This window comes from Vibrio sp. 1-2 (7-a) (assembly GCF_013048515.1).
Lineage (GTDB): Bacteria > Pseudomonadota > Gammaproteobacteria > Enterobacterales > Vibrionaceae > Vibrio > Vibrio diabolicus.
In genome coordinates this window covers 576714-692056 of record NZ_VHSQ01000001.1, presented here as the reverse complement: position 1 = coordinate 692056, position 115343 = coordinate 576714, and the positions used below count along the sequence as shown (strand labels likewise).

The window sequence follows — 115343 nt, the reverse complement described above, 5'->3', positions numbered from 1 at the left end:
AATGGGGAAAGTGTCTCATGATTATACTCTGTGGTGTTTATTCCACCAACGATTAAAAGGACAGATAATGAAAAAGGTGTTGGTGCTAGGCGCCTCGGGTTACATTGGTTCTCAACTTCTTCCGTTACTTTTAGACAAAGGTTACGCCGTCACGGCTGCGGCGCGACATATCGATTATTTGGAGTCAAGGACTCGGCCCCATCCTAATTTAACGTTGCGGTATCTGGACCTAGCCGACGCAGAAGCCACGCTCGCTGTGGTGAACGATTTTGACTTGGTATTTTTCCTAGTGCACGGAATGGCACAAGGCGATGACTTTGTTGAGTACGAGCTAAACCTTGCTTTGAACTTTAAATACGCATTGGAGCAAAGCCGTGTCAAACATGTCATTTATTTAAGTGCCATCCAACCGCAAACCGGAAACTCGCGCCATTTAGCCGCACGCAAAGCAACGGGCAAAATTATCCGACAGTCTGGCGTTCCAGTAACTGAATTGCGTGCAGGCGTCATCATTGGCCCCGGCTCCGCGGCTTTCGAGATCATGCGAGATTTTGTCTACAACTTACCTATTTTGATCGCGCCTAAATGGGTCGACTCAAAAGCCAACCCTATTGCCCTACCCAACCTCAATCACTATTTATTGCAGCTGGCCGAAGCATCACCCCCAGAAGAAAACCAAATTTATGAAGTTGGTGGGCCAGATACACTCAGCTACCGCGAGCAGTTTAAAGTCATATGCCGAATCACCAACAAGCCTTATCGGCTGTGGTCGACACCGTTGCTTACCCCAAAAATGGCATCGTACTGGCTCGGCTTGGTCACCTCTGTACCAGCAAACATCGGCAAAGCATTACTCGCGGGGTTAGAGCATGACTACATTGCCGATTCCAAAGCGATTGAAGCACGATTTCCGCAAACGCTGATCAGCTACGAGCAAGCGGTATCCGATACCATTCAAGATGAAGGCACGTTTGTGCGCAGCAATGTTTGGGGCTTTGAGCCAGCGGCACTTCGTCGATGGCAACCGGGGTATGGCTACTACCCTAAACAAGCCGGTGCGAGCATAAAAACTCAAGCCTCCGCTGCGGCATTATGGAAAGTGGCTCAAAAAATCGGGAGTCGTGAAAAAGGCTATTACTTTGCCAACATTTTGTGGCGCACACGTGAATGGCTCGACATCTTTTTTGGTGGCGGGAAACCGATTCGCGTTTCTCCTCCGGGGCCGGAGCTCAAAGTCGGCGATTATATTGACTCTTGGAAAGTGATTCGCTGCGAGGAAGATCAGTTCCTCTCACTTTTTTTTGGTATGAAAGGCCCAGGGCTTGGACGTTTAGAAATTACCATCAAAGACCATTGTGATGAACGAGAACTGGATATCACCGCTTGGTGGCACCCGCAGGGATTTCTCGGGCTGCTTTACTGGTTTGCCATGATGCCAGCCCATCTATTCATATTCAAAGGCATGGTCAAAGCCATCGCAAAAGAAGCCGAAAGTATCAGTATTACTCCTCAGGAGGAACAGTCTCTGGAGAATCTAGAGAAATAGGCAGGTGATGAGCAATCCCCGCATGGCAATCAATGCACGATTGCTCTCGACTTTCCATCATCTGATGTCGACGCGCAACGGTTCGTCCTTGCGCTTCGAAATCCATCTTGTCAACGGAATGGCAATATCGACACTGTTTTGATTTATTCTCGATAAACTGCTGTGTGACTTCAGCAGCCAACCTCGGGCGATGCTCCGCCTCGAAATTCTCAAGTGTAATGTCACCAGTCAGTTTGTGATAGATGTCGGCTGTAGCGCCTATTTTCAATGCGATTTTAGCAAAAAACTCCCTAGGGACATGGCAATCACTGCACGTAGCGGCAACCACACCCTGAGCATTTTTGAAGTGTGGGGATGCTTGGTACTCCTCAACTATCGTATCCATCCCAATATGGCAACTGTAACAAAACTCGTTGCGATTGGTGTAATCCATACCAAAGTGAAAAACACTGAATACCGCCCCACCAAGGATAAACGCCAATAAGCCACCAATTGGTATACCGAGCATCCATTTTCTGTTTGGTTTACGCCATAAACTCATTGGTGTTCATCCCAAAGCAGCGCTAGCGATAACTCGCATAGTATTCTACGAGCGCGTTTAAATCATCGGCACTAAGCCCTTTGAACGCCTCATCCATTTTTTTATCAACGGAGCGTTTGCCTTGCTTAAACTGTTGCAACGTAGTGGCGAGATAGCCCTTCTGCTGACCAGCTAAAATCAAAGCTTCATCCAGAGCGTTACTGCCACCATCCGAATGACAGTTCTCGCAACTTTTCGCGTGGATAGCCTTACCTTTCATCGCTAACGCTTGATCAAAAGACTGCTTAGCTGGCACAAACTCGAGCCCAGCATAATGTTTTGCTAACTCTTCAATCTGCTCCTCAGATAAAGATTTAACTATCGACACCATGTCGCCTTTTTTGCTCGTGTCTCCGTATACGTGATTAACCGAAGCTGAGGGTCTGCCTTCAAGGTAACGCAACATCTGGTCAAAAAAGTTGAACTCGGGAATCCCTGCGATGGTAGGAATATTCGTGTCGGAACTAACACCGTCTGGCCCATGACAGACTTCACATTCGTATTGTGAAATTAGCTCACTTGGTGATGCTAAACTGTGGGAAACCAAAGCAGAACTGATGGCTAACACTGAGAAAATTTTTAGTGAGAATTTAATTATCTGGTGCATATTAGACTGACTCCGTAGTAATTATCTTTATTAATCAAAACCAGACAGCGAATAAACGATAAGAAAATCAATTTATAAACGCGACTTAAAACCAACGATATCCAAGATAAAAATATTAAGCCGTCAACTATTTAAAGTAGCGTAGTTCAACACCCTTAACTTTTCTGCGCCGACCTCTTCAATCACAGAAAAAATCAACCCAACCAATTGATTTAAAATGACAATAACTTCAAACTCAAAATTCACACACAAAAATAGCGGTTTATTTTAATAATATTTCATATTGCGTCTATACTCTTACAAACCATGTATTTCGATTTATTCAAGCAATGTAAATATGGATATTTTTCTTTTGGCTTGAATATAAAATTAATATTTCAATCAATCGTTTATTGAAATATTCAACCATTCCCATGCATTCCCACTTACTTTAGGACGAATCGAGAGGGACTATGAACGGTTTAAAGTCGATCGCTACATTAATATTTTTTATTTTACTGCTCACCGGATGTGGTCCAGACAGCAAAAACGATCAGAATACACCACCACCTGCACTTGGTGATTTCGAGATCAGTGTTTCCAAGCCATCATTGGTCACTCAAGAAACCGGAGAAACCAAACTGGTGGTCGATTTTACCGTTAAAGACGGCAGTGACAGACCTCATGAGCTAGACGAAACGAAAGATTTTCGCATCGCACTTCTCAAAGCAATGTCCTCTCGTGTCGATACACAAAACTCGAACGATCCAGCCTTTGCCTTCAATGGGCGCCATGGCAACACTTATTGGAAGAGTTTCCATCACTCAAGTAATACCGCAAATAACCGTGCCAGCATGGAGAGTGTTTGGGATGGAACACTAGTAAAAACAGACGAGGGATATCGCTACACGTTTGCCATTCCTGACGTTTTGAAAGTGTCCGATCCTTATACTGCCGACTCTTCTAGCAACAATGGTTTTATCGCTTGGGATGCGGATAAACTCCACCGAATCGTCATGGCGTATGGCGAGCAAGGCAACGGTTTTACCTACGTGTTTGAATGGGTGCCGCAAGAAAGTTCAGATGCGGTTGTCTCTCGCAATGTAATAGAAAAAGGCACCTGCGAAAACTGCCATATGGGCGAACCGCTTCATCATGGGCCGGGTTATCGCTCAATTGATAACAACATTGCCGTTTGTACCGCTTGCCACAATGACAGTAACCCTGGCGCTGCGCCAGCCAGACGCCCTCTCGCAGCCGTTGTTCATCAATACCACGGTAATGTTTTCAAATTAGGTAGCGACAGAAATAACACCGACACCTACAAACAGCCTGTCGACGGGAATGACGCGCTCGTTACCGACATCAATGGTTTAGTCATTGAAGGCAACCCTTTCCCGCAAGATGCCCGCAACTGTACAACCTGCCATTCAACCGATGTTGCGAAAGCATCAGACGCCAACAATTGGTTTGAACACCCAAGTCAAGTTGCCTGTGAGACCTGTCACTTGTACCGAGACAGAGGCGCGCATGATAACCAAATCGGTACGGCTTGGGTAAGAAACGGCGAACCACAAAACTCCTGCTCGGGCTGTCACCGACCTTATGACCGAGATGACAATGGCGATCCAATCATCGGCCAAGACGCGAGCCGAAGTGCTAAAACTGTTCACGTAATGCGTTTAGAGAATCTTGCAAAGGCACGTGATTCGCTTGAAATCAACGTTGAAAGCGCGCGATTTATTGATGACCAGTTTGAGGTTGAACTAAGAGTTTCGAAAGCGGGCTCAGGTATTGGATCCATCAACGAACTGACCCCTTTCATTAATGAACATGGGCACCTCAATTTGTTGCTGAACTGGGATAACGGCCAAGGCCCGATGGTCGCAAACAACAGTCTCAACGTCGCCGATGATGGCGCACTTGGTGACGGCTGTGAGGCTCAAGGAGAAGGCCTATTCTTGTGTCATAAAGACTTCACTGACGCTGCGATTAAGCCAATCTCCAACTCTACGTTGACGGTTAACATCGCCGATATGCCACTTTGCGCTAACCGTAGAGATGGCGAGCTCGCCGAATGCGTCACGTTTGAAGGCATCGATCTTATCAAATCACCTTTCGTCATTGCCGCCAATAACGCATCCGGCTCGTTTGATGTGTCTGGTATCAACAAGCAACACAAACTGCCAGTGGGCGCGGACATTTCATCGTGTAACGATTGTCACAAAGAGCTGACTATCCATAAGCTGGGTGAGCATCCAAATGCCGCCACCGACTTCCAACAATGTAAAAATTGCCATAACTCTGAACGTTCTGCGTTTTATCCTGGGATGGCAGCTGATCTAAAGTACCACGTACACTCATTCCACGCCTTTGGCTCCGCTCATAGCGGTGAAGCGCCTTTCCCTGGCGCAGTCAACAACTGTGAGGCCTGCCATACCAATGCTCAATACAACTTACCTAGCCAACAAAATACGCGCCCTTCTCTGGCAAGTGGTAAGTACTTTAGTCCTGCATTAGTCGCCTGTGGCGCGTGTCACTTAGAGTCATCTTTAGCTAATGCTGACCCGGATAGTGTGGCAGGAGATGCTCCTCTGAACCATATGCTGAATCACGGCGCGGTATTTGGAGCAGACACAGCAGCACAAGCAACGGGCTCCGAACAATGTGCGACTTGCCATACTATTGGTCAGTCACAAGGGGTGGATAAGGTTCACAAGGTATACGACTACCGTTGAATTCGTCATTGAACACAATGCTTTGACAACTAAGGATAAGAAAAGGAAGAGCTATGAAAGCAATGTTTCTGCGGTGGTTGGTAGCTGGGATACTTGGGTTAGGCGTCATCTTCACCGTCAGTTCCGAAGATGTCGCCAATCCAGAACCCGAAGCGGCGACGTTAACTCAAGAAGAAATTGAAACCATATTAGACACCAAGTTTTCCGAGGGGAAATATTCACGCCGCGGACCAGATGGCTGCCTTCGTTGCCATGACGATACATCAGACAAACCTGCTACGGGTATTTTCGACAACATTCATGGCAAGTCCGCAAACCTGCATGGGCCAATGAATGATAAACAGTGTGAAGCATGCCATGGCCCAGCGAACAATCACGAACGCAATCCACGAAAAGGACAAGTTCGTGAACCAATGATCACTTTTGGGCCAAACTCCCCTGTTCCGGCCGAAAAGCAAAACAGCGTGTGTTTATCTTGTCACCAAGATGAGAAACGCTCGACTTGGCATAGTAGCGAGCACGCTTTTGAAGGGCTGTCTTGTGCAAGCTGTCACCAACTGCATCAAAAAGACGATCCGATGATGGTTGACGAAATGCAAGCAGACAAATGCACCGATTGTCACTCCCGCACCAAATCAGATATCCACAAACGCAGTCGTCACCCTATTATCGACGGCGTCATGACTTGTTCTAGCTGCCACAATCCACATCAGACATTAAATGAAGCGAGCCTGAACTGGTCAACCGTCAATAACGCTTGTTACGAGTGTCATGCGGAAAAACGCGGCCCATTTTTATGGGAGCATGAGCCAGTAACTGAAGATTGCACATCCTGCCACACACCTCATGGTTCAGTGAACAAAGCCTTGCTCAATAAACGGCTGCCAATGCTATGTCAGGAATGTCACCGTGTGCCACATGCAAACGTAGCCATTCCTGAAAACGACTTGAGAGTGCGCGGCGGAAGTTGTTTAAACTGCCACAATCAAGTGCATGGCTCTAACCACCCACGTGGTCAAACATTAAGTTATTAGGAGGGAGGCATGAAACTATCTCAACTGTGCATGGCTATTTCCCTTGCTTTTGCTGTGCAAGCGCACGCCAACGATTATTCGTTACAACGTTCTCAACCAGCCGACACTAGCCGCTGGCAGTGCAGTGAATGCAGCAGCGATGGCACGTGGAGTGGAGAAGTCAGCGCTGGCGTCGGTTACCTTAACAACGATGGTTCCTCTCGATTCTATAATTGGAATCCACCCGTTTACGGTACAAACTCTGACAATAAACACTTTAACGCGAGTCTAAACGCCGATATCGAACAATATGAAGACGATGGGTTCTACAATCGAATCGTCGTCGAAGATCTTGGTTTGCAACGCTTCTTACTGCAGTGGGAAATGGGCCAGTACGACGGATTACGTGTCCTCGGCAGTTATAGTGAAACGCCGTATTTCTGGAATCAGTCCTCACTCAGTGCGTATCATCCAAGAGAGGATGCACTCGTCAGTGGTGACCTATCGAAATATGAAAACTCAGTGACGCGAGAGACGTTTAAGTTAGAACTCAAGTACACACCACATACGCCATGGAAGCCATATGCATCCATGAAGCACGAACGTAAAGAAGGCACAACTTCGCTTTATTCATCGACCATTCCGGGTTACGCCAACGCGCCGGGACTCATACCAAAAGCCGTCGACCATGAAACCTTAAATACTCAAGTAGGAGTAAGCTACATAGAAGATTTGTGGCTGGTGGATATTGCGTATCGCGGCTCGTTTTTTAGAAATGACAAGTCCGCACTTTATTACGGCAGCACTGCCAATCCTTACGCTAACCACCTCGCGTATGAGCCTGACAACGACTTTCACCAGTTCGCTGTCACGGGGAATTATCGGTTGAATCAACAAACGTTCAGTGGCCGCTTACTTTGGTCACAGACGTCTTCTGAAGGCGGGTTAAATCCGTTTCCACAGTCCCCTGTTAACTCCAATACATTCCATGGCGAAACCAACACTTGGCAAATGAGCGCGGATTACCACAACAAACTTTCGCGAGACACTGCTTTCGCCATTTCTGCGGACTATTCAGATAAAGACGATAACTCTGATAGAAACACCATCATCGGCTCTACAAGAGAAAAATACGACCACACCAAAACCAAACTGGAAGCAACACTCAAGCATCGTGTTACTTCTGATGTAAAAGTGAATACGGGTTACCATTTTAGACAAGATGAGCGAAGTTATGCTGATAGGAAACGTACCGATGAACAACGCGTTTTTGTTGGTGCCCAGTACAGACCAAATAGACCGTGGCAATTAGGCGGTAAAGTCTCCTACTCTTTTCGCGATGGCTCTGATTGGCAGGACGACAGCAGAGACTCGCCTAATTTGCGCCAATACTATTTAGCCGATAAAGAGAGGATTGAGCTCCGTGGCGACGGCGGCTATGACGTAACAAACGATGTCCAGTTACTTGCTGAGCTTTGGTACGGAAACGACGACTATGTTAAACCCGATATAGGTTTAAGCGAAGGAGAAGATTACGGCTACGATATCAGCGTCAACTTCAATTTACTCGACGGATTAAGCGGGCATGTTTTTTACAATCAACAGATCATCCGCTCCGAGCAACAACAAGCAAACTCTGACGTTGTCGGCTGGAATCGCTACACCACCAAGCTCAAAGATGACATCACAACCATTGGTTTTGGTGTGAGTAAAGAGCGACTGCTGGACGACAAACTTTCTATCTCATTTGATTACAGCTACAGCCAAGCGGACAGTAAATCTTCAACTACATCTGGTGGTTACCAATATCCTGATAACGAGGCGAACTCGTATCGATTTGAAGTCATCGCTGACTATGAAGTATCTGAAAATCAAAACGTACAGCTTAACCTCCGTTATGAAGACTACTCAGAAGAGGATTACTTGTTTAGCAACGAAACCGGAACGATGGGCGACGTTTTGCAAAGCTATGAAGGTCTGTATGGCGGCGTCTATTGGAAATATCGCTTTTAGACACAGAGTGACGTAACAAAAAAGCATCAGACGTTTCAAGCGCCTGATGCTTTCGTATTTCAATTCTACTACTGTGAGAAGTTGATTAAGCTTGGAAGCTCAAAGGAATCTCAGCCAATTGGTTACCTTCGTTTGCAGGGAAGATAAGGTACTCGCCGTGGTATTTCACCATCGATTTGTAGTCCATCACTTTATGCACCATAAAGCCCGCTTGCGCTGCTTTCTCAACAAACTCAGCATGGTTGCCACGCACAAACCAGCTCATCGGTTTAACGAGCAACTCGCCGTCGAAGCAGCTTTCGCATTGGTCGGCACACAGTGCCAAAGAATTTTGACCTTCCGTGAAGATTTGGATTTTGCCACAACCAACAAGTTGTTCAGACGTTGATACTTCCCAACCAGCTTGCTCCATCAAATCAAGAAATGATTCAATATCGGAGTCTTTTATCACTTTGGACTCTTCACCTTCAGGAAAAAACTGAGCGTAAAAAGCGGAAATACGCTTAAAGATAAACAACAAACCAGCGTCATTACCCTTTGAACGACCCGCTTTTTGCCAACGTGTTAAGTCATCGCCTACGGCTCGACCGAAACGCTGAGATTTAAGTGCTTTGGTAACCCAGCGCACTAAATAATGGTTATTCGCAACAGGGGCATTGGCTAACTTACCTGAGCGATGCTCTTGATCTAACTCTTCAAGTGCTGAGTTAACTAAGTTTTGAATTTCTTTGGTGTAATTCGACATTACGCCTTTCTTCCTAAAGTCCAATAAAACAGTGCTGAAAGCACAGAACAAGCAAACATCACAATGATCATCGGCCACGCCACATTACCTGGTAGTGATGCCACCAGCGCGCCAACCAATGAGCCGATACCGAATCTTAACGTCCCCGCCAGAGACGATGCTGTACCCGCCATTGATGGGTAGCCACTTAAAAGCAGCGCCATCGCGTTACTACCTATCGTCGACAATGTACCGATAAACAGCACAACAAAAGGTACGATGCCCCATAATCCGAAGTCCATTAACCAACTTACGAATAAACCAATCCCCGCCAAAAGTTGCACGAACAACCCAAAACGAAGCATGGCATGAGAGCCAACTTTTTTCACCAAGCGACCATTAATACTGGTCATGATGATCATCGCAACAATGTTCAAACCAAATAAATAACCAAAGTGGTCTGGTCGAACACCATATAAATCAATATAAACAAACGAGCCCGCAGTCAGGAATGCAAACATTCCGGAAAATGAAAACGCTCCAGAAAGCATCAAACCTATCGCTTCAGGGTTGGAGCATAATCTGGCGTAGTTTCTCATCGTAGTGCGAAAACGAAGCGGCTGACGATTTTCTGGTTTCAACGTCTCTGGGATTTTCCAAAGTACCAGTAGAATTACCACCACAGCGAAAATGGCTAACACCCAAAAGATCGAACGCCAACCAAACCAAATCGCTAGATGACCGCCTATCATAGGCGCGACCAAGGGTGCCATGGTGATCACTAAGGTGACGAAAGACATTGCACGGGCAAAGTCTTCACGGTCAAACATATCACGCACGACGGCTTGGATAATGACCGCCGCTGCCGCGCCAGCAAAACCTTGCGCTGTTCGCACATAAGTCAATGCATCAATGCCGTTTGTGGTCGCACTCACTACCGCCGCTAATCCAAAGAAAAGCACACCCAAAATCAGTACAGGTCTGCGGCCAAAACTATCGGCAAGCGGCCCATGAATTAACTGGCCAATCGCAAAACCTGCCGTATAAGCCGTCAACGTAATCTGAACCGCGCCAGGCGCAACACCCAAATCTTTCGCGATGGTTGGCATAGCAGGCAAATACATGTCGATCGCCAAAGGCGTCAAAGCACCAATCGCTCCTAATACAAGAAACAATAGAAAACTGATTTGGGATTGCGGAGCGCTTTGCGCTTTTTCTGTCATTCTTTTACCTCTTGTTGGAGCCCTTTCGTCAATACTTTCAGAGCAAAGTGAACGTAACGGACGGTTCTCATATCGCTGATATCTAGAGGCCAAAGGCCTGTTCTATCAACGTTCGAGAATCATAAGGGCAAATATGTACCAAGGTGTGACCTTGACGAACTCGACATAGAAAAGCGTGTGAAAGCGAAGTGTGTTTATGGGAAATAAACACAATGCAGTAAAAATGATGGAATTGATTCCACCATTTACTCACCACTGCCGAAGGCTTTGCAATAAGAGTATGCATGGCTCAGCTAAATGCAAAGGCATATCACTCAGATGAGTAAGCACACCGGAATTGTCTAGGCACTAATTTTGGTAGGAAAATTAATTTTGAGCCAATTCCTACCAAAAAACTAGTTCCAATTGGGAACTAAAGAATTTCCCATGCCGATAATTAATTCCAAATAGAATCAATTTCTTCCTGCGTGAGGTAGCGATAATCACCAGGTTCTAGTGCCTCATCGAGTTCAATCGAACCAATACGCTCACGATGTAAGTACTCAACTTTATTTCCTAACGCCGCAAACATGCGTTTCACTTGGTGATACTTACCTTCCACAATAGTTAACAATACTTCATTCTCTGCCTCGTTCACGATCTCCAAACGAGCAGGCAATGTTGCTTCTGATTCATTGCGCAAAATGATGCCTTGTTCGAGCTTTTCCGCGTAATCAGGCTGAATCGCATCGACAAGCCAAACACGGTACGTTTTCTCACACTTATGCTTAGGTGAGGTAATGCGGTGAGACCACTTACCATCATCCGTAATCAACACCAAACCGGTTGTGTCGACGTCTAATCGGCCCGCAAAGTGAAGGTTTTCAATTTTAGGCTCATCGAGCAATGCGAATGCAGTTTGGTTGTAGCCATCTTCATGTGAACAAACAAAGTCAGCAGGCTTGTACAACATAATGTAACGAGGGCCAGGAGCACCAATAACGCGGTCTTCCCACATTACTTCCGCACCTTCAGGTACTTTAAATGCACCACTTTTTTGAACCTCACCGTCAACGGTGATGTCACCACTTTTGATGATCTTTGTTGCCTGTTTGCGTGTTGCACCCAGAGCGTCACACAAATATTTATCTAAACGCATGAATACCTCATTGAATTATACCCAAGTAACCTCCAAATCTCGGTTTAAAGGTCACTTGGGTATAAAAGTCAGGTATTATAGCGTTCCTCGTTCGAATAGTTGAGCAATTTCACATATTTTCATGTACACACTTCGCCCTTATCAAGCCGACTCGGTTAAAGCAGTCATTCATTACTTTCGTAAACACTCGACACCAGCAGTGATCGTACTGCCTACTGGTGCCGGAAAAAGCTTGGTGATCGCAGAGCTTGCTCGCCTTGCGAAAGGGAGAGTGTTAGTCCTCGCTCACGTTAAAGAGCTAGTCGAGCAAAACCACGCGAAGTATGAAGGTTATGGTTTAAAAGGTTCCATCTTCTCAGCAGGATTGGGGCGAAAAGAAACTGACCAGCAAGTCGTGTTTGCTTCGGTTCAATCGGTGGTGCGTAACTTAGATTCGTTCAAAAACCAGTTTTCTCTGCTCGTTATTGATGAGTGCCATCGTGTGCCGGATGACAAAAACAGCAGCTACCAAAAAGTTATTACTCACTTACGAGAACTGAACCCAGGCATTAAGGTGCTGGGACTAACTGCAACGCCCTATCGTTTAGGAATGGGCTGGATTTATCAGTACCATACCCGAGGTCAAGTACGCACCGAAGAGCCTCGATTCTTCCGCGATTGTATTTTCGAACTGCCGATCCGTTACTTGCTCGACGAAAACTTCCTCACTCCGGCACGAATGATGGACGCGCCTGTTTTGTCTTATGACTTCTCGCAACTGAAACCCGCAAACACCGGACGCTACAAAGAAGCAGAAATGGACATGGTGATCGATAAAGCCAAACGCGCCACTCCGCAAATTGTTGAGCAAATCATGCAATATGCGAGAGAACGTCAAGGTGTCATGATCTTCGCCGCGACTGTCCGACACGCACAAGAGATCCACAGTTTACTGCCAGAGGGCGAAACTGAAATCGTTATTGGTGATACACCTACGCCGGAGCGCGATGCGATCATCCAAGCGTTCAAGAATCGTCAAATAAAATATTTGGTCAATGTTTCGGTACTGACTACCGGGTTTGATGCGCCGCATGTCGATTTAATCGCGATTTTGCGACCAACAGAGTCAGTCAGTCTATACCAGCAGATTGTAGGGCGAGGATTACGCTTATCAGACGGAAAATCAGAATGTTTAGTGCTTGATTACGCAGGCAACAGCTACGATTTATACCAACCTGAAGTCGGTGATCCCAAACCAGACTCTGACAGTGAAATTATCACGATTCCCTGCCCGGCTTGCGGATTCAATAACAACTTCTGGGGTAAATTGGATAGTAACGGTTTCTTGGTTGAACACTTTGGCAGACGTTGCCAAGGTTACTTTGAAGATGAAGACACAGGCGAACGTGAACACTGTGGGTACCGTTTTCGTGCCAAATACTGTGGTGAATGTGGTGCCGACAACGATATCGCTGCGCGCATTTGTCATGAGTGTGACGCAACGCTTGTTGATCCAGATAAAAAATTAAAAGAAGCCCTTAATCTAAAAGATGCATTGATATTTGAATGCACAGAAATGGACCTGTCAGTATTTAAGTCCAGTGACGGTAAATCTCAACTCAAGGTGACGTATTCTGGTGAACCATACCAAGGCGAAGGCAATGCGTTAGTTCATGAGTTTTGGTCATTGAGTACCAAAAAACAAAAACAAACGTTTAAAGACCAATTTGTGCGCCCTCACTTGGCAGACAAGCATCGCCCTTTTGAAGAGGCTTCACCGACACGTGTTGTTGCCAATCAACATCGTTTCCGTTTACCTCAGTTTGTTATTGCAAGGAAATCCGGTCGCTTTTGGAAATTGCGAGACAAAATTTTTGAAGACGAGTTGAAATAACGTCCGCAACATTTAGTAAAACTGAACTCGATGATTCACTCTCTGTTCATCTATATCCGATATACTGCGGCTAACGTTCTAGAAAAGGTTTGACTATGTATAAAGCAACGACTTCTCAACATTCTGCGTTACTTTTCGGCCTTATCGCGACATTGATGTATGCACCAAGTTTCGCCAAGCATGACGACTACTATGCATCACAAAATGGTCACGCCATCGTGCAAGATGTCGAAAAGCCTGGAACACGTATTGAATTCGATGAAGATCAAGATGAGGTCTATCGCGCGGTTCAACAAGGATATATACGACCATTTTCGGACCTTTACGCCGCAGTAGAAAACGACCTATACGGCCGTATCATCAAGGTCGAGCTTGAAGAAGATGATGATGCTTGGGTGTATGAATTGAAAATCCTGTACAACAATAGCGTCCTGAAAGTTGAGTATGACGCCGCCACGCTGGAAATGCTTGAGATCAAAGGTCGCAGCTTTAACAAAGCGTTAAAGCCACAAAACAACTAAACTGGTCTAATGCGTAATCCCGACGCAATGCGTAACTTACTTCGATAACACTCCAAACATAATAAGAATCACCAATATGAAAATACTTGTCGTTGAAGATGACCCTCGTTTAGGCGAGCAAATCATCGAAACATTAGAAAGTACCGGCTGGGTACCAGAATTATCTCAAGATGGCATAGACGCTCTGTATCGCGCGACATCGGAAGAATGGGACGCTATTGTTCTTGATCTAGGACTGCCGAAATTGGATGGCCTTACCGTGCTAAAAGGCATTCGAGATGAAAACATCAATACCCCTGTCGTTATCCTGAGTGCTCGCGATACCCTAACGCAGCGAGTTGAAGGTCTAAACGCAGGGGCAGACGATTACCTAACTAAGCCGTTTGAAATGGTTGAGCTTATCGCTCGTATTCGCGCGCAACTGCGAAGAGCATCAGGTAACGCCTCTCCTGTGATGCAAATTGGCGACTTGAGCTTGGATACGCGCACTTCTAAAGTAATGTGGCAAGGGCAAGCAGTAAGCTTAACGGCACTGGAGTATAAAGTGGTCGCTTACTTTATGCATAACCCAGAAAAAGTAATTTCTCGCACCGAACTCGTCGAGCACATTTACAAACAAGACTTTGATCGTGACTCCAACACAATCGAAGTTTTTATCGGCCGAATTCGCAAAAAAATCGCGCCAAAGATCATCAAAACTGTCCGAGGGTTGGGATACCAATTAAATGCCGAATAAGAACAGGCTACCGTTGAACGCAATAAAACGACTGAGTATCAAAAGTCGCCTCGTTTTAGCGGCGATCGTTTGGTTGACGGCAATGATCCTCGCAGCTGGTGTGACGATACCGACCCAAGTGTACAACTATATGGTTGACGACACTCGCTCACAGCTGAGCATTTTTATGGATGAAATCGCCGCTCAGTTAGAAGTCGATGAGACTGGGCACCTCTCACTCGCTGCTCTGCTCTCAGACCCTCGATTTAACCGACCTTACAGTGGTTTATATTGGAGTGCCTCTACTGAGACGAGTCTCGAGCGTTCTCGTTCTTTGTGGGACAAAAAAATCGAATACAAAGGTCTGGATAACGATGCTTACGGCGCGAGAGACGAAAGGCTGATTACCATAGAAAAAGCTCTGTACTTACCAGATTACGATGGGCCTATCCATATCATTATTGGTATTGACGAAGAGCCTATCAAAAGCACCCTGCAAACGCTAATCGGGCAACTCTGGCTTATTTTAGGCTTATTATTCGCAGGGGTTCTTGCCGTCATTTTGCTGCAAATTGCATGGTCATTGAGTCCACTTACAAAGTTACAAAAAGAGTTGGCCGAGCTGAAGTCTGGTAACAAAAAGAGTCTAGAAGAAACCTATCCGAAAGAGATTTCTCCTCTTATCTTCGACCTCAACGCTCTGCTTTTCCATTATCAGGAATTGTTAGAACGAGCTAGGAATCATGCAGGCAATCTTTCACACGCGCTAAAAACCCCACTTTCTGTCCTAAAAAATGAAGTGCAGACGTTAGAACCTGATACGCAATCCCGCCTGCGTACTCCGATCAATCAAATACAAGATCATATCGATTACCATCTGGGCCGTGCCCGCATGGCGGGGTCTATGAATATTTTATCAGTGAAATCGAACCCAGCAGAGCGTGTGGATGCTATCTCAATGGCGTTTGATAAAGTGTATGCGAGCCGAGATATCTCCTTAATTAATGAACTTGATTCAGAGCTGAATGTAGCGGTAGAGCAGACCGATCTCGACGAAATGCTGGGTAACTTGCTTGAAAATGCCTATAAGTGGGCCAACAACATGATTCGTGTGCACTCCTCTCAGGATAAAGACAATATACACATCATCATTGAAGATGATGGGCCAGGCATCCCTAAAGAGAAACTGAGTCAAGTAATCAAGAGAGGCGTTAGATTGGATGAAGCAACCCCTGGGTCAGGTCTTGGTCTAAATATAGTCAGTGAAATGGCACACAGTTACCGAGGTCAATTAACACTGGAAGCGAGCGCTTTAGGTGGCTTAAAAGCATCTTTAGTCTTACACCTCAGCCGAACATAAAGCATATAACGCATAAACTTTGTTCTTCGGACCATGATTAGTAAACCGATGAAAATGAAGCCGATGTGAACAAAATCCAAGCAAGGCGTTAAAAGGGATAGCCTTCCACCCAGCTAAATCATACCTTTTTGTTGATTTGGATACGATTTGGGTTGCCCATTTATAAGTGGAATGATAGTATCCGCGCTCGCTTGAACAGTTCCTGTTTCAAGCTTTACCACGAACAACAAGGTCGCATTGTTGATTGTGAACATTTGATTTTTACTAATTTGAGAGTAAATACTATGAAATTCGAAGCAGTAGTACGTACTGAACTAGGTAAAGGTGCGAGCCGCCGCCTACGTCACGCTGGCAAATTCCCTGCAGTTGTATACGGCGGTGAAGAAGCAGCAGTAGCTATCGTTCTTAACCACGACGACATCGTAAACCAAATGGACAAGCCTGAATTCTACGAAGGCCTAGTTCTAGTTATCGATGGCAAAGAAGTTAAAGTTAAGCCACAAGACGTTCAACGTCACGCGTTCAAGCCAAAAGTTGAACACATGGACTTCATCCGTATCTAATTCCCTACCAAGGAATTAATCGGATTAAATCCAAACCTTTTGCATTAAAGATAATCGGACTTACCAACCGAGACATCTAAAAAATTTCAAAACCCCGGAGTCTTACCACCTCCGGGGTTTTACTATATGTGGCATATAACAATTGATTTACGAACGGGCAATGTACTTCACTAAAGTGAGATCCGTCAGCGTCATACGGTCAATGATTTCCGCCTCTTCCTCTCCAGTACGCACAAAACCACACTTCTTGTAAAAGTTAAGCCCCTGTTTATTGGTATCCAGTGCTTTCAAACTTATCTGCATAACGGGCGTAGAGAGTAGACGCGTTTCTAGTTCATCTAACAATGCACTCCCTGCCCCTTGCCCATAATGCAAAGGAGATACATAGCAACATGTTACCCACGCCGTTTTATCTTCACAGGTGTGGTTAGGTAGTTCGTAACTTAAAAAGCCGACGATTTCCCCTTGTCTCTCAACGACGATCAATTGGGCCAGTTGCTCAGTCATGACTCGCGTCCACATCCTTTCTCGGCGCTCAATCGTAAACTGATCGATGTAGCTCTGTGGCATTAACCCTTTGTATGCTACCTGCCACGAATCAACATGTATCTTGGCGATTTGAGTTGCTTCCTCTCTGACTGCGTTCCTTACTGTGTATCTCATTACTATCCTTTCTTAAAATTCACCACTTACAAATTCTTTCAACCCTACTCTTTAAATCGAAGCTCAAAGCGAGCAGCCACAGATGCAACGCTTTACATTACTCCATTTCATTTTCATTAATTCAATGATAGTGCACATCGTAATATCCGAAGAAAACGCCTCGTTATTTACGTTTCACTTTCGCTCATTAGATTGAATCTATTCGTTTTAACATCCGGGTATCGAAAGCGGGATAAACACGGTAAGGTATCGAATAAGAATAAATAAACGATATCTAAGGCATAAGATTTCTAAACGGTCGCAATTATAGTACAGAGAGAAATACCCTTTCTGGTTGTATTAAACAGAGTAAGCCAAGATCAAACGAGTTTGGGTTTTACAGTGATCATTTTATATATAAAACATTTCCCTCATCATCAGAGCGAAAATTTATAACGATTTGTGTCATAGCTGCTAAGAAAAACATGAACTTGGCAAAATAATCACCAAAATCAGCGCTATACTTCGCAAAAATGCGCATTGATTCACACAAACCACATTCATTCAATTGGCCACTTCACAAAATAACCTCCTCCCTCTAATTTCAATATACTAAAAACTATTTCTGTTTAATTGGAGACGTAGTTTGCAGGCTTATTAATTCATGTCTCCGATAGAAGTATAAATAAGAGATAGATCACTAAAGTTTCACATTAATTCCGTATATTTCACGCCGTAACAATAACAAAATCACAAAGAAAGGATCCCTTATGAAGTTTTCCAAATCTCTTTTGGTAATGGCAGTGGGCGCTGCGCTAGCAGGATGCGGCTCAGACAGCGATAATTCTCCAGTAACCTGCGAGACTGCAGATTCTTGTACTAAGTTCACCGTTCTCCACACTAACGATAACCACGGTCGCTTTTGGCATAACAGCGACGGCGAATATGGCATGGCTGCGCGTCACACTTTAATCGAATCTATTCGCGCAGAAGTCGAAGCAAAAGGCGGTGAAACCATTCTGCTATCTGGCGGTGATATTAATACCGGCGTACCAGAATCAGACATGCAAGATGCGGTTCCAGACTTCGTAGGGATGAACCTACTTGGTTACGATGCAATGGCTGTCGGTAACCACGAGTTTGATAACTCACTAGATATTCTCGATATGCAAGCTGAGCTAGCTGACTTCCCTATGCTGGCTGCGAATATCTATAAGAAAGATACCAATGAGCGTTACTTCGACCCTTACAAAGTATTTACTATCAACGGCCTTAAGATCGCTGTTATTGGTCTAACCACCCAGGACACGGCGAAGCTAGTTAATCCAGACAACGTATCAAACATCCACTTCGAAGACCCTCAAGTTGAAATCAAAAAAGTACTTAAGGAAATCGAAGAAAACGAAAAAGTAGACCTAGTATTTGCAACGACGCACATGGGTCACTACCAAGATGGTAATAATGGTAGTGAAGCACCAGGGGACGTGAAGCTCGCTCGCTCTCTTGAAGAGGGACAACTAGACGCTATCATCGGTGGTCACTCACAAAACCCAGTGTGTATGGAGCCAGGTACCAATGAGTATGCTGATTTCAAACCTGGTGATGATTGCGCGCCAGACCAACAAAAAGGCACTTGGATTATGCAAGCGCATGAGTGGGGTAAATATGTGGGTCGTGCGGACTTCGAATATTACGACGGCAAGCTTCACTTAGCGAACTACGCACTGATTCCTGTAAACCTTTTGGACGACAACGATGAAGTGATCGGTGAACGCATTCAACAAGATGCGACGGTAAAAGCGTTACTACTGCCATACCAACAGCAAGGTCAAGAGTTATTAGATGAGAAGATTTCTAATACGACGGGTAAGTTAGAAGGTGATCGTAACGTAGTTCGCTCTCAACAAACTAACCTAGGTCATCTACTGGGCGAGGCATACCGTACTTACAAAACGGTAGGTGCTGACTTTGGTGTGATGAACTCTGGCGGTGTGCGTGATTCAATCCAAGATGGTGACATCACTTACCGTGATGTACTTACAGTCCAGCCGTTCGGTAACTTCGTGACTAAAGCAACTATGACAGGTAAAGAAGTTAAAGAATACCTAGATGTGGTTGCGACGAAATCTGCAGGCTCTGGTGCTTACGCTCAACTAGATAACATCACTTTAGATGTAAATTGTGATGCTGGTTCAGTAACCATTACCGACATTAACAATAAAGGCTTCGATCTAGACGCAACGTACACATTCTCTGTAATCAGCTTCAGTGCTGCTGGTGGCGATAACTATCCAATCATCGATGTTCAATCTACCCAGCTAACCGATGCATACGTTTTACGTGAGTTCTTCGTAAATAACCCACAGATCTCTGCGGATAGCTACAACAAGAACTTAGAAAACATCAAGTATTTCAGTAACGGTCAAGCTGTGAAAGGTTGCCCAGCAACTAATAGCTAAAAACACCTTACACTCTGACGTGAAGAGCTTTTAGAAGTTGTTCCGTCAGAGCCACCCTAAAAACCGAAGCGTGACGCTTCGGTTTTTTTATTTTCGTTAAAGTGCTGAAAATTATCGCCCTTCATAAAGTGTTCAAAAATTATTCATTTGTGTTGTTGACGCCCATGTGCTGGGCTTCTATGTTTGATAAGGTCTTTCGAAAATACAGATTCATCAACTAACTTTTCGCTATGAAGTTTCGTAGCTTAGTGGATGATTCTAGGAAAGATGTGAATGGCGTTACAAACACTGCTCTCAAACAATTTGTCTTTTTGACCTAAAACGAAGGTGATTCGCCGCCAAGCGTTCACCAATGAGCAGCGATCTGGACGTCAATATGTTCAAACTGCTGCCATCGAGTTCAGGAGGTCAAAAATGAAACGAGCCAGCAATAGCTACAGACTTCAAATGATCAAAGAAGTGGTTACCCGTAGAGAGCGCGAAGCTTGCACGGACCCTATGGCGAGATACATTCATCAGCTGATGGATGAACGCCCGACAAGTAAATTAGATGTTGAATTCAATCATCGATTTTCAGGAAGCCACTTTGACGAACATGCTGGGGGATGGGTCAGTGACCGTTGGTCAATGAAGTAGCGCGAATTTAGCGAACTTGCCTTACACGCACCGCATAGTAAGAGCTAATACAGTCCCGGCTCATCATTGATTATTGCCGAGCCGGGATAATTCGAAATTTAAAAGAGATCTTGCTGTGGTGATAATTCTTCTTGAGACTCTTCTGCCTTGCCCTTCCCTGCCAATACCTTTCTTCTATAGCGCTGACGGCATAGCTTAATTACATGCAACTGTTGAGCAGGGGTATAAGTGAGCCAGTTAAATCGCTCTTCTCTTTTACGCATACATCCTTTGCAATACCCTTTTTCGTCCACACTACAAATACCAACGCAAGGGTTTGGGACGGTAAAAAACTCTAGTTGCTCCATGCTCTAACCGTTTTTTGCTCGCTGTGCTGTAATGATATTATAACGACTTCAATATAAGCTCCCAACAGTGCTATACATCTTGCACTTTGAAGCCGTTTGAGTATATAAACTGGACTCTGTCACAGTAATACGAAACTATTACCTTATGCTGACAAAAACAGTGTTTTATTACCTATACTTACCACGTTTTCTAAAAACGGAGTCTATAAAATGAAGCTTAGCCTAAAAACGTTAGTTACAGCAATCTCTCTTCCTGTTCTTATGACTGCATGTGCTAGCAACGGTGACAATGTGAAAGAAATTACGGCTCAAGATTTACAGCACCATAATTGGGAGCTGGTTCAGATTGATGGTAAAAACATCGAATTAAAAGAACGTCAGCAAGCGCCTCGCTTAGAAATCGGAGAAAATCTGACTGCAAATGGTAACGCGGGGTGTAACAACTTCTTTGGTCAAGCTGAACTAAAAAACAATCAACTACGCATCGAAAAAATGGGAATGACCATGAAGATGTGTATGGATGACCAAATGAAAATTGAGCAAGCGATGTCTGAAACTCTTACTGAATGGAGTGATATAACGCTAACCAAAGAAGGGCTAATGCTTAAAAATGACGATCACGAACTAACGTTTCAGTTGCGTGATTGGGTAAACTAAGTCCCATTTCATATTCTAAGAGCAGCCATAAAATGGCTGCTTTTTTTATGCCTCCTAATCCATATCAAAGCAGGCAGGATGTCTGTTTCGCACGTTTTGGTTAGCAAAATCGTTTAAAACGACAAACTCTTTCCCTCTTTACGCCCTCAACGCCACGTCTACGACGCGGGTTCAGTCTTCCAAATCAACATATCGAAGTTGCTTGAGGACAATAATATTCAATTACTTGAAAGAATATCGTCAAACAAGCGGTCCGCTCTTGTATACCTAAAACGACACCAGAATTGTCCTTTCTTCGTTTTGCTTCACATTGAGAATAATTCTTTGAATCAATGAGTGATTCCGTTTGGGATTGGCATTGATAATAGAGAGAGATGGATTACTATCCTTGTAACAAAGCGGAGCGACTTGTTTAGACGTCAATAACGCCGGAAACGAGAATAAAAAGACATAACATGGAATAGATATGAAAAAGCTACTCAGTACCGTTGGCATTTTAGCCACCACTTTCGCGACATCTTCTTTTGCCAACTCATCGGTTGCTAGTGAATGGCAAAAAATCGAACAACAAGCCGACGGACAATCCGTCTACTTTCATGCTTGGGGCGGAAGCCAAGAAATTAATCGCTACATCCAGTGGGCGAGTAGAGAGCTAAAATCGCGTTATAACGTGACGCTAAACCACGTTAAAGTCACCGATATTTCTGAGACCACCACTCGACTTATCGCAGAAAAAGCCGCAGGTAAAAACAGCGGTGGCAGTGTTGATATGGTTTGGATCAATGGCGAAAACTTCAAATCAATGAAGGATAACCAATTGCTGTTTGGTCCTTTTGTTGAAGGTTTGCCAAGCTGGCAATACGTCGATAAATCATTGCCAATTGATGTGGATTTTTCAGAGCCGACTGAAGGTCTGGAAGCACCTTGGGGTGTGGGGCAATTAGTGTTTATCCATGATGAGCAAACCCTGCATAACCCTCCTCGATCATTTGCTGAAATGCTGAGTTACGCAAAGGCGTTTCCAAATCGCCTAACTTACCCTCGCCCACCAGAGTTTCATGGCACAAGCTTTATTAAAGCATTACTCATTGAACTGTCTAACAACGCCCCTGCTCTGCAACAACCAGTTACCGATGACACGTTTGAACAAGTTACTCAACCGCTATGGGCTTACCTAGATGAGTTCCATAAAGTCGCTTGGCGCGGTGGTAAACAGTTTCCAGGCGGTACAGCAGAAACCCTTCAACTACTGGATGATGGTCAGACTGACCTGGCAATTACCTTTAACCCGAACGCGGTTTTCTCTGCGCAGTCGAGCGGTAATCTTGCAGAAAGTACCAAAGCGTATGCGATGGACGCAGGTGCACTCTCAAACATTCACTTCTTAGCGATTCCTTGGAACGCAAATGCCAGTGCTGGTGCGCAAGTTGCGATAAACTTTTTATTGAGCCCTGAAGCACAATCTCGCAAAGGTAACCTTAACATCTGGGGCGATCCTTCAGTGCTAAGCAGCCAATACCTAACAGGTTCGGCTAAACATACTCAACAATTCAAATCTATCGCTGAGCCGCATCCAAGTTGGCAATCTGCCTTAGAAAAAGAATGGTTGAAACGCTACGGGAATTAATAAGAGCCCATGTTAAGAGCGCTATATTTAGTCATTATCGCAGTTTGTATTTTGCCTACCATTCCGGGACTACTCGGAGTGGTGGTCTCTGCGCTCGGTTATGTGCCTCCTATCGGCTTGCACCACTTTTCTTTAGATGGCTTTAACGCTGTTTTTGATTGGGAGGGTGTTTGGACATCCATCGGGCTTACTTTCTACTCTGCCATTTTCAGTAGCTACTTGGCTTGCTTGATCACATTTGCGATTTTGCAAGCATCGTGGGGCAGCAAGTTTTGGCGAAAAATTGAAGTAAGCCTCTCGCCACTTCTTGCCATGCCGCACGTAGCGTTTGCGATTGGCTTTGCGTTCTTGTTTGCCCCAACTGGTATGGGCGTTAGGGTTCTCAACCAACTGTTTGGTTACGATCCCAATGCGCAAACGGTGAATGACTTAGCATTGCTGATTAAAGATCCGCATGCACTCGGTTTGATCATCATGCTTGCGATTAAAGAAGTGCCGTTTTTATTGTTGATGAGTATTCCAATTCTTCAGCAATTGAAAGTCGATAAGATTGAAAAAGTCAGTCATTCAATGGGCTACAGTTCGGCGCAAGCGTGGTGGAAATGCGTGTTCCCACAGTGGATAGCAAAACTGCGCTTTCCAATGCTGGCGGTATTGGCTTACAGCTTGTCGGTTGTCGATGTTGCATTGATTATTGGCCCTACCAACCCACCAACGTTTGCGGTTTTGGTATGGCAGTGGTTTAACGATCCAGATTTATCACTTCTACCAAGAGCTGCCGCAGGCGCGGTAGTGTTGTTTGCGATCGCTAGCCTTTTGATTGGATTTGCACGCTTGATGGAACGGTGTATTACCAAAGGCTTCAAACGCTGGCAGTACTCTGGTCGAAACGGGTTTCGTTTACCCGGTAAGACCCTGTTTTCACTGATTGCGCTACTCGCACTTCTAATGATTCCACTCATGGTGGTGTGGAGCTTTGCTCAACGCTGGCGCTTTCCAGATTTACTACCGAGCCGCTACAGCCTGCGATTTTGGGAATATGAGTGGCACAGCATTCTTGGCACACTGGAGCAGAGCATGCTGATTGCCGTTATCAGCGCGACCGTCGCTCTAGCCCTTGCCTTGATCGCACATGAGTATCGACTTCGTTATCGCTGGCAGGTGCCCGGTTACATTATCGCCATCTCAATGCTGATTCCTCAGCTATCCGTGCTATTCGGTATGCAAGTAGTGACGCTTTACTTAAACAGTAACGCGTATTTCTTTTGGGTATGCTGGGCGCATGTGTTCTTCGCATTCCCATTTATTTACCTCTCGCTAGACGGTCCGTGGCGCAGCTTCGACAATGGGTTAACTCGAGTCGCACTCAGCTTGGGTAAATCACCGATGCAAGCTTGGTTAAAAGTGAAACTGCCAATTTTACTACCTGCGATTGCATTCGCATGGGCGGTCGGTATTAGCGTAAGTCTGGCGCAATACCTACCGACACTGGTGCTAGGGGCTGGGCGCATTAGCACCATCACAACCGAAGCCGTTGCGCTATCCAGTGGTTTTGACCGACGTGTCACCGCGATTTACGCCATTTGGCAAGCTCTGCTGCCATTCTTGTTCTTCTCTTTTGCGATACTACTAAGCCGATTACATGTGAAGTATCGCCGCTTGTCTATAAAAGGTTTACTACTGAATGAGTCTTTGTCTCGAAAACCTCGCCATCCGTAAAACCAATGGCGACACGCTTTTCTCAGCGTTCAACATGACCGTAGAGAAAGGTGAAATTGTTACTCTGATGGGACCAAGCGGTTGTGGTAAATCCACTTTGTTGGATGCCATTGCTGGACATCTCTCCGCCGAGTTCAACTACTCTGGCTCCATTACGCTTGATAACGAAAAGTTGGATGCCCTCCCTGCCCATAAGCGTCAGGTCGGCATTCTGTTCCAAGACGATTTGCTCTTCCCTCACTTAACGGTGTGGGAGAATCTTGCATTCGCGCTACCAAACTCAATCAAAGGTGAGGAGCGTAAAGCACACGCCATGCAAGCACTGAAGAACATTGCATTGACCAAACTTGCCGAATCCTTCCCAGATCAAATCTCAGGAGGACAACGTGCCCGTATCTCATTGACTCGTATGCTGCTGGCAAAGCCGAGAGTTGCGCTACTTGATGAACCCTATAGCAAGTTGGATAAAGACCTGCGTGTACAATTTCGCAATTGGGTGGTCGAACAATTACATCAAGCGAACATCCCTACTTTGATGGTAACGCACGATAAGGATGATATTCCTGATGGCAGCCGCTGCCTAAATTGGCCGTGGGAGACAAACCATGCTTGATAGCCTGAGTATAAAGCTCATCCGCAAACCGCTGGCACTCAGTGCGACGTACCTCGATAAATGTGGCATCACCGCAAATCAGACGACAGTATTTGGTTTTGTGCTTGGCTGTTTTGCCCTACCGGCTTTGATTGCCGAACAGTACTTGTTGGCGTTGCTGTTTATTTTGCTGAACAGAATCTGTGATGGATTAGACGGTGCACTGGCGAGGATTCAAGGCATTACCGATGCCGGAGGCTTTCTCGATATCAGCTTAGATTTTCTGTTCTATTCCTTGATTCCTTTTGGTTTTGTGTTGACCAATCCAGAACAAAATGCCATTGCAGGGGCATTTTTGATTTTTTCCTTCGTCGGCACTGGGAGTAGCTTTTTGGCTTTTGCCATCATGGCAGGCAAACAAGGCATCGATAATCCAGTGTATAAACACAAATCTCTCTACTACATGAGCGGTTTAACCGAAGGTACTGAAACCATTGGTTGTTTGGTTCTATTTTGTTTGTTACCGCAACACTTTGCCGTCATTGCTTATATCTTTGGTGCAGCATGTTGGTTTACCACATTCACACGTATTTACTCTGGGTTTCATACGCTTAAAGGCCATTAAACCACTTAGAAGTTCACGTTGCCTTGATAGAACAGCCGCTAAGCACCTGTTTTATATAACACTAAAGCATATATTAAATTGGGGTATATACTCTTTGGATGGAGAGAAATCATTCGGAGGCTATATGAAAAAATACGTCAAGCTAGGTATGCTGCTCATCATGTCTTGTATTGTTATGCTTAGCGGCTGTACCTCACCTAACCCGTACGGAGATGCATACGGCTCTTCAGACACGCGCAAAGTTCAGCAGGTTTACTACGGAACGATTGAAAAAGTTGAACCAGTAACCATTGATGCCTCTACCCAATCCAACGCCATTGGCACAATCGCTGGTGCCGCCGTGGGTGGTATATTAGGCTCAAAAGTCGGGGGCGGCTCTGGCTCGGATATCGCAGCTATTGGTGGTGGTCTGCTGGGTGGTTATGCCGGCAGTAAAGCCGCTGAAGCAACCGCGAAACGAAATGGTGTGAATCTGACCATTCGCTTAGAGGATGGAAAAATAATCTCTGTCGTTCAAGAAGCAAACCCAAACATGATTTTTCAGCCAGGCCAAGCGGTTCAAATCAACATGTCTGGTAATGACGCAAGGGTTGTACCTCGCTAATTTGAACACGATGACTCCGTTCCATTGGTCTGCTGTTTTGTTTCAAAGAGCTTAATCCGCGCAAGCGTACATTGCTTACTTATCGGCTTGCGCGATTCTATTTGTATCAAGTTTGATCGTCGTCAATGGAACATCAATCTCCCACACCTTTCGATGTTCAAATGACATCAAGTTGCTAGCATGAGCCCATTCCAGATAACTTTGGGCTTGTTATGACTCCGACTGTTGACCACGTACTCCTTAATATCGCGCTAAACCTCAGCTCTAATCGCTCTCACGAGCAGCAATATCAAAACCTCATTGATGGGGTCGCGCAAGTATTCCCATGTGATGCGAGCTGCCTGTTTATCTTCGATGAGGATGGGTTTCTGACGCCTGTCGCGGTAAAAGGCTTATCCAGCTCGGTCTTAGGTCGTCGCTATTTCCCCAAAGCACATCCACGCTTAGATGCCATTATTCATAGCCGCGAACCTGTGCGTTTCGATGCCGATTGTGCGCTTCCGGATCCTTTTGACGGCACACTATTAACCGAAGACCAGTGCATTGATGTTCATGATTGCATGGGCTTTAGCTTGTATGTCGAAGGCCAACTTGTTGGTGCATTAACGATGGATGCCCTAACGGTGGGCGCGTTTGATGACATCGATCTTGTTGCTATAGAAACCTTTGCGGCTTTGACCGCTGCGACATTGCGTAACATAGCTCAATTAAAAGCTCTCAAAGCGCAAAACCAGAAGCAAAAAAGCGTCACTCAAACCCTTATCCAGCAAGCCCGTTCTCAACATGGCGAAATGGTGGGCTTGAGTCCGCAGATCAACCAGTTACGAAACAATATTGCAACCGTTGCTCAATCGGATTACGCGGTACTTATCACAGGAGAGACCGGTACTGGTAAAGAACTGGTCGCGCACTCGGTGCACGCGCAATCTCATCGTAGCGATAAGCCGATGATCTACGTAAACTGTGCGGCCCTGCCTGAAGGTCTGGCTGAGAGTGAACTGTTTGGTCATGTCAAAGGCGCATTCACTGGAGCCAATAGCCACCGCGCCGGTAAGTTTGAACTGGCAGACGGCGGAACTATCTTCCTCGATGAAGTGGGCGAACTGCCTTTGATTTTACAGGCAAAATTGCTGCGCGTAATTCAGCAAGGCGAGCTACAACGAGTAGGTAGCGATCAGCATTTGATGGTCAATGTGCGCATCATCGCCGCGACCAATCGACAATTAGAAAAAGAGGTCGAAGCTGGCACGTTTCGAGCAGACCTTTTCCACCGTTTGAACGTGTTCCCAATCCAAGTCCCCCCACTGCGTGCCCGTGACGGTGATATTCCTGTTTTAGCAGGATATTTGTTGGAAAAAGTACGCCAACAATTCAATGCACCCAATCTGCACGTTCATCCTAAAGTGTTGACTCAATTGGAATCTTTACCTTGGTACGGAAACGTGCGCGAGCTAGAACATACGTTAACTCGCGCGGCTTTACACGCCATTCAACAAGGCGCAAGCACGATCATGCTTAACCATTTCGACACCTCATTGGCTATCGATGATGTAAAAAACACATCGCATTATCTGCCTAAAGAAAGCCAACCAATGCGAGAGCTAATAGAAAGCTATCAGCGTGATTTAATTGAACATGCTTTGAGCCAAACTGGTGGCGTTTGGGCAAAAGCAGCGGAGTTTTTACAAATGGATCGCGGGAACTTATATCGGATGGGTAAAAAGCTCGGGATCAATAAATAACCAACCACAAGAAGTCGATGTAATTAAGACATCAACTACGTTGTCTTAATTACATCAACCACTCATCTAAAAACGATAAAATTAAATATAAATCAATAAGATAACAATTGGCACGCATTCTGCTCTCTAGTGGTCAACATCACGACTATTAAAACAATCACTGGAGAACCCAATATGTTCTGTATTCAATGTGAACAGACAATTCAAACCCCTGCTGTTAAAGGTTGTTCTTTTGCACAAGGCATGTGTGGCAAAACTTCTGAAGTATCAGACCTACAAGACGTGTTGGTTTACACACTGCAAGGGGTTTCTTTTTGGGCATCAAAAGCACTTGAATTCAATATCATTAACGATGAAATCAACCAATGGGCACCAAAAGCATTTTTCTCTACATTGACGAACGTAAACTTCGACCCTGAACGTGTCCTAGAGCTGACTTCTCAAGCTGCAACGTATAAAGCATTGCTAAAAGAGCAAGTGATGTCTGCAGCCACGCTTGCCGATACCGAAGTCGCTGACATTCCTGCGGTTGCTCACTTTGAGCTACCAAACAGCGCAGAAGCAATCTTAGCTTTTGCTCCGCAAGTCGCGGTTAACCGTGGTAAAGACCAAGTACATGAAGATGTTATTGGCCTACGCCTACTTTGCCTATACGGCCTTAAAGGTGCAGCCGCGTACATGGAGCACGCACGTGTTCTTGAGCAAACCAACAACGATATCTATGCCGAATACCATGAAATCATGGCGTGGTTGGGCACAGATCCTGAAGATCTCGGCGAACTACTTGATTGCTCAATGCGCATTGGCCTGATGAACTACAAAGTGATGGAAATGCTCGACCAAGGTGAAACAACGACCTTCGGCCATCCAGAACCAACCACGGTGAACGTCAAGCCAGTAAAAGGTAAATGTATTCTTGTTTCTGGCCATGATTTGCATGACCTAGAAAAAATCCTGCAGCACACAGAAGGTAAAGGCATCAACGTTTACACCAACGGTGAAATGCTCCCTGCACACGGCTACCCTGAGCTGAAGAAATACCCTCATCTCGTCGGTAACTACGGCAGCGCGTGGCAAAACCAACAGAAAGAGTTTGCCAACTTCCCTGGTGCTATCGTGATGACATCAAACTGCCTGTTGAATCCAAATGTGGGTCAATACGCAGACCGTCTATTCACCCGTAGTATTGTTGGCTGGCCTGGTGTGGCTCACATCGAAGGCGATGATTTTAGCCAAGTGGTTGAATGTGCTCTAGCGCAAGACGGTTTCCAACACGACGAAATCGAACACCATATCACGGTTGGTTTTGGGCGCAATGCACTGATGAACGCCGCCCCTGCGGTTATCGACCAAGTGAAGCAAGGCAACATCAAGCACTTCTTCCTAGTCGGCGGTTGTGACGGCGATAAAGCGGAACGTAGCTACTACACCGATTTTACGGCTGAAGCGCCAGACGATACGCTAATCCTGACGTTGGCGTGTGGTAAGTTCCGCTTTAACAAGAATACGTTTGGCGATATCAACGGCATCCCTCGCCTATTGGATGTGGGCCAATGTAACGATGCTTACTCTGCAATCCAGCTTGCACTTGCACTGGCGAAAGAGTTTGACTGTGACATCAATGAACTGCCACTCACGCTTGTACTTTCTTGGTTCGAGCAAAAAGCGATCGTTATCTTGCTAACGCTATTTGCATTGGGCGTGAAAGGCATTTACACAGGCCCTACTGCACCAGCATTCCTAACGCCAAACCTAATCGCCATCATCCAAGAGAAGTTCGATATGCGCAGTATTGGCAATGTTCAGGATGATCTAAAAGCCATCCTAGCAGCTTAATAAACTTGCTTGTTACGCGCCTCCTTACGCGGAGGCGCTATCTATTTCGAACCAAAAATAGCCACAACCAAAGAGATTGTTATGTTTTTTGAATGGCAAGGTAACCAACCCGTCACGCTCCGTTGCATCGACAAATACTTCGAAACACACGATACCGTCAGCATCAAATTGGCTGAACTAACCGAGTCACTTCTGTTTAAGTTTAAACCTGGCCAGTTTATTAACTTGGGCGTGGAAATTGATGGAAAAATGGAGTTTCGCGCCTATTCAATCAGCTCTATCAATGAAGACGATCACCTTCAACTCACCATCAAACGAGTATCTGGCGGTAAAGTATCGAACTACATCGTTGACTCGCTGCTGCTCGGTGATACTGTTCAAGCATTACCACCAGCAGGCGAATTTAACTGCATCGACCATCCACCCGTGTTACGTGATGGCGAAACAAAAGCCTTGCTTATCAGTGCAGGTTGCGGCGTCACGCCCGTATTTTCGATGGCAAAGCACTGGCTGAGTAATCACGATGAAAACGACAACGATGTGGACATCGCATTTCTTCATATCGCACGCAGCCCAGAAGAGACGATTTACTACGATCAACTAGAAACGTTCGACGCTGTGTATCCCAACTTCCATTTAAAGCTGTTGCTAAAAAACCGCGAAGGAACGTCACACCCACAAGGTCGTTTGAATGCCGACTGGCTTAAAGAGCTTGTTCCTGATTTCAAGCAACGCACCGTTTACCTGTGTGGCCCAAGCCAGTTTATGCAAGATGTTCACGGCTATTTGAATGACCTTGGTTTTGACATGACGAACTTCTACCAAGAGAGTTTTACGCCAGCGACTGGCGCAGAAACATCGGTCTCCGATGAAGTTGTTCGTGTTTCTGTTCCTGACTTTGCTCAAACCATCGATGCGCAAAAAGGTCAGGTACTGGCCGATGTGCTTGAAGGCGCAGGTTTACCATTAATCGTCGCTTGTCGTAGCGGCATTTGTGGCTCGTGCAAATGCAAGGTTCGTCAAGGCAACGTCTCTTCCACCAGCATAGAAACATTAACGCCAGAAGAAATTGAACAAGGCTATGTACTCGCCTGCTCATCAACCATCGAAGCGGATCTTGAAGTGCAGATCGGTTAATGCTGCTGGTATCGATCTTTTATTGTTTCCCGTCATTCCGACGAGCCTAGGCGAGATCAGAAACCTAATATCAGCGTGTTAGGAATAACTCATTCTGATAATAGACTCTGAATCACACTCGCGTCTCGCTATTCAGATTGACGGGGTATCGCGGAGATGCCAGCCGTACTCAAACGGCTGGTATTATAGATAGGTACAACTTTCGTTTCGTCGTCATTGCTTCTGGCTAAACAGCAACACTTTCAATGCTGCTTCGCTGTCTACGTCCATAAACTCTGGTGGGTTATCCAGACGCTCACGGAATGTCAACTCTGGCGCTTCTTCTTTCATGCTTTCAATCAAGAAGTCGCTTGTCACAGATGGCGAGTTCACACATGCCATCACTTGGCCGCCTTCTGCCAACAAATCCGGCAATCGACGTAGAATCTTTTTGTAATCTTTAGTCAGCGCAAAGCTGCCTTTCTGGAATGAAGGCGGATCGATGATAATCAAGTCATACTGACCAGATTTCTTAATCTTACCCCACGATTTAAAGATATCGTGCCCCATAAAGCTTACCTGGTTGATGTTATGACTATTTAGCTTGTGGTTCTCACGACCTTTAGACAGCGACGCTTTTGCCATGTCGACGTTAACCACTTTATCTGCGCCACCCGCAATGGCAGCGACAGAAAAGCCACAGGTGTAAGCAAACAAGTTGAGCACGTTTTTATGCTTCGCATTTTCGCGTACCCAATCACGACCGTAGCGCATGTCCAAAAACAGACCGAAGTTTTGGTTGCGGCCAATATCCAATTGGTATTTCAAACCGCTTTCTTCAACGACAGGGCGAGCGTCTAATTCACCGACAAGCACTTCTGAAGGCGCACCATCGGCATAACGGTGCTGAAGAACCATAGTGCGACCTTGCTTGTCTGCCCACAGTTGTGATTGTGCCACCGCATTGAGGCCGCTTTTCAGCTCAGCGAGAAACGCGTCGTCGACTTCTTTAAACAAATTGATGATCAACTGACCTTGTAACCAATCACAGGTGATTTGCTCTAGGCCCTCAAAACGGCGGCCACGACCATGAAACAGTCGACGAATTTCATTCGGAGCTTGCGCGAGCTCGGTTTCTAGATGCTGAAAGAACAGCGAAAGTTGTGATGCTTGCATCGAGTTCTCTTATTAGTTTTCTTTGTGACGGTTATTTGATCGTAGGCCAGTTCAGTTCCCAAGGGGAAAGCCAAGTATCCAAACCCTGAGAGACGGTCTCACTGTGCCATTTTTTACCAAGCATTTTGTGTTCTCGTGGGTCGCAAACAAAGCGATATTGCTCATCTCGGTATTGGAAGCAAAGTGAAAATGCATGCAGATAACCGCGATCAGCCTCATTGCCTGCATTGTAAATCGGGTCACCAACAATACCTGAGCCAACCGATTTTAATGCCACGCGGATTTGATGCGTTTTACCAGTGTGTGGCTTACATAAAAATAGGCGCTCTCCGGGCTCTGCCGCAAGAGAGAAAAACTGGGTGACGGCTGGGTTATTTTTGCTGTTGACCAGCTTCCATGATGAACGGCGCGAACGCTCCATATCACCAATGACCAAACCTTGTTTCTTTTTCGGCTTTTTAGAGCCAATCGCCAGATAGAACTTTTCCACTTGGCGGTCAGCAAAAGCTTGCGATAACGCACTGGCCGCTTTGGCGTTGCGTCCGAGGAGCAGAATACCCGATGTCATTTTATCCAAGCGATGGATAAGATAAAGCTGCTCATCACCACTCTGCTTAGCCACTTCTTGCAGCAGCATTGTGTCGCCATCGTCTTTATGAACAGAGACGTTGGGATGCTTATTGATGATCAGAAAATCGGGATGGGTATGTAGAATATCGAACATAAAAAACTGGCTCCACGTTTGGAGCCAGCAGTATACATAAGTTACCGGACAAAGCTATCGAGGCTTGCCCCAAGGCCTGAGCTAGAGCTTTCTAGAGAAGATACCAGCAAGACCAATGATTGCGATACCCAGCAGCATGATTTCACCTTTGCCACTGTCAAAGCCTGACTTAATCCCCATGAAGGCAACAATAGCAATCGCAACAGGAATCAGGTATTTAACTAGGTTGTACCACAATCCAAATAGCGGGAAGGATACTTCGCCGTCATTAGTGATCTCTTTTTCTAGCTCAGCACGGCTTAGGCGCCATCCAGCAAAGATACAAACCAACATACCACCAACCGCTAAGAAGATTTTGTCCGTTAGCAAGTCGAAGATATCAAAGGCACCTGTACCAAACAGCGTTGGTCCCATTCCACCTAACGATAGTGACGCAAAAATACATAATGCCGCCATAACTGCACTTGCAGACAGAACAGCGTTAGAGCGCTTCATGCCTTTCTCATCGATTAGGTAAGACACGACAACTTCCAATAGTGATACTGAAGAAGTTAATGCCGCCACCGTCAAGCCGATGAAAAATAGCAACGCGAATAGCAACCCAATCACACCGCCCATTTCAGCAAATAGTTGAGGAACGACAACGAATACAAGGCCAGGGCCTGCCGCAGGCTCCATGCCAAAGGCAAACATAGCTGGGAACATAGCAACACCAGCAAGAATCGCGACACCTGTATCCATCGCAGTAACCATACCGGTTGTTTGAACTAGGTTCTCTTTCTTCTTCAGGTAAGAACCGTACGTCATCATACAGCCCATACCTAAGCTAAGTGAGAAGAACGCCTGCCCTAGTGCAGCAAGAACCACATTGCTATCGACTTTAGAAAAGTCCGGCATGAATAAGAACTCAAGGCCAGCCATTGCACCTGGCAGCATCAAGCCTTTAACAGAAACAACGATTAGGATTAAGAACAGAAGCGGCATCAGAACCTTACCGGCTTTCTCAATACCACCCGAAATCCCTTTCATCACAATCATGACGTTAAGGAACAGGTAAACACCCATCCACATTAAAGGTTGAATCGGATCTGAGATGAAACCGCCAAAGCTGTCGCCAATTGCTTCTGGCGCGCTGAGTAGACCACCGCCCACTTTAAAGATGTAGGCCAATGCCCAACCACCAACCACTGGGTAGAAGCCCATGATCAAAAGACCACTGAAGACTCCCATAACGCCAGTGAACGTCCAGCGTCGGTCAGTTGTTTTGAATGCACCTACGGCAGAAAGACCTGTCTTACGACCAATAGCGAACTCTGTCAGCATCACGCTAAAGCCGATAAAAATAACAAAGATAAGGTAGATAGCAACGAATGCACCGCCGCCACTCTCACCCGCTGTGTAAGGGAATTTCCATATATTGCCTAAACCGACAGCGGAACCCGCTGCTGCCATTACGAAGCCTAGTTTAGACCCCCACGTATCACGTGGTGCTGCTGTATTAGTTGTAGCCACGCTTTTTCTCCAAAATTAGTTTGTTGTGTATGCATAGAGATAGGCGTCTAAAAAGTTTATGTAAAAATTATTGTACACTTATAAAATAAGCGTTCGACGCACTATGTCTAGAAAGTAAAGCAGCTCCCCTTTAAAATTGGAACCCCAAAAAAGTACATTTATCGCACAAGTGTCGAGTTACGCAGGTTAAATGCTGCTTTTTTGTTCAAAAGTTAAAGAATGGCCTTATTTTTCACATTAAAATAACAGAATCAGCTGTTATGAAATTCGTTCCTCATATAAGGTCAATCCCACGTCTAAATGGGAAATCTATTCCCCCAACCAACTTTTATGCTTAATATCCTAGAAGGGCATATTACTCTGAGCGTATATGGACAAGTTTTATCACTTTCTTACTTTAGCTGGCATCGGGCTATATTGGTTACTGGTCGCAGGTGTGACCATTCGTGTCGTTTTAAAGCGCCGTGCAGTGAGCGTGTCTTTAGCTTGGCTAATGATCATTTATATCCTTCCCGTTCTGGGTGTCGCATGTTATTTCCTCTTCGGTGAACTGAACTTAGGTAGAAAACGGGCCGAGCGCGCAAAAGAGATGTTTACACCATTCGAGAAGTGGTTCAGTCAGCTTAACGACTGTAACGCACACAATCCAGAAACGATGGGAAGGCACATCTACCGAATTGATGAGCTTTGCAACAATCGCCTTGGTCTTCCCGCATTGAGCGGTAATACATTGTCGCTGCAACAGTCACCTAATGAGATTTTGCATTCCATTATTGAAGACATCGAAAACGCGCAGAGCAGTATTCGAATGGTATTCTACATTTGGCATCCAGGTGGTTTGGCTGACTCTGTCGCTTCTGCGCTTATTCAAGCGGCTAAACGCGGCGTAGATGTCAAACTATTGCTCGATTCAGCAGGTAGTCCACGTTTTTTCAGAAGTCCTTGGTATCGAATGATGCAGGATGCTGGAATTGAAGTTATTCAAGCGCTAGAAGTGAAGATGTGGCGTATTTTCTTACGTCGTCTTGATCTTCGCCAACATCGCAAGATCATCGTAATTGATGATGAAATTGCTTATACAGGTTCAATGAACTTAGTTGACCCGGCTTACTTCAAACAAAACAGTGGCGTCGGGCATTGGGTGGACATCATGGTTCGCATTACGGGACCAACAGTAAACGTATTGAGTGCTATCCACTGTTGGGATTGGGAAGTCGAAACTGGCGAACGTCATTTACCGAGACTACCTGAATGTAAGATCGATGAGAGTGAATTCCAACACCCTATTCAGGTTGTGCCTTCTGGCCCTAGTATGCCGGAATATCTGATCTATCAAGTATTAACATTGGCAATCAACCAAGCCAATCGCTCAGTACGAATCACAACGCCATATTTCGTGCCCAATGCAGACTTACTTGAAACGTTAAAGATGACAGCACAACGAGGCATAGATGTTGAACTCATTATTCCACATAAAAATGACTCGATGATGGTGCAATGGGCATCACGCGCTTTTTATAGTGAGCTTTTGTGTGCAGGAGTCAAAATCTATGAGTTTTATGGTGGTTTGCTGCATACGAAATCCGTCGTAATTGACGACCAATTCTGTTTAGTTGGCACCGTAAACATGGATATGCGCAGCTTGTGGCTAAACTTCGAAGTTACCCTCGCCGTTGACGACGAAGAGTTCACGAAGCAAATGTCTTGGTTACAAGATAGCTATATTAAGCAATCTCACACTGTTGTATTGGAAGAATGGGAGAAAAGAAGCCTATTTTCTCGATTCTTAGAGCGAGTGTTCTATCTCTTCAATCCACTCCTCTAATACCTCAAATACACCGACTAAAAAAACCTCCAGCGCTTCAAATATCTTGCTGGAGGTTTGTTCTACTTACGTTTTCCACCTTAGCGATACACTCTAAGCCTACAACTCAACCTTTCAGCTTTGACGCCTTCACTCGATAATCTCGGCTATTATTGGGTGATAATTGACTTTTCCCTTGCAAACGTTACGTCGTCCATGTTTTAAATAATCAAAATCGTAATATTTAAGACAGGGAACTTTTATGTCAGAGGGCAAAAAAACCAAGCTCATTACCGCTGGCCGCGATAAAAAGTGGACAAACGGTGTTGTAAACCCACCCGTTCAACGCGCTTCAACCGTGGTATTCAATACGGTTGCAGAGAAGAACCAAGCCACCATGAACCGCACCAATAAAACATTATTTTATGGTCGCCGTGGCACCAACACGCACTTCGCTTTTCAAGATGCAATGGTTGAGATTGAAGGTGGATCAGGTTGTGCTCTCTACCCTTGTGGCACGGCAGCAATTTCAAATGCGATTCTCTCTTTCGTCGAAACTGGCGATCACATTCTGATGGTGGACACTTGTTACGAACCAACTCGTGATTTTTGTAATATCATCATGAAGAAAATGGGCATCGAAACTACCTATTATGATCCGATGATTGGAGAAGGTATTCGTGATTTGATTCAACCAAATACCAAAGTCCTTTTCCTAGAATCTCCGGGGTCAGTCACAATGGAGGTGCAGGACGTACCAACATTGGCGCGCATTGCTCATGAGCACGATATTATTGTGATGCTTGATAACACATGGGGAGCTGGCGTGAACTTCTCACCATTTGAACATGGTGTCGATATTTCCATTCAAGCCGCCACCAAATACATAGTTGGTCACTCTGATGTAATGTTAGGTACAGCCGTAGCTTCCGAAAAATACTGGCCTCAACTACGTGAACAAAGCTACTTGATGGGCCAGTGCGTTTCTCCTGACGACGCATACCTAGGCCTTCGTGGTATTCGCACACTGGATGTTCGCCTAAGACAACACGCAGAAAGTAGCTTGAAAGTCGCCAAGTGGCTGACTTCTCGTCCGGAAGTTGATCATGTCCGCCACCCAGCATTGGAATCGTGCCCTGGCCATGAGTTTTTCAAACGCGATTTCACTGGCGGAAACGGCTTGTTTTCATTTGTTCTCAAAACGTCTTATCCAAAAGCGACGACGGCTCTGCTTGACGGTATGAAACACTTCAGTATGGGTTATTCTTGGGGCGGGTATGAAAGCCTCATTCTAGCTAACGAACCAAAGAGCTTTAACAGCTTGAGAACCGTAGCGCACCCACACTTTGAGGGCACTTTAGTTCGAATTCATATTGGCTTAGAAGACGTGGATGACTTGATCGCCGATCTAGAGGCTGGTTTTGCACGCTATAACGCGTTAATTTTAGAAAAAGAAGTCTCTCTAAAATAGTAATTGAATCGCCCTGCTTCGCGGGGCGTTTTTATAACTCGCTGACTTAATTAGAATTATCTAACATTCTCACCAGCTATTCGTTAATGTTAATCATTTGTGTTGTTTTTCAATTGAGCAGTCACAGAATGAAATAATGTGCCACAAATAGGCTTTCCAAATTTAGAGTTTCTCTCCTACTTTTTATCATTCATAAGAGGTCATACCACAAGGAGATAGTTTTGAAACTCAAATTCATAGCGCTAATGCTTTTTACCTTAATTACCGTCCCAATAACCACCGTACACGCCGCAACGGGTTATACCCAAACCAAGTATCCGATTGTTCTGGTTCATGGATTATTTGGTTTTGATACCCTCGCAGGCGTAGATTACTTTTTCGGAATACCACATTCCTTAACGAAAGACGGTGCTAAAGTTTATGTTGCACAGGTATCCGCGACCAACAGCAGCGAAGTTAGAGGGGAGCAACTGCTTGCTCAAGTAGAAACCTTACTTGCTGCAACAGGCGCAGAGAAAGTCAATCTCATCGGTCACAGTCATGGTGGTCCAACAACGCGCTACGTCGCCTCTGTCCGTCCTGACCTAGTCGCATCAGTTACGAGTATCGGTGGCGTTAATAAAGGGTCTAAAGTGGCAGATTTAGTTCGTGGCACCGTATCTGAGGGTTCTGGTAATGAGCAGCTCGCGGTAAAACTGGCGCAAGGCTTAACCACTCTTATTAATCTTCTATCAGGCGGTTCTGATCTCGACCAAGACCCTTTAGCCTCACTAGCAGCATTAACCACGGAAGGATCATTGGCGTTTAACCAGCACTACCCAGAGGGAGTGCCTACTAGCGAATGTGGTAATGGCGACTTGCTAGCTTCAAATGGCGTTTATTACTACTCATGGACCGGATCATCCACTTTTACAAACGTTTTCGATCCGACTGACGCTGCCATGATGGTACTTGGCTTAGCCTTTGATGGGCCGAATGATGGCTTAGTTGGTGCGTGCAGCACACATTTAGGCAAAGTCATACGTGATGATTATCAAATGAACCATTTGGATGAAATTAACGGTCTACTCGGTATTCATCATCTTTTTGAAACCGATCCAGTCACGCTTTATCGCCAACATGCAAATCGTCTCAAACTTCAAGGTTTATAAGAGGTCATCACAATGAAGAAAATCGCTCTCACCACTTTTATCCTGCTCTCGATATTTGGCGTGGGAGCGCTTTCTCTGTTGCAAAGCGACAAACAACAAGAGATAACCTCTAACCATTCGCAATCTCAGCAAGATATAGCCGCCGATGTCTCTTCCCCAAAAGACTTCTTCGAATATTCTCTTAGCCGGCTGGGCGAAGAAGATCTCGATACGATCAAAGCGGAAGTCAATGATGACACTTTAGCAAAGCAAACTCTGAATATTGATACCAAACTTTTTCAGACCTACCTTTCCTACAAGCAAGCGCTCTCAGCATTAGAGCCTTTTGAGCACAACCACCTAACGCTTGAACAGTTAACCATGCTGAATGAAGCAATACTGAACTTACAGCTTCAATACTTTAGCGAAGTGCAGATAACCCAATTGTTTGACGAAGAAAACCGACTTCGCCAACTTGCATTGGAAAAACTGACGATTAAAACACAGGCATCGGATATCGAGAGTCAAACACACCTTCTCAATCAAGCGTTATCAGAACAACCAGATTACATCCGAGAAAGTGAACGCAATAACGCATTAGCGGAGCAACTCGAGCAAGCTTCTCAGCTTGATTCACAAGACAAGTACATCGCCCGTGTTGCACTGGTGGGAGATGCCGGAGCGCAGAGACTGCAAAAGCTTGATGAGCAAAGAGCATCATTTGAGACTCAACTCACCACTTACTTAAAACAGCGTCAAGATATTCTGAATAGGGATTCTCTAGGGCAAGATGAAAAACAGGCAGAAATCATTGCTTTAAGAAAACAAAGCTTCGATGCAGCTCAATGGCGTCGAATCGAAGCTTTGGAACGTATTCATGATAGCCAGAACTAACAACATTAGCTTAATCGCCAAACGTTACTTATTCTGCTTTTTAGGACATCCAACGATATGGTCATCCACCATGCCGACGGCTTGCATGAAAGCATAACAGATGGTTTCACCGACAAACTTGAAGCCTTTCTTTTTTAGGAACTTACTCATGGCTTTGGATTGCTCTGTCGAAGCTGGCACGTCACTCATATGTTGCCATTGATTAATGATTGGTTCGCCGTCCACAAACTGCCACAACGCGTCTGATAAACTTCCGTATTCAGCAATTAACACTTTGGCCGCTTTGGCATTACTGAAAACCGAGTTAATCTTTCCGCGATGCCTTACAACATCGAAGTTTTCCACGATGTATTCAGCACGTTCTTCATTTCTTTGTTCCAACGCATCTAGGTCGTAATTCTCGAACGCTTCTCTATATCCTTCGCGCTTTTTAAGAATGGTAATCCAACTAAGCCCAGCTTGCGCACCTTCCAACGTAATAAATTCAAACAGGGTTTGGTCGTCATATACTGGCACGCCCCATTCGGAATCATGATATTCGCGCTCCAATGGGTGATTCATCGCCCACGCACACGTTTTTTGTTCTGTCATTATTCTTCCTTAAAAAGCGCCTCTAACTGATGAGCTAGAGGCGCGATACTTTTCATCGTTATATCAGTAGCACTAAGCCTGTTTCGGTACTGCCACTTTATGGAATAAACGATACAACACTGGCACGACAATCAGTGTCAGGACTGTCGCAAAGCCCAAACCAAACATAATCGTAACCGCCATTGGTTTGAAGAAAATATCTGGTAATAGTGGGATCATACCAAGGATCGTCGTGATTGCAGCCATACACACAGGACGGACGCGACTTACCGCAGCATCAACGACCGCATCATAAGCCTCTTTACCCGATTTCATTTCTATTTCAATTTGGTCCAGTAATACGATGCCATTTTTGAGCACCATTCCCGATAAGCTTAAGAAGCCGAGCAATGCCATAAAACCAAACGGCGTGTTGAGTGCCAACAAACCGGTGGTGACACCAATTAACGCCAGCGGCACGGTAAGCCAAACAATGAGTGGCTCTTTGATAGAGTTAAATAGGAATACAGTGATCAAGAACATGAACAAGTACCCCATTGGCATGGTAGTAAACAGCGACTCTTGAGCATCACCAGAAGATTCGTATTCACCACCCCATTCTAGTGAATAGCCAGGAGGCATTTGAATCGCTTCGATTTGGGGCTGTAAACGTTTTTGCAACGTCGATGCGGTTTCTTCACCAAGAATATCAGGGTCAGCCATCACAGTGAGCATACGCTTACGGTTCTTACGTACGATGATAGGATCCTCCCAACGCATGTCGTAACCCATTGTGACTTGTTGAAGTGGGATAAACTCACTCTGTGCTGGACTCCATATTTTCATGCCTTCAATGTTACGAATATCGATGCGTTCATCTTCAGGTAAGCGAGCCACGATAGGCATGAGCGTCGTGCCGTCTCGGTAAAGGCCTATCGTCATTCCAGAGAATGACATGGACAAGAAGTCATCGACATCTGATTTTGTAATGCCATAGCGACGTGCCTGACTCTCATTAAACTGAGGCTCAAGAACTTGGGTTCGTTCACGCCAATCATGCCTGATATTTGTTGCCTGAGGATCGGCGTACATGATGTCCTTGACCTGAGCGGCTATCGTACGAAGGACGGTTGGATCAGAGCCAATAATGCGCGCTTCAATTTTTGCACCACCACCTGGACCTAACTCAATCTGTTTGAGCTTGTAATTGATTTCTGGGTAGTTGGCTTTTAAATACTCTCGAAACTTCGCCATTAATGGTTTTAACGCTTCGTAATTTTCCATACGAGTGGTTATCTCACCATAAGCCGCATAACTTTTCTCTGGCGCGTACGTTAGCATAAAGCGCTGTAAGCCTTTACCTGCAGTCGTCGTGATATGGTCGACATGCTCTTGCTTAGCTAACCAACTTTCTAGCTCTTTAAGCGTTGTGTTGGTGGCGCGAATATCAGTTCCTTCCGGCATCCATACATCTAACTGAAAAATAGGCGTTGTCGACGATGGGAAAAACGCTTGCTTCACAAAGGTGAACCCGTAAACACTTGCCGCTAATCCCGCGATCAGCACCACAACGGTAAACCAAGCACGGCGCATACAGAACTGGAGAAACTTTTTATAAATAACGAAAATAACCCCGTTATATGGATCATTTTCTTCCCCTTCACCTTGTTTAATCTTCTGGCCTTTAAAGAAGATGTCAGCAAAGAATGGTGTCAACGAGATAGCGGTAAACCAGCTCAACATTAAAGAGATCAGCAGAACCGTAAACAAAGTGCCACAGTATTCGCCCGTCGAATCTTCAGACAGTCCAATTGGAGCAAATGCAGTTACCGCAATAACAGTTGCCCCAAGTAATGGCCACTTTGTTTGGGTAACAATGTCGGTCGCTGCTTGGAGTCGAGTTCGCCCTTTTTGAGTACCAATCAAAATCCCCTCAACCACAACGATGGCATTGTCCACCAGCATACCTAACGCGATAACCAAGGCACCTAATGAAATCCGCTGTAAATCTATCGCGAGATACTTCATGAAAATGAACGTACCCAACACCGTCAGCAGTAAAATTAAACCGATAAGCAGACCTGAACGTAGCCCCATAAAGAACAGAAGTACGATAATGACGATACCGACAGCTTGAGCCAAGCTGACAACAAAACCGCTAACCGATTTATCCACTTCTTTAGGCTGACTGTAAATTTCCGAGATTTCGATACCAACAGGTTGTTGGTACTTTAGCTCTGCAAGGCGATGATCAAACGCTTTTCCGACTTCAACGACATTGACGCCTTCAGCAAAAGAAACACCCACGTTTAGTGCGAGGCTGCCGTTAAAATTAATAATATTATTCGGGACTTCTACATAACCACGTTTTATTTCCGCTACATCTTTCAAGAAGATGAGCCCCTGAGCACCCGACTCAGTAATCAACAAATCGCCTAGCTCATCCACACTCTGGAATTCGCCAGTCGGCTGAATTCTGATGTACTCGTCACCAATTCTGATCGCCCCTGCGTCAGAAACCACGTTTTGCGTCGAGAGAAGATTAAAGACCGTATCGGGGGAAAGTCCTATACTGCTCAGCTTTTTCATCGATACTTCGATGAAAACTTGCTCTTGCTGTTGCCCGGATACCGAAACTTTACTCACGCCATCAACCAGTTCGAGCTCTCGGCGTAAGTAATCAACGTAATCCAGTAGCTCTTTGTAGCTATAACCGTCGCCAGTCACCGCTAACAAAATCCCGTAAACATCACCAAAATCATCGATCACTTGAGGTTCATTCACACCCGGAGGCAACGTCCCTTTAAGGTCATTCACTTTACGGCGTAACTCATCCCAGATTTGTGGCAGATCATCAGGGCCATAATTGTTCTTCATCGTGACTGTGATTTGCGATAATCCTCGGCTAGAAATCGAATTCACTTCATCAACATAAGTAAGCTGCTGAATCGCTTTTTCGATCGGATAAGTCACTTCTTCTTCGACTTGTTGCGGCGTCGCACCAGGGTAAGAGGTCACCACCATGGCATCTTTGATGGTAAAAGCAGGGTCTTCAAGACGCCCTAACCCAAAGAATGCAGCGATACCACCAATCAAAAAGATCAGTGCGACCATCCAACTGATGACGCGATTTCGGATGAAGTACGCAGCAATACCGGTCACATCATCATCACTTTGAGGCGCTGATTTATTAAGATCGCTCATAGACCGGCCTCCTGCGTAGCCATTTCCTGTATCACTTCCACTTTCATGCCATCCCTTAACCGAGAAACACCGGCAACCACAACTTTGTCTTTGAGCATGAGACCATCAAGGATTTGAATGGACGTTTTAGATGCTTTACCTGCTCGAACCTGTTTGCGCGATACCGTATTGTCATCACTCAGTACCCAAACAAATTTGTTTTCGCGCCCCAGCTCGTCACCGTCCGCATTAAAAATGGCTTCAATGGGAACATTAATTCCTAAATTGAGATCCAAGCCAACGTTCTTATCTTTGGAGGTCACTTCAACGGCCATCCCATCTAGGATGTATTCTTCTTCCGGCATAGGAAGCGATAATGTGACGGTAAACGTGCCTGTTGTTGGGTCTGGCTCAGTCGTAAATTCTTTCACGGTCGCGTTGTACTCATTACCACTAGGCACGCGCACCAATGCTTTTATCGCGGTAAGTCTTTCTTCCGTTGGCGGTTGGTTCACATAGAGCCGGTCTGGAAGTTGAATCAGCACCTCTACTCGCTCCAAACTATGAATATTGACGATATGCTGTCCGACTTGGACATTTTCGAATTGCTCGATATTAACTCGAGAAATGATCCCATCCACAGGCGCCTTTAAGGCAGTAAATGATAAACGGAGTTTCGCTAACTTAAGCTCAGCCAGAGCGATTTGTCGTTGTGCTGCAATTTCATCAAACTGAGACTTAGCTAATAGACCTTTATCAACCAAAGGACGTGAACGGCGATACTGACTGTCAACAACAGAAAAACGCGCACTCGCATTATCTACATCCAACTCATAGTCAGTAGGGTCCAACGTTGCAATAACATCACCCTTCGTGACTTTATCGCCCTCTTTTACCATGATGCGGCTGACTTCTCCTGTCACTCGGAAACTCAAATGAGAGCGATCCGCTGCATTCGCAACCGCAGGGAAATATAAGTTGTCATCCACCTTATTTCCCGCTAATGAGGTAACTCTTACACGCGGTGTCTCAAGAGCTTTTTCTGGTGCCTTATCGCCACAACCAACAAGAAGAAACGTTAAAAATAATGCCGCTAGAGAGATGATTCCTTTCATATTACAACCCTCTTTCCTTAATCCAGGCTCTTACCTTAATTCCGGGTTCAATTACACTAACACCAGAGATAATGATTTGATCGCCATCGTTAAGCCCAGCTAACACTTGATTTTTGTCATTCATCTCAATAGCGGCTTTGGACACAATGCCTTGCTCATCAACACGCCAAACGTATGTTTTGCCGTTCTCTTCTAGCAGCGCGGAATTAGGAATTTTTGTTGCACCAGCATTTTTTGATAGGAGGTAAGCATTACCAGACATGCCCGGTAAAAGGCCTATTTCTGATGGTCGCTCCATAACCATAGTGACTTTGTAACTACCCGTTTTTGGATCGGCTTCTGTATCGATTTCTTGAAAGGTCAAGTCAAATGACTGCTCGGGGAAAGCGTCAAAGACCATTCTGGCAGAGACATCGCTCCCCTGCGTGTAACGGTTTAGCAGATAGTCAGGGACTTGGAATATCACCTTAAGCAGTTGGTTGGATTGGATATTCATCACGCCTTCTTTTGCGGCAACATACTCATGGTTTTCTGCTGGAATATACGAAATCGTACCATCATATGGCGCGACAAGTTTGGTATACCTTAAATTTGCCTTTGCTTGATTCCACTGAGCTTTGGCTGAGTTGTGATTCGCTTTTGCCTCATCAAAGTCTTGTTCGGACACCACTTGGTCTTTACGTAACTTTTGGTATCGCTTGTACTGCACGTCTGCGAGCGCGAAATTTGCCCGAGCTTGCTGTTCAAGCAGAGAATATTCATCAGGGTTTAATGAAGCCAATACATCGCCTTTGCTGACGACTTGACCTTCATTCACCTCAATCGTTTGAAGAAGTCCAGGAACTCGAAACGTCAGTACCGCTTTATCACCAGCTTCCGTCGTGGCAGGAAAGTGTCGTTCAAATTGGGCATTGCCAACAGATACTGTAAATAGCTTCGCGGGGCGGGATTCAGGTTCTGGAACAGGGGGAAGTTCTTTACCACACCCCGACAACACAGCCGAGATGGCGACAGGAATGAGCAATCTTCTCATTACATTCATCCATAAAAAATTAAGGGATTATTTTTAAAGTAGATGAATTCTGGGCGAACTTCCAGAGTTGAAAAGATTAATAGTGCTTTAAAATTAGTAATTTGTGACAAAAAAGCAGGCTTTGCGCCTGCTTCGTTTAAATCTTCTTTGGATGCGGAGTGTTTAGAGCTTGCTGAACTCCCGATTCACCCTATATGTATCAGACGTAACATACGCTTCCATGTTACGGATTTTGCCATCAAGGCGGTCAAAATCGCGTTCCAACACACTGAGCAATTGGTCCGGACTTTGTCCTTTCTGCCAAGGCTTACTTTTAAGTGTGTGCTCTTGTTGCGCTCGGATATTTTCAGAATACGTCACTGGTTGCTTTTCTAACATAAACGCCATCGCGACGTATGCTAACAACACCAAAAACGTACCGCCCAACAGCGCTGCAGAAATCACTACAATACGAATCAACCAAACCTCTGCACCAAAGTAGTTGGCGATTCCGGCGCAAACACCGGAGATTTTGCCATTTACTGGGTCACGATACAGCTCTCGATTAGTCATACTTGCGTCTCCATGTTGGTGACTCAGCATCCAAGATGCGCTCCAATGTATCAACTCGGGACTGCATCGCTTCCGCTTTTTCAGATAGTACCTGAAGGCGCTCTAAATCTTGGCTCGACAGTGCACTATCTGTTTTTCGTTTGCTGCGATAGTGTAAGAAGAGCCATAGTGGAGCGACAAAGATTAAAAAGACAATCACTGGTCCTGCTATAAAAAATGCCGACATAAATGGCTCCTTTGTTATTTATCTTTCGATGACATCTGTTCTTTCAGTTTTGCCAACTCTTTTTCGATTTCGTCTTGAGCTTGAAGCTCTGCAAACTCTTGCTCTAGCGATTTTGCATTACCAGTTTGTGCGTACAAATCTGCTTCTGCTTCCATTTCATCCACTTTACGTGAGTACTGCTCAAACTTTGCCATCGCTTCATTAGTACGGCTAGTGTGCAGGTGTTTTTGCACATCACGACGGTTAGAGGCGGTTTGGTTACGAATTGCTAGTGCTTGCTGTTTTGCACGCGTTTCTGCAATTTTGCTTTCTAACTTACCGATCTCGCCTGTAAGCTTGTCGATCGTTTCTTCTACTAACGTCTGCTCAGTGTGAAGGCCTTTAATCACTTGCTCAAGCTTTTGCTTTTCAATTAATGCTGCACGAGCCAAATCTTCACGCTGTTTTACCAACGCTAGGCTCGCTTTTTGGCTCCATTCGCCAATTTGCTCTTCTAACGTTTCAACTTTACGAGCCAACTCTTTTTTGTCTGCAATCGCTTTAGCCGAGTTAGTACGCACTTCAACAAGTGTGTCTTCCATTTCTTGAATGATAAGACGGATCATTTTTTCAGGATCTTCCGCCTTGTCCAGCAATGCACTGATGTTTGAGTTAACGATATCTGCAAATCGAGAAAAAATACCCATAACGGAACTCCTCTTTTTTCCTATTAAAACTCGACAAGGTGGTGATTGACCTTGTGTCTCCCTGAATACGTTACAAGTAGCATGCCAACTTAAAATCACATTTAAAATCAGCAATTTATGCATTTTATTGTCGTTATGCACTATTATGCTATGATGTTTTTCACCAACTGTTGGTGAAATTCACCAACTCCATATGTAAATCATGGCTCGGCTGTTAAATAAGAAGGACTTTATGAAGCAAAACCTGATTGGTGAATCACCTGCTTTTCTCGCAGTACTAGATAAAGTATCACAACTTGCGCCTATTGAGCGTCCAGTCCTCATTATTGGTGAACGAGGAACGGGTAAAGAACTCATCGCCCAGCGTTTGCATTATTTATCAAGACGTTGGGATAAGCCACTACTATCACTCAACTGTGCGACCTTAAGCGAAGGACTAATAGATTCAGAGCTATTTGGTCATGAATCCGGCTCTTTTACAGGTTCTAAGGGCAAGCATAAAGGACGTTTCGAACGCGCCGAAGGCGGCACTTTGTTTCTTGACGAATTGGCCACCGCACCACTTTTAGTTCAAGAAAAGCTGTTGCGTGTCATCGAATATGGTGAATATGAACGAGTTGGCGGTCATACCGCTCTCAATGCGGATGTTCGACTTGTTTGTGCAACCAATGCGGACTTACCAAAATTGGCGGAACAAGGCGATTTCCGTGCCGACTTACTCGATCGTTTAGCGTTTGACGTCATCATGCTGCCTCCTCTTCGTGAACGAAAGGAAGACATCCTGTCTTTAGCAGAGCACTACGCGATGAAGATGTGCCGTGAACTTCAGCTCGAATATTTTGTCGGTTTTACCTCAAAAGCACAGCATTCGCTTCTTGAATATGAATGGCCAGGTAATGTCCGTGAACTAAAAAACGTGATTGAACGTGCTATTTACCAACATGGTCTCAATGCCGATCCAATTGATGAACTGATTTTCAATCCTTTTGAAACAGTTTGGAATAACACGCTTGGTCATAATGCCGAGCAAGCCGAACAGCAGCAAGAGGAGGAAGCACCAAGCAGCGCAGTTCAATTCCCTCTAGACTATAAACAGTGGCAAGAAGAGCAAGACATCCACTTACTCAATCGCGCATTGGAAGAGGCCAAGTTTAATCAACGACAAGCAGCCGAGCTACTTGGTTTGAGCTACCACCAATTACGAGGGATGGTTAGAAAATATGGTTTAGTCGGGCAAAGCTAGCTTGGTCGAAGGTGCTTGATCGGTTAGCGAGCGAGTGACAGCGCTCTAATTTGTATGTCTTTCAAGCATAACACCTTACAGTGTATGGATTTTATGTTTGGAGCGAGTTCACAAAGGTGATAAATTAGCGAGATCATTTTCGCTTGTTAGCTCTGAAAGAGTAAGATCAAATGAAACAAGCAAGATCCAATGAACATTTCATATTATGAATGCTTTTATAAGATTATCGCTGAGCCTTATTGGGATTAGCCTACTGACCGCTTGTGGTGATGAAATTGACCACAATGACATTCGCAAAGCTGGCTTTGTGTTTTGCGGACAAGGTAAGCCAACCACGTTTAACCCTCAGCTTATTGATAGCGGTATTACCGCAGAGGCACTGAGCCCGCAGTTGTACGATACGCTGCTCACGCTCGATCCTAAATCACATCAGCCAGTAGCAAATATCGCTGAGAGTTGGTCTGTGAATGAGTCAGGAACGGAATACACATTTAAGCTTAAACGTAATGTTCAATTCCAAACCACGTCCTGGTTCACTCCCACTCGCCCATTGAATGCAAAGGATGTGGTATTTAGCTTCAAGCGAATCATTGATGTAGACCATCCTTTTCACCAAGTAGGTGGTGGTTTTTATCCATGGTTTGCAGGGTTAGATTTTCAAAACCTGCTGCAAGACGTGACTGCGATTGACGAGCATACGGTAAGGTTTACCTTATCTCAGCCAAATTTTTCCTTCTTGGCCAATATTGCCACCAGCCATGCTGTCATATTGTCTGCGGAGTACGGACAGCAACTGGCAGCAAAAGATCATAAAGAAGAAATCGACCAACTTCCTATCGGTACCGGCCCATATCAACTAAAAGAGTACCAAGTGAACGACTTGATTCGTTTGGAACGTCACTCTAACTACTGGAAGTCAGCCGCGAAAATGGAACAAGTGGTGTTCGATATCTCTCATCGAGGCACTGGTACCTTGGCGAAACTTTTAAGAAACGAGTGCGATGTGCTCTCTTCGCCTATTTCGAGCCAAATACCCGTTATTCAAGAAAATGACAATCTTGAGCTAACTGCTACGCCAGCCAACAACGTATCCTTTATTGCGATCAACACTGAAACGACGGCACTGAGTGATGCTCGCGTCCGCCAAGCACTTAACTTAGCGATTAACCGTCAGAATATTTTAGATTCGGTTTACTACGGAACTGGCTCGCAAGCTTATACATTGCTACCGCCTAATTCATGGGCCTATCAAAAGGACAGCGTAAAAATTCGTTATGACCGTAACTATGCATTAGCACTACTCCGTGATGCTGGCTATGAAGACGGTCTAGAGCTGACCATGTGGGTACCACTTGAACCACGCGCCTTTAACCCAAGTCCTCGCAAGACCGCGGAGCTAATCCAAGCGAATTTTGCCGATATTGGGGTTGAGTTAACGTTGCTAACCGATGATAGATTCGAACGTGTGGATTTAGAGAACATCAACGACATCGATTTACTTTTAACTGGCTGGATTGGCGATACCGGGGACCCTGACAACTTTTTCCGCCCGTTATTATCTTGTGAGTCTGATCGCGTTGGCCTCAACGTATCGATGTGGTGTAACGATGATTTCGATTTCTTGCTCGATTTGGCATTGGAAACCCAAGAACCGCGTTACCGTCTGAACCTATATCGCCAAGCGCAGAACATTTTAAATCAAGAATTCCCGGTAATTCCTCTGGCACATGGTGTGCAATTCCGTGTTCACGACAAATCACTGACAGGCTTCAAATCAAGCCCTTTCAATGCCCAACCGTTTGATAGAGTTGAGAGAATTCACTGATGTTTTGGTATACCGTTCGACGCTTTAACCTATTTTTCATCACTTTGATGATCCTCACGTTAGTGGGCTTTTCTCTGCTGCGCCTTGACCCTCTCTCGCACTGGGCAAACGTTGATTTTTGGTCTGGTTGGCAAACTTACTTAATCAACCTTTCTCAGCTTGATTTTGGCATAAGTAAAAACGGCAACGCGATTTATGACGAGCTCGCCGTCGTATTCCCTGCCACTTTGGAACTGTGCTTTTTTGCCTTTTTGGTGTCCCTTTTGATCGGCATTCCGCTTGGAACCGTGGCTGGGATGAAGCAAGGTAAATGGCTCGACACCAGCATTTCATTCATGTCGATGTCTGGTTATTCCGCCCCAATTTTTTGGGTGGCTTTGTTACTTATCATGGTTTTTTCATTGGAATACCAACTCTTTCCCGTGGCAGGACGATATGACCTGCTTTACGAAATTGATCATGTAACCGGATTTGCCATTATCGACGCATTCATGGCGAAAGGTGAATACCGCGCTCACGCACTGCAAAGCGTCATTGAGCATATGGTGCTGCCATGTTTGGTGCTTGCTTTGGCTCCAACCACGCAGGTTGTCGGACTAATGCGTTCTTCGGTGGCGGAAGTGATGAGCCAAAACTACATTCGTGCAGCGAGAATCAAAGGTCTCTCTAACCGCGAGATCGTAACTCAACATGTCTTGCGTAACGCGATACCGCCTATCATCCCCAAAGTCGGTGTTCAGCTTTCCAGTATGATTACCTTGGCTATCATCACTGAATCTATTTTTAACTGGCCAGGTATTGGTCGTTGGTTGTTAGATGCATTGGCAAACCAAGATTATGCATCAATCCAAGCTGGCGTGATGGTACTTGCGACTTTGGTTCTCACCGCTAATATTCTCTCTGATTTGATTGGCGCGATGATTAACCCTCTAGTTCGAAAGGAATGGTATGCTAACAAATAACGTTTATCAGGAAGAACGCATTCCAACTCAGTTTGAGCGATTTTGGCGAAGTTACCGCGCCAACGGGCTAGCCATGTTTGGCCTATGGTGCTTGGTATTTATCGTCCTAATTACCATTTTTGCACCACTGCTTGCGCCGTTTGATGCCCAAGCACAGTCAGGCGAATTGCTTGTGCCGCCATCATGGGCCCCAGCTGGAACGGTTGATTACTTTTTGGGAACCGATGACTTAGGCCGAGACATTCTGTCACGCTTGATCATGGGCTCTCAACTTACATTTGGTGCAGCCGTTGCCATCACTGCGATTGCCGCGGTCGTAGGTTGTTTGATTGGCGTATTAGCAGGTATGACAAAAGGCTTACTGTCGAGTACCCTCAATCACTTGCTCGATACCGTCATGTCGATCCCGTCGCTCTTATTAGCAATCATTTTTGTGGCATTTCTAGGCTTTGGTGGGTTCAATATTTTACTCGCGATCTGCTTGGCTTTGATTCCGCGTTTTATTCGCTCTGTTTATATCGCAGTCCACACCGAAGTTGAAAAAGACTACATCATGGCAGCACGTCTTGATGGCGCGAACGATTTCTACTTGTTGTGGAGCTCAATTCTTCCCAACATATTGACGGTTATTGCTGCTGAAATCACGCTCGCGCTCTCTGCTGCGATTTTAGATATTACTGCGCTGGGTTTTCTTGGCTTAGGCGCACAAGCACCAAGTACTGAGTGGGGAGCGATATTAGGTGACTCTGTCGAGTTGATTTATATTGCACCTTGGACCGTAACCCTACCCGGCCTAACCATCATGTTTACCGTTATTACCCTAAACTTAGTAGGTGAAGGTGTACGTCAAGCGCTTAATGCGGGGATCGAATAATGCCGTTGTTAGATATTCGACATTTGACTATTGAGATTGAAACCCCTCAAGGGTTGGTCAAAGCCGTGGACCGAATGAGCCTAACTTTGAATGAAGGTGAGATTCGTGGTCTTGTAGGTGAGTCTGGTTCAGGGAAAAGCTTAGTTGCAAAAGCGATTGTCGGGGTAAGTAAAGATAACTGGCGCATTACCGCGGACCGTATGCGCCTTGGCAATATTGACTTGCTTCAGCTTACGCCAAAAGAACGTCGACGTGTCATTGCCCGTGATATTGCGATGATCTTCCAAGAGCCATCAACCTGTCTTGATCCTTCAGAAGAAGTGGGACGTCAGTTGATCGAGTCCATTCCATCTCGTGCGTTTGAAGGGAAATGGTGGGAGCGATTTAAATGGCGTAAAAAACAGGCCATCGCGCTTCTGCATAAAGTAGGCATTAAAGATCACAAGCGTTTAATGGGTAGCTACCCTTATGAACTGACTGATGGTGAGTGCCAAAAAGTCATGATTGCCATGGCGATAGCGACCAAACCAAAGTTGCTAATCGCAGATGAACCAACGAACGACTTGGACCCGATTACCCAGTCGCAAATATTGCGTTTATTGAGCCGTATGAACCAGCTCAATAACACGACCATTCTGCTTATCGGTCACGACTTAGCAACCATCACACAATGGGCGGGCCGCATTACGGTAATGTATTGTGGTCAGTCGGTAGAGTCTGCCGATACCAGTAAAATCATTGCAGCACCCAAGCACCCGTATACAGATGCCTTGCTTAAAGCGATGCCAGACTTTAATGATTGGGTACCACACAAGCAAAAACTCCAATCCCTACCGGGCTCGATTCCGCCATTGCAGCATCTGCCAATCGGTTGTCGACTCGGTCCACGTTGTCCGTATGCGCAGAAACAATGTGTTGAAATTCCACACACCAGACGAATTAAGAATCATAAATTTAACTGCCACTTTCCATTGAACACGGAGAAAAAGTCATGAGTGCGTTACTTGAAGTCGATAATTTATCGAAGCAGTTTGTTACGCGCTCCCGACTATTCAAACGTCAGGTTAATGAGGCTGTCAAACCGGTGAGCTTTACGTTAGAGCCGGGGCAAACTATCGGTTTTATTGGCCAAAACGGTTCAGGAAAATCCACTCTTGCCCGTATGCTTGCAGGCGTTGTAGAGCCAAGCTCCGGAGAGATCCGTGTGAATGGCGAACGGTTGGAGCACAAAGATTACGCGACACGCTGTAAGCTCATTCGCATGATTTTCCAAGATCCAAACACATCGCTCAACCCGCGTATCCAGATTGGCCGTATTTTGGAAGGTCCATTAAAGCGAAACACCAACATGCCGCCAGATGCACGCATGCAGCGTGTGAAGAACACCCTACTCCGCGTCGGATTGTTGCCTGAACACGCCTATTTTTACCCACAAATGCTAGCGGCAGGCCAAAAACAGCGTGTGTGTTTAGCTCGTGCGCTTATTCTTCAACCTTCCATCATTGTCGCTGACGAGGCGTTAAACGGTTTGGATATGGCAATGCGCTCACAGATCATTAACTTATTCCTCGAGTTGCAAGAAGAGATGGGATTGTCATTTGTGTATGTATCTCAACACATTGGCATTGTTAAGCACATTACTGACAAAGTGATGGTGATGCATGAAGGTGAAGTGGTCGAGTTTGGCGAAACCAACCAGGTATTGACTCATCCCGAGCATCCTATTACTCAACGCCTAGTCGAAAGCCACTTCTATAAGGCGCCAAGCCACCAAACAAAATAGCCTATCAAAGATGTCATCGTGCAAATGTAAAGAAGCCTGCGTTAAAGCAGGCTTCTTTATTAAATGGACACGAATCGAAAAATTAGCGGCGGCTCGCTTGTTTGCGAAGTTCGAAATCAAACTCATCAGGAAACAAAACCACCCCTTCTTCATTTTGATTTGGGAATACAACAACAGATAATTCGTCATCTTCTAGACCAGAGGTCCAACGACTGTGCCACTTGTTTAGAGAGATCGCTTCTGGCTCGCAATCTTCCCAATCACCATTCGCCCATTGCAAAGCAAACTCTTCGTTTGGCCATACTGGTACACAATCATCATCTTCTGTATTTAACATGACACAGCCATGTTCATCTTTCAGAATCCAAACTTTACGATTCGCCACAATCTCTTTTACGCAGTACTTTAAACGTTGCTCTTCGTTGTAACGATTGATGGTATCCATCTGCTCTTGGGTCAGTTGCTCAGACATATTCGTCTCCTATTTCCCATAGAAAAATGCCCGCAGCTAGGCGGGCATTTAAAGTATATGCTAGAAAATTAAGCTAGCTCAGTTTGAAGCCAAGGCCAACCTTGCTTCTTACGGCTTAGCGTGTTGTCCATCATTAGCATTCCGTCTTTTTCATGCTTAACAAGCTTCTCAGCCCACTCACCTTTGTATAGAAGACGAGTTTGAGCAGTCGTGATGTCTGTTAGCATTACAGCAGCAAATGCAAGGTTATCTTTTTCGCAACGCGCTTCTAGATCCGCTTCTAGTGCTTCGATCATACCGTCAACTTGCTCTAGTGTTGCAAGCTCAACCTGACCTACTACTACGTCACGACCGTTGAATGGGTAACCTTTAAGATCTTTCTCAACAAGCTCAGCCGCAGATAGACCTTCGATGTTTGTCTTAGCAATTAGAAGATCTTTAGTGAATGCGTCAACATCTTGTACGTCTGCGATTACCGCTAGCTCAGCAACGGCATCTTTGTCTTTTTGTGTACAAGTTGGAGAAGCGAAGCCTACTGTGTCAGATAGAATTGCTGACATCATTAGCTTAGCGATTTGTGGAGTAATCGCGTGACCTTCAATCTTGAACATGTTGAATAGAACAGTGTTGGTACAACCAACAGGCCAGATCCATGCTTCCATTGGGTTTACTGTCATCACGTCACCTAGGCGGTGGTGGTCAACAATACCCGCAATTTCAGCTTCTGCGATATCGTCTGGTGCTTGTGCTAGATCTGAGTAATCTACTAGCCAAACGGTCTCACCCGCCACTGATGTGCGAAGCTCAGGAACTTCAGCGCCAGCAACTTCTAGGATGTGCTGAGTTTCACGGTTGATTTCGCCTTGGCGAATTGGCATAGCTTCAACGCCACGCGCTTTTAGAAGTTCAGTTGCAACGAGTGCACTACAAATACTGTCACTGTCTGGGTTCTTATGACCTACAACTAGAATCATGTTTCTTCCTATTCAAGTCAATTTTATACGCCGCCTAATACAGTTAATTAGGGCGTGTTTGCTCACAAAGGCCGATACTTTACCTGATTTCAGAGAGTTTGACACGAAGAAAAGTTCACAATGCTATTGCGAATAAATCTCATTTACATATAATGATAACTATTCCTATTTGCATTTGAGTAAACGATGAACGCGACCCAATTATTACACTCTGCACAACAGTTGTTTCAGCCTACTCAGTTTCGTTTAGCTTATAAGCGATTGCTGATCCCTATCGTCATGCTCATTTTGCTAGGCAATGAAAATACACGTGACGTAGCCGTACAGACGCTATCCGACTCCTTCTGGGCAGTGTCATGCTATGTTGCTGCCACATTGGCTATTTATCATTATCTTTCAAACTTTATGTCGAAAACCAATCGAATTACCGAGCTATATCATCGCTCACGTAATCATCAGGTTTTCTTTGCTTCTTTATTGGGTGCTTTGCCTGGCTGTGGTGGCGCTATTGTTGTGACAACGCAATTTATTAGTGGCCGAGTGGGATTTGGTGCGATTGTCGCGGTACTTACTTCAACAATGGGTGACGCTGCCTTTTTACTTCTTGCCGCCAAGCCAAGTGTTGGATTAGGCGTGGTTGGATTAGGCATTATCGTGGGTACTCTTTCAGGGCTGGTCGTTAATGCTTTTCATGCTGATAACTTTCTGCGCCCAGAACCAAAAGAATCACCTCAGACACATGCTTGTTGCCAACACCAGACAGACCGACACACGCCTCTTGAACAACGTGCAATCAATCTACAAGGCGCATTTTGGAAATGGCTTATTGTGCCTGCCAGCGTCGTTGCTGTGTTAATGTCTTTCCAAATCGATATTAATCAGCTGTTGTCTTTGCAGGCCAATACTATTGAATGGCTGGGCGCTATCTTCGCGGTGATCACAATGTCGTTGTGGGCGATGACAAAAGAGCTCGGCGATTATCAGTCAACGGTCTCTGAAGATGAAAAAATTGTGGACTCGCACCCAATTCAAAAAGCGGCTCAAGACACAAACTTCGTCAGTGCTTGGGTGATCGTGGCGTTTCTAGCGTTTGAACTGACGACCTATTTTTCTGGGCTCGACCTCGTAGAAACCTTTTCTCATTGGGGGATATGGATGCCATTAGCTGGCTTAGCCATTGGTATGCTACCTGGTTGCGGACCGCAAATTTTAGTCACTAGCCTATACATTTCTGGTGCAGCTCCACTTTCTGCGCAACTGGCCAATGCGATTTCTAACGATGGTGACGCCCTATTCCCCGCCATTGCAATGGCACCGAAAGCTGCTTTGGTCGCGACTATTTATTCGTCCATTCCTGCGTTTATTGTTGGATACGGGTATTACTTTTTATTCGAGTTCTAACGCCCAGAGCATCAAAACAAGAAAGGAGCCATAGTAGGCTCCTTTCTTGTTTTTATAATCGAACGATTTGCTTCACGTTATGCCGTGACGATCGCTTTCGCATTTAACCCTTTATCAACGCTCACCATTAATAACTGACAAGGTTCTTGGTTTAGCTTTTCTCCTGTCCAGTAATCATACCAATCCATCGGTTGATCAGACGTCAGCGTAAATTCCATCGCACCGTAGCTGGCATAGTTAAACAAGCAGTGAAGGTCATTCTTCGTCGTTAGTTTTAAAAACGCATGATTTAAACTCAAAGCCGTGAACTTTGCTGACTCTTGGTTACGTTGTTGACGTAGCATGAGCTTAGCCAATGTCTTCTTTGCAAATGGCGTAATCTCAGGGAGCGGATCGCCAGACAGCAGCAAACCACCACACGCCAATAACACCGTGCGATGAAATTCATACTCTTCTCTGGATGCGGCTTGATTAGCTAATGACGTGAATGTCGCGCAATCCGGATCAATTTGCCACAGTTTTCGATGCTGCCAACTACGATAAAAGGTTTCTTTGGCTATCTGCTCGAAACGACGACTATGGCGTTCTACGTCATCAGAAACACGCATTGCATCCACAAGCCCTAGAGATGGCCACATTGGCGCGTTGCAACCTAAAAGCCACGCATCACCAGCGCCTTTAGCAATCGCATCCATTCCTAAGCGATACGCCTCAACGCCTGTAATACCAGATTGTTTACGCACACCTTTCAAGGTGCCCCAATAGTTCGCGTCTAGCTTGAACAATTCAACGCCCCACTCTTGTCTCATGACAGAGACTACATTCGTCAGATGGTCTTGCACTTCTGGGTTTGAGGTATCGAGTATGTACCAAGGCGTGCAGCGCCAACCACCGTATGTGACATCTTCTGCTTTAAGTAAGCTTCCATCTTTGTGACGAACAAACCACTCTGGGTGTTGTTTGAAGAGCTCCGACTCAGGTTGAGCAATAAAGGGTGCCATCCAAATCGCCGGCTTTTTGCCTTTTGCACGGATACTATGAATGAGCTCTTTCACACCACCAGAAAACTTATCCGATGGGATTAACCAATCGCCCATAAAGGCTTGATAGCCATCATCCAGAAGTACCCACTCTAGGTCTTCAAGCTTATCTTGCATGCAATCAACGTTCTGCATGATGTTTTGCTCTGTCACGTCTGCGTAGTAGGCATACCACGAACACCAACCGACAGGCGCATCTTGTGTCACACCTTGGCGAACAGGATGATGCTCTGCAATCATCTCGCCATAGATTTGATATAGCTCAGACAGAGATTGGCCACAGAGTACCGCCACGGACTCAAGTTGATTACTTTCCCAATCCGCCACTTGAGTAAACTCACCATCAATCGCGGCCGATAAAACCCAATGTCCATCACGCAGTACAACATCAAAATAGCCCGCAAAACGGTGACATGAAGTAAAGCCAAACAAGGTATAGCCAGCCGAGCCTTCCACCACTAAATAGTTGTAGTAACGCTTAGGGGCATCTTTGGGATAGATTCGATAAGAAGGGTTGTTGTCTGGACAGCGACCAATATCAAAGGGATGGCTAACCGTTCCCGCTGTTTGCGCTAGCATTTGGAAGCCATCACCAATCACGTTGGCCTCGTGCTCGTATAAAAACGGCATCTCGAACAACACTTCACGGTCGGTAAACGTTTTATTGTGAAGCCCAGCAAAAGAAAAATGTAATTGATTACCCTCAACTTCAACTTGGAGGTCGTTGTTATTCACAGTGATCTCAATGTGATTTGCCAATTGAATGCTCTGAGCCATAAAGAGTCTACTCACTTAATTATTATTGTTTAGCTTGGTTCATTATCCCCTGCTTGTCCCACCCAATTCGTTATCGACGTCACGAATCCAACTGTCGTTTAGCATCACAAATTTATTATTGAGATAACGCTCACTGAAATTTTGGTTAAAAAAATACCAGCCCGAAGGCTGGTATTTCGATTGATGTGAATTGCATTAATTAAGCAACTTCGATTGGACCACCGAATGAAGTCACTGGCGGTACTTTGCCGGTGAACTTCTCGAAGTCTACGATACATGTGTTCGCAGAAGTCGCCTGCGCAAGTTCAGAAGAGCCAATGTCTTGCGTTAGCGTGTTAGGGTCACCGTAAGTACAGATTGCGCCCTCTTTCTCGTTTAGAGGACCGTACCATGCACCTTCTTCGATACGAATAACGCCACGTGGGTAGCTGTCAGTAAGAACAGCACCAGCTAATAGCTGACCACGACCGTTGAATACGCGCACTAAGTCACCGTCTTTGATGCCTTTCGCTTTCGCATCCGCTGGGTTGATGTAAACAGGCTCACGACCTTGCACCGCGTAAGTTGCACGGAACTCTTCAGATTCACACATTTGAGAGTGCAGACGCTTGTCTGGGTGACAAGACTGCAACCAGAATGGGTATTTATCTGAACCAGGGCCACCGTGTGAACGCTCTGATTTTTCGAACCACATTGGGTGTTCTTGACAGTGTTCGTAGCCGTAACGGCCGATCTTACGAGACGTGATCTCGATGAAACCAGACGGCGTACCTAGTGGGTTAAGCTCAGGGTCTTTACGGAAGTCCGCATGACGAACCCAAGGTTTACCTTCACCGAAGTCTAGTACGCTCTTCTCCCAGAACTCGTTGAATTCTGGCATTTCAAACTTACCTTCGTTCGCTTTTTTACAATCGTTGTAAAGGCTTTCGATCCATTCCATCTCGCTCATACCACGAGTGTATTCTTCGCGGCGACCAAAACGCTGAGTTAGTTCACTCATGATTTGGAAGTCAGGCTTAGATTGGAACAATGGATCGACGAGACGATGCATTGCAATCAGACCTTTGTTCGAGTATGAACCGTATACGTCAATGTCGTTACGTTCCCATTGCGTACACGCAGGTAGAACGATATCCGAGAAACGACATGTTGCAGTCCAAGCAAACTCGATCGTTACAACCGTTTGAAGTTTGCGGAACGCTTTCTTCATGCGGTTACGATCTTGATGGTGGTGCCATGGGTTACAACCCGAGATCACCATCATCTTGAAGTCTGGCAGTTTCACTTTACCGCCGTTGTAGTTGATCTCTTTGCCTGGCTCAAGCAGACAGTCGATCCAACGTGCAACTGGGATAGTACGGCTGTAACCGTTAAAGTCGTTGTTGTCCCACTTCGGCTTCATACCTTGGTCAAGGTTACGAGGAAAACCACCAGGGCCCGCGAAACCAGTTGAAGGTACACCGATACTTGAGTAATGGTGACCGTAAGAGATACCACCGCCAGGTAGACCGATTTGACCAACCATTGCAGCAACCACAGCCGCCGCCCAGTATGGTTGCTCACCGTGCTCTTGACGCTGGATACACCAACCCATCAGGATCTGTGTACGGCCACTTACTAGCATACGCGCGAATTCGCGAATCTTGTCCGCTTTCACGCCGCAGATAGCCGCAGCCCACTCTGGTGTTTTCTCTACTTTATCTTTTGTCTTACCTTGAACGTATTGAATAAACTCTTCAAAGCCTAGACAGTAAGTATCAATGAACTTCTTATCGTACAAGTCTTCGTTGTACAGCACGTGCGCCACAGCAAGCATGAACGCTACGTCTGTCAGCGGGTTAATGTACAAGTGATCGTTCTCTAAGTAGCGCTGAGTCTTGTTCTTCACTGGATCTACAGATAGAACGTTGATCTCACCTTTCGCTACTTTTTCTTTTAGTTGTGCTAGGTACTTGAACGACTCATGCGTTTCACAGTTCCAACCTACTTGAAGGTTTTTCACTGGATCGTTAGCCCAAAGAACGATGTTGTCAGAGTTCTCTAGGATTTCAGACCAAGACGTACCTTGTGCGTAAACTTCCGTTGAACCAAGTACGTAAGGCATGATGGTTTGACCTGCACCCGTCGAGTAGTCACCTACTTTCGTGATGAAGTTGCCGTGCATGCCTACTGCACGTTGCATGTGCGCGGTACAGTTGTTGAATGAACCGGTTTGGTTCCAACCCGTTTGACCTGCGTGTAGCGCCCATGGACCGTAGTCTTTTTGAATACGTTCTAGTTCGCGGTAGAACAAATCTAGCGCTTCATCCCAAGTCACGCGGATGAAACGGTTGTTACCGCGAGTATCGGCGCTGTATTTGTGTTTCTTCAACCAATCTAGACGAACCATTGGGTAACGCACACGTGAAGGGCTGTAAATAATACCCTTGATGCCGTTTAGCATTTCAGTTGGGTTTTTGTCTAGCTCTAGCGGTTTGATCTCTTGAACTTTACCCGCGTAGATGTGGGCGCGGAACGCGCCCCAGTGAGAACCTGTTACTTTCCAAGTACCTGTCGTCTCAACAGCATTGGCAGAGGCGGACGCCAATAAGCTAGGACCAATAACTGACGCTGCACTTGTGGTTGCTACACCTTTAAGAAAACTTCTTCGTGTAATAGCCATTTAAATTACTCCAATCCGACGCTTATTAGTGGTGACCTTCAGCATAATCTGAAGAGTGTTTCTGTAGATACTTCAAGATCAGGGCTTCACTGTCTGTATCTAGGTTAACGAACGCCAACATACCGTCGAACATACCTGGCCAGGTGTTCGCGTCGAAGTGCGCTTCCGCAGGTTGCGTGTGACATACAGAACAATTGGTCTTGTAGGCTTCACGAGATTTTTCCCAAACAGGATTGATGTCGTTCAGCATAGACTCTTTCTTAATCCATACTTTCGCCGCCACTTTTTCCCAAGGAAGGCCTGTTAGCTCATCCACTTTTTTCTCACCAGTCGTCACAATGTTGCTGTCTGTTGCTGCTTCTTTCATCAGAGACGCAGTCGCAATGTTCTTACCGAAGTCTTCTTGAATTACGCGACCAAAACCTTTCGCTTTACGCCAGCCATCGATTTCGATTTCAACAAACTCACCTTTGTCTTCAAGAACTTTAACGGTCGATGCTGGGTTAAGAAGACCGGCTTCTTTAGTGCCTTGTGCATCAAAGTAAATAGGTAGGTGACGAACACTCACTAGTTGCTGACCTACAGAGTAATCTGTATTTGAAGTCATACCTTCTAGGTCACCCACGATACCGCCGATGCTGTCCATACCTGCTGGCAGGTTATGCGCGATACCTTTATGACAGTCAACACAGCTTTGATCTTTCTCTGCTGCTTGCTTCATTTGGATACGAGCGGTTGGAGACATTTGCTCGAAATCCATCGATTCGTAGTTGTGACAGTTCTTACACTCTAAAGATTTGTTTGCCGAGAAACGATCCCATTCGTGTTTCGCAAGTTCGATACGACGCTCTTCGAACACACCAGGTTCATCGTAGTTGCCAAATACCTGTGCAAATACCTCTTTAGATGCCTGCATTTTACGAGCAATTTTGTCTGTCCAGTTATGAGGAACGTGACAATCAGGGCAGGTAGCACGAACACCTGAATGGTTTTTCCAGTGAACCGTTTCTTGCAGCTCAACGTACACGTTGTCACGCATTGTGTGACAACTAATACAGAATTCTTCTGTGTTGGTTGCTTCTAGAGCGGTGTTAAAGCCACCCCAAAAGATAACACCAGCAATGAAGCCGCCCATAGTCAGCACACCTAGGCTGATATGTACAGCTGGGCGCGTCATGGTACGCCACAGTTTAATGATTAATGATTTCATTATTTGCTCTCTTAAAATCTTTTCAAAAGTGTGGTTATGAGCTCACAGGCTTACATGCCGTGCGCGCCTGGAGGTCCAAAGAAGAACACTTGCAACATCCAAACGATGAACCCGTAACCGCCGACAAAAGCCACACTCAGAATTGGGAAGAGAACAACTGCAATGAAGAGGAACGACTTCCACTCCAGGGAGCGTTTTTCACCACTCTCAATTTTATTAACATCACTCATACATTTGCCTATTTTGTATCTAGTGTTATTGAAAAGCCCGCGTAACCAAGCTTAAGTTTTTTACAATCTCTAATGGAAAATGTTAGACCATACTAATAGTAAGGTTCAATCAAATAAGAGCTCTCAGACCTTGTAATTCAACACTTTTTTGAGCTCATCCAGAGATGTGATTGATTGATGTTATTTATTAAAAAACATGAACAGATGTGACAAAATAAGTCTTTTAACCAATTGTTAAAACGACAACATTTACCAAACATAAGTTACATTTGGATAGTAATTAACGGGTCATAAATTGGCTTAAAAACCCGTCAAAAGATAATCAATTGTGAATAAAATGATGCTAAATAATGACAAGAATAGCGCTAAAGGTTTACGTTGAGAACATCAAAAAATGCACATTGATGTTCATATAAAGGAGGAGCTTAGTTACAATTATTCGCGGATTTTCGAGGAGCGATTATGGATAGCGTGGTGGATATAAGTTGGACCAAACTGGCATTGTTTTGTCTGATTTTGTTGGTTCCCTTCTTTATTAATGCCCGCTACAAATTAGGGATTGCGAAAGACACGATAATCAGTGTTATTCGTATGACACTTCAGCTCATATTGATTGGCGTGTATTTAGAATATCTTTTTCAATTAAACAGCTTACTTATCAATATACTTTGGCTTGCCATCATGCTACTGATTGGTGCAAGCTCAATTGCAGGAAAAGCTCGTCTACCTAAAAAGCCACTCATGCTTCCTCTGCTTACAGGCTTAACCTGTGGTCTAATTCCACTTCTTATAGCGATTACCGCAGGCCTAGTGCAGCCATCCCCTATTTACAACGCCCAGTATATGATCCCACTTGCGGGCATGCTATTGGGTAACAGCTTAAGTAGTAACATCATCGCACTGCAGAATTTATTTACGGCTTTTGAACAGAGACAATCAGAATATGAGGCTGCTATCTCACTTGGTGCCTCTCCTCGTTATGCATCATTCCCCTTCATTCAAGAGGCCCTTAGAAAGTCACTTGCTCCAACTTTAGCCTCTATGGCCACTACAGGGCTGGTTACCTTGCCAGGCATGATGACTGGTCAAATTCTAGGTGGCGCAAGCCCGATGGTTGCGATTAAATATCAGTTGGTGATTATGCTGGCTATTTTCGTCATGTTGAGTACCTCCGTCGCTATTACGCTGGAGATGACACTGAGCTGGGTACAAACGAAAGAAGGCCGGATCAAAATAAAAATCCAACAACCAGAACCTACCAAAACTCATAGATAGTTTAAGCGTGTGAACAAAGCCAGTGAAAGGGCTTGTATTATCAAGTCAAACGCACTTTTAACTGAATAACTCATCCATTTTTTAAACATTCATCAAGACGCTTTCTGGAGAAAAGTCAGACAGAATTCTCTCGAGTATAAGCCTCTAATTTTATGAAATTTTCTTTGCAAGTTTAGATACGCACGGCCTTTGAGACAGGTTATCCACAGAAAATGTGGATAAACACCCCAAACCCATACGCAACCAGAAACATAGCAGCATAAGTGATCAATCTAATCGTCATGCTTTGATCACTTGCCTGACATATTCTAATTTTAGAGTAAAGATAGTGACCACAAACTTGGAGAGACGTACATGGATGTCTTAATGATCAAAGAAAATTACGATGAACTCCTATCCGATGCACCTCTGGACTGGCTCGTTCAAGAACCAAAGGAAGTGACTTCTCATTGGCTCCCAACCGATTTTGGCATCAATGAAGAACTGATTTAACTCACTCGATTTGTGTGAAACTTATCGACATGAATAAAAGAAAGACGAACCATTTGGCTCGCCTTTCTTTTATTCTTTTAGATTTATCGTAAATGCTTGTCTTCATCACGTAGATAAATCATCCAATACCACATACCAACGAATACACCGCCACCAATGATGTTCCCTATCGTTACAGGGATAAGGTTATTTACGATGAACCCCATCATGTTTAAGTCCGCATAGTTTGCAATTTCCGCCCCTGTCATTTGCCAAAATGCTTCCGGTGCAAAATATTTGATTCCAATCGCCATGGGTACTTGGAACATGTTCGCAATACAGTGCTCGAAACCTGCCGACACGAACATAGCTACTGGCAGAATCATGACCGCTATTTTGTCAGTTAATGTACGTCCACTAAACGTCATCCAAACAGCAATACACACCAGCACGTTACACATGATGCCAAGCGCAACAGCAGCAAAGAAACCATGGTGCAATTTGTGTTGAGAGATCGCCATCGCGTTGAGGCCAACTTGGCCGTGATCAAACATATACTGCTTGGTGACCAACATGCATGCTACCAACAAAAGAGCACCAACCATGTTGCCGAAATAAACCACAAACCAGTTTTTGATGAGCGCTTGCCACGAGATCTTTCCACTCGCTCGCGCTACCAATGTTAATACTGAGCTAGTGAAAAGCTCACCACCTGTAACGACAACAAGAATCAAACCAAGGCTGAAGGCTAGGCCACCGATTAGCCTGGTAATACCCCATGGAAGGTCGCCTGCACCGGTTGTCACCGTGGTGTAAAAGATGAACGCAATACCAATATGAAGTCCGGCAGAAATTGCCAATAAAAAAGATTTGATCGGTGCTTTAGTTGCTTTACCTACCCCCACTTCAGCCGCGCGTTCCGCAGCCTGAGGCGGTAATAGTGAGTCAAACTGATTGAAGTTCATTGTGGTGTAACATTTAGAAACAATTAAAGAGGCGCGGATAATCGCTCCATTTCCCTACTTTTTCAAGCGCTATTTGACATGTTTACTAAAAATGTTGTTATCGAGAGATCAACCGATAAAGGTCAACTATCATTCGCAATCGTAACTATCATTGATACTTAACAAGTATTCTGCCTTTCGAACAAAGATCCTGCGTTATATCAGCCTGATAGCGCCATACTTAACACTTCTTATCGTTTAATGTTGCTCAACTCTTCTTTTCAGACTAGCTTGGTAAAAAAAGCGTAAAGGAATCATTTATGAAATATTCAGCTGAACATATCGCCGAATTGAACCTACTTCTTCAGTTCGACCTAAGTAGTGCTGCAACTGGTATTAAAGTTCATACAGACGCGTCAGAAGAAATGCAGGCAGCCGTTGCTCGTCTATACGAGAAGCAACTTTGTACACAGCCTGATGGTGGTTATTTAACAGATGAAGGTATTGAAGTTGCAGAGCATGCAGATAAGATTTTAAGAGTCCTTTCTGTGTAATTTGAACAAAAACGCCACCGAATTCGGTGGCGTTTTTTATTGGTCCCTGCATTTTGTTCCTGCCGAAACCTGCGGTGCTAATCGTTTTTTCATTTTGCTAAATGGCTGAACCTTGTCGTACAACCAATTAAAGCATGTGGCATAAAATAGGAAGAACACTAGGAAGCCAGCTTCCAACACCAGAGCTTGGAGAAGCGTAATTTCTAAGAACCAAGCAATGACGGGTATAGAGATAAAGATCAATCCTCCCTCGAATCCAATTGTATGCCCAAAACGCATCGCTAAACTTCGTTCAGTTCGATTGCTGCCAAACCACTTATCAAAGTACAAGTTGTAGATGTAATTCCACACAACGGTATACATGCTCAACCCAATCCCAACCAACGCGAGATCACTCGATCCCTTTCCGGTGATCAATGAAGCCGCTGGCACAATGATCGCGAGTGCGATTAACTCAAAAAGTACTGCATGAAAAATTCGTTCGTTACGAGTCATATTTCTCTGTCCAAATAGTTCTACTCAATGCTTAGAATTTTATCTATTATTCAGATAACAAAAAGTTAGATACCATCGGTAAAAACGATATGTTTACCATCGAACAACTGCAAGCTTTCATTGCTACATCAGAAACCGGATCGTTTTCAAGCGCGGCAAGAAAACTGGGGCGAGCTCAATCCGTTGTCAGCCAACACATCATAAATATGGAGGTCGACTGTGGTGTTGATCTATTTGATCGCTCTGGTCGATATCCGAAATTAACCGAGAGTGGCCTCGCGCTCATACCTTATGCACAAGCGGCAATCAGCCAACTCGACCGATTAAACAACAGAGCATCACAGCTTTTTTCAACACCAACGAACAAATTGGTTTTAGCCATTGATGAAGGGATTCCTCTGACTCGCTTGCCCGACGTGCTAAAAAATTTAGAGCAACACTTTCCACATTTGCAAGTTGAATGCTTGACTGCTTCAAGTCCGGATATCATTGAATTGGTCAAATCGGAGCGCGCCACTACTGGGATTATTTTGAGTGACTTACAAATGCCAAGACATATCGATTTCACTAATCTTGGTAACATTGCGTTCGATGTCTATGTCTCTTCAACGCACGCTCTGGCACAGCAACGCGTCACTCACATTGATCAACTCAAACAACATCGTCAACTGGTCATACGCTCCAAAAACGCAGAGCCATGTGGTCTCAATCAAGCATTCAGCCCGGATATCTGGTACGCTGATAACTACTATATTTTGTTGGAATTAGCGAATAAAGGGTTTGGTTGGTGCTTTCTTCCAGAGCATTTAGTCGCGTATTCACCGAACACACTGAAAAGAGTTGGGGATGATTTCACAAAGCTGGCTTGGCAAGTCAATGTTGACCTTATTCAACATCAGAAATGGCATTCAGATCCCCTCCATCAACAAGCCAAAGCAGAGCTGCTCAATCTATTCGAGCAGACATAAATAAGTAAGTAAGTAAGTAAGTAGGAAGACCCAAATGGCAAATACATTGATCGTAGGTGCAGGCTGGCTCGGAACTCCGCTAGCAGAAACTTTGATGAAAGACGGACACCACGTTGTCGTTACTCGTCGTAACCAAGCTCGGTTAAACGAGTTACCCGCTTCATTAACTCACTCCGCATTATTCGATTTTAATCAACTTAACGCGGCGAAACGGCTAGATGAGTTGCTTAAGCAACATCAAATTACTCACGTTGTCGGTGCTTTTCCCCCTGGTTTTCGTAAAGGACGCGGACAAGAATACGCCCAACAATGGCAAATGCTCGCAAACGCAGCAAAGCAAAACAACGTTGAAAAGCTCGTTATGATTAGCTCTACAACGGTGTATCCCAACCTAGCTTCTGATATGGAGGAAGCAGATGCGTCACTCTCTTTAGCAGCCGACAGCCCTTATTTCTCTGACAATGCACGTATTATGCTGCAAGCCGAGCAGCATGTTATCGACTCTAATATTAGCTTCGTCATTATGCGTTGTAGCGGGCTAATTGGGCCAGACAGGCACCCTTCTCGCTTTGCACTGAGACTAAAACAAGTCAGTCGTAAAGCGCCTGCTAATATGCTTCATCAAGACGATGCAGTATCGGCGGTCAAATTTGCTTTAGATAATTTAAGCAACCAAGTTATTAACGTGACCACACCGCATACCGTCAGCAAGGCGGAGTTCTACCAAGCCGCTATAAATAAGAGCGAGAGTGAGATACCTCTTCCACCAGTCACAGAACAAACAGATAAGCGCATTCTCGCAGACAAACTACTCTCACTTGGCTATCAATTTCATTTCAACTCAACTTTGGACGCGCTATGAAACTCTATCGACACATAGAAACACTTTGGGATTACATGCAACTCAAACATGAGCTGAAACCCGCAGACTGTTTGTTTGTGATGTGCAGTAACGATGTGCGTGTAGCGGAGCATGCAGCAAATCTGTACCACCAAAAGTTAGCGCCTTTGATTGTATTTTCAGGGGGAGAAGGCCGTTTTACCGATGGACTGTTTGAAAAAAGCGAAGCGGAAACTTTTGCCGAGATTGCCAAGATGTCAGGTGTGCCCAGTGAAGCAATTTTGCTCGAAACTGAATCCACCAATAGTGGAGAAAACGTTCGCTTTACTGAGCAACGATTGAAAAAAGAAGGAAAACATTGCTCATCGTTTATTCTGGTGCAAAAACCATTTATGGAACGCAGAGCTATAGCGACATTTGAAAAACAGTGGCAGTCACCCTACTCCCAGATCCAAGTAAGCTCTACGGCTCATCCGTTTTTTGAATATATTAATGAAGACATGCCACTAATGATGGTGCTAGAAGCACTAATGGAAGATTTCTCTCGTGTAAAAAGCTATCCAGAGAAAGGATTTCAAACCGAGCAAAACATCCCTCCGCAGGTAGAATCATCTTATCAGGTTTTGCTAGAGAGATTTGGTTTTGACTTAGTCTAAGCTCTTTCTAGCAGACAACAAAAAGCCACCGATTACGGTGGCTTTTCAGTATTAATACGGATTATTTACCGAGTGCTTCTTTGTAATGCTGACGGCACACGGAGACATATTTGTCGTTACCGCCGATCGCAACTTGATCGCCCTCTTTAATCGCCACGCCATGTTCATCGGTACGAATAACCATATTCGCTTTGCGACCGCAGTGGCAGATCGTTTTGAGCTCAACCAACTTGTCTGCCCAAGATAACAGGTACTTACTGCCTTCAAAAAGTTCGCCTAGAAAATCGGTGCGAAGGCCGTAACACAATACTGGAATATGTAGTTTATCAACAACTTCAGTAAGTTGGTAAACCTGCTCTTTCGACAAGAACTGACACTCATCAACAAGAATACAGTGACGTTTCTCAACCTCATTCAGAGCTGCGATCTCTTGATATAAATTGGTATCCTGACGAAACAAATGTGCGTCAGATTGAAGACCAATACGAGAGCTCACTTTACCGACACCAAAGCGATCATCTAGCGCAGCCGTAAAAATAACTGGCGTCATGCCGCGTTCTTGATAGTTGAAAGAGGATTGAAGAAGCGTTGTTGATTTACCCGCATTCATTGCTGAGTAATAGAAATACATCTGAGCCACAGAGCATTACCTAAAGTTAAAGTTTTAATTTATGGAAATGGAAAATAAAAGGGCTGAATTATCAGCCCTTTAAAATTGAAAATTCAATTACTTACGACGCCACGTTGTGCCTTCTGGACCATCTTCCAGAACAATGCCCATTTCGGTTAGCTTGTCACGAGCCATATCTGCATTCGCCCAATCTTTCGCAGCGCGAGAGTCGTTACGCAGCTTGATAAGAGCTTCGATTTCAGCCACTTCATCATCGTTACCTGCATCACCTTTTAGGAAGGCTTCTGGATCTTGGTGAAGAATACCGATCACATCTGCTAGTTCACGCATAAGCGCACCTAGCTCGCTCGCTTTCTCTAGGTTTTCTGTTTTCAGACGGTTAACTTCGCGCGCCATGTCGAACAGAACTGAGTACGCTTCTGGCGTATTGAAGTCATCGTTCATCGCTGCTGTAAAGCGAGATACGTACTCTTCACCACCAGCAGGAGCAGCATTTAGATCCAAACCACGTAGAGAAGTGTATAGACGCTCAAGCGAAGCGCGTGCTTGGTTTAGGTTCTCTTCGCTGTAGTTTAACTGGCTACGGTAGTGACCAGACATAAGGAAGTAACGAACCGTTTCTGCATCGTAGTGACCAAGTACGTCACGGATAGTAAAGAAGTTGCCTAGAGACTTAGACATCTTCTCGCGATCTACCATCACCATGCCACTGTGCATCCAAGTATTTACGTACTTAGTGTCGTGTGCACAGCATGATTGCGCGATTTCGTTTTCGTGGTGTGGGAACTGAAGATCAGAGCCGCCACCGTGAATATCAAAGTGATCACCTAGGATTGAAGAGTTCATAGCAGAACATTCAATGTGCCAGCCTGGACGTCCAGGGCCCCATGGTGATTCCCACGTAGGTTCACCTGGTTTAGACATCTTCCAAAGAACGAAGTCTAGTGGGCTGCGTTTGGCTGTTTCGACATCAACGCGCGCGCCCGCTTGCAGCTGATCCAAATCTTGTTTAGACAGTTTGCCGTATTCGTCAAACTTGCGAACCTCAAACATTACATCGCCATTATCCGCAACGTAAGCAAAGCCACGTTCAATCAGTTTTTGAACAAGTTCGATGATTTCTGGAATAAACTGGGTTGCACGAGGCTCAATATCTGGGCGCTTCATGTTTAATGCGTCGAAGTCTGCGTGCATTTCACCGATCAAGCGCTCGGTCAATGAGTCACAAGACTCGCCATTTTCAGCCGCACGTTTAATGATCTTATCATCGATGTCTGTGATGTTGCGTACAAACGTTAGATCGTAACCTAGGTAACGAAGGTAACGTGATACCACGTCAAAGGAGACAAAAGTGCGACCGTGACCGATGTGACAGAGATCGTAGATGGTAACTCCACAGACATACATGCCGACTTTGCCAGCTGTAATTGGTTTGAATTCCTCTTTCTGTCTTGTGAGTGTGTTATATATCTTTAACATGATCTCTATCTATGATTGTGAATGAATAAAAGAAGGTCGAGTATATCAACTCCGACCTGGTTAGGTAATAGCAATTAACCGATAAAACGATAATCGGCTAAACTTCAAGCACAAAACGAAGAATTTCCTCTTCCTGAGTTTTTAAAGCACTAGAACTTAGGCTAGAATCTCGGGCTCAACACAACACAGTAAAGGAAAGTAGCATGATCACCCTTCACACTAATTTTGGTGACATCAAGATTCAACTAAACGAAGAGAAAGCGCCAGAGACTAGCGCAAACTTCCTTCAGTACTGCCGCGATGGCTTTTACGACAACACTCTTTTCCACCGTGTTATTGACGGTTTCATGATCCAAGGTGGTGGCATGGAACCTGGTCTACGTGAAAAAGCATCACGTGCACCTATCAAGAACGAAGCAAACAACGGCCTAAGCAACAAAGTGGGTACACTTGCTATGGCACGTACTATGGAACCGCATTCAGCAAGCTCTCAGTTCTTTATCAACGTAAACAACAACACATTCCTAGATTTCCGTAGCGAAAGCCTAGATGGTTGGGGTTACTGTGTATTCGGTGAAGTTGTAGAAGGCATGGACATCGTAAATAAGATCAAAGGCGTTAGCACTGGTTCTTACGGCATGCACCAAGACGTACCTCTAGAGGACGTAGTAATCACTGGTACAACAATTGAAGAATAATTCGTAAGAATTATTTCTAAGAGATAAGTTAATGGGGAGGCATCGCTTCCCCTTATTTCTATGACAACATTATTTATTTCCGATCTTCACCTCACCCCATCGCGTCCGGATATTACGGAATGTTTTGTGACGTTCATGCGAACAGAAGCAACGAAAGCCGATGCACTTTATGTATTAGGCGATCTGTTCGAGTTTTGGGTTGGAGACGATGACAAAACTCCTTTTGCCAATCAAATCCGTACAGAGTTCCAGCAACTCACAAAGACTGGCGTTCCTGTTTATTTCATTCAGGGCAATCGCGACTTCCTATTGGGAAAACGCTTCTGTAAAGAGACAGGCATTACATTACTGGATGAAGTTAGCCTCATAGACCTTTATGGTACTAAAGCGGTTATTCTCCACGGTGACACCCTGTGCACTGACGACATTGATTATCAAAAATTCCGTAAGACTGTTCATCAACCTTGGTTGCAGTGGCTGTTTAATCACATTCCTTGGTTTATTAAGAAGAAAATTGTCTCAAAAGTTCAATCCGATATTCGTGATGATAAAATGAGCAAGCCTTTGGACATCATGGACGTCAATCAAAATGAAGTCGAGAAAGTGATGTCTCAGAATTGCGTCAACTTAATGATTCATGGTCACACTCATCGCCCGAATACACATTTTTTTGACGTCGATGGCGTTAAAAAGACCCGGATAGTTTTAGGGGATTGGTATACGCAAGGCTCAGTTTTACAAGTAAATTCTGATGGCTTTGACCTACAAACGAGACCATTCATACAGAATTTGCGTTAAGCATGTAGAGCGTGTAGAAGATTCACGCTCAAGTCGTAGATATTTTGTAAAAAATCGCTATTATCATAATACTAAGTTAAACAGAACGAAGTACCTAATTGAAGTATTCTTACGTAGCTCGCCAACCGATTCTGGATAGAGAAAAACGAACCATAGGTTACGAACTTCTCTTTCGAGACGGTCCTAAAAATACCTTCCCTGAAGTAGAACCAGAGCTGGCTACTAGTCGACTGCTATCCGATCATTTTTTGTCGACGCATTACAATACATTAGGGAACAAACTTGGCTTTGTTAACTTTCCGCATCAAAGCTTGGTGAATCTAGTCCCAACTCTGTTTCCCAAAGAGTCTCTCGTCATTGAAGTCCTTGAAGATTGTGAACCGACAGAAGAGCTGCTAGAAGCCATCAAGCACCTTCATGAGTGCGGATACAAAATTGCTTTAGATGATTTTGTGCCGACGAAGGCTTGGAAACGTTTTCTTCCATACGTTTCCATGATCAAGTTTGACATTCGACTCGTACCGATCAAGAAAGCCGCTATTTTTATTCAGGCATTAAGCCCATTTAAAATCGACTTTCTTGCTGAAAAAGTTGAGACCTATGAAGAATTTGAGCAAGCTTTAGAAGCCGGCTTTAACTATTTTCAAGGATATTTTTTCAGCAAGCCTGAGATGATCCAGAAAAAACGGTTGAACCCCGCGTTTCTTACCGTCATACAGCTGTGTAAAGAGATTGCAGATAAGCCCATCGACTTCAATGAGGTTGAACGTCTGTTTTCGATTGATGTGACGCTGTCATACAAGTTGCTTACTTACGTAAATTCAGGATATACATTAACGACTAAGATCAAATCGTTCAGACAGGCACTTATTTATCTGGGTGAAGAGCGACTACGACGCTTTATTTCCTTAGTTGCAATTGCATCCGTTCAAGAGGATAAACCTGACTCTCTTTACTCTTTAGCGATTCAGCGTGCAAGAATGTGTGAACTGTTACTTAGTCAAATGAACACTAGGTATGACCCTGGGCAGGCTTTTTTGACAGGAATGTTTTCTCTACTCGGATCTTTGCTCGATCAACCGCTCTCGGATGTCATTGAAGATATCCCCGTTGACGAAGATATAAAACTCGCATTAACCAGTCGAAAAGGCGTACTTGGCCACTTACTTTCAATGACGATCGCCTACGAACAAGCAGACTGGGAATTAGCTGAGCGGTATTGTACCGTTCTTAAATTAACCGAGCCTCAATTAGCAGACGCTTTTAATCAATCTACCGAGTGGGCTCAAGAACTGCTGTCTCAAACGCCCTAAACCGCTATAATGCCTCACCTCCAGCCTCGCAATTGTGAGGTTGTTTGTTTTTACCGCTTAATTAATCGAGATTTCATTTTATGGCTTCTTCTTGTCCTTGCGGCTCTAACCGCACCTACCAACAGTGTTGTGAAATTGCCCACAATAACCATGCTGACGTTACCACTCCGGAGCAGTTAATGCGCTCTCGTTACAGTGCGCATGTGTTAGGTCTAGTGGATTACGTGGTGAACACATACCACCCAAGCTGTAATGCAGAAGAGCAACGTGAAGGCATTGCCCAATCTATCGACAGCGATTGGTGCAAACTTGAAGTATTAAAAACAGAAGCTGGCAGTAATGACAATGAAGGCTTTGTCGAGTTTAGCGCTTATTTTGATGAAAACGGCAAACGCTACTGTATGACAGAACGTTCTCGCTTCGTAAAAGAAAATGGGCTTTGGTACTACATTGACGGCACATTTCATGAAGAAGAACCAGAACAGGATCCACGATTGAGCCAGTCGGTAAGTAGTCTAAAGGTCGGTCGCAACGATCCATGTATCTGCGGAAGCGGCAAGAAGTTTAAGAAGTGTTGTGGGTAAGAGCATCCACGCCTAGGCTCGCGATGTATGGACTCCCTCCCCCCAGGAGGGAGCTAGAATTTATAGTGTCAAAGCCTAAATCTAAGGAGTCCATACATGACAAAGTCTACTACTATCGCCATTGATTTAGTAAAGCACTCTTTCCAAGTTTGTAAGCTTCATGGAAGTTCTGATGAGTTTAATAAAGCATTTACTCGCGATAAATTAAAAGCTTGGTTAATACAACAACCTCCAACGACCGTGGTTATGGAGGCATGCTCTACCGCCCATTATTGGGGACGGTTCTGTTGCAACCATGAGCATTCGGTTCGCCTCATTGCCCCAAATATGTCACGGCATATCGAACGGGACAAAAAACAGATAAGAATGATGCAACAGCGATTGCTGTCGCATCTCAGCAAGCTAACGTCCATTTTGTCGCTTTAAAGTCTATTGATGAACAGGCACTACAATCGATCGATAGGATAAGACAGCACTTAACCGATTCGATGACAGCGACAAGTAACATGGTTCGTTCCTTGCTCTCAGAGTTCGGCTTCAATATCCCCAAAGGACATAGTGGCTTTAAAAGGCACATTATTGAAATTCTGGAAGATGGTCAGAACTCACTTCCTGATATCTTAAGAGAACACGTAGCAAACGCATTTCATTTGCATGAAACCTTGGCAAAAAGAGGGCAGATTTAGAAACGAGCTTAACCCAACACCTCAAGCACCATGATGCATGTAGAAAACTTGAAGCTCTAGAGGGCGTTGGTCCAGTCAATGCTTTAGGGCTTTATCTTTCATTAGGAGCCAATGGCGGTAACTTCAAAAATGGTCGAGAAGCTTCGGCTTGTATTGGGCTTACTCCAAAGCAGCATAGTACTGGAGGAAGGGTTACCCTTTGGGGTATCAGCAAAAAAGTTGGACAGAAGAAGTTACGTTCAAGCTTGATACAGGGAGCGCTTGCCGTTGCGAAGGTTGTAAATAAACGAGAGCCAAGGAATGTTAAAGAGACTTGGCTCAAGTCACTGATTCAGCGTGCAGGTTTAATGAAAGCCGCGGTTGCTTTAGCAAATAAGATCACAAGAACGGTTTGGGCGTTGCTTCATTATGGCAGTGAGTATCAAGCGCCTCTAACTTACGAGTAGTAAGTCAAAGACGTTACTTACATCTTGGTATAGCGAAGAACAGGTAAGACCGACCTTGAAGAGCCAGAGCATTCCTTTGGATTATTTCCGCGCTCGCGAAATGGCATCAAGGTGCGAATACATCGAGGGTCGAGTTAGCTACTCATTAAAACCCGAATATACGCATGCATCTAATCTATTCTCGCTAAACCAGTTGTAATAACTAGGGAGTCCATATACTGGAATAACCCTAACTTTAGTTTATGGTGTCGAGCCCAAGTCTTAATATCACCCCACCAACTCTTTACGAATGATCTCCGCTCCCGCACTTAGCGCATTGAGCTTAGCGGTTGATACTTCACGAGACAAAGGTGCCATACCGCAGTTGGTACATGGGTAAAGCTTGTCGGCATCAACGTACTTCAATGCCTCTCGCAGTGTGTTCGCCACTTCTTCTGGCGTTTCAATTTCGTTGGTTGCAACGTCAATCGCACCAACCATCACTTTCTTACCGCGAATCAACTCAAGCAACTCAATAGGCACTCGTGAGTTATGACATTCGAGCGAGATAATATCGATATTCGACTGCTGCAATTTAGGGAATACTTCTTCGTATTGTCGCCATTCAGTGCCTAGCGTTTGCTTCCAATCCGTGTTCGCTTTGATGCCGTAGCCATAGCAGATATGCACCGCCGTTTCACATTTCAGCCCTTCAATCGCACGCTCTAAACATGCAATGCCCCACTCGTTCACATCATCGAAGAACACATTGAACGCAGGCTCATCAAACTGAATGATGTCGACACCTGCCGCTTCAAGCTCTTTCGCTTCTTGATTGAGGATCTTTGCAAATTCCCAAGCCAGCTTTTCACGGCTACCGTAATGATCATCATAAAGTGTGTCGATCATCGTCATAGGGCCCGGCAGCGCCCACTTGATAGGCTGCTTAGTTTGCTGACGCAAGAACTTGGCATCTTCAACAAACACGGGCTTTGTGCGGCTTACTGGGCCAACCACCGTCGGAACACTTGCTTCATAACGGTTGCGAATGGTCACCGTTTTACGGTTTTCAAAATCTACGCCGCTTAAATGCTCAATAAAGGTCGTCACAAAATGTTGCCGAGTTTGCTCGCCATCACTGACGATATCAACGCCTGCCAGTTCTTGTTCTTGCAAAGCGACACGTAGCGCATCGCGTTTGCCATCAATCAGTTCTTCACCTTGCAGTTTCCACGGTGACCAAAGTTTTTCTGGTTCGGCCAGCCAAGAAGGTTTCGGTAAGCTGCCAGCCGTTGAAGTCGGCAATAGTGTTTTCATCGTCATTCCTTTCTAGATTCTCGTGGTAGATTACGCGTAGTTTGCAGACCATTGTTCAAGCACAGATTGATAAGGTTTGATGAAATGCTCCTCGGCAAATTTCCCTTGTTCAATCGCCAGTTGGCTGCGCTCTTCTCGGTCGTAAACGATTTGAGTTAGCGAGTGGTCTAGGTTTTTTAGGTTTGGCTGGTAGCAATTACCGGCAACCGCGTTGGCATTGTAAATCTCAGGTCGGTAAATCTTCTGGAATGTCTCCATCGTGCTGATCGTACTGATAAGCTCTAGGTTTGAGTAGTCGTTCAGCAAGTCACCGAAGAAATAGAATGCCAATGGTGCGACACTGTTTGGTGGCATAAAGTAGCGCACCTGTAAGCCCATCTTTTTGAAGTACTGCTCCGTCAACGAAGATTCGTTCGGCTGATATTCAAAGCCCAAAACAGGATGTTGATTTTCGGTGCGTCGGTATACTTTGTTGTCCGATACGCTCAAACAAATCACAGGCAGCTTTTTGAAATGCTGTTTGTAAGACTCAGAATTAACGAAAGCTTTGAACAGTTTGCCATGCAAATCACCAAAGTTCGCTGGGATGCTGAACTGTGGCTGGTTTTTGTTGTGGTCCAACAGCAAAACGCTAAAGTCGTAATCACGCACGTATGAAGAGAAGTTGTTACCCACAATGCCTTCGATGCGCTCGTTAGTGTTGTGGTCAACAATGTTAGTTTTGAGCACTTCAATCGTTGGGAAGGCTTCTCCACTGCCTTGGATACCCATATCAACAGAGATGATTTCAAGCTCTACTGAGTAGCGGTCACCTTGCGCGTTATCCCAATATGCCAACGCATTAAAACGATTGTCGATCATTCGGAGTGCATTGCGCAGATTCTCTCGGCGGTAGTTTCCGCGAGCCAGATTAGCAAAGTTGGTAGTGATTCGCGTGTTGTCTGATGGTTGGTAATTCTCATCAAAGCGAATGCTTTTGATAGCAAATGTGAAATCGTTATTCATCGTGAGTTGGTATCCTATTTCCTTAGATAAAGCAGACTTTTCCTAACTCTGTGCATGGGGACATTTTTGTTTTTTGGTTTTCCCAATCGTTAGGTTCAACAGCACTTACGACGAACAGTTCGTTCTAAAAATGACGGTCGCAGTGCCTAACACCAGAGCAGTCCTTTTTTTATACTTGCTTCACGAGTTGAGTAATATTGGTATTGCTTCACATTGAACATGAAAGAAATTCATAGTGGGAGTTCCACCCCAGAGGGAACTATCGTAGATACTGTTTTTCATTGACACCAATACACGTAACTTGGCGAGCATATTGCCAATATGTGTAATTAAGAAACTGATAAGGGATTAACAGTACGTAAACCAGTTTTAAGCCTAGAAAACGCATTGTATAAACGAGACGCTACCTGGAATATAGGACAGCGTAGCTTAAATAGCACTTTTCACACTCCATAATTTATTCAAGCATTCGTTTAATTAAAAGCACCTTACATTTTATATCCTCGGAAAGATGATTATTTATTTCTTTCCTATATTTACCATCTCAAACGTAAAGTTTAATTTTTCCGTTTTAAAAGAACATATAATCTCATACACGAATATGACAAATTCATTGACGAACTTTGTCACCCAACTATTACATTAAGCTCGAAAAACCAATAACAAAACAAACATAAACCGCTGCTTTAATTTAAATTAAAGTCAGGAAGCCGTAATGACCACATAACGACACTTTACTTAGTTTGGCATAACAAAAACCTCAACAATAACATGGTTAACACTTATAAATTTCACTTCTGTCAATAAGGAAATTTAAACATAATATTAGAAAATAAAAATTAAGTAACAACTTAAAAAGGCAAGACTTAATAACCGAATTCTTATTTATTATAGTTGAGTAGTGAATTTAAAAACTATGAGACATTAATCCCACGAATCTATACTTTTCCTTTTTTTATTAAAAAACAAGATGCAATATTTCACCGCTCAATTATTGAGCACCAATTAATAACCAGTCCATAATTATAAAACACCCATAGAGTTATTGTTAAAACCCAATAATAACCTTTATGGGCTGACTAATAGGAAACAACAATGGAAAAACAGCATCTTTCCGCGAGTATTATCGCGCTCGCATTACTTGGTTCTCTAGCTCCAGCACATGCTGAAGATACATTAAAAGCTTACACTTCGACCTTGCTACAGCTCGATGATAGCGATGCACGCTCGAAGAAAATCCGCTTAATTTACTCATTAGAAAATGTCTGGAACCAATCTTTGCTGCCGAATGGAGCTAAGGAAGCCAAGTTGCTTCTAAACGGAGGCTCTGGTTTCGACATGACTAATGTACCGAATAAAGAGCAGATCTATGGTTTTGCCACCGGTGGAGACTACCGTTACACAATCCCAACAGCCTTTAAACTGGCACTGAGTTATTTAAATGGTGCCCCTTTACGTCATATGAGCCATGCTCCAGAAAACACTATTGCAACAGCATCTGTCAGTGAGTCTTTGGACTTTAATCTTGGCTTCAGTGCTTCTGATTCTCCAAATATTAGCGGTGGTATCTCCTGGAGCAACCGCGTAACTTACGATCAACCAGAATTTCAGACGGTGGCTGATTTTGATCAGACCAATGAGAGCATTAATTGGCTTATCGAAAACCAGACTATCCGCCACAATACTCCACCTAAAGACTGGTTATTATACCGTTGGACCAGCTGTGACATGGGCAACTTAATTGACTATAGCGAATTACCTGTCGTGATGCGCTCTGACTTTAAACCGCAAGTCGGTGTTGTATATCGAAAAAATGATATTCAAGATGGCCTAGATACATCAGAAGTCAAGCTGGTTGCAGGTTGGCGAAAAACCAATTACTACTTTGGTCGTGACTGGTGTAGCTGGTATACCACCCCAGAAAATACCTGGAAGAAAAATCGTGATAGCAGTCAATGGACAGAGACTAGCCGAGCCGTAACTATCTCTTGGAATGACGCGCTCTACCACTAACTTATTAGCCTGCGGCCACGGAGTGAATAAGTGGCCGCCGTATTTACTAATGAAATAAACGGTAAGACATGACAAGTAATAAAAAACTCTTGACTGGATCGGCGCTAGCACTTGGTGCAGTACTCGCCATATTTCTAATTAATTCAAATAACAAGAATTCCCAGAGCGATTCTGTTGCAAGCTTTGACGAGCAAATCAAGACAGAGAAAACTGAGACAAAAAGTGTAACGCCTCCTGAGAGCGATGCTGCTCAAGAGGTGGTTACCGTTCCAACACCACAGAATGACAATGACGCTACTTCCGACGTCATTCCAGCTACACCTTGGATATCTGCCCCATTAAATGAATTGAGCAATGAACTGTACGATTTTATTGAAGCTGAACAGGTAAGTTATATCAGTACAACCGACTATCCATTCGACGAGCAAAAGCAAGAACAATTGCGAACATTAGCTAAGCAAGGGGTTCCTATCTTGTTTGACAACACGGAATCATCCTATTTGGATAGTTACGGTGTCAGCGAAACCAAAGTGGTTTCAGAGTATTTTGGTACGGCGTCTGAAGGTGATGTCATCATTGCTACCGGAGTACAGAATGAGGATGGCAGCATTCATTATCTGGTTTTGCCTTTGAAGAGCAAAGATCTCAACGATAACAGTAAATTGATTGAGGACACTAAGCTCGCAATCACTCTACTTAAAGAACAAAAGCATGACTTGATAAAAGAGAGACAAAGCGAACATCGCGAATAAAAATAAAGGAAGATAGCTTCTCCTATTCCATGGCTATCTTCCTTAAAGTAACTCCAGTCTCAATCAAGAAAAATTAATTTATCTTCCCTCCGGAGCCCTATCCGAAATCACCTTGCCATCTTTGATCGTGATGATGCGTTTGGTGCGTTCTGCGAGGGCGTTATCGTGCGTCACGATGATCAGCGTTCTACCTTCGGCGTGGAGTTGGTTGAACAAGGCTTCAATCTCTGCGCCGGATTTTGAATCCAATGCACCCGTTGGTTCATCCGCTAAGATGATTTGCGGATCGTTGACCAAGGCTCTTGCAATCGCGACCCTCTGTTTTTGACCGCCAGAAAGCTGGTTTGGTTTATGATCTAAACGATCCCCTAGCCCGACTTGCTCTAGCAATTTAGCGGCGCGCTGGCGACGTTCTTTGGCTTTGATACCAGAGTAAACCAACGGCAGTGCCACGTTATCAAGCGCCGTCGCGTATTCCAATAAGTTAAAGCTTTGGAAGACAAATCCGATCTTTTGGTTACGAATGCCAGCCAGCTCATTCGCACTTAAACTTGCGACGTTTTGGCCGCCAAGTTGGTACTCGCCATCGGTGGGCTTATCTAAACAGCCGAGCATGTTCATCAACGTTGATTTGCCTGAACCGGACGGGCCAAGAATCGAAAGAAACTCGCCTTGATTAATGGTTAAGTCAACGCCGTCTAGCGCGCGAACTTCCGCCTCCCCGCTTGAGTAGTATTTACAGATGTTGGTCAGCTCAACAAGCGACTTGTTCGACATGTTCTCTCCAGAGTTATTGTTGTTATTCACTTTGTAGCGCCTCCAACGGGCTGACTTTTGCGGCTCGGTTTGCAGGTAACCATGCAGATGCCACACCAATGATCACTAAGGTGAGGATGACAATCGCGACAACGACCCACGACAACTCAGGGACAGGTTTACCCAGTTGTTCATAAAAGGCATTGCCCTCTAAAGGAATGGAACTGATGGCAGACACCAGCGCGTACGTCACGCCTAAGCCAAGCGCGCCCCCCATCATCATTGTCAATAAAGACTGCACTAAATAGTGCATGTGAATGGCCGTTGGAGTTGCACCGACTGCCATGCGCACGCCGATATCACGCGTAGATCGCTTTACGGTGGCATACATCACATTGGCGATGCCAACGCCAGCAACAGCTAACGTCACGAAGCCGATAATGCCAAGAAAACTCTGCAAACCTATCAGAAACTGCTGCATACTCTTTTGCTTAAGGAACATATCATCGACTTGGACGATCTGCTCATCGCTGACACTTGCCCCGTGCTTACGGGCAATCACTTGCCTGATCGTCTTTGCTAAGGCTTCTCGGTCTACATCGGCTTGTGGTTGCACATTGATGCCACCAATTTCACCGTTGACATGAAATCGCTTCCACGTCGCTAACGGCACAAAGCTGGAATAGTTGATAAGATCCCCCAGCTCTATTTGAGCGCTGTTTTTCTCCAATACGCCCACAACGGTGAACTCCTCATTGCCGATTTTTACCTTTTGCCCCACAGGGTTGACTTGCAATGTGACTGTCGCAAACCAACTAAAGTCCTCATTCGGGTTGAATAAGTCGGCTGCCAGTTCATAACCCAGTACAACGACTTTGCGCGTCTCTTTTTGATCGAGTGGATTTAACCATCGTCCCCCCGCCATCGGCACCAAATTGGTCATGGATTGAAACTCGCTCGTGACCGCTAAGGGCTCTTGCCACGAGCTTCTGTCACCAACGGTGATGCGCTCTTTCCACTTCGCAGTTGGCGCAACACTTTTTACATCGGGTAACGCTCGAACGACCTCTGAATCGTCCATTTTTAATGTCAGAAATTTACCTTGGTGAAAAGCACCGTGGTCGACGGTGGCCATCCCTCCGGTCAAATAGATCAAGTTGCCGTTACCATTTTGTGCGGTTTTCAATACGCCCTGACGAATACCCTCACCTACCGCCAACATAGCAGCGATACAGAGGGTCGCCCACGCTACTGCTAGAATGGTCAAACCCAATCTCAGCTTTTCTGCGGCCATTTCTTGTAAAATTTGTCTCATCGGTAACAACATGACTAAGCCCTCGCACTCAAAGCAATGACTGGCGTGAGACGCGATGCTCGCCTTGCTGGGAAATACGATGCCATCAATGCCAAGATAAGCGTCACAAGTAAAGACCAAGCAATGGAATCTGGCGTGATCACAGGCAAACCCATCCATTCCGGTAATGCCATGCTGCTTAGGACAGACACCACTGCATACGAAAACATCAGACCTAATGCCGTGCCCACAGCTACCAAAATAAGCCCTTCAAGAATAAACTGACTGAGTATGGATTTTTGAGTCGCCCCGATCGCCAAACGCACACCGATTTCACGCGTGCGCTCCGTGACAGATAAAAACATGATGTTGGCAACGCCAAGCGCACCGACCGCCATGGTCATCGCGCCGCTCGCTCCAAGAAAAATCTGAATGCCACGCAAAATTCCACTGATGACCGCCGCACCTTCACTAAAATCGGGTAATTCGACCGCATCTTTATCACTTGGGTCAAAATGAAGCTGCTTGGCGAAAAAGTTCACGATATTTTGTCGAAATGACGATGCATCCATCCCTTCTCTCGGCTTCATCAATACCATCCAAGGTTTCGCATCCCACAAATCGCGGTACGTTGTTTGAGGAATGAAAACCGTGCGGCTATCGCCGAATGAAATGCCAGTGTCCTCACCAACGGTTATCCCAATCACCAAAAACGGAATGCCGTTGACTTTGAGCCTATCCCCGATTTGGATTCCACCCATTTGCGCAATTTGATCGCCTAACACCGCCACGCGAGTGTGGTTGTCCATATCACTTGGTGACAGGTTTCTCGAACCGGATTGCAGCTTGCGTTGCATTAAAGGAAAGTAAGACGTATCAATACCGCTGACCGTTCTCGATAAATTCTGTCCTTTGAGATTGGTGATATTCGCATCCCATTTGGCGTAAACGCTCGACGCCTGTTGCACAAAGCCTGACTGTTTGATCATGTCGACTTTTTCTTGTGGAATATCAATTTGTCGCCTTGAAGGTAACCCTTGCCACGGTTTACTGGTACTCGACGGAAACACCACTTGCACATTGTTGATCATAAATGAAAACGACTGAGTCTGATGGCGATAAAAGCCTTCGCCAAGTGCGATTAACACCACCACAGAGATCACGCCCCAAGCAATCGCGATAATGGCTAGAACGCTCTTCATGCGGTGCGCCATCAACGTTTGCCAAGTTTGTTGCAATAGGCTGCTCATGAATGAAAAGCCCGAGAGATCAACGCCATGGTATCGTCATCGAGTTTCCCTGCGGTTTGCAGTAAGCCGATTCTCTTACGCCAGTAGCTGTACAAGTTGGTTTGCAGACTGTTTTTCGCCTCAAACAAGCTGTTGTGTGCGCTGATAACTTCCGACACTTCAAGCAGGCCAGCGTCGTAAAGCTTCTCTTTGCTTTGCAACACTCTGGCGCGCGATTCAACCAGCTCGTTCGCTATCAAAACTTGATTCCAGTTGATATCGACCTGCGTAAACTGCTGAATAACTCGTTTCTGAATATCAATTTCCACTCTACGCATATCTTGCTTAGCACTTAAAATGTTCAACGATGCTTCGTCCACTTTCGCTCGCACTGCACCATTGAGGTCAATCGGCAAACTCAAACTAATCCCAGCGTTAAACTCGCCGTTTGAACGATTGTCACCATCGCTGTAGCCCACACTGCCTTTGACGGTTGGGTAGTATCCACCTTTAGCTGAATCTTTCGCGAACTCGCTCGCTTTCACCATCTGCGCCGCTACCAACAGCTCTGGACTGCTGTCTTTAGCCAGCTTTAGCCATTGCTCCTGAGAGTCCACCAGCATCGGCGGCTGAATTAAAGAATCCGTTCGAATTTGGTCGACACTCTCGGGCATTTGATTAATTAACGCCGCAAGCTCTGCTTTTTTCACTTCGAGATCGGCTTTTGCATTGAGGATACTTGCTTGCTCAGAGACTTGATTCGCTCGCATCTCTTCAACATCAACCGACTTCACTTTGCCTGCTCGATAGCGTTTCTCGATGATGTTGAGAAGTTCTTTCCCCTCCTCCAGCTTGGACTGCGCCAATTTGAGGTCGCCCTGTGCGCTTGCCACATCTAGGTAAGCAGTGAGAAACTTCTGCGCAAGCTCGTTATGCGATTGAGATAGCTCTAACTGTGCTTTGAGATAATTGGCATTCGCTTGATCCAGTTCCGACCACAAGCTGCTATCCCAAATAGTTTGAGATAAGGTAGCGCCGTAACTGTTCGAATGGCTTGAGGACTCATTCCAATCCGCTGACGCACTGGCACTTAAACCCGGCAATAACGCACTGCGGCTACTCTGTACGCCAACCTCGCCAAGCTGGACGCCGATTTTCGCTTTTTCGTAATTTGGATCGTTCTGCTTTGCTTGTTGCCAAGCTTGTTCAATAGAAATTGCGTAGGTCGGCAAACTGAGCGTGGCAGCCAACAATGCAAAGGCGATTGTTGATCGTTGCAGCTTAACCATGCGCCGCTCCCATCATACTGTTGTCGATAACCTCTTCATCAAGCTCCACGCCGTCAAGCACTTCGACATTGATGCCATCTGACAGACCGAGTTTCACAGGTTGTTTATGAAACCCTTGTTCTGAGCTATCGGGGATCAGAACATTCGGTGCGTCACCATCAAATTGCAGAGCGCGCTCCGGTAGAGTGAGTACGTTTTCAGACTTCTTAAGAATGATTTGAGCCGTCGACGAAAACCCAGAACGAAGCAACACATCTTGTGGGATCTTGAGTTCTCCCACTTCAACCTCAAAACCGTTATCAAAACTTTTTGCCGAAGCGTTGCCTTCTGGTGAGTTAAGGTTCTCAGATTGAATCGCCACTTTGGTTAGCACACCAGAAATCGCCACATCAGGATAAGGCGCAACCGTCAACATAACGGGCATTCCCGGAGACAACTGCGCAGCATCATGCTCACTGACGCTGCCTTTAAAAATCAGACTGTTCATGTCGGCCAATGACATCATTTCAGTCGCGGCTTGGCTTGATTGAGTCGAGATGATCGGCTCTCCGACCTCAACTTTCTGGTTGAGTACCGTGCCATCAATTGGCGCGTAGATCGTCGACGTTAAACGCGCATCGCCGATCGACGCCTCACCACTGCGGATGAGTTCGAGATTCTGGCGCTTTTGCAATACGTCCGCTTGCGCAGATTTGACTGCCGAGCGCGCACTTACGTATTCGTCGTAGTTACTTGGAATAATGTCCTGCTTGACCAAGCTTTCTAAGTTGGACAGTTTTTGTTTGGCGGATTCCAGATCGGCTTCGCTACGCATGAGTTCTGCCGATGCATCCGTTAATGCTTGGGGAGTTGGGTTTGGACGCACTTTGATCAGCGGTTGGCCTTGCTTCACCTTTTCACCAACTTTCGCGTAAATTTCACCGACGATACCGTCGATTTGTGACTTGATAGACACAGAGTGTGCAGGGACAATTTTACCAACAGCCACCGCTTGTTTTTCAATCGTGCCTTTTTCCACAATCAATGTAGGCAGTAATTCTGGTTGAGCGGCAGATTGGAGATAGAAATACGTACCACCGCCGAGCAGCGCAATGCTCACAGCGGAGACAAGCCAACGTTTCGTCATTATTTATTCCAACAATTATTGGGTAGTCTAATGACTACTCCTAAAACACAAAGTTGAAGGAATAATATCCTGCTTTAATAGCGGTTTGGTTGTCACAGTTGGTATGGTTTTGTCAGTCGTCTCTGACAATCAAAGACCAAAAAATTTCGACGAGTCATTCAGCAAAGACGCTGTCTACGATGGCGACTAACATGCTCTGTAACCGCTCGTTTCAACCGCCACCCATTTCATTCTGAACAATGTGCAAAATGGCGCAGTTCTGTATCCTCCAATCGCATATCCATACAGTCTTGCGCCTCACGTCCTAAAGCAGGAAAAACCGCATGCGCTGTTAAAATGCCTTGGCTGATAAAGCCACATTTCTCCAACACACGAATACTCGCGTGGTTGCCAATATGCGGGGCAGTGCGAATGCGCGTTATACCCAAGCTTTGCAGGTAAACAACGCCAAGTTTGCAGGCTTGGGTTGCATAGCCTTTTCCCTGATAGCGAGCAGAAATACCAAAATGGATTTCACTGCTGTCTTGCTCAGGTATCAGCACCAGACAGCCTATAGGAGTTTGAGAAGTGAGTTCTTCAATAGCGAAGACTAATAGATTGGGGGACTTTTGATCATATTGAGCGCGCCATCTTTCGATAGCTTCAAGGGTTTGGTTAGCATTTTGGTGGGCTTGGCGATTGAGGAAGTGGCATGCTTGTTCATCGCCTAAATAGTTTTCAAACAGAGGATCAGCGTCTGTTGTTTTGAGGTATCTGATTGCCACTTGTTGAGATTCAACTCTCATCATGATTTAGCTCTGATAAACATTCGGTTTCCAGATTTGCATGAAGTTTTCTACTGGATCAATAGGAGTGAACCCAAACTGTTCGTACAACCCATGAGCATCACGAGTTGCGAGCATCATACGGCGCAAGCCTTGTAGTTCTGGATGAGCAACAATTTCTGAGATCAACCACTTACTGATGCCTTTACCACGGTGTGCCTCCACTACAAACACATCGGCAAGATACGCAAACGTGGTGCGATCGGTAATTAACCGAGCAAAAGCGACGAGTTGATTTTCGTCATCCAAAACCGCGAAACAGAACGAATGGCGCAATGACTTCTCAAAGCGTTCTCTTGGAATACCCTTTCCCCAATAACTGTTTGAAATGAACTGGTAGATAACGTCTAAATCCATGTCATCTAACGACGTGGTAATTCGAAACCCTTGCATTGTATCCCTCAACATTGATTTATATTTTATCAGCCACACAGACAAGCGAGTTGGCATTCACCTCAAATGCTTGCGCTGACCAAGACTGGTACTTCTCTATGATTCTGAATCCCGCTTGTTCAAGGAAAACCTCTATGTCTTCCAGCGGACGATATTTTAAATCAATGCTGGAATACTCAATCGCTCCACCTTCAAAATGGCGCTCTTTCTTCAAATACATGATGGATGTTTGCGAGTCATACTCGGCCTTCATACCTAAATAATTCACTTCACCATAAGTTGGAGAAACATAGGTTTGCCACAGTGCCATCTCATTATCCAATTCTAGATTCTCTGGCGTTGGTAACCGCGTATCGAAGACAAATCGCCCACCTTTTTCTAGGTGCTTTGATATTGAGCTCAGTGCGCCTGCCAGCATGTCGTCACTTAAAAAGGCCTGAAATGCATTCCCTGTCATTATGGCTAGGTCAAACTTCTTACCTAACGAAAACTGCGTTGCGTCGAGATGAAGAAAACGCAAGTTACTCCTGCTTTTGGCTTTGTCCTTTGCGTGTTTGAGCATCCCTTCAGAAATATCAATGCCAATGGCTTCGTTGAGTGGCTCAGAGACTGGAATCGTGACAATGCCGGAACCACAACAGACATCCAGTACACTTCGAGCATTGGTTTCTTCGATTAACCTTCTGATGAAAGCAATGTCGTGATGGTAATGCTGCTCGTATTGGGCATCGTATTCAATGCCCGATCCGAACTCGGTTAAATCTTGTGTTTTCAAAAACAGTCCTTGTTTGTTACTTATTTCAGCGGTGTGACTTTTTCAGCTCTAGCATCAAGTATCGACACACATAACCAACACCAGATACATAACCAATCACATTTTCTAGGGAAACCACTTCCAACCCCGCCTGCTGACAGAGTTGTTCAACTTCACTTTCGGTATATGCCGTATGCACGACCGATCCACTATAAGTATTTCGGGGCAAATCTTGTCCATCCGGATCGTGGTATTGAAAGCTGATAAAACATCGTCCATTCGCAGTTAGCTTATGCGAAATGCACTCCAGAAGTTGTTGAGGCTCTGCTAGAAACTCAGTAAAACCAAGTGCGGTGATAAGGTCGAAGGTTTGTTCAAACAAAGGGGAAAATGGCTCATCGAGATTATGAACCGCGACGCTTTGATAGAGGTTAGTTTGGCGCGCTTTATCAACCATTTTGGACGAGATGTCTAAGCCATGGATGGCGAGTTCTGGATAGTGACTTTTTACGACATGGCCGATACTGCCAGTCGCACAGGCTAGGTCGAGAACCGAGCCTTGCTCGATGGGAAAGGTTTTTAACTTCTCAGAAATCCAACGTGGACCGACGTAGTGACTGTCATCCACCAACTTTTGATAGCGATCCGACACATCATCATACATTTTTGCTACGTTCATCGTTTCCTCCTTGATAACCAGAACGATGCTCGAATGTAGCACGCAATAAGCATCTAGACACTTATTGGTTAACTAGTTCTTTATGGTATGTGACAGACTGGTTGTTTAGGACAACAAAAAAATCCGATACTCAATATTTTGAATATCGGATTTTTATTTCGTTATCGAGCCAACCAAATTCTCGCCAATATTCCTATCGGCGTTGTGATGCCTGTCGTAATAGAGGTCACTTCACCATTTCTTAAAATATAAATGGTTGGAGTCACGCTAATTTTCCATTCACGCATAATATCGCTTGAAGGATCGTTTATGTTTTCAAAACGATATTCTTTTGCCTGCATAAACTGCGCCACACGCTCATTTGGCCCTGATGAGCCAGAAACACCAACTACGGCATAGTCATCACTCAGCCAGCTCACGCTTGGGCTTACAAATTTACAAGCGGGGCACCAAGTCGCCCAAAAATAAACAACGACAGGTTGTTCATGACTTTGCGCGATTGCATCGAAGTATTCACCATCGCTCAATACGGAGCTCAATGGTGGTGCCTCTTGTTTAGGAATATCTTTGGTGCGATACCAATCCATCGCGATAGAAATAACGGTGACAATGAGCACCATCTGTACGATTTGAATGAGCCAATATCGGAATGTTCTACGCTGCTTTGTCGAACTCATTGAATGGTTCCCCCACTCGCTTGTTTCACCGCGCTTAAAACAACATCATTAGTCAGAATCACAGGTAACGGGATACCTTGTGGCGCCGCCGGGCCATAGACGATGTTAAACGGCACGCCGTAACGCCCATGAGCTCGTAAAAAGTCCGTTACCGAGCCGTCCGGATGTGTCCAATCTCCTTTTAACGTCGCCACATTAGGGCTTTGCAGCAATGAGTAGACAGGATCTTGCCAGATCACGCCGATCTTGTTCGCTTTACACGTGACACACCAATCCGCAGTCACATCCACAAACACCACTCGCCCATTACTGACGTGCTCTTCAATTGCTGAATTAGAAAGCTTTTGCCAAGCTAGATCATCCGGAAGTGGCGTTGCCCACTGGTCAGCAGTGACACTGCCAAGTAGTAAGCCGCCAGCTATTAACACTAACGATGCGGTCCCTGATACAGCAAGTACTTTCTCACCATACACACGCTTAACTCTTGCCATCATGACGACAAAAGCAACCACAGCGATGAGTGCAATCCATAACATCGGTACATGATTTGCCATTAATGAAAGTAGCCAAACGCTGGTTGCCAACATCATTATGCCAAACACGATCTTAACGACATTCATCCATGGACCAGGCTTTGGTAGTTTTAGCGCGATACTTGGAAACACAGCGACTAAGATCCAAGGCAGTGCCATACCCAATGCTAATGCTGTAAAGGTTGCAAATAACGTTAATACGTCCGCGCCCAAGGCAAAAGCAACGGCAGTGCCTAAAAACGGTGCGGAACAAGGTGTCGCAAGCAAAGTAGCGAACATACCTTGAACGTAGTGACCCACTAGAGAGTTATCACCTTTCGATGCGAGCCATGTATTGGTACCCGATGACAGACGGATTTCAAATAACCCCAACATATTGGCGCCGAACAAAGCAGTGACTAGTACCATCAATCCTAGGAACCAAGGGCTTTGAAATTGCACGCCCCAACCGATCGCGTTACCCGTAAGCTTCAACACCAAAATGAATCCAGCTATCAGCCAGAACGAAGTGAGAATCCCCAGAGAAGAAGCGATAAACTGGGTACGAATTTGACGGCGCTCTACACCATGCGCAGCCACAATACTGCTGAGCTTCATCCCCAAAACCGGAAGAACACACGGCATGATGTTCAAAATCAAACCGCCTAACAGTGCAAATAAGAAAATACTCGCTAAAGAGGTAGTTGGCAGTGACGATGTAACCGCTCCTGCTTGTGCTTGTGTTACCTCTTCGACCAGCAAGTTATCATCTTTGATAGAAACATATAACGATTGTTCATTAAGCTCTACCTCACCCAGCCAGGTATCAACCGAGTAATTTGCTGTGACGATATCACCTTCTTGCTGAAGTCCATCCAACTTAAAGCTGTAGTCACGAATCGCATCACCAACACCATCCACCAACACTTGAGGATTTTGCCAACCTTGCGTGTTCTTTAGTTTGATTTGTAATTTGGATTGAGTCACATCCCAATTTGTTTGCGTGACCTCAACAAAAGGCGAAGATTGAGGAACATTACTCGCCGCTTGGGCGTAACTGAACATCACGTCTTCGTCCACTTTCAGCTCAGAAGGTAAGAACGTCAATTGGATTTGGTAGTCCGTCAGCACACAAATCGTCGTACAGGAAGAAAGCGTGAGCACTGCATCAATCGTGACGGGTTTCGACATATCGTCGATATGCAGCGTCATTGGGAACAAAGTGTCGCCTTTGTAACCGAGAGTCTCAATGCCCAATAACTCGAACTTTTGCGGATATGGCCATTGCCAATCAACCTTGCTCAGGTTTTGCGAGTTTTGCCAATCTATCGATGGCGCGACACCACCCTCGCCCGGCGATCGCCAATAAGTTTTCCAGTCTCCGGTTAACTTGACATCCAAATAACCTGTAAGTGTTTTGGCTTGCAGATCTTGTTGACCCGTTAGTACAAAGCGCGTTTGCACTGGAGGATGTTGCGGGTTGGTCATCCAACCGGTATCGGTAGTTTGTGCTGAAATATTCAGAGAGAACAAACTCAAAGCCAGCGTCATAAAGAACATAGACGCGAACTGAGTCAGTTTGGTAATTTGATTCATAGTAATTCCTAATAATAAAAACAAATGTGCTAAACCGCTGACGTTATTGGTCAGAAAGCACGTTTTTATTCTTGGAATACACAGAAAGTCAGATGGACTCGATACTTACGACCTATCGGCTCCGTCCAATATTGTGCGCGAATATAAGCGCAGCACATCCAAATAGCCGACGCCAAAAGACCGACAAACAGAACAACAATAAATGCATCGATCTGATGTTGAGAAAATTGAATTAACTTTTCAGACAATTCGCATTTGCTAGTTTCTTTAGCATCAATCGACTTGACGCTCGAACCCTCATCAGTAAGTGAAACAGCAGGCGATACCGTCTCGTACTTCATAGAGCATGACGATGCAAAACCTGAATTTTGCATCAGACACACGACAACCACCCAGCCAATAATCGCTAGTAGCCATTTCACCCGTTTATGTGGTGTGTGATGTCGTTTAGTCAATAAACTCATAAGAATTCAGATAAAGTAGGAACGAAGAAGATAATACGCGAGTCGTCATAAAGCTCAAGTTGTATCCACAAATAACATTAAGAAGCTTCACTCACTAAGCTCTAATCTAGCTTGCCATAAATATATGCCAACTCTGCGACGGTTTTCGCTGAGAACTTTTTCAATAGGTTAGCGCGGTGTACTTCAACCGTGCGCATTGCAATGCAAAGTTCGTCAGCAATTCGAATGTTGCGCTTGCCTGCAATGATCAAACGTAAAATGTCTTTTTCTCTGGGAGTGAGCGATTCATACGCCGATTTTGCCGCCGCCATATCAAGGTTTGCAGCCGACTGCACTTGCCCCTGCAAAATGGCTTGTGCCAACTCATCGCCTTTGACTGGCTTTTGGAAAAAATTGACCGCGCCAGCTTGTAATGCATCGACCGCCATCGGGACATCACCATGTCCGGTCAGGTAAATAACGGCCAAGGGACTGTTGGCTTGATTTAAAATTTGATGGACTTGCTGACCACGAAGATTTGGCATTCGACTATCAAGAATGACACACCCCGCTTGCTGAACGTCCACCTCATCGAGGAAAGACTGCCCATCAGCAAAAGTGGTGACGTTGAAATCATGTTCTTCCAGCATAAAAGCGAGCGAGTCACGCACCGATTCATCATCATCGACTACAAAAACAGGTAGCTGCTTTTCACCGCTGCTCATTGAATGCTCCTATGCCTAGTTCAGATTAGTTTTGATATGGAAACACAAGCTCAACCAAACAACCATGTGGTGCTATCGAGCTGATGACAAACTCGCCACCATGCATTTCCATCACATCGCGACAAATGGCCAACCCCAGCCCAAGCCCTTCTTCTTTGCTACTCACAAACGCTTGAGTCGGATTCTCTTGCTGCAACCCTGTACCATTGTCTAACACTCGAATAGAGAGTTGACTGATTTGGTAATCGCAATGCAGGGCAATTTTACCTTGATAACCTGATGAGTGATATTTCTCTTGGAACAAAGTACACGCATCAATCGCGTTGCTGATCACATTAACTAAAACCTGTTGTACGCCAACTGCATCGACAAGTAACGGACGAATGTTCCCTTCTATACTGGCCACAATAGAAATGTTTTGCTTCTGCATTCTAAAATGGAGCAACTCAATCGTGTCATCAATGAGTAGTTGAAGGTCACACGACGTTTTGTCGACACTGCGCTTGCGAATCAACGTTCTTAATCGCTGAATAATTGCATCGGCTCTTTCAACTTGGCCCTGTATTTTCTCAAGTACAGGGATAATATCTTCATGTGGGCGTTTTTTGGCCAAGCGAAGTAAACCGCCTTCACTATAATTGCGAATGGCTGCCAATGGCTGATTGAGTTCATGAGCAAGACTAGTGCCGATTTCTCCGACAATCGCGACCCTTTGTGAATGTTCTAACTGTTCACTTTTCTCTTTTAATCGTAACGATGTCTGCTCCAACGCTTGCTTACTCTTGCTAAATCGATACTCAAGCCAAAAGTGGTACGCGTTCAACACAATCACAAACATGAACAGCGCCCATGCCCATTCTTGATGACTACGCAGCCAGCGTAGAGCCTCACTCCACCAAGGTTGTTGCAACGGATGGAGATCCAACGCCTGATAAAGTTTGTCGATGCTCAGCAAGCTGACGGGGGACGTCCAACCTGACGCGCCTGCCGCAATAACCGCAGGGCGTTCAGGTGGCATCGCTAACAATACTTGCGCAATCTGTTTGGCGATCTGAGCTGAGCCGCGCTCTGTTTTGGCAAATGACCAGTTAGGATAAAGCGGTGTGGAAACAGCGCATAACGAGCGCTCGTTCGGCTGTTGATTTAAAACTCGGTAATTACTCGGTTGTAAAAGCCCTTCACTTAGCATCTGTTCCAATAAACAAGCAGGGACAACGGCCGCTTCCACATTGCCATCACGTAATTGATACAGGTTGGCATCAATAGGAAAACCAAGATAGCGGACATCAGAAAAGAAATCGTTTGGATTAAGCCCCATTTTGACTATTTGATAGCGCATCGTTAGATAACCACCAAACGCTTTTTCTGATACCGCCGCAACAGGACGTCCTGAGACATCTTGCACCGTTTGATAACTTGAATTGGCTCGAACCACCAGCGCCGAACCAATGCCGTAATTCGAGTTTTGTGGTGCTCTGCTGGTTAGCGTTGCCATCCACGACAGTGCGTATTGCCTACCCAACCGCACTGCCTGACCTGGGTTAGTTAAGATGAAATCCATGGTCTGAAACTTCACCGCTTCGCCCATTTCATCCAAGTTAAGGGGATGAAGGACAAAATGCACATCGGAAATTTGCTGATTGAGCCAATCAATGGTCGGTTGCCATCTCTGCTCGGCATAAAGATGACCACGTATCGCTAACACGCCCACTTCGACTTTTTGCTTGGCCTGTGGCTGCTCTGCTTTTTGCTCTTGCAGATCTGCTTGTTCAGAAACAGCGCCCTGAGCTAAAGATGCAAAGACAACCAAGCAAAGAATCCAAAACTGAAGCAACCGTGGCGTTTTGTTCATGATGAGTCGAATCGTTCCTTCGAAAATAATGAAGCAAGAATAACAGCTACCTTCCCTAAACCACATTTGTTTTAGATCAAGTTTGATCTGGGTATGTGGAAATCCACAATATAAGCCTCGCGGTGCATTTCTCACAATGGAATCAGTCAATTCAAATACAACAAAAAAAGCAGGTGAGTTATGGATTCCACCAAACGTCGCTTTCTCAGCGCGGTCACAGCCGGAGCCGCGTTAATTCCAGTCGCAGGCATTGGCACGGCAACTGCGGGAAACATTATTCGAAATAACCAGTCCGCTGACCGAAAAGGACAAGTGGGGAAACGTTATGCCATGGTGGTGGATTTGCGTAAATGCGTCGGCTGCCAGGCTTGCACTGTGGGTTGCAGCATTGAAAACCAAGCGCCTATCGGTCAGTTCCGAACCACAGTAAAGCAGTACGAAGTCACGCTGGATGATGGCTCTACAACCACGCGAGAAGCGAAAGCCTTTATGCTGCCTCGCCTTTGTAACCACTGCGAAAACCCACCCTGCGTGGCTGTCTGTCCGGTTCAAGCGACCTTTCAGCGCGAAGATGGCATTGTCATGGTGGATAACAGTCGCTGCGTCGCCTGCGCGTATTGCGTACAAGCTTGCCCTTACGATGCGCGTTTTATCAATGAGGACACCCTCACCGCAGATAAATGTACCTTCTGTGCTCACCGTCTAGAACAAGGTCTATTGCCTGCCTGCGTGGAAACCTGTGTTGGCGGTGCACGTGTAATTGGTGATTTGAATGATCCATCAAGTGAAGTCCGCCGCTTAATTGCGAAGCACCAAGACGACATCAAAGTGCTAAAACCCAATGAAGGTACCAATCCACACGTGTTTTATATCGGCATGGATGAACGCTTTACCAGCCATATCGACGGACAACCAGCTATTTACGACCCACAAGGAGATCGCGCATGAACATCACCGAAGTGTTAGTCCAACCTCAAGCGATGGCTTGGCTCCCGTGGGCGGTACAGTATTTCTTCTACATCGGTTCGGCTTATGCGGCTGCTATTTTATTCCTAATCGCCCTATTATTTGAAAAACACACCAGCCACAGACTGCGCGCTGCGCTTGTGCTGACGCTGGCCATCGGCGCCATCGTGGGGCCATTAGCGTTAACTGGTGATTTACACCAACCGGGACGCGCATGGCATTTTTACGCGCACATCACGCCGTGGTCATGGATGTCTTTAGGATCGCTTTTCTTGCCTGTTTTCTCAGGTTTAGCGGTAGTGACTGCATGGCTGTATCTCCGCCAGAATCTGATCAACTTACGTAATCAGCCAGGGAAAGTACTGCCTCTAATTTCAAAGCTGTCACTGGGTGAATGGGTGCTCTCTCGTAGAGCCATGCTTATGGTGTCCGCCATCACGGTGCTATCAGGCATAACCATTGCAGTCTACACAGGCGCTGAAATTGCGGTCGTAAAATCACGCTCGTTATGGCACCAACCAGCGTCACCGATTCTTTGGTTTGTTACTGCTTTTATGGGCGCAGTCGGCTTCGCTCTGCTGATTTGGCTCTTGCTGCCTAGTCAGTCAAAGACGCTGACATCTGGCGATACTAATTTACTGAAAAAATCGGTGGTAACGAGCGGCGTTCTGACGCTGATTCTCCTACCCATTTGGGCATCCAACAATTCCGCATTTTCACTCTATTCCAGCGAGCAATGGATACAAAATATAGCTCTGCTCACTTTGGTTATTTTAGGCAGCATCATCTTCGCGCTTATGACGATGAGAAACGCCAAATCGTCAACAACGTCTCGTATGTATCATGTCATGGGCACCTTGTGCCTGTCGTTGATCACGTTGGCAAGTGCGTGGCTGATTCGCTGGTTTACCATCATGGAAGTACAAACCATCGCCAAGTTCGATGCAGGGCTGTATCCATACCAACTCACTATGGATGGAAATGGCTGGATAGGCATTATCGGCATGCTCGGATTGTGGCTTGCACTGGCACTGCTCGGCTCGGAGCTGGTTCAGCCAAAACCAAATATCGAAGCAAAAGCCTCATCACTCACCTTAACTGAACGCTAATCAAAGGAGATTTCATCATGGATAACAAACGCCGTCAGTTTTTGAAATCAGGCATTGCAGTGGGTGGGCTTGGCGCATTCGCTGCGGGTTACGCCACCACAACCAAACATATGGTCGAAGGTGCGCTTGAAGGCACCGCCGGAGAAAAAACGCGTGATATTCACCACGGTAACTCGCTTGAACCAGAATACAAGGTCAACAACAAAGGCAACCTAATCCCGAATCCAAATCAGCGCGTTGCGCCATCCATGTGCTTTGGTTGTTGGTCACTGTGCGGGTTGCGTGTACGCATTGATAACCGCAACGACGAGATTTTGCGTATTACTGGCAACCCATATCACCCACTCTCTCATCAGCAACACATTCCGTTCGAAACGCCAGTCAAAGATGCTTATTTAAGTTTGGCAGGAGAAGCGGGCCTTGAAGGTCGCTCCACCGCCTGCGCACGTGGAAACGGGATGCTAGAAATTCGCAACAGTCCGTACCGCATCACTCAACCGCTGAAACGAGTTGGCAAACGCGGCGAAGGAAAATGGATTCCGATCAGCTACGAGCAATTGATAGAAGAAGTCGTTGAAGGTGGTGATTTATTTGGTGAAGGTCATGTTGATGGCTTACGCGACATTCGCGATTTAACAACGCCCGTAGATCCTGAAAACCCAGAATATGGCCCGAAAGCCAATCAACTGTTAATGACCAATGCTGGTAACGAAGGCCGAGACGACATCTTCAAACGCTTCGCGTTCAACAGCTTTGGTACGCGTAACTTTGGGCATCATGGCTCTTATTGTGGCTACGCATTTCGTGCTGGTAGCGGCGCATTTATGAACGATTTAGATAAGAACGCACACTTAAAGCCAGACTTTGATAATGCGGAATACATCATCTTCATCGGTATGTCGCCAGCTCAAGCTGGCAACCCTTTTAAGCGTCAGGCGCGCCAACTCGCCAATGCGCGAACAAAAGGTAGCTTGGAATACACCATCATCACGCCAAGTTTGCCTGCGGGTTCATCGAGCTTGGCTGCCGGTGACAACAACCGCTGGGTACCAATCAAACCGGGCACCGACTCTGCCCTCGTGCTTGGCATGATCCAATGGATCATCGAAAACCAACGCTACAACAAAACCTTCTTGGCGCAGCCGGGGGCGAATGCGATGAAACGTGCAGGCACAGCGCACTGGTGTAATGCTACGCATCTCGTGATAAGCGATGAGCAGCACCCGAGAAACGGCACGTTTTTACGCGCGTCGGATCTGAATCTGCCATTCGAGGGCGAAGCGTTGTCTGATTCCGATCCGTACGTCATCGTGGATGCTCAAAGCGGCGAATTTGGTGTTCATACCCAGACAGGGGAAGCGGCACTGTTTGTCGATAAAACGGTTTCGCTTGCATCAGGCGAAGTGCGAGTAAAATCTTCCCTGCAAAGACTCAAAGAAGAGGCGTTTAAATACAGCCTTGAGTTCTACAGCCAACAATGTGAGATTCCTGTCGAACAAATTGTTGAACTAGCAAAGCGCTTCACCAGTTACGGAACAAAAGCGGTGGTCGATACCCACGGTGGCAACATGCACACCAATGGGTTCTATAACTCGTTTACCATCATGATGCTCAATGCGTTGATTGGAAACATCAACATGAAAGGCGGAGCGATGGCGAAAGCGGGTGGCTACCCAACTTCCGCTGCGGGTCCTCGTTACGACTTCACCAAGTTTGCTGGCAAAGTCGGCCCGAGAGGTATCTTTCTATCGCGCAGTAAATTCCCATACCACAAGACCAGCGAATACAAACGTCGCGTTGAGGCAGGTGAATCCCCTTACCCAACTCGCGCCCCTTGGTATCCGTTTGCCGCGCCACTGCTGACAGAGCACCTATCTGCGGCTATTGATGGGTATCCATATCGCGTTAAAGCGTGGATCAACCACATGGCGAACCCGATGTATGGTGTACCCGGTTTGAAAACACTGCTGGAAGACAAGCTTAAAGATCCAAAGCAGCTCGGTTTGATTGTGTCTGTTGATGCGTTCATTAACGAAACCACCGCGTTGTCGGATTACATTGTGCCGGACACCGTTACTTACGAAAGCTGGGGCATGGCAACGCCTTGGCACGATGTTCCGGTGAAAACCGTCACCGCTCGTTGGCCGATAGTGGAAGCGCGAACAGAGAAAACCGCCGACGGTCGCTCGATTTGCTTAGAGAACTTTCTGATTGATGTTGCTAAGAAAATGCAGCTGGGCGGTTTTGGTGACAATGCAATTCAAGATGCACAAGGCAACTGGCACGCTCTCCATCGCGCCGAAGATTTCTATTTGCGAGCTGCAGCAAACTTGGCTTATGTGAAAGGCGGCGTGCCTGAAGTTTCGGCAGAAGACATTGCATGGTCAGGCTTAGAGCGTTTAATGCCAGCGATGCAAAGAACGCTAACAGCGGATGAGATGAAACGAGTGGCGTTTATTTTTGCTCGCGGCGGACGCTTTGAAAATGCAACCGAAGCGTATCAAGGTGATCAAATGAAGCACAAATGGACACGACCTGTTGCGATATGGAATGAACGTGTCGGCAGCGCAAGAAACACCATGACGGGAGATTTCTACACGGGTTGCCCAACATGGCATCCACAAAAACTGGCCGACGGCACACCAATGGAAGACCAGTTCCCAAGCTCAGAATGGCCTTTCAGCCTGACTAACTTTAAATCCAACATTCACAGTGCGGTATCCAACCTATCGCCAAGGTTGAACTCGATCAAAGGCGTAAACCCAGTGTACATCCATCCAGTCGATGCCGAACACGCAGGCATTAAAACGGGTGATGAGTTTGTTATCGAAACGCCATCTGCAAGCACCAAAGCACTTGCGATGATAGTCAGCGGGATTCGCCCTGGCACACTAGGATTTGAACATGGTTTTGGTCATACCGAGCTAGGACAACGCTCGCACTGGATCGGCGATAAACAGCAACCCATAAAAACTCGCAGCCAAGATGGTGTCAACATTAACGACATCGGATTAATTGACCCAACCCGAGAAGGGAAAGGCGTGTTGTTGGATTGGGTGGTAGGAGCCGCGGCTCGCCAATCATTACCAGCCAAAATCCGCAAAGCTTAGTAGACAACCAAACCTGAAGAGCTGCCATTTAGCAGCTCTTCCCATCCTCTAAATATGTGGAAATCCACAATACCTTTAGTTATTGATAAAGCCGACAATACAGCACCCAAGTCACTATCACAGTAGACACTTGGAGATATTAATAACAATTAAAGTGAGTCAGCATGTCAAAAATACTACCTGTGGTGACGGCCTGTTTGCTGGCAACCACAATGGGCGCAAGCGCCTCGTCTATTCCGGAAAAAGCCAGCGTGTGTAGTGGTTGTCACGGCCAAGATGGCATGGGTCAACCAAATATCGCTCCGATGATCGCTGGTCTGAACGCGAATTATCTCAACACTCAAATCGAACTATTCCTTAGTGGTGAACGCCAAAATGTGGTCATGCAAGGCATGGCGAAAGAGCTTAGCGATCCTGCCGTTCGTAAAGAAGTCATGGATTACTTTGCTAACCTTCCAAGCTACGAGTTCACTAACCCAGAGCAACGCGGCGACCAAGCCGACATTCGTAACCCGTATCGTAAATTAATCTTCCAAGGTGATTGGAATAGAAACATTCCAGCTTGCGCGACTTGTCATGGAGCCAGCGGAATGGGCGTCGACAAATTCCCTCGCCTCGCAAGCCAACATGCTGATTACTTAAAAACGCAATTGATGGCATGGAAAAACGGCACTCGCAGTGGCGATCCGCTCAATATGATGGGGACCATCGCAAAAAATCTCACTGACAAAGAGATCGAAAACCTTGCTTACTACTTTGCCTCATTACGTTACTAGGAGCAGTCATGAAACGTTTCTATTCTTTGTTCGCACTGCCTTTCATTTCTACGCTCGTACTAGCGAACGACCCGTTACCGGACCGCCAGAAAGAGCTACCTGCGATAGAAAAAGAAAATCACGGTGAATATTTGCAGCCTCGCGATCTGAGTAAAATTCCAAACACCGCCTTTGGTGAGCAAGTAAAACGTGGTTATTCCCTATTTGTTAACTCGCAACAGATGCGCGGCAAATACGTTGGCAATGAGCAAAACTGTGTGAACTGCCATATGGAAGCAGGACGAAAAGCCAATGCAGCACCGCTGTGGGCGGCTTACATGGCCTACCCGGCTTATCGCAAGAAAAACGATCGCGTAAACAACTATGCTGACCGTATCCAGGGTTGTTTCGAATATTCCATGAACGGTAAAGCGCCCGCTTACGATTCGCCAGAAATTGTTGCTCTTAGTGCTTACGCCTACTGGTTGGCGATGGGCGGCTTGCTCGACAAACATGGTATGACGGATGAACCCATTCCAGAGCTAGACGCTAAAGCGTTGCAAGTTGGTGGAAAAGCAAAAGACTTCCCGTTGCCCGAAGCCATCGCACAAGCATTACCAATTGAAGAACGAGGTAATCTCTCTGGACGTGGTTACCCAAAAATCGCCGCCCCTGAGCAAGAACCATCACCAGAGCGAGGCGCACTGGTCTACGAAAAGAACTGCGAAACTTGCCATCGCGCCGACGGCTCGGGTATCAAAGGCACCGACGGCCATTCATACATTCCTCCGCTTTGGGGCGAATTTGCGTATAACTGGGGTGCAGGTATGCACCGCATTAACACTGCGGCCTATTTTATTTATGAGAACATGCCACTTGGAAAAAGTGTGCAGCTGACTGAGCAAGAAGCTTGGGACGTTGCTGCGTACATCAATAGTCACGAACGCCCACAAGATCCTCGATTTAAAGGCAGCGTCACCGCAAATGCTGAAAAATACCACCAGCACCAAGGTTACTACGGCAAAACACTAAACGGTAAGCAAATAGGTAAAAACGCATTTGCAAGCGGAACGGTTGAATAGCAACGTTAGAGCTTGCCGTATAACTATATCCTTATGTACATTCCTGCCCTATGCTTGGGCAGGTTCTTTCTCTCATCCCAAAGATCACCATTTCATTTGCTTCACTCAAACCACTTCTATGCGGTAACGACTTCCCAATTTCAAACCCTAGCAGTAAAATGTTGCATACTTTTCAGCATTGCTTGGCATGTTTTAGCAACACGAGTACGGCGATTGCAAAAGTAAGAAACTCGTAAACTCCTGAATCAAAACAAGCGTGTCTAATGAAAAAAGAGTATTCTTAGGACAAATGAATCCAAAACCTACCCGATGAGTATTCAACCTAATTCCCGTCAGTTAATTTCATGCGAAGAATGCGGCCTTGTTGTTCGTATTCCCGATATCGATCAAGGGCAAAAAGCTCAATGTCCTCGATGCGCGCATTCTCTGACAAAAGTGAATGCTAAACCCTATCAAAGCGTGATCGCCATTTCATCGGCATGTTTGATCATGTTGGTGTTAAGCATTTCTTTTCCTTTTATGTCGTTCAGTGTGCAAGGGCTATCGCAAGAAATCACCTTATTGCATGCAGCCAAAATGCTGGCTGAATTTCAAAATGTACTTTTAGGTGTGTTACTTCTCGCAACGGTCGTCGTATTGCCTGCTATCTATGTCGGTCTCATTCTCTTTCTTCATCTCGAAGCATTAAAAGCGCGTAAACATACGCCATCCAAAAAACAGCAACGAATGACGAAAGTTTTATGTCGCCTTCTGTTTCGAGTCGAACCCTGGCTGATGGTCGATGTATTCTTGATTGGCGTATTAGTCAGCTTAATTAAAATCGCTTCTCTGGCAGACATTGGAATGGGGACTTCATTCTGGGCGTTCTGCGTTTATACCGTACTGGTAGTCAAATGTATTTCTATGGTTGACAAAAGCTGGCTCTGGGGACACTTCATTCCAGCCATCGTGCTGCCCGATGTAAATGAGGGCGATACGCACCATAACCACAACCATATTGGTTGCCATACGTGTCACCAACTCAACCCAATTGAAGCGAAAAAGCACCAATACTGCATTCGTTGTAAAAGCCCTATTCATAAATACAACCCAGCAGATAATTTACAAAAAGCTTGGGCGCTTTTGTTTGCGTCAGTCATTTTCTATATCCCCGCGAATCTTTATCCAATGATGTATACCGTAAGCCTTGGACATTCAGAAGGCTCGACTATCATGGAAGGGGTAATACTGCTTTGGCATTTAGGTTCTTACCCTATTGCGATGGTAATTTTCTTTGCTAGCGTATTCATTCCAATGGCGAAAATGCTGGCACTCGCGTGGCTGTATTACAATGCGCAAAAAGCGCGATATCTTCCTCCTGAAGAAAGTATTTCACGCTTAAAGATATACCGCTTAACTGAGTTTATTGGTCGTTGGTCCATGATCGATATCTTTGTCGTTGCCATCTTAGTTGCACTGGTTCAGTTGCAAAACTTAATGGCGATTTATCCAGGCCCTGCTGCGCTCTCTTTCGCGGCAGTGGTCATTTTCACTATGCTTTCTGCAATGATATTTGACTCACGTTTGTTGTGGCAGTTGCCACAAAACGAAGTGCAGGAGCCGATTTCTGACAACTTAAACGAGAAAGCCAAATATGAGTGATGAGAACAACGTAACCGCTCAAATAAAACCGCAAAAGCAGATTTCTGCGATCTGGATTGTCCCGATCCTTGCGCTAGCCATGGGAGCGTGGATGCTGTTCCAATACATCAACAGTACAGGCCCACAAATTACTCTCCAACTGCCGACCGCAGATGGGATTGAGGTTGGTAAAACCGAGATCCGAGCATTGAATGTTAAAGTCGGTCTGATTACCGAAGTCACTCTCAGTGAGAACTATGATCACATCATCGCCAAAGCGCAGATGAATAAAGACGCGGAGCGCATGCTGCGAGATGACACGATGTTTTGGGTGGTGAAGCCTCGAATTGGCCGTGATGGCGTTTCAGGTTTAGAGACCTTGCTCTCTGGCGCTTACATCCAACTTCAGCCGGGTAAATCCAAAGTAGAAAAGGAGCACTTTACGGTATTAGATGTGCCACCGGTCGCTTCTCCTGATGCAGAAGGCCTGCGTCTTGTATTAACGCACCGCGAAGCTGGCAAACTAGGTGTTGGTGACCCGGTTATTTATAAAGGCTTTACCGTTGGTCGTGTAGAGAAAACCAGCTTTGATGTTGATACTCGCAAGGCGCTGTATCAACTCTTTATTTTCAAACCTTATGACAGTTTAGTGCGCACTCGTACTAAGTTTTGGCTGAATTCTGGTGTTGATTTACAGCTCAATGCCGAAGGGTTTGAAGTTAAGTTTGGCTCGCTAGAGAGCATGCTAACGGGTGGCGTTACCTTCGATACTGTTCCAGGCCTTGAGTCCGGTGAACCACTCACAGAAGACATGGTTAACTTCCGCTTATACGATGATATTAAGCAGCTGAGAGAGGGTATGTACGATGACTACATTGAGTTCGTCATGTTATTTGATGAATCTGTCCGTGGCTTAAAAGCGAATGCGCCTGTTGAGTACCGCGGTCTTCGTATTGGTACCGTAACGAGAGTACCGATGCGTTTACCAACACCAGAAGAAAACTTCTCTGCGAAAAAAATTCCTGTTTTGGTGCGCGTTGAGCTCGGTCGAGTGTACGGAGATTTAGAATCCCAATCTTTATCTATGTTCAAAGAGAAGTTGAAGGAAGAGTTTGCTCGCGGTCTCCGTGGCACCTTAAAGACTGGTAACTTGTTAACTGGCGCGCTTTATATTGATGCAGACTTTTATCCTAATGATGATCAGTACGTTCCAAGTGAATTTGAAGGTTTAGATGTTTTCCCAACCATGCGTGGTGGTTTTGCCCAAGTCCAGCGCCAAGTCAATGACTTCCTAAATAAGATTAATAGCTTACCAATGGAAGAAACGCTTAACTCTCTCAATTCAACGTTAAAAACGTCGGAAAAGACGTTGGCGTCAGCAGAACGTGTCGCGGACAGTATTGATAAACTTTTAAATCAAAAAGAGACGCAAGAGATCCCAACAGATATTCGCCAAAGCTTGCAGCAGTTGCAAAAAACACTCGATGGTTATGGACCAAACTCAACCATGTACAATGAAATGGAAGCCACGCTCAAAGAACTAGAAAGCGTGATGACAGAGTTTAAACCCGTACTTAAACAGCTAAACGAAAAGCCAAACTCTCTCGTGTTTGGAGAAGATGAAATCAGTGACCCAATCCCAGTTAAAGGCCAAAACTAATGAAACGAGTATTCTTTTTGTCTATCGCGCTATTTGTCGGTCTAACGGGTTGCAGTAGCACTCCAGAAACTAAAGGGGCTTTGTACCTTCTACCTAAGGCGGAACCAGTGACTCTGAGCTCTTCTGATATCTCACAGCGCCCTACTTTAGTTGTTCGTCCAGTAAAACTGGCAAGTTATTTAAACGACAGTGGTATCGTTTACCGAACCTCTGAGACTCAAGTTATCCAGGCAAGAAACAATCAATGGGCGCATAGTATTTCCGAGCAAATCACTCAGAGAGTCGTCACAGAACTACGCCACAAACAGACTCATTACTGGCCGACTGAAATGAACAACCTGTTGGTTCAAAATGGTGAAGCCAAACTACAGCTTACGTTAAATAAATTTAATGGTAGCTACAAAGGCAATATCGAAATTGAGGGGGAATGGTTACTCATCAATGCTGAAGGTAAGGTAGAAAACAGTGCACCAATACAAATCTCTCAGCCTCTACAGGACGAAGGCTATGGAGCACTTGTCGACGCACTGTCCGTCGGGTTGGAAGAACTTACTTCGGACATTGCCAAAAAAATCTAAGATCGATGTTAATTACAGGGAAGCAAGTTGCTTCCCTTTTTGTGCTGCGAGAAGTTTTTAGATCGAAATAGATGTAGATAATCAAGCGAGACAAATTGATCTTAGTCAGACTGCAATCCGTTCTTTGGTGCTACTCTACGGCAAAATATAAAGCCCCATCCTATGGCCTTATGTAGAGGTCTTGTTGATAAGGTTCTTGAGTAGCAATGTCGATTAACATTTCCGATTTAACCACCGCCCTAAATAAGGTGGAGCATATTCATAAAGTTCAGCTTGAAAATGTGCATCAGTTCTTTAAAGCAAACGAAGCTTTCTCGGTAAAAACGTTCAGCCAACTTATATCTAGTGACTCACTTGATGAGCGATTTAAAACCATCGACAAGGCCTTCTCTTTGCTTGGTGATGTGAAAACCTACCTTTTAGAAGCGTCCTACTTAGTTAAGTAAAAATAAAAAAGCCCCTGTAACTTAATTACCGGGGCTTTCATTTTTATCGCCGCTAAGTTGTGGAGTTACAACTTGTAGCGATCATCAATGACCGTTGTCTCTGGGAAGGTTTTACCCTCGTCCATCGCTTCCTCAGTCTCTTCTTTTACTTTGGTATCGATCCAGAAATTACCAATATCCATTGGATGAAGCACCCATTCTGTCGCTTTTGTCATGCCATCTTTAGGAATTTTAACCCAGCGCCAATGTGCAACTCGAGAATAAGGCACCATGTACCCAGGAACGATGATATTCGCTTTGCTGACATAGTTTTGGATTTGATGCGATAAATCGTAACGCTTCTCCTGATCAAACTCAGAGTCATAAGCTTCAATCAACTGGTCCAGCTCAGGGCTGCTGTAGTTGGTGTGAGCATTTGTTTGTGGTCGATTCGCATTATCCGAGTGTAGATATTCCCAATACGCAGGAATCTCACCAGAACCCATATTCAAGAACGCTAACTGATGCTTTTTCTCAAGAATGTATTTAAACGCAGATGAACCATCAACCAAGTTTAACGTGAACTCAAGACCAGCGAGTTTCGCTTGCTCTTTCAAGTACGCAATACGCGGTGTCCAAGAGTTGTATCCATAGGTGATAGCAAAGCTCAAGCGTTGGCCCTTGTCGTTGACACGAATACCATCTGCGCCAACTTTGTCAAAGCCCGCTTTTTCGAAATGTTTAACCGCCGCATCGGCATCAAACTTAGGCGGTGTATTGTTAGGATCATCGTATTCGCCATGACCAAAGCCGAGTCCATGTGGTTTACGTGAATAATCTCCACGCATGATATTTTCAATCATGCCGTCATAGTCAGTCGCTGCCATAACACCTTTGCGCACTTCTAGGTTATCCAACATCGGCATCGCGGTGTTCATCCAAAGGCCACCAGCGCCTTGTGGTGCTTCGTTAAAGCCCCAGTACTTTTGGATATAGCCTTTTTTGTACACATCACTATCGGTTTTGTCATGCCAGAAGCTTGGTAGCACCATCTCAAAGTAGTCCAAGTTGCCTTTCTCAAAGTGCTTCATGGCAATATCAGGATCGCGAATCACCTTAATGCGGACTTTTTCTACGTTGTAGCGGTTTTTATAGTAGCGGTTGTTATACCCCCACCAATCTTCACCGACGTGTTTGAATGTCACGCTCTTACCTTTCTTCACTTTATCAATGTAGTAAGGCGCTGCAGTTGGCTCAGATTTAAAGTTGAACTTTCTGACAAAGTTATCAGGCATGCCATCGTTATTTGCGTCCTTTTCTCCTTCAAAGAAGTGTTCCGGACGAGGCTGAAAACCATTACTCGGCATGTTAATCATAACCATGAGCGAGTCATGACTTTGAGCTACAGCAAGATTGACTTTGATCGTGTAGTCGTCAATTTTTTCAACACCAACAACGCTGTTCGTGAAGAAGTCGTTGTACCACGGGTCGATAATGTCTTTTGACGTGTAGTACTTCATCATAAAGACGTAATCATCTGCCGTAATTTTTTCACCATCTGACCACTCGGCCGTTTCATCAAGCTTAAAGAATACGGTTTTGTTGTCCTCTCCAAATGCCCATGACTTAGCAAGTTGGGGGATCCATTTACCAGTATTTGGATGACGCTGAGCAAGCTTTGGTGAACCATCCATTAAATATTGGCGCAAGCCGGAGTTCGCATCTGGACCAACACTTCGTAATGTCTGAGGAAAGCTCTGAATGTAAGTACGATAAGTACCACCTCGTACCGCTTCTTCAGAGGCGAACAGAGGTTCATTGTTATTTGAAATCCATTCTATATCAGCAGGTAGCTCTGCCGCACTCAGTTGAAAACTGGCAGCGGTCAATGTTGCAAGTACTGAAAATGGCAGTTTTTTAGTCATGTTTCTTCCTTGTTGTGTTTGCGATTAAGGTCGTAGCAAGGAAGACGGCGTGTGAAAGCTGCAAATAGAAAATACGCAGATAGGAAATAATAGGAGCGTAATATGAAGTGACTTCCTGCCAGCTTCTATATTAATTTCAAAGAGTTTCACTAGGTCATCCTAGACCTTACAACGCAGTGAATGCATCTTCGCCATAGTATTCTTTAGGCTTTTGTAACGCAAGTCATCAATAATACATGGTCGCATTTTCTATGCATCACAGTGAGTTATGTTACAAAAGTGTGATCGATATAGTACCAAGCCCTACTTTCCTCATAATAAACCGTAGAACCTTTATCCGAATAAGATCCCCCCTACACCAATTAAAGCAAGCAAGTAAGCGAGCAGATATAACTGGTAAAAATGAGCAGTTGCTTACTACGGTTGGTATTTTTATTAGATACAAAAAAGGTGAGGCATCACAGCCTCACCTTTCTTTATACAATACAAGACTGTGCTTACATACTAGACAAGCTATCATTGATCGATTTCAACACTGCAGCAGGATCCACAGCTTGAGTAATTGGACGCCCAATAACAAGATAGTCAGAGCCTGACTGAATAGCCTCTACTGGTGTCATGATACGGCGCTGGTCACCTTGCTCAGAGCCAGCAGGTCGGATTCCTGGTGTAACTAACTTAAAGTCTTGACCAAGTTCGCTCTTAAGCAATGAAGACTCTTGAGCTGAACATACGACACCATCTAAACCAGCGTTTTTGGTCAATGTCGCCAGACGAATAACTTGATCCTGAGGCGCAACGTTCAAACCAATACCCGCTAAATCACTTTGTTCCATACTGGTTAGTACCGTTACTCCAATCAGAAGTGGGCGATCTTTACCGTATGGCTCAAGAATTTCACGTGATGCCGTCATCATGCGCTCCCCACCGCTCGCATGCACATTCACCATCCAAACCCCTAATTCTGCGGCTGCGCGGACCGCCTTAGAACACGTATTTGGAATATCGTGAAATTTCAAATCCAGGAAGACTGAAAAACCACGTTTGTGGAGTTCACGTACGAAATCAGGACCAAATCGCGTAAACATTTCCTTGCCAACTTTTAGGCGACATGACGCAGGATCAATTCTATCTACAAACGCAAGTGCGTCTGCTTGGTTATCATAATCCAGTGCGACAATAACTTTTTGGTCGATCATTTCATCTCCTAACTATTTTGGTTCTTATTAAATAAAAAGTTAAAAAAATGCAGCGGACAGAAATTCTGCCAGCTGCATTAAAATTATTCACCATCCAATCCGCGGATTGGCTTGATCGTCCCCCACCCTTTACAGGATGGGCAGTGCCAATAAAGGGAATGAGTAGAAAACCCACACTTCCGGCATCGGTAGTGTGGTTTCACTTTTAACTGTTCACCCACCATCGCTTGTAGCGTCGATAGACTGTCCTTCGCGCGCCCGTCTTCTGCTTCAGCAATATGGTAGTCAATTAATCGATAAAAACCCTTCATGGTTGGATTTTTCAGCAGCTGTTTGGTCAGCAGCTCTTGTGCAGCCCCTACGTTCTCGTGGTGAGCAACCAACTGAGCCAACATTAACTCGGCTGATACGCCTGCTTTCTTATCAATACAAGCTCGCAGAAACTCTACAAGTTCATCTTCCTGGCCCAAATGATGGTAGCACTCTGCAATGGTTGGTAAGACATCGCTGATAAAGTCTTTGTCTTGCTCAAGCACACCCGTCAGGTATTTTATCGTGTGTTTATAATCTTCAGACTCTAGATAAATTCGTCCCAAAGCAATACTCGCTCGAACACACTTTGGGTCTTCTGCTAGGGCTTTTTTAAAGTGCTGTATTGCCTTATTAGTATTACCATCGGCTTGGTCGAGCATGGCAATTTCACACCAAAAATGAGCAATATTCGCACGCATTCTGGAGCGTTTATTACCCAACTTAGCCAATTGATTGGCGTAATAAATTGCTTTTTCCCATTCACGTGTTTGTTGGTAAATGGTTACCAATTGCTGAAGGGCCGCTTCTTTGTAATCTGGCTCTTCGACTAACTGTTCGAAGATTTTCTCTGCACGATCGAGAAAACCAGAGACCATGTAATCTTTCGCCAACTGTTGAAGTGCGAGATTCTTTTGATCCAGTGTTAAGCCAGAGCGAGAAATGAGATTTTGGTGAATTCGGATTGCGCGGTCGACTTCGCCACGAGACCGGAACAAATTACCCAACGCAAGGTGAGTATCGATTGTCTCGTTATCAACTTGGAGCAATTCAATAAAGTGATCAACAGCCTTATCTGATTGGTCAGAGAGCAGCAGATTAAGACCCGTCATATACTGACGAGAGATTTGATGAGATTGTTTCTGCTTGTCTTGCTGAGCGCTGCGATGCCCCATATACCAGCCATACGCAGCAGCTATAGGCAATAACAAGAAGAGTAGTTCAAGCATTAAAGTTAAGCCTTATCCTTATGCCTGTTTTTCGATGGCTGGCTTATCAGCAGGTTTGTTTGCATCTGTAGGTTCGTACTTTTTCAGTTTTTTCTTTAAACGACGAACTTGTAGCTGAGTTTTCAACTGGATACTACCAAAGATAACCCACGCTAAAGCAAAGCCAACCACAAATACCACACCTAATAGTGTAGATAAGTGGAACTCTCCTTTGGCTAGAAGATAGTTAAAAGTCACGAGCTCTTGGTTTTGGGAACCTAACGCCAATGCAATTAAAAAGAGAGCTAAAACAGCAACGATTTTTATAATTTTCATTTACATCACCCTTCTAGGAGTAAGTCGGTAAGATTATGCAGGAAAATGCTTCTTCAGACTACGTATATTAGCAATAATCTATACCCAAGTAACCTCAAGATGCTTAGTTTGTAGACACGCCTAGAAGTTAAAGTTACTTGGGTGTAGAAAGCTGCAAAGAAAACAGCCAGAATCAACAGCTCGCTTCGTAAACTGCTTGGACACATTACAAAAAAGCGGCATACACAAACGTATGCCGCTTTTTTCAAACTAATAAGAGTGCGTTAGCCAATATTTACACGCTCACGAAGCTCTTTACCAGGTTTGAAATGTGGAACGTATTTACCTTCCAATTCCACTTTATCGCCCGTTTTAGGGTTACGACCTACGCGAGGCTCGCGGTAATGAAGAGAAAAACTACCAAAGCCACGGATCTCGATACGGTCACCGCTCTCTAGCGTAGAGGCCATGTGCTCTAAAATATCTTTTACAGCATCCTCTACCTCTTTCGCTGATAAGTGTGTTTGCTCAGCGCAGAGTCTTTCAATCAGTTCAGACTTAGTCATAGTTGCCCTCTTTGAGTATCTTTATCACTTATTATAGTAAGTAATACTAATTCCAACAAACACTTGCTGACAATTCTAGACAAATTTTATGCAAAATGCGCAATGAAGAAATGCCTTTTATTAAGATAGTTTACCGTCATTAGTATTACTACTTAAATATGCTCAAATATAAAAAAGGAGCCTTGCGGCTCCTTTTTTGCTTAAGCGAGTATATTATTCGCCTTTAGCAGCTTTGAAAGCGTCAGCCATTGCGTTACCGAATGCATTGTCATCTTGCTTGTTGATAGATGCCATTGCTTCTTGCTCGTCAGCTTCGTCTTTAGCTTTGATAGATAGGTTGATTACGCGGTTCTTACGGTCTACACCTGTGAACTTCGCTTCAACAACATCACCAGCGCTTAGGATTAGAGAAGCATCTTCTACGCGATCGCGAGATACTTCAGAAGCACGGATGTAACCTTCAACGCCTTCTGCGATTTCAACAGTAGCGCCTTTAGCGTCAACAGCAGTTACAGTAGCGTTAACTAGAACACCTTTCTTGTTGTCAGCAACGTAAGCATTGAATGGGTCGTTTTCCATTTGCTTGATGCCTAGAGAGATGCGCTCACGCTCAGCGTCTACTGCTAGAACAACTGCAGAGATCTCGTCGCCTTTCTTGTACTCACGTACAGCTTCTTCGCCAGCAACATTCCAAGAAATGTCAGATAGGTGAACTAGACCGTCGATGCCGCCTTCTAGACCGATGAAGATACCGAAGTCAGTGATAGACTTGATCTTACCAGTAACTTTGTCGCCTTTAGCTTGTGCTTCAGCGAATGACTGCCATGGGTTAGCTTTACACTGTTTCAGACCTAGAGAGATACGACGACGTTCTTCGTCGATTTCAAGAACCATAACCTCAACTTCGTCGCCAACATTAACAACTTTAGAAGGGTGGATGTTCTTGTTAGTCCAATCCATTTCTGAAACGTGAACTAGACCTTCAACGCCTTCTTCGATTTCAACGAAGCAGCCGTAGTCAGTTAGGTTAGTTACGCGACCAGTTAGTTTGTGACCTTCTGGGTAACGCTTAGCGATTGCTACCCATGGATCTTCGCCTAGTTGCTTAAGACCTAGTGATACGCGAGTACGCTCACGGTCGAACTTAAGAACTTTAACTTGGATCTCGTCACCAACGTTAACGATTTCAGATGGGTGCTTAACGCGCTTCCAAGCCATATCAGTGATATGTAGAAGACCGTCAACGCCACCTAGGTCAACGAACGCACCGTAGTCAGTAAGGTTCTTAACGATACCTTTAACTTCAGAACCTTCTTGTAGAGTTTCTAGAAGCTCGTCACGCTCAACGCTGTTTTCAGATTCGATAACAGCACGACGTGAAACAACTACGTTGTTACGTTTTTGGTCAAGTTTGATAACTTTGAACTCTAGCTCTTTGTTTTCTAGGTGAGCAGTGTCGCGGATTGGACGTACGTCTACTAGAGAGCCAGGAAGGAAAGCACGGATACCGTTTAGTTCAACAGTGAAACCGCCTTTAACTTTACCGTTGATGATACCAACAACAGTTTCAGCTTCTTCGTAAGCTTTCTCAAGTACGATCCAAGCTTCGTGACGCTTAGCTTTCTCACGAGAAAGTTGAGTTTCACCGAAACCATCTTCAACAGCGTCTAGAGCTACGTCTACTTCAGCGCCAACTTCAACTTCAAGTTCGCCAGCAGCGTTCTTGAACTGTTCAGCAGGGATAGCAGATTCAGACTTAAGACCAGCGTCAACAAGAACGAAACCGTTCTCGATAGCTACTACAGTACCTTTAACGATGCTGCCTTGTTGGAATTCTGTTTCGTTTAGAAACTCTTCAAAGAGTTGAGCAAAAGATTCAGTCATTTAGTTAATCTTCAATAAATTAAACTTCCACGGGTATCCTACCGCATGGGGTTATTAAATTCGCCAGTCATCATCCTTGCGACCAACGCTCTTAGTCTAGCCGAGTATCATTACTCAGCTAGCTTCGATTCGATATATTGTAGTGCCTTTTCTACTACTTCGTCGATAGTCATCGACGTAGAATCTAGCACAAGCGCATCCTCAGCAGGGCGTAATGGCGCCACTGGGCGGTTACGATCTCGGTCGTCACGCTCTTGGATCTCGCTTAAAAGGTCAGCAAATTTAACATCTAACCCTTTCTCTTGCAACTGTTTAAGGCGTCGATTTGCACGCTCTTCTGCGCTCGCATCAAGGAAGATTTTCGCTTGTGCACTTGGGAATACAATTGTGCCCATATCACGACCATCAGCCACTAGGCCCGGAGCGGCCTCAAATGCACGCTGACGACGTAATAATGCTTCACGAACACGTGGCAGAGCCGCAACTTTAGATGCTGCCATACCCGTTTCTTCTTTGCGAAGCTCCCCTGACACATCTTCGCCTTCTAGAACGACCTTAACTAAGTCACCCTCTGCGATAAATTGAACGTCTAGGTGTGTTGCCAGTGGGACAAGTGCGTCTTCTGACTCTGTGTCGACACCGTGGTGAATCGCAGCGAGTGCAAGTACACGATAAATTGCGCCAGAATCTAAGAGTTGGAAACCCAACTTTTTCGCCAGCAACATACATAAAGTGCCTTTACCTGCACCACTAGGTCCATCTACGGTTACAACCGGAGTTTGAGAGGACATGTTCTTCTCCACCTATAGTTTCTTTTCAGCAATTTGCTCGGTTTTCGAGGCGCGCATTATACGGGTAATCGCCCTTTGGAGCGAGGAAAAATGTCGTGTAAAGCATTACACCTAATGCGCAATTGGATTCATCAATAAACATAAGGTTCAACAAAAACGGCGAGAGCTTCCACCCTTGCCGTTTTAAATGTCATGATCTTAGGTTCGATTAAACAATCGGTTTTTGGCCACGCTCAGCTAACTTTAAGATCACACTGTCAGCAACTTTGCCCGCGACACCTGCTAGCTTGTCTGCCAGCTTTTTCTTCTGCACATAATGCACAGAAAGTACGGTTTTATCTTTGCATGCCGCAACAACGATATCATCAGATGTACTAATGTCATCCACCAAACCAAGCACTTTCGCTTGTGTACCGAACCAGTGCTCACCTGTGGCTACTTTGTCTAGGTCCAAACTAGGACGACGCTCGCGAATGAAGTCTTTAAACAAGACATGTGTTTCTTCAAGCTCTTGCTTAAACTTATCGCGCGCTTTATCGGTATTCTCACCAAACATCGTTAGCGTGCGTTTATATTCACCCGCGGTTAGTTGTTCGTACTCAATGTCATGTTTCTTCAACAGTTTGTTGAAGTTAGGAATTTGCGCGATAACGCCAATAGAGCCCACAATTGCAAACGGTGCAGAAACAATCTTATCTGCGACACATGCCATCATGTAACCGCCACTTGCCGCAACTTTGTCAACAGAGATGGTCAAAGGAAGACCCGCAGCTTTGATTCGGTCCAGTTGAGAAGAGGCAAGGCCGTAACTATGAACCATACCACCGCCAGATTCTAAACGAAGTAATACTTCATCACCTTCACGTGCGACAGCCAAAATAGCAGTGATCTCTTCACGTAGAGACGCAACTTCTTTTGCATCTATACTACCGTTGAAATCAAGAACGAATAGGTGTGGTTCACGCTTGCTATCTAATGAACCGTCTTTGCTCGCTTGTTTGATCTCTTTTTCACGAGATTTGTTTTTCTCTTTCTCTTCTTTCTTGACCGCTTTATCTCGAGCTTTGATGAAAGCATCGTCGTGCAAATGATGTTCTAACTGCTCAACAGATTGTTTGTGTTGCTCTGAAAGGTTGGTAATCTCTAACTCCCCTTTCGCCGCACCCGATTTGCCACCAGCCGATTTTGCAATAATGAGCAGAACAATTATCGCAGCAACCACCGTGATAATTTTGGCCAGAAACAGACCATAATCTAATAAAAATTCCAACGAGAGCTCCTTTATCTCATTTCAGATGACGTTAGTATGTTACGCAGAAACATCAGCGAGAAGGCAGCGCGG

At 45.2% G+C, this 115343-nt stretch carries 105 protein-coding genes and 1 pseudogene; 55 read left to right on the top strand and 51 right to left on the bottom strand.

The window, feature by feature from the left end; genetic code table 11:
• The first annotated feature begins 67 nt into the window (after positions 1-67).
• On the top strand, positions 68-1546 hold the full coding sequence (locus tag FKN08_RS03160) for a DUF2867 domain-containing protein (protein WP_170891329.1): 1479 nt from the start codon (positions 68-70) through the stop codon (positions 1544-1546).
• Here FKN08_RS03160 and FKN08_RS03155 read toward each other — a convergent pair.
• Both FKN08_RS03155 and FKN08_RS03150 read right to left on the bottom strand, forming a co-directional pair.
• Positions 1503-2087 (bottom strand): NapC/NirT family cytochrome c, encoded by a 585-nt coding sequence (locus tag FKN08_RS03155; protein ID WP_170891328.1) that lies wholly within the window; start codon positions 2085-2087, stop codon positions 1503-1505. The genes FKN08_RS03160 and FKN08_RS03155 overlap by 44 nt on opposite strands.
• 22 nt (positions 2088-2109) lie before the next feature.
• On the bottom strand, positions 2110-2733 hold the full coding sequence (locus FKN08_RS03150) for a c-type cytochrome (RefSeq protein ID WP_170891327.1): 624 nt from the start codon (positions 2731-2733) through the stop codon (positions 2110-2112).
• A 452-nt stretch (positions 2734-3185) separates the two neighbouring features.
• Here FKN08_RS03150 and FKN08_RS03145 point away from each other — a divergent pair, with 452 nt between their 5' ends.
• From FKN08_RS03145 to FKN08_RS03135, 3 genes are read left to right on the top strand one after another with little or no spacing between them, the layout of a single operon-like run.
• Complete coding sequence (locus FKN08_RS03145) at positions 3186-5450, top strand: OmcA/MtrC family decaheme c-type cytochrome (protein ID WP_170891326.1); 2265 nt, start codon at positions 3186-3188, stop codon at positions 5448-5450.
• Positions 5451-5503: 53 nt separating this feature from the next.
• Positions 5504-6484, top strand: a complete 981-nt coding sequence (locus FKN08_RS03140; RefSeq protein ID WP_170891325.1) for a DmsE family decaheme c-type cytochrome — start codon at positions 5504-5506, stop codon at positions 6482-6484.
• Positions 6485-6493: 9 nt separating this feature from the next.
• Entirely contained in the window at positions 6494-8476 is a 1983-nt protein-coding gene (locus FKN08_RS03135; protein WP_170891324.1) for an MtrB/PioB family decaheme-associated outer membrane protein, read from the top strand.
• 85 nt (positions 8477-8561) lie between these two features.
• Here FKN08_RS03135 and FKN08_RS03130 read toward each other — a convergent pair whose 3' ends face one another.
• The 3 genes from FKN08_RS03130 to rsuA form a co-directional block, all read right to left on the bottom strand.
• Positions 8562-9221 carry a DUF2913 family protein gene (locus FKN08_RS03130; RefSeq protein WP_170891323.1) on the bottom strand — a complete coding sequence of 220 codons (660 nt, stop codon included), beginning with the start codon at positions 9219-9221 and terminating at the stop codon, positions 8562-8564.
• Positions 9221-10423 (bottom strand): Bcr/CflA family multidrug efflux MFS transporter, encoded by a 1203-nt coding sequence (locus tag FKN08_RS03125; protein WP_005393240.1) that lies wholly within the window; start codon positions 10421-10423, stop codon positions 9221-9223. Before FKN08_RS03125 ends, FKN08_RS03130 begins: the two co-directional genes overlap by 1 nt.
• Before the next feature lie 436 nt (positions 10424-10859).
• A complete protein-coding gene (gene rsuA, locus FKN08_RS03120) occupies positions 10860-11561 on the bottom strand; it encodes a 16S rRNA pseudouridine(516) synthase RsuA (protein ID WP_033905117.1) in 702 nt (233 codons plus the stop codon).
• 121 nt (positions 11562-11682) lie between these two features.
• On the opposite strand from rsuA, the gene FKN08_RS03115 reads away from it, so the two are divergent.
• The 5 genes from FKN08_RS03115 to rplY all read left to right on the top strand — a co-directional run bounded on the left by FKN08_RS03115 (position 11683) and on the right by rplY (position 16593).
• Entirely contained in the window at positions 11683-13434 is a 1752-nt protein-coding gene (locus FKN08_RS03115; RefSeq protein WP_012841929.1) for a DEAD/DEAH box helicase, read from the top strand.
• Positions 13435-13529: 95 nt separating this feature from the next.
• Positions 13530-13955: a PepSY domain-containing protein gene (locus FKN08_RS03110; RefSeq protein ID WP_170891322.1), complete on the top strand. Its 426-nt coding sequence runs from the start codon at positions 13530-13532 to the stop codon at positions 13953-13955.
• A 76-nt stretch (positions 13956-14031) separates the two neighbouring features.
• The gene (locus FKN08_RS03105) at positions 14032-14691 is read left to right on the top strand and encodes a response regulator transcription factor (RefSeq protein WP_005378073.1); all 660 of its coding nucleotides are present in this window, start codon (positions 14032-14034) and stop codon (positions 14689-14691) included.
• Entirely contained in the window at positions 14681-16030 is a 1350-nt protein-coding gene (locus FKN08_RS03100) for an ATP-binding protein (protein ID WP_170891321.1), read from the top strand. Before FKN08_RS03105 ends, FKN08_RS03100 begins: the two co-directional genes overlap by 11 nt.
• A gap of 284 nt (positions 16031-16314) precedes the next feature.
• The gene (gene rplY / locus FKN08_RS03095) at positions 16315-16593 is read left to right on the top strand and encodes a 50S ribosomal protein L25 (protein ID WP_005393245.1); all 279 of its coding nucleotides are present in this window, start codon (positions 16315-16317) and stop codon (positions 16591-16593) included.
• Between the two features lie 147 nt (positions 16594-16740).
• Here rplY and FKN08_RS03090 read toward each other — a convergent pair whose 3' ends face one another.
• Complete coding sequence (locus tag FKN08_RS03090) at positions 16741-17256, bottom strand: GNAT family N-acetyltransferase (protein WP_031780335.1); 516 nt, start codon at positions 17254-17256, stop codon at positions 16741-16743.
• 749 nt (positions 17257-18005) lie between these two features.
• Between FKN08_RS03090 and ushA the strand changes: the two genes are divergently transcribed.
• Together ushA and FKN08_RS03080 are read left to right on the top strand one after the other, a co-directional pair.
• A complete protein-coding gene (gene ushA / locus FKN08_RS03085; protein WP_041852973.1) occupies positions 18006-19694 on the top strand; it encodes a bifunctional UDP-sugar hydrolase/5'-nucleotidase UshA in 1689 nt (562 codons plus the stop codon).
• A 414-nt stretch (positions 19695-20108) separates the two neighbouring features.
• Complete coding sequence (locus tag FKN08_RS03080; RefSeq protein WP_005393249.1) at positions 20109-20330, top strand: hypothetical protein; 222 nt, start codon at positions 20109-20111, stop codon at positions 20328-20330.
• A gap of 98 nt (positions 20331-20428) precedes the next feature.
• Here the strand turns inward: FKN08_RS03080 and FKN08_RS03075 are convergent, their stop codons facing one another.
• Entirely contained in the window at positions 20429-20677 is a 249-nt protein-coding gene (locus tag FKN08_RS03075; RefSeq protein ID WP_012841935.1) for a DUF1289 domain-containing protein, read from the bottom strand.
• 210 nt (positions 20678-20887) lie between these two features.
• Here FKN08_RS03075 and FKN08_RS03070 point away from each other — a divergent pair, with 210 nt between their 5' ends.
• The 9 genes from FKN08_RS03070 (at position 20888) to FKN08_RS03030 (ending at position 31216) form a co-directional block, all read left to right on the top strand.
• Positions 20888-21334: an META domain-containing protein gene (locus tag FKN08_RS03070; RefSeq protein WP_005393252.1), complete on the top strand. Its 447-nt coding sequence runs from the start codon at positions 20888-20890 to the stop codon at positions 21332-21334.
• A gap of 466 nt (positions 21335-21800) precedes the next feature.
• A complete protein-coding gene (locus FKN08_RS03065; RefSeq protein WP_047008619.1) occupies positions 21801-22961 on the top strand; it encodes an ABC transporter substrate-binding protein in 1161 nt (386 codons plus the stop codon).
• 9 nt (positions 22962-22970) lie between these two features.
• Positions 22971-24680, top strand: a complete 1710-nt coding sequence (locus FKN08_RS03060; RefSeq protein WP_170891320.1) for a thiamine ABC transporter permease — start codon at positions 22971-22973, stop codon at positions 24678-24680.
• The gene (locus tag FKN08_RS03055; protein WP_170891319.1) at positions 24646-25293 is read left to right on the top strand and encodes an ATP-binding cassette domain-containing protein; all 648 of its coding nucleotides are present in this window, start codon (positions 24646-24648) and stop codon (positions 25291-25293) included. Before FKN08_RS03060 ends, FKN08_RS03055 begins: the two co-directional genes overlap by 35 nt.
• On the top strand, positions 25286-25897 hold the full coding sequence (locus tag FKN08_RS03050) for a CDP-alcohol phosphatidyltransferase family protein (RefSeq protein WP_104971525.1): 612 nt from the start codon (positions 25286-25288) through the stop codon (positions 25895-25897). The genes FKN08_RS03055 and FKN08_RS03050 overlap by 8 nt, the downstream gene beginning before the upstream one ends.
• Before the next feature lie 124 nt (positions 25898-26021).
• Positions 26022-26501, top strand: coding sequence for a glycine zipper 2TM domain-containing protein (locus tag FKN08_RS03045; RefSeq protein ID WP_012841939.1), 480 nt, complete (start codon positions 26022-26024; stop codon positions 26499-26501).
• Positions 26502-26713: 212 nt separating this feature from the next.
• Positions 26714-28243, top strand: a complete 1530-nt coding sequence (gene norR / locus FKN08_RS03040) for a nitric oxide reductase transcriptional regulator NorR (protein WP_170891318.1) — start codon at positions 26714-26716, stop codon at positions 28241-28243.
• Between the two features lie 174 nt (positions 28244-28417).
• Positions 28418-30079: a hydroxylamine reductase gene (gene hcp / locus FKN08_RS03035; RefSeq protein WP_170891317.1), complete on the top strand. Its 1662-nt coding sequence runs from the start codon at positions 28418-28420 to the stop codon at positions 30077-30079.
• A gap of 81 nt (positions 30080-30160) precedes the next feature.
• Positions 30161-31216 (top strand): hybrid-cluster NAD(P)-dependent oxidoreductase, encoded by a 1056-nt coding sequence (locus FKN08_RS03030; RefSeq protein WP_170891316.1) that lies wholly within the window; start codon positions 30161-30163, stop codon positions 31214-31216.
• Positions 31217-31429: 213 nt separating this feature from the next.
• On the opposite strand, the gene FKN08_RS03025 is transcribed toward FKN08_RS03030, so the two are convergent.
• The 3 genes from FKN08_RS03025 to FKN08_RS03015 all read right to left on the bottom strand — a co-directional run bounded on the left by FKN08_RS03025 (position 31430) and on the right by FKN08_RS03015 (position 34547).
• The gene (locus tag FKN08_RS03025; protein WP_170891315.1) at positions 31430-32371 is read right to left on the bottom strand and encodes a class I SAM-dependent methyltransferase; all 942 of its coding nucleotides are present in this window, start codon (positions 32369-32371) and stop codon (positions 31430-31432) included.
• 31 nt (positions 32372-32402) lie between these two features.
• Entirely contained in the window at positions 32403-33095 is a 693-nt protein-coding gene (locus FKN08_RS03020) for a TIGR01621 family pseudouridine synthase (protein ID WP_170891314.1), read from the bottom strand.
• Between the two features lie 81 nt (positions 33096-33176).
• Entirely contained in the window at positions 33177-34547 is a 1371-nt protein-coding gene (locus FKN08_RS03015; protein WP_043884644.1) for a sodium-dependent transporter, read from the bottom strand.
• 430 nt (positions 34548-34977) lie between these two features.
• On the opposite strand from FKN08_RS03015, the gene cls reads away from it, so the two are divergent.
• From cls to FKN08_RS02995, 4 genes are all read left to right on the top strand, one after another.
• Positions 34978-36432 carry a cardiolipin synthase gene (gene cls / locus FKN08_RS03010; RefSeq protein ID WP_170891313.1) on the top strand — a complete coding sequence of 485 codons (1455 nt, stop codon included), beginning with the start codon at positions 34978-34980 and terminating at the stop codon, positions 36430-36432.
• A 241-nt stretch (positions 36433-36673) separates the two neighbouring features.
• Positions 36674-37882, top strand: a complete 1209-nt coding sequence (locus FKN08_RS03005) for a cystathionine beta-lyase (protein ID WP_170891312.1) — start codon at positions 36674-36676, stop codon at positions 37880-37882.
• 245 nt (positions 37883-38127) lie between these two features.
• Positions 38128-39033, top strand: a complete 906-nt coding sequence (locus FKN08_RS03000) for a triacylglycerol lipase (protein WP_170891681.1) — start codon at positions 38128-38130, stop codon at positions 39031-39033.
• 12 nt (positions 39034-39045) lie between these two features.
• Positions 39046-39906 (top strand): lipase secretion chaperone, encoded by an 861-nt coding sequence (locus FKN08_RS02995; protein WP_170891311.1) that lies wholly within the window; start codon positions 39046-39048, stop codon positions 39904-39906.
• A 24-nt stretch (positions 39907-39930) separates the two neighbouring features.
• Here the strand turns inward: FKN08_RS02995 and FKN08_RS02990 are convergent, their stop codons facing one another.
• The 7 genes from FKN08_RS02990 to pspA all read right to left on the bottom strand — a co-directional run bounded on the left by FKN08_RS02990 (position 39931) and on the right by pspA (position 47271).
• Positions 39931-40497 carry a DNA-3-methyladenine glycosylase I gene (locus tag FKN08_RS02990; RefSeq protein WP_170891310.1) on the bottom strand — a complete coding sequence of 189 codons (567 nt, stop codon included), beginning with the start codon at positions 40495-40497 and terminating at the stop codon, positions 39931-39933.
• A 72-nt stretch (positions 40498-40569) separates the two neighbouring features.
• A complete protein-coding gene (gene vmeI, locus FKN08_RS02985; protein ID WP_046874793.1) occupies positions 40570-43680 on the bottom strand; it encodes an efflux RND transporter permease subunit VmeI in 3111 nt (1036 codons plus the stop codon).
• A complete protein-coding gene (locus FKN08_RS02980; protein WP_170891309.1) occupies positions 43677-44774 on the bottom strand; it encodes an efflux RND transporter periplasmic adaptor subunit in 1098 nt (365 codons plus the stop codon). The genes vmeI and FKN08_RS02980 overlap by 4 nt, the downstream gene beginning before the upstream one ends.
• A 1-nt stretch (position 44775) precedes the next feature.
• Positions 44776-45807 carry an efflux RND transporter periplasmic adaptor subunit gene (locus tag FKN08_RS02975; RefSeq protein ID WP_005393290.1) on the bottom strand — a complete coding sequence of 344 codons (1032 nt, stop codon included), beginning with the start codon at positions 45805-45807 and terminating at the stop codon, positions 44776-44778.
• A gap of 162 nt (positions 45808-45969) precedes the next feature.
• Complete coding sequence (gene pspC, locus FKN08_RS02970) at positions 45970-46359, bottom strand: envelope stress response membrane protein PspC (RefSeq protein ID WP_012841944.1); 390 nt, start codon at positions 46357-46359, stop codon at positions 45970-45972.
• Positions 46352-46585, bottom strand: a complete 234-nt coding sequence (gene pspB, locus FKN08_RS02965) for an envelope stress response membrane protein PspB (protein ID WP_005393293.1) — start codon at positions 46583-46585, stop codon at positions 46352-46354. The genes pspC and pspB overlap by 8 nt, the downstream gene beginning before the upstream one ends.
• A 14-nt stretch (positions 46586-46599) precedes the next feature.
• Positions 46600-47271 (bottom strand): phage shock protein PspA, encoded by a 672-nt coding sequence (gene pspA / locus FKN08_RS02960; RefSeq protein WP_005393294.1) that lies wholly within the window; start codon positions 47269-47271, stop codon positions 46600-46602.
• Positions 47272-47503: 232 nt separating this feature from the next.
• Here pspA and pspF point away from each other — a divergent pair, with 232 nt between their 5' ends.
• The 6 genes from pspF to FKN08_RS02930 all read left to right on the top strand — a co-directional run bounded on the left by pspF (position 47504) and on the right by FKN08_RS02930 (position 53958).
• Positions 47504-48514 (top strand): phage shock protein operon transcriptional activator, encoded by a 1011-nt coding sequence (gene pspF, locus FKN08_RS02955; RefSeq protein WP_046874789.1) that lies wholly within the window; start codon positions 47504-47506, stop codon positions 48512-48514.
• A 205-nt stretch (positions 48515-48719) separates the two neighbouring features.
• Positions 48720-50339 (top strand): ABC transporter substrate-binding protein SapA, encoded by a 1620-nt coding sequence (sapA, locus tag FKN08_RS02950; RefSeq protein WP_170891308.1) that lies wholly within the window; start codon positions 48720-48722, stop codon positions 50337-50339.
• Complete coding sequence (locus tag FKN08_RS02945; RefSeq protein WP_046874787.1) at positions 50339-51301, top strand: ABC transporter permease subunit; 963 nt, start codon at positions 50339-50341, stop codon at positions 51299-51301. Before sapA ends, FKN08_RS02945 begins: the two co-directional genes overlap by 1 nt.
• Positions 51288-52175 (top strand): ABC transporter permease subunit, encoded by an 888-nt coding sequence (locus FKN08_RS02940; protein ID WP_005378123.1) that lies wholly within the window; start codon positions 51288-51290, stop codon positions 52173-52175. The genes FKN08_RS02945 and FKN08_RS02940 overlap by 14 nt, the downstream gene beginning before the upstream one ends.
• Positions 52175-53170, top strand: coding sequence for an oligopeptide/dipeptide ABC transporter ATP-binding protein (locus FKN08_RS02935; RefSeq protein WP_005378126.1), 996 nt, complete (start codon positions 52175-52177; stop codon positions 53168-53170). Before FKN08_RS02940 ends, FKN08_RS02935 begins: the two co-directional genes overlap by 1 nt.
• Entirely contained in the window at positions 53167-53958 is a 792-nt protein-coding gene (locus FKN08_RS02930; protein ID WP_005393308.1) for an ATP-binding cassette domain-containing protein, read from the top strand. The genes FKN08_RS02935 and FKN08_RS02930 overlap by 4 nt, the downstream gene beginning before the upstream one ends.
• An 82-nt stretch (positions 53959-54040) precedes the next feature.
• Here FKN08_RS02930 and FKN08_RS02925 read toward each other — a convergent pair whose 3' ends face one another.
• Entirely contained in the window at positions 54041-54430 is a 390-nt protein-coding gene (locus FKN08_RS02925) for a DUF2750 domain-containing protein (protein ID WP_012841946.1), read from the bottom strand.
• A 68-nt stretch (positions 54431-54498) separates the two neighbouring features.
• A complete protein-coding gene (locus tag FKN08_RS02920; RefSeq protein ID WP_170891307.1) occupies positions 54499-55404 on the bottom strand; it encodes a manganese-dependent inorganic pyrophosphatase in 906 nt (301 codons plus the stop codon).
• A 186-nt stretch (positions 55405-55590) separates the two neighbouring features.
• Between FKN08_RS02920 and FKN08_RS02915 the strand changes: the two genes are divergently transcribed.
• Positions 55591-56805: a putative manganese transporter gene (locus FKN08_RS02915; protein ID WP_145474239.1), complete on the top strand. Its 1215-nt coding sequence runs from the start codon at positions 55591-55593 to the stop codon at positions 56803-56805.
• A 77-nt stretch (positions 56806-56882) separates the two neighbouring features.
• Here FKN08_RS02915 and FKN08_RS02910 read toward each other — a convergent pair whose 3' ends face one another.
• The 4 genes from FKN08_RS02910 to torE all read right to left on the bottom strand — a co-directional run bounded on the left by FKN08_RS02910 (position 56883) and on the right by torE (position 62724).
• On the bottom strand, positions 56883-58622 hold the full coding sequence (locus FKN08_RS02910; RefSeq protein ID WP_053807222.1) for an alpha-galactosidase: 1740 nt from the start codon (positions 58620-58622) through the stop codon (positions 56883-56885).
• 199 nt (positions 58623-58821) lie between these two features.
• On the bottom strand, positions 58822-61284 hold the full coding sequence (gene torA / locus FKN08_RS02905; protein WP_041156583.1) for a trimethylamine-N-oxide reductase TorA: 2463 nt from the start codon (positions 61282-61284) through the stop codon (positions 58822-58824).
• 25 nt (positions 61285-61309) lie between these two features.
• Positions 61310-62494, bottom strand: coding sequence for a pentaheme c-type cytochrome TorC (gene torC, locus FKN08_RS02900; protein ID WP_006742852.1), 1185 nt, complete (start codon positions 62492-62494; stop codon positions 61310-61312).
• A 50-nt stretch (positions 62495-62544) separates the two neighbouring features.
• Positions 62545-62724 (bottom strand): trimethylamine N-oxide reductase system protein TorE, encoded by a 180-nt coding sequence (torE, locus tag FKN08_RS02895; protein ID WP_005378141.1) that lies wholly within the window; start codon positions 62722-62724, stop codon positions 62545-62547.
• 462 nt (positions 62725-63186) lie between these two features.
• Here torE and FKN08_RS02890 point away from each other — a divergent pair, with 462 nt between their 5' ends.
• Positions 63187-63999 carry an ABC transporter permease gene (locus FKN08_RS02890; RefSeq protein WP_124008713.1) on the top strand — a complete coding sequence of 271 codons (813 nt, stop codon included), beginning with the start codon at positions 63187-63189 and terminating at the stop codon, positions 63997-63999.
• Between the two features lie 366 nt (positions 64000-64365).
• Positions 64366-64491, top strand: a complete 126-nt coding sequence (locus tag FKN08_RS23895) for a hypothetical protein (protein ID WP_254903806.1) — start codon at positions 64366-64368, stop codon at positions 64489-64491.
• A gap of 83 nt (positions 64492-64574) precedes the next feature.
• Here the strand turns inward: FKN08_RS23895 and focA are convergent, their stop codons facing one another.
• Complete coding sequence (gene focA / locus FKN08_RS02885) at positions 64575-65435, bottom strand: formate transporter FocA (RefSeq protein ID WP_104971510.1); 861 nt, start codon at positions 65433-65435, stop codon at positions 64575-64577.
• A 299-nt stretch (positions 65436-65734) separates the two neighbouring features.
• Here focA and FKN08_RS02880 point away from each other — a divergent pair, with 299 nt between their 5' ends.
• Positions 65735-65968 carry a TIGR02647 family protein gene (locus tag FKN08_RS02880; RefSeq protein WP_005378148.1) on the top strand — a complete coding sequence of 78 codons (234 nt, stop codon included), beginning with the start codon at positions 65735-65737 and terminating at the stop codon, positions 65966-65968.
• Between the two features lie 36 nt (positions 65969-66004).
• On the opposite strand, the gene FKN08_RS02875 is transcribed toward FKN08_RS02880, so the two are convergent.
• Positions 66005-66463: a PACE efflux transporter gene (locus tag FKN08_RS02875; protein ID WP_170891306.1), complete on the bottom strand. Its 459-nt coding sequence runs from the start codon at positions 66461-66463 to the stop codon at positions 66005-66007.
• 89 nt (positions 66464-66552) lie between these two features.
• Here FKN08_RS02875 and FKN08_RS02870 point away from each other — a divergent pair, with 89 nt between their 5' ends.
• Genes FKN08_RS02870 through FKN08_RS02860 form a run of 3 tightly spaced genes read left to right on the top strand, consistent with a single transcriptional unit; the run spans position 66553 to position 68928 of the window.
• Positions 66553-67431 carry a LysR family transcriptional regulator gene (locus FKN08_RS02870; protein WP_170891305.1) on the top strand — a complete coding sequence of 293 codons (879 nt, stop codon included), beginning with the start codon at positions 66553-66555 and terminating at the stop codon, positions 67429-67431.
• A gap of 34 nt (positions 67432-67465) precedes the next feature.
• Entirely contained in the window at positions 67466-68293 is an 828-nt protein-coding gene (locus FKN08_RS02865) for an NAD-dependent epimerase/dehydratase family protein (protein WP_170891304.1), read from the top strand.
• The gene (locus FKN08_RS02860) at positions 68290-68928 is read left to right on the top strand and encodes a YdcF family protein (RefSeq protein WP_046874781.1); all 639 of its coding nucleotides are present in this window, start codon (positions 68290-68292) and stop codon (positions 68926-68928) included. The genes FKN08_RS02865 and FKN08_RS02860 overlap by 4 nt, the downstream gene beginning before the upstream one ends.
• 61 nt (positions 68929-68989) lie before the next feature.
• Here FKN08_RS02860 and FKN08_RS02855 read toward each other — a convergent pair whose 3' ends face one another.
• Both FKN08_RS02855 and cysS read right to left on the bottom strand, forming a co-directional pair.
• On the bottom strand, positions 68990-69568 hold the full coding sequence (locus tag FKN08_RS02855) for a thymidine kinase (protein ID WP_005378154.1): 579 nt from the start codon (positions 69566-69568) through the stop codon (positions 68990-68992).
• 87 nt (positions 69569-69655) lie between these two features.
• Positions 69656-71038 carry a cysteine--tRNA ligase gene (cysS, locus tag FKN08_RS02850; protein WP_005390902.1) on the bottom strand — a complete coding sequence of 461 codons (1383 nt, stop codon included), beginning with the start codon at positions 71036-71038 and terminating at the stop codon, positions 69656-69658.
• Between the two features lie 203 nt (positions 71039-71241).
• On the opposite strand from cysS, the gene FKN08_RS02845 reads away from it, so the two are divergent.
• The 7 genes and pseudogenes from FKN08_RS02845 to FKN08_RS23695 form a co-directional block, all read left to right on the top strand.
• Complete coding sequence (locus FKN08_RS02845; RefSeq protein ID WP_005390900.1) at positions 71242-71736, top strand: peptidylprolyl isomerase; 495 nt, start codon at positions 71242-71244, stop codon at positions 71734-71736.
• 60 nt (positions 71737-71796) lie between these two features.
• Entirely contained in the window at positions 71797-72534 is a 738-nt protein-coding gene (gene lpxH, locus FKN08_RS02840; protein ID WP_006743038.1) for a UDP-2,3-diacylglucosamine diphosphatase, read from the top strand.
• 98 nt (positions 72535-72632) lie between these two features.
• Positions 72633-73847, top strand: a complete 1215-nt coding sequence (locus FKN08_RS02835) for an EAL domain-containing protein (RefSeq protein ID WP_005378158.1) — start codon at positions 72633-72635, stop codon at positions 73845-73847.
• Between the two features lie 80 nt (positions 73848-73927).
• On the top strand, positions 73928-74431 hold the full coding sequence (locus FKN08_RS02830) for a YchJ family protein (RefSeq protein ID WP_170891303.1): 504 nt from the start codon (positions 73928-73930) through the stop codon (positions 74429-74431).
• A gap of 96 nt (positions 74432-74527) precedes the next feature.
• The gene (locus FKN08_RS23705) at positions 74528-74857 is read left to right on the top strand and encodes a hypothetical protein (RefSeq protein ID WP_249373350.1); all 330 of its coding nucleotides are present in this window, start codon (positions 74528-74530) and stop codon (positions 74855-74857) included.
• Positions 74812-75117, top strand: coding sequence for a hypothetical protein (locus FKN08_RS23700; RefSeq protein WP_282136904.1), 306 nt, complete (start codon positions 74812-74814; stop codon positions 75115-75117). Before FKN08_RS23705 ends, FKN08_RS23700 begins: the two co-directional genes overlap by 46 nt.
• 98 nt (positions 75118-75215) lie before the next feature.
• Positions 75216-75563, top strand: a pseudogene (locus FKN08_RS23695) (transposase); the annotation flags it as partial.
• Positions 75564-75830: 267 nt separating this feature from the next.
• Here the strand turns inward: FKN08_RS23695 and FKN08_RS02820 are convergent.
• Positions 75831-76859, bottom strand: a complete 1029-nt coding sequence (locus FKN08_RS02820) for a methionine synthase (protein ID WP_031780992.1) — start codon at positions 76857-76859, stop codon at positions 75831-75833.
• 30 nt (positions 76860-76889) lie between these two features.
• Entirely contained in the window at positions 76890-77864 is a 975-nt protein-coding gene (locus FKN08_RS02815; RefSeq protein ID WP_104971928.1) for a DUF1852 domain-containing protein, read from the bottom strand.
• 1095 nt (positions 77865-78959) lie between these two features.
• Between FKN08_RS02815 and FKN08_RS02810 the strand changes: the two genes are divergently transcribed.
• Both FKN08_RS02810 and FKN08_RS02805 read left to right on the top strand, forming a co-directional pair.
• A complete protein-coding gene (locus tag FKN08_RS02810) occupies positions 78960-79877 on the top strand; it encodes a leukocidin family pore-forming toxin (protein ID WP_053809756.1) in 918 nt (305 codons plus the stop codon).
• A 68-nt stretch (positions 79878-79945) separates the two neighbouring features.
• Complete coding sequence (locus FKN08_RS02805; protein ID WP_047010014.1) at positions 79946-80629, top strand: hypothetical protein; 684 nt, start codon at positions 79946-79948, stop codon at positions 80627-80629.
• 78 nt (positions 80630-80707) lie between these two features.
• On the opposite strand, the gene FKN08_RS02800 is transcribed toward FKN08_RS02805, so the two are convergent.
• From FKN08_RS02800 to FKN08_RS02735, 14 genes are all read right to left on the bottom strand, one after another.
• Positions 80708-81406: an ABC transporter ATP-binding protein gene (locus FKN08_RS02800; RefSeq protein WP_005392815.1), complete on the bottom strand. Its 699-nt coding sequence runs from the start codon at positions 81404-81406 to the stop codon at positions 80708-80710.
• 22 nt (positions 81407-81428) lie between these two features.
• Positions 81429-82712 carry an ABC transporter permease gene (locus FKN08_RS02795; protein ID WP_170891302.1) on the bottom strand — a complete coding sequence of 428 codons (1284 nt, stop codon included), beginning with the start codon at positions 82710-82712 and terminating at the stop codon, positions 81429-81431.
• Between the two features lie 2 nt (positions 82713-82714).
• Positions 82715-83929 carry an ABC transporter permease gene (locus FKN08_RS02790; protein ID WP_170891301.1) on the bottom strand — a complete coding sequence of 405 codons (1215 nt, stop codon included), beginning with the start codon at positions 83927-83929 and terminating at the stop codon, positions 82715-82717.
• Complete coding sequence (locus FKN08_RS02785; RefSeq protein WP_104975477.1) at positions 83926-85197, bottom strand: TolC family protein; 1272 nt, start codon at positions 85195-85197, stop codon at positions 83926-83928. The genes FKN08_RS02790 and FKN08_RS02785 overlap by 4 nt, the downstream gene beginning before the upstream one ends.
• On the bottom strand, positions 85190-86323 hold the full coding sequence (locus FKN08_RS02780) for an efflux RND transporter periplasmic adaptor subunit (protein WP_005376722.1): 1134 nt from the start codon (positions 86321-86323) through the stop codon (positions 85190-85192). Before FKN08_RS02780 ends, FKN08_RS02785 begins: the two co-directional genes overlap by 8 nt.
• 227 nt (positions 86324-86550) lie before the next feature.
• The gene (locus FKN08_RS02775) at positions 86551-87111 is read right to left on the bottom strand and encodes a GNAT family protein (RefSeq protein WP_170891299.1); all 561 of its coding nucleotides are present in this window, start codon (positions 87109-87111) and stop codon (positions 86551-86553) included.
• A 3-nt stretch (positions 87112-87114) separates the two neighbouring features.
• Positions 87115-87540: a GNAT family N-acetyltransferase gene (locus tag FKN08_RS02770; RefSeq protein ID WP_170891297.1), complete on the bottom strand. Its 426-nt coding sequence runs from the start codon at positions 87538-87540 to the stop codon at positions 87115-87117.
• 19 nt (positions 87541-87559) lie between these two features.
• Entirely contained in the window at positions 87560-88315 is a 756-nt protein-coding gene (locus tag FKN08_RS02765; protein WP_170891295.1) for a class I SAM-dependent methyltransferase, read from the bottom strand.
• 25 nt (positions 88316-88340) lie between these two features.
• The gene (locus FKN08_RS02760; protein ID WP_170891293.1) at positions 88341-88973 is read right to left on the bottom strand and encodes a class I SAM-dependent methyltransferase; all 633 of its coding nucleotides are present in this window, start codon (positions 88971-88973) and stop codon (positions 88341-88343) included.
• A 161-nt stretch (positions 88974-89134) separates the two neighbouring features.
• Positions 89135-89650 carry a protein disulfide oxidoreductase gene (locus FKN08_RS02755; protein WP_104975007.1) on the bottom strand — a complete coding sequence of 172 codons (516 nt, stop codon included), beginning with the start codon at positions 89648-89650 and terminating at the stop codon, positions 89135-89137.
• On the bottom strand, positions 89647-91758 hold the full coding sequence (locus tag FKN08_RS02750) for a protein-disulfide reductase DsbD domain-containing protein (RefSeq protein WP_170891291.1): 2112 nt from the start codon (positions 91756-91758) through the stop codon (positions 89647-89649). Before FKN08_RS02750 ends, FKN08_RS02755 begins: the two co-directional genes overlap by 4 nt.
• A gap of 65 nt (positions 91759-91823) precedes the next feature.
• On the bottom strand, positions 91824-92222 hold the full coding sequence (locus FKN08_RS02745) for a hypothetical protein (RefSeq protein ID WP_031780603.1): 399 nt from the start codon (positions 92220-92222) through the stop codon (positions 91824-91826).
• Between the two features lie 101 nt (positions 92223-92323).
• Positions 92324-92926: a response regulator gene (locus FKN08_RS02740; RefSeq protein ID WP_170891289.1), complete on the bottom strand. Its 603-nt coding sequence runs from the start codon at positions 92924-92926 to the stop codon at positions 92324-92326.
• Between the two features lie 25 nt (positions 92927-92951).
• Entirely contained in the window at positions 92952-94778 is a 1827-nt protein-coding gene (locus FKN08_RS02735; RefSeq protein ID WP_170891287.1) for a sensor histidine kinase, read from the bottom strand.
• Positions 94779-94958: 180 nt separating this feature from the next.
• On the opposite strand from FKN08_RS02735, the gene dsrO reads away from it, so the two are divergent.
• The 9 genes from dsrO (at position 94959) to FKN08_RS02690 (ending at position 106104) form a co-directional block, all read left to right on the top strand.
• Complete coding sequence (dsrO, locus tag FKN08_RS02730; RefSeq protein WP_145473701.1) at positions 94959-95726, top strand: sulfate reduction electron transfer complex DsrMKJOP subunit DsrO; 768 nt, start codon at positions 94959-94961, stop codon at positions 95724-95726.
• On the top strand, positions 95723-96853 hold the full coding sequence (gene nrfD, locus FKN08_RS02725; RefSeq protein ID WP_170891285.1) for an NrfD/PsrC family molybdoenzyme membrane anchor subunit: 1131 nt from the start codon (positions 95723-95725) through the stop codon (positions 96851-96853). Before dsrO ends, nrfD begins: the two co-directional genes overlap by 4 nt.
• A gap of 17 nt (positions 96854-96870) precedes the next feature.
• Entirely contained in the window at positions 96871-99963 is a 3093-nt protein-coding gene (locus FKN08_RS02720; RefSeq protein WP_170891283.1) for a tetrathionate reductase subunit A, read from the top strand.
• Positions 99964-100127: 164 nt separating this feature from the next.
• Positions 100128-100739 (top strand): c-type cytochrome, encoded by a 612-nt coding sequence (locus FKN08_RS02715; RefSeq protein ID WP_170891280.1) that lies wholly within the window; start codon positions 100128-100130, stop codon positions 100737-100739.
• Between the two features lie 8 nt (positions 100740-100747).
• The gene (locus FKN08_RS02710) at positions 100748-101800 is read left to right on the top strand and encodes a c-type cytochrome (protein WP_170891278.1); all 1053 of its coding nucleotides are present in this window, start codon (positions 100748-100750) and stop codon (positions 101798-101800) included.
• 309 nt (positions 101801-102109) lie between these two features.
• The gene (locus tag FKN08_RS02705) at positions 102110-103441 is read left to right on the top strand and encodes a paraquat-inducible protein A (RefSeq protein ID WP_170891276.1); all 1332 of its coding nucleotides are present in this window, start codon (positions 102110-102112) and stop codon (positions 103439-103441) included.
• Positions 103434-105080 (top strand): intermembrane transport protein PqiB, encoded by a 1647-nt coding sequence (gene pqiB, locus FKN08_RS02700; protein ID WP_005397101.1) that lies wholly within the window; start codon positions 103434-103436, stop codon positions 105078-105080. Before FKN08_RS02705 ends, pqiB begins: the two co-directional genes overlap by 8 nt.
• Positions 105080-105658 (top strand): ABC-type transport auxiliary lipoprotein family protein, encoded by a 579-nt coding sequence (locus FKN08_RS02695; protein WP_145532900.1) that lies wholly within the window; start codon positions 105080-105082, stop codon positions 105656-105658. The genes pqiB and FKN08_RS02695 overlap by 1 nt, the downstream gene beginning before the upstream one ends.
• Positions 105659-105864: 206 nt before the next feature.
• Positions 105865-106104, top strand: coding sequence for a hypothetical protein (locus FKN08_RS02690; protein ID WP_005397103.1), 240 nt, complete (start codon positions 105865-105867; stop codon positions 106102-106104).
• Between the two features lie 65 nt (positions 106105-106169).
• Here FKN08_RS02690 and FKN08_RS02685 read toward each other — a convergent pair whose 3' ends face one another.
• From FKN08_RS02685 to sohB, 8 genes are all read right to left on the bottom strand, one after another.
• Positions 106170-108008, bottom strand: coding sequence for an extracellular solute-binding protein (locus tag FKN08_RS02685; protein ID WP_170891274.1), 1839 nt, complete (start codon positions 108006-108008; stop codon positions 106170-106172).
• Positions 108009-108505: 497 nt separating this feature from the next.
• Positions 108506-109207: an orotidine-5'-phosphate decarboxylase gene (gene pyrF, locus FKN08_RS02680; protein WP_170891272.1), complete on the bottom strand. Its 702-nt coding sequence runs from the start codon at positions 109205-109207 to the stop codon at positions 108506-108508.
• A gap of 83 nt (positions 109208-109290) precedes the next feature.
• Positions 109291-110466, bottom strand: a complete 1176-nt coding sequence (lapB, locus tag FKN08_RS02675) for a lipopolysaccharide assembly protein LapB (RefSeq protein ID WP_005376665.1) — start codon at positions 110464-110466, stop codon at positions 109291-109293.
• Positions 110467-110484: 18 nt separating this feature from the next.
• The gene (locus FKN08_RS02670; RefSeq protein WP_005397112.1) at positions 110485-110781 is read right to left on the bottom strand and encodes a lipopolysaccharide assembly protein LapA domain-containing protein; all 297 of its coding nucleotides are present in this window, start codon (positions 110779-110781) and stop codon (positions 110485-110487) included.
• Positions 110782-111044: 263 nt separating this feature from the next.
• Complete coding sequence (gene ihfB, locus FKN08_RS02665) at positions 111045-111326, bottom strand: integration host factor subunit beta (protein ID WP_005385816.1); 282 nt, start codon at positions 111324-111326, stop codon at positions 111045-111047.
• Between the two features lie 213 nt (positions 111327-111539).
• Positions 111540-113210, bottom strand: a complete 1671-nt coding sequence (gene rpsA, locus FKN08_RS02660) for a 30S ribosomal protein S1 (RefSeq protein ID WP_005385817.1) — start codon at positions 113208-113210, stop codon at positions 111540-111542.
• 110 nt (positions 113211-113320) lie between these two features.
• Entirely contained in the window at positions 113321-114001 is a 681-nt protein-coding gene (cmk, locus tag FKN08_RS02655) for a (d)CMP kinase (RefSeq protein ID WP_005397113.1), read from the bottom strand.
• Positions 114002-114209: 208 nt separating this feature from the next.
• Positions 114210-115271 carry a protease SohB gene (gene sohB, locus FKN08_RS02650; protein ID WP_170891270.1) on the bottom strand — a complete coding sequence of 354 codons (1062 nt, stop codon included), beginning with the start codon at positions 115269-115271 and terminating at the stop codon, positions 114210-114212.
• Between the last annotated feature and the right edge of the window lie 72 nt (positions 115272-115343).

What these genes read in the sequence shown, in the direction of transcription:
- FKN08_RS23705 (WP_249373350.1), top strand. Translation starts at nt 74,528, where the DNA reads ATGACAAAGTCTACTACTATCGCCATTGATTTAGTAAAGCACTCTTTC.
- cmk (WP_005397113.1), bottom strand. Translation starts at nt 114,001, where the DNA reads ATGTCCTCTCAAACTCCGGTTGTAACCGTAGATGGACCTAGTGGTGCA.
- FKN08_RS03045 (WP_012841939.1), top strand. Translation starts at nt 26,022, where the DNA reads ATGAAAAAATACGTCAAGCTAGGTATGCTGCTCATCATGTCTTGTATT.
- FKN08_RS02690 (WP_005397103.1), top strand. Translation starts at nt 105,865, where the DNA reads ATGTCGATTAACATTTCCGATTTAACCACCGCCCTAAATAAGGTGGAG.
- FKN08_RS02670 (WP_005397112.1), bottom strand. Translation starts at nt 110,781, where the DNA reads ATGAAAATTATAAAAATCGTTGCTGTTTTAGCTCTCTTTTTAATTGCA.
- ushA (WP_041852973.1), top strand. Translation starts at nt 18,006, where the DNA reads ATGAAGTTTTCCAAATCTCTTTTGGTAATGGCAGTGGGCGCTGCGCTA.
- FKN08_RS02945 (WP_046874787.1), top strand. Translation starts at nt 50,339, where the DNA reads ATGTTTTGGTATACCGTTCGACGCTTTAACCTATTTTTCATCACTTTG.
- FKN08_RS02890 (WP_124008713.1), top strand. Translation starts at nt 63,187, where the DNA reads ATGGATAGCGTGGTGGATATAAGTTGGACCAAACTGGCATTGTTTTGT.
- FKN08_RS03105 (WP_005378073.1), top strand. Translation starts at nt 14,032, where the DNA reads ATGAAAATACTTGTCGTTGAAGATGACCCTCGTTTAGGCGAGCAAATC.
- FKN08_RS02705 (WP_170891276.1), top strand. Translation starts at nt 102,110, where the DNA reads ATGAGTATTCAACCTAATTCCCGTCAGTTAATTTCATGCGAAGAATGC.
- FKN08_RS02925 (WP_012841946.1), bottom strand. Translation starts at nt 54,430, where the DNA reads ATGTCTGAGCAACTGACCCAAGAGCAGATGGATACCATCAATCGTTAC.
- FKN08_RS02865 (WP_170891304.1), top strand. Translation starts at nt 67,466, where the DNA reads ATGGCAAATACATTGATCGTAGGTGCAGGCTGGCTCGGAACTCCGCTA.
- rpsA (WP_005385817.1), bottom strand. Translation starts at nt 113,210, where the DNA reads ATGACTGAATCTTTTGCTCAACTCTTTGAAGAGTTTCTAAACGAAACA.
- FKN08_RS03065 (WP_047008619.1), top strand. Translation starts at nt 21,801, where the DNA reads ATGAAAAAGCTACTCAGTACCGTTGGCATTTTAGCCACCACTTTCGCG.
- rplY (WP_005393245.1), top strand. Translation starts at nt 16,315, where the DNA reads ATGAAATTCGAAGCAGTAGTACGTACTGAACTAGGTAAAGGTGCGAGC.
- FKN08_RS02785 (WP_104975477.1), bottom strand. Translation starts at nt 85,197, where the DNA reads ATGGTTAAGCTGCAACGATCAACAATCGCCTTTGCATTGTTGGCTGCC.
- FKN08_RS02975 (WP_005393290.1), bottom strand. Translation starts at nt 45,807, where the DNA reads ATGAGAAGATTGCTCATTCCTGTCGCCATCTCGGCTGTGTTGTCGGGG.
- FKN08_RS03100 (WP_170891321.1), top strand. Translation starts at nt 14,681, where the DNA reads ATGCCGAATAAGAACAGGCTACCGTTGAACGCAATAAAACGACTGAGT.
- hcp (WP_170891317.1), top strand. Translation starts at nt 28,418, where the DNA reads ATGTTCTGTATTCAATGTGAACAGACAATTCAAACCCCTGCTGTTAAA.
- FKN08_RS02720 (WP_170891283.1), top strand. Translation starts at nt 96,871, where the DNA reads ATGGATAACAAACGCCGTCAGTTTTTGAAATCAGGCATTGCAGTGGGT.
- FKN08_RS02930 (WP_005393308.1), top strand. Translation starts at nt 53,167, where the DNA reads ATGAGTGCGTTACTTGAAGTCGATAATTTATCGAAGCAGTTTGTTACG.
- ihfB (WP_005385816.1), bottom strand. Translation starts at nt 111,326, where the DNA reads ATGACTAAGTCTGAACTGATTGAAAGACTCTGCGCTGAGCAAACACAC.
- FKN08_RS03150 (WP_170891327.1), bottom strand. Translation starts at nt 2,733, where the DNA reads ATGCACCAGATAATTAAATTCTCACTAAAAATTTTCTCAGTGTTAGCC.
- FKN08_RS02870 (WP_170891305.1), top strand. Translation starts at nt 66,553, where the DNA reads ATGTTTACCATCGAACAACTGCAAGCTTTCATTGCTACATCAGAAACC.
- FKN08_RS02940 (WP_005378123.1), top strand. Translation starts at nt 51,288, where the DNA reads ATGCTAACAAATAACGTTTATCAGGAAGAACGCATTCCAACTCAGTTT.
- FKN08_RS02685 (WP_170891274.1), bottom strand. Translation starts at nt 108,008, where the DNA reads ATGACTAAAAAACTGCCATTTTCAGTACTTGCAACATTGACCGCTGCC.
- FKN08_RS02735 (WP_170891287.1), bottom strand. Translation starts at nt 94,778, where the DNA reads ATGAACAAAACGCCACGGTTGCTTCAGTTTTGGATTCTTTGCTTGGTT.
- FKN08_RS02805 (WP_047010014.1), top strand. Translation starts at nt 79,946, where the DNA reads ATGACAAGTAATAAAAAACTCTTGACTGGATCGGCGCTAGCACTTGGT.
- FKN08_RS02710 (WP_170891278.1), top strand. Translation starts at nt 100,748, where the DNA reads ATGAAACGTTTCTATTCTTTGTTCGCACTGCCTTTCATTTCTACGCTC.
- pspA (WP_005393294.1), bottom strand. Translation starts at nt 47,271, where the DNA reads ATGGGTATTTTTTCTCGATTTGCAGATATCGTTAACTCAAACATCAGT.
- pqiB (WP_005397101.1), top strand. Translation starts at nt 103,434, where the DNA reads ATGAGTGATGAGAACAACGTAACCGCTCAAATAAAACCGCAAAAGCAG.
- FKN08_RS03005 (WP_170891312.1), top strand. Translation starts at nt 36,674, where the DNA reads ATGTCAGAGGGCAAAAAAACCAAGCTCATTACCGCTGGCCGCGATAAA.
- lpxH (WP_006743038.1), top strand. Translation starts at nt 71,797, where the DNA reads ATGACAACATTATTTATTTCCGATCTTCACCTCACCCCATCGCGTCCG.
- FKN08_RS02910 (WP_053807222.1), bottom strand. Translation starts at nt 58,622, where the DNA reads ATGGCTCAGAGCATTCAATTGGCAAATCACATTGAGATCACTGTGAAT.
- FKN08_RS02740 (WP_170891289.1), bottom strand. Translation starts at nt 92,926, where the DNA reads ATGAGCAGCGGTGAAAAGCAGCTACCTGTTTTTGTAGTCGATGATGAT.
- FKN08_RS02980 (WP_170891309.1), bottom strand. Translation starts at nt 44,774, where the DNA reads ATGAAAGGAATCATCTCTCTAGCGGCATTATTTTTAACGTTTCTTCTT.
- torC (WP_006742852.1), bottom strand. Translation starts at nt 62,494, where the DNA reads ATGAAATCATTAATCATTAAACTGTGGCGTACCATGACGCGCCCAGCT.
- pyrF (WP_170891272.1), bottom strand. Translation starts at nt 109,207, where the DNA reads ATGATCGACCAAAAAGTTATTGTCGCACTGGATTATGATAACCAAGCA.
- sapA (WP_170891308.1), top strand. Translation starts at nt 48,720, where the DNA reads ATGAATGCTTTTATAAGATTATCGCTGAGCCTTATTGGGATTAGCCTA.
- FKN08_RS02770 (WP_170891297.1), bottom strand. Translation starts at nt 87,540, where the DNA reads ATGCAAGGGTTTCGAATTACCACGTCGTTAGATGACATGGATTTAGAC.
- pspC (WP_012841944.1), bottom strand. Translation starts at nt 46,359, where the DNA reads ATGACTAATCGAGAGCTGTATCGTGACCCAGTAAATGGCAAAATCTCC.
- rsuA (WP_033905117.1), bottom strand. Translation starts at nt 11,561, where the DNA reads ATGCGTTTAGATAAATATTTGTGTGACGCTCTGGGTGCAACACGCAAA.
- focA (WP_104971510.1), bottom strand. Translation starts at nt 65,435, where the DNA reads ATGAACTTCAATCAGTTTGACTCACTATTACCGCCTCAGGCTGCGGAA.
- FKN08_RS02800 (WP_005392815.1), bottom strand. Translation starts at nt 81,406, where the DNA reads ATGTCGAACAAGTCGCTTGTTGAGCTGACCAACATCTGTAAATACTAC.
- FKN08_RS03135 (WP_170891324.1), top strand. Translation starts at nt 6,494, where the DNA reads ATGAAACTATCTCAACTGTGCATGGCTATTTCCCTTGCTTTTGCTGTG.
- FKN08_RS03125 (WP_005393240.1), bottom strand. Translation starts at nt 10,423, where the DNA reads ATGACAGAAAAAGCGCAAAGCGCTCCGCAATCCCAAATCAGTTTTCTA.
- FKN08_RS02815 (WP_104971928.1), bottom strand. Translation starts at nt 77,864, where the DNA reads ATGAATAACGATTTCACATTTGCTATCAAAAGCATTCGCTTTGATGAG.
- nrfD (WP_170891285.1), top strand. Translation starts at nt 95,723, where the DNA reads ATGAACATCACCGAAGTGTTAGTCCAACCTCAAGCGATGGCTTGGCTC.
- FKN08_RS02810 (WP_053809756.1), top strand. Translation starts at nt 78,960, where the DNA reads ATGGAAAAACAGCATCTTTCCGCGAGTATTATCGCGCTCGCATTACTT.
- pspF (WP_046874789.1), top strand. Translation starts at nt 47,504, where the DNA reads ATGAAGCAAAACCTGATTGGTGAATCACCTGCTTTTCTCGCAGTACTA.
- cysS (WP_005390902.1), bottom strand. Translation starts at nt 71,038, where the DNA reads ATGTTAAAGATATATAACACACTCACAAGACAGAAAGAGGAATTCAAA.
- FKN08_RS03070 (WP_005393252.1), top strand. Translation starts at nt 20,888, where the DNA reads ATGAAGCTTAGCCTAAAAACGTTAGTTACAGCAATCTCTCTTCCTGTT.
- FKN08_RS02990 (WP_170891310.1), bottom strand. Translation starts at nt 40,497, where the DNA reads ATGACAGAACAAAAAACGTGTGCGTGGGCGATGAATCACCCATTGGAG.
- FKN08_RS02860 (WP_046874781.1), top strand. Translation starts at nt 68,290, where the DNA reads ATGAAACTCTATCGACACATAGAAACACTTTGGGATTACATGCAACTC.
- FKN08_RS03000 (WP_170891681.1), top strand. Translation starts at nt 38,128, where the DNA reads ATGCTTTTTACCTTAATTACCGTCCCAATAACCACCGTACACGCCGCA.
- FKN08_RS02760 (WP_170891293.1), bottom strand. Translation starts at nt 88,973, where the DNA reads ATGAACGTAGCAAAAATGTATGATGATGTGTCGGATCGCTATCAAAAG.
- vmeI (WP_046874793.1), bottom strand. Translation starts at nt 43,680, where the DNA reads ATGAGCGATCTTAATAAATCAGCGCCTCAAAGTGATGATGATGTGACC.
- FKN08_RS03025 (WP_170891315.1), bottom strand. Translation starts at nt 32,371, where the DNA reads ATGCAAGCATCACAACTTTCGCTGTTCTTTCAGCATCTAGAAACCGAG.
- FKN08_RS02845 (WP_005390900.1), top strand. Translation starts at nt 71,242, where the DNA reads ATGATCACCCTTCACACTAATTTTGGTGACATCAAGATTCAACTAAAC.
- FKN08_RS03115 (WP_012841929.1), top strand. Translation starts at nt 11,683, where the DNA reads ATGTACACACTTCGCCCTTATCAAGCCGACTCGGTTAAAGCAGTCATT.
- FKN08_RS02790 (WP_170891301.1), bottom strand. Translation starts at nt 83,929, where the DNA reads ATGAGCAGCCTATTGCAACAAACTTGGCAAACGTTGATGGCGCACCGC.
- FKN08_RS02920 (WP_170891307.1), bottom strand. Translation starts at nt 55,404, where the DNA reads ATGATTCTAGTTGTAGGTCATAAGAACCCAGACAGTGACAGTATTTGT.
- FKN08_RS02880 (WP_005378148.1), top strand. Translation starts at nt 65,735, where the DNA reads ATGAAATATTCAGCTGAACATATCGCCGAATTGAACCTACTTCTTCAG.
- FKN08_RS02750 (WP_170891291.1), bottom strand. Translation starts at nt 91,758, where the DNA reads ATGAATCAAATTACCAAACTGACTCAGTTCGCGTCTATGTTCTTTATG.
- FKN08_RS03055 (WP_170891319.1), top strand. Translation starts at nt 24,646, where the DNA reads ATGAGTCTTTGTCTCGAAAACCTCGCCATCCGTAAAACCAATGGCGAC.
- norR (WP_170891318.1), top strand. Translation starts at nt 26,714, where the DNA reads ATGACTCCGACTGTTGACCACGTACTCCTTAATATCGCGCTAAACCTC.
- dsrO (WP_145473701.1), top strand. Translation starts at nt 94,959, where the DNA reads ATGGATTCCACCAAACGTCGCTTTCTCAGCGCGGTCACAGCCGGAGCC.
- torE (WP_005378141.1), bottom strand. Translation starts at nt 62,724, where the DNA reads ATGAGTGATGTTAATAAAATTGAGAGTGGTGAAAAACGCTCCCTGGAG.
- FKN08_RS03030 (WP_170891316.1), top strand. Translation starts at nt 30,161, where the DNA reads ATGTTTTTTGAATGGCAAGGTAACCAACCCGTCACGCTCCGTTGCATC.
- pspB (WP_005393293.1), bottom strand. Translation starts at nt 46,585, where the DNA reads ATGTCGGCATTTTTTATAGCAGGACCAGTGATTGTCTTTTTAATCTTT.
- torA (WP_041156583.1), bottom strand. Translation starts at nt 61,284, where the DNA reads ATGGCTATTACACGAAGAAGTTTTCTTAAAGGTGTAGCAACCACAAGT.
- FKN08_RS02830 (WP_170891303.1), top strand. Translation starts at nt 73,928, where the DNA reads ATGGCTTCTTCTTGTCCTTGCGGCTCTAACCGCACCTACCAACAGTGT.
- FKN08_RS02775 (WP_170891299.1), bottom strand. Translation starts at nt 87,111, where the DNA reads ATGATGAGAGTTGAATCTCAACAAGTGGCAATCAGATACCTCAAAACA.
- FKN08_RS02995 (WP_170891311.1), top strand. Translation starts at nt 39,046, where the DNA reads ATGAAGAAAATCGCTCTCACCACTTTTATCCTGCTCTCGATATTTGGC.
- FKN08_RS03060 (WP_170891320.1), top strand. Translation starts at nt 22,971, where the DNA reads ATGTTAAGAGCGCTATATTTAGTCATTATCGCAGTTTGTATTTTGCCT.
- FKN08_RS03090 (WP_031780335.1), bottom strand. Translation starts at nt 17,256, where the DNA reads ATGAGATACACAGTAAGGAACGCAGTCAGAGAGGAAGCAACTCAAATC.
- FKN08_RS03080 (WP_005393249.1), top strand. Translation starts at nt 20,109, where the DNA reads ATGAAACGAGCCAGCAATAGCTACAGACTTCAAATGATCAAAGAAGTG.
- FKN08_RS02745 (WP_031780603.1), bottom strand. Translation starts at nt 92,222, where the DNA reads ATGAGTTTATTGACTAAACGACATCACACACCACATAAACGGGTGAAA.
- FKN08_RS03130 (WP_170891323.1), bottom strand. Translation starts at nt 9,221, where the DNA reads ATGTCGAATTACACCAAAGAAATTCAAAACTTAGTTAACTCAGCACTT.
- FKN08_RS23895 (WP_254903806.1), top strand. Translation starts at nt 64,366, where the DNA reads ATGATCAAAGAAAATTACGATGAACTCCTATCCGATGCACCTCTGGAC.
- FKN08_RS02695 (WP_145532900.1), top strand. Translation starts at nt 105,080, where the DNA reads ATGAAACGAGTATTCTTTTTGTCTATCGCGCTATTTGTCGGTCTAACG.
- FKN08_RS02820 (WP_031780992.1), bottom strand. Translation starts at nt 76,859, where the DNA reads ATGAAAACACTATTGCCGACTTCAACGGCTGGCAGCTTACCGAAACCT.
- FKN08_RS03050 (WP_104971525.1), top strand. Translation starts at nt 25,286, where the DNA reads ATGCTTGATAGCCTGAGTATAAAGCTCATCCGCAAACCGCTGGCACTC.
- FKN08_RS02915 (WP_145474239.1), top strand. Translation starts at nt 55,591, where the DNA reads ATGAACGCGACCCAATTATTACACTCTGCACAACAGTTGTTTCAGCCT.
- FKN08_RS03155 (WP_170891328.1), bottom strand. Translation starts at nt 2,087, where the DNA reads ATGAGTTTATGGCGTAAACCAAACAGAAAATGGATGCTCGGTATACCA.
- FKN08_RS03020 (WP_170891314.1), bottom strand. Translation starts at nt 33,095, where the DNA reads ATGTTCGATATTCTACATACCCATCCCGATTTTCTGATCATCAATAAG.
- FKN08_RS02875 (WP_170891306.1), bottom strand. Translation starts at nt 66,463, where the DNA reads ATGACTCGTAACGAACGAATTTTTCATGCAGTACTTTTTGAGTTAATC.
- FKN08_RS02755 (WP_104975007.1), bottom strand. Translation starts at nt 89,650, where the DNA reads ATGAGTTCGACAAAGCAGCGTAGAACATTCCGATATTGGCTCATTCAA.
- FKN08_RS03075 (WP_012841935.1), bottom strand. Translation starts at nt 20,677, where the DNA reads ATGGAGCAACTAGAGTTTTTTACCGTCCCAAACCCTTGCGTTGGTATT.
- FKN08_RS03140 (WP_170891325.1), top strand. Translation starts at nt 5,504, where the DNA reads ATGAAAGCAATGTTTCTGCGGTGGTTGGTAGCTGGGATACTTGGGTTA.
- FKN08_RS02935 (WP_005378126.1), top strand. Translation starts at nt 52,175, where the DNA reads ATGCCGTTGTTAGATATTCGACATTTGACTATTGAGATTGAAACCCCT.
- FKN08_RS03110 (WP_170891322.1), top strand. Translation starts at nt 13,530, where the DNA reads ATGTATAAAGCAACGACTTCTCAACATTCTGCGTTACTTTTCGGCCTT.
- FKN08_RS03015 (WP_043884644.1), bottom strand. Translation starts at nt 34,547, where the DNA reads ATGGCAGCAGCGGGTTCCGCTGTCGGTTTAGGCAATATATGGAAATTC.
- FKN08_RS02715 (WP_170891280.1), top strand. Translation starts at nt 100,128, where the DNA reads ATGTCAAAAATACTACCTGTGGTGACGGCCTGTTTGCTGGCAACCACA.
- lapB (WP_005376665.1), bottom strand. Translation starts at nt 110,466, where the DNA reads ATGCTTGAACTACTCTTCTTGTTATTGCCTATAGCTGCTGCGTATGGC.
- cls (WP_170891313.1), top strand. Translation starts at nt 34,978, where the DNA reads ATGGACAAGTTTTATCACTTTCTTACTTTAGCTGGCATCGGGCTATAT.
- FKN08_RS03145 (WP_170891326.1), top strand. Translation starts at nt 3,186, where the DNA reads ATGAACGGTTTAAAGTCGATCGCTACATTAATATTTTTTATTTTACTG.
- FKN08_RS03160 (WP_170891329.1), top strand. Translation starts at nt 68, where the DNA reads ATGAAAAAGGTGTTGGTGCTAGGCGCCTCGGGTTACATTGGTTCTCAA.
- FKN08_RS02780 (WP_005376722.1), bottom strand. Translation starts at nt 86,323, where the DNA reads ATGACGAAACGTTGGCTTGTCTCCGCTGTGAGCATTGCGCTGCTCGGC.
- FKN08_RS02795 (WP_170891302.1), bottom strand. Translation starts at nt 82,712, where the DNA reads ATGTTGTTACCGATGAGACAAATTTTACAAGAAATGGCCGCAGAAAAG.